This is a genomic window from Microbacterium sp. GW821-FHT01D02 (assembly GCF_059422585.1).
Map to the genome: position 1 here is coordinate 82,911 of NZ_JBWKXB010000005.1, position 82,666 is coordinate 165,576.

76 protein-coding genes are annotated in these 82,666 nt (G+C 69.7%); 46 read left to right on the forward strand and 30 right to left on the reverse strand.

The window, feature by feature from the left end:
* From AC07VM_RS18520 to AC07VM_RS18535, 4 genes are all read left to right on the forward strand, one after another.
* Positions 1-592, forward strand: a 592-nt coding sequence (locus tag AC07VM_RS18520) for an LGFP repeat-containing protein (protein WP_494912689.1), incomplete at its 5' end; no start/stop codon positions are given.
* An 86-nt stretch (positions 593-678) separates the two neighbouring features.
* A complete protein-coding gene (locus tag AC07VM_RS18525) occupies positions 679-1,584 on the forward strand; it encodes an ABC transporter permease (protein ID WP_494912690.1) in 906 nt (301 codons plus the stop codon).
* Positions 1,581-2,318 (forward strand): ABC transporter ATP-binding protein, encoded by a 738-nt coding sequence (locus tag AC07VM_RS18530; RefSeq protein ID WP_494912692.1) that lies wholly within the window; start codon positions 1,581-1,583, stop codon positions 2,316-2,318. Before AC07VM_RS18525 ends, AC07VM_RS18530 begins: the two co-directional genes overlap by 4 nt.
* Positions 2,318-4,207 carry a DUF6541 family protein gene (locus AC07VM_RS18535; RefSeq protein WP_494912694.1) on the forward strand — a complete coding sequence of 630 codons (1,890 nt, stop codon included), beginning with the start codon at positions 2,318-2,320 and terminating at the stop codon, positions 4,205-4,207. The genes AC07VM_RS18530 and AC07VM_RS18535 overlap by 1 nt, the downstream gene beginning before the upstream one ends.
* Here the strand turns inward: AC07VM_RS18535 and AC07VM_RS18540 are convergent.
* Both AC07VM_RS18540 and AC07VM_RS18545 read right to left on the reverse strand, forming a co-directional pair.
* Positions 4,191-4,544, reverse strand: a complete 354-nt coding sequence (locus tag AC07VM_RS18540; protein ID WP_494912695.1) for a DUF2304 domain-containing protein — start codon at positions 4,542-4,544, stop codon at positions 4,191-4,193. The two genes, AC07VM_RS18535 and AC07VM_RS18540, sit on opposite strands and share 17 nt — an antisense overlap.
* Positions 4,545-4,546: 2 nt before the next feature.
* On the reverse strand, positions 4,547-5,245 hold the full coding sequence (locus tag AC07VM_RS18545; RefSeq protein ID WP_494912696.1) for a glycosyltransferase family 2 protein: 699 nt from the start codon (positions 5,243-5,245) through the stop codon (positions 4,547-4,549).
* Between the two features lie 57 nt (positions 5,246-5,302).
* On the opposite strand from AC07VM_RS18545, the gene AC07VM_RS18550 reads away from it, so the two are divergent.
* The 6 genes from AC07VM_RS18550 to AC07VM_RS18575 all read left to right on the forward strand — a co-directional run bounded on the left by AC07VM_RS18550 (position 5,303) and on the right by AC07VM_RS18575 (position 12,268).
* Positions 5,303-6,481 carry a glycosyltransferase gene (locus AC07VM_RS18550; RefSeq protein ID WP_494912697.1) on the forward strand — a complete coding sequence of 393 codons (1,179 nt, stop codon included), beginning with the start codon at positions 5,303-5,305 and terminating at the stop codon, positions 6,479-6,481.
* A 45-nt stretch (positions 6,482-6,526) separates the two neighbouring features.
* The gene (locus AC07VM_RS18555) at positions 6,527-7,138 is read left to right on the forward strand and encodes an acyltransferase (RefSeq protein ID WP_494912699.1); all 612 of its coding nucleotides are present in this window, start codon (positions 6,527-6,529) and stop codon (positions 7,136-7,138) included.
* Entirely contained in the window at positions 7,135-8,232 is a 1,098-nt protein-coding gene (locus AC07VM_RS18560; protein ID WP_494912701.1) for a DegT/DnrJ/EryC1/StrS family aminotransferase, read from the forward strand. Before AC07VM_RS18555 ends, AC07VM_RS18560 begins: the two co-directional genes overlap by 4 nt.
* A complete protein-coding gene (locus AC07VM_RS18565; RefSeq protein ID WP_494912771.1) occupies positions 8,229-9,215 on the forward strand; it encodes a Gfo/Idh/MocA family oxidoreductase in 987 nt (328 codons plus the stop codon). Before AC07VM_RS18560 ends, AC07VM_RS18565 begins: the two co-directional genes overlap by 4 nt.
* Before the next feature lie 45 nt (positions 9,216-9,260).
* Positions 9,261-10,469, forward strand: a complete 1,209-nt coding sequence (locus AC07VM_RS18570) for a glycosyltransferase family protein (RefSeq protein WP_494912703.1) — start codon at positions 9,261-9,263, stop codon at positions 10,467-10,469.
* An 83-nt stretch (positions 10,470-10,552) separates the two neighbouring features.
* Positions 10,553-12,268: an ABC transporter ATP-binding protein gene (locus AC07VM_RS18575; RefSeq protein WP_494912704.1), complete on the forward strand. Its 1,716-nt coding sequence runs from the start codon at positions 10,553-10,555 to the stop codon at positions 12,266-12,268.
* A gap of 30 nt (positions 12,269-12,298) precedes the next feature.
* On the opposite strand, the gene AC07VM_RS18580 is transcribed toward AC07VM_RS18575, so the two are convergent.
* Entirely contained in the window at positions 12,299-13,432 is a 1,134-nt protein-coding gene (locus tag AC07VM_RS18580; RefSeq protein WP_494912705.1) for a glycosyltransferase family protein, read from the reverse strand.
* Positions 13,433-13,515: 83 nt separating this feature from the next.
* On the opposite strand from AC07VM_RS18580, the gene AC07VM_RS18585 reads away from it, so the two are divergent.
* Entirely contained in the window at positions 13,516-14,631 is a 1,116-nt protein-coding gene (locus tag AC07VM_RS18585; protein WP_494912706.1) for a glycosyltransferase family protein, read from the forward strand.
* A 31-nt stretch (positions 14,632-14,662) separates the two neighbouring features.
* Here AC07VM_RS18585 and AC07VM_RS18590 read toward each other — a convergent pair whose 3' ends face one another.
* A complete protein-coding gene (locus AC07VM_RS18590; RefSeq protein ID WP_494912707.1) occupies positions 14,663-15,778 on the reverse strand; it encodes a glycosyltransferase family 4 protein in 1,116 nt (371 codons plus the stop codon).
* A gap of 54 nt (positions 15,779-15,832) precedes the next feature.
* Between AC07VM_RS18590 and wecB the strand changes: the two genes are divergently transcribed.
* Genes wecB through AC07VM_RS18605 form a run of 3 tightly spaced genes read left to right on the forward strand, consistent with a single transcriptional unit; the run spans position 15,833 to position 20,284 of the window.
* On the forward strand, positions 15,833-16,915 hold the full coding sequence (gene wecB, locus AC07VM_RS18595) for a non-hydrolyzing UDP-N-acetylglucosamine 2-epimerase (protein WP_494912708.1): 1,083 nt from the start codon (positions 15,833-15,835) through the stop codon (positions 16,913-16,915).
* The gene (locus AC07VM_RS18600; RefSeq protein ID WP_494912709.1) at positions 16,912-18,978 is read left to right on the forward strand and encodes an acyltransferase family protein; all 2,067 of its coding nucleotides are present in this window, start codon (positions 16,912-16,914) and stop codon (positions 18,976-18,978) included. The genes wecB and AC07VM_RS18600 overlap by 4 nt, the downstream gene beginning before the upstream one ends.
* 10 nt (positions 18,979-18,988) lie before the next feature.
* Entirely contained in the window at positions 18,989-20,284 is a 1,296-nt protein-coding gene (locus AC07VM_RS18605) for a nucleotide sugar dehydrogenase (protein ID WP_494912710.1), read from the forward strand.
* Positions 20,285-20,358: 74 nt separating this feature from the next.
* Here the strand turns inward: AC07VM_RS18605 and AC07VM_RS18610 are convergent, their stop codons facing one another.
* Genes AC07VM_RS18610 through AC07VM_RS18620 form a run of 3 tightly spaced genes read right to left on the reverse strand, consistent with a single transcriptional unit; the run spans position 20,359 to position 23,087 of the window.
* Positions 20,359-21,645, reverse strand: a complete 1,287-nt coding sequence (locus AC07VM_RS18610) for an ArnT family glycosyltransferase (protein WP_494912712.1) — start codon at positions 21,643-21,645, stop codon at positions 20,359-20,361.
* Between the two features lie 49 nt (positions 21,646-21,694).
* Positions 21,695-22,666 carry a glycosyltransferase family 2 protein gene (locus tag AC07VM_RS18615; protein WP_494912714.1) on the reverse strand — a complete coding sequence of 324 codons (972 nt, stop codon included), beginning with the start codon at positions 22,664-22,666 and terminating at the stop codon, positions 21,695-21,697.
* A complete protein-coding gene (locus AC07VM_RS18620; RefSeq protein ID WP_494912715.1) occupies positions 22,659-23,087 on the reverse strand; it encodes a GtrA family protein in 429 nt (142 codons plus the stop codon). Before AC07VM_RS18620 ends, AC07VM_RS18615 begins: the two co-directional genes overlap by 8 nt.
* Before the next feature lie 63 nt (positions 23,088-23,150).
* On the opposite strand from AC07VM_RS18620, the gene glf reads away from it, so the two are divergent.
* The 3 genes from glf to AC07VM_RS18635 are packed head-to-tail and all read left to right on the forward strand — an operon-like array spanning position 23,151 to position 25,850.
* A complete protein-coding gene (gene glf / locus AC07VM_RS18625) occupies positions 23,151-24,287 on the forward strand; it encodes a UDP-galactopyranose mutase (protein WP_183152369.1) in 1,137 nt (378 codons plus the stop codon).
* Positions 24,288-24,297: 10 nt separating this feature from the next.
* Positions 24,298-25,116, forward strand: a complete 819-nt coding sequence (locus AC07VM_RS18630; RefSeq protein ID WP_267417928.1) for an ABC transporter permease — start codon at positions 24,298-24,300, stop codon at positions 25,114-25,116.
* Positions 25,116-25,850: an ABC transporter ATP-binding protein gene (locus AC07VM_RS18635; RefSeq protein WP_267417929.1), complete on the forward strand. Its 735-nt coding sequence runs from the start codon at positions 25,116-25,118 to the stop codon at positions 25,848-25,850. Before AC07VM_RS18630 ends, AC07VM_RS18635 begins: the two co-directional genes overlap by 1 nt.
* A gap of 50 nt (positions 25,851-25,900) precedes the next feature.
* Here the strand turns inward: AC07VM_RS18635 and AC07VM_RS18640 are convergent, their stop codons facing one another.
* Genes AC07VM_RS18640 through AC07VM_RS18650 form a run of 3 tightly spaced genes read right to left on the reverse strand, consistent with a single transcriptional unit; the run spans position 25,901 to position 29,378 of the window.
* Entirely contained in the window at positions 25,901-26,506 is a 606-nt protein-coding gene (locus AC07VM_RS18640; RefSeq protein ID WP_494912718.1) for a hypothetical protein, read from the reverse strand.
* Positions 26,507-26,508: 2 nt separating this feature from the next.
* Entirely contained in the window at positions 26,509-27,471 is a 963-nt protein-coding gene (locus tag AC07VM_RS18645) for a glycosyltransferase (protein WP_494912720.1), read from the reverse strand.
* Positions 27,468-29,378, reverse strand: coding sequence for a glycosyltransferase (locus AC07VM_RS18650; RefSeq protein WP_494912721.1), 1,911 nt, complete (start codon positions 29,376-29,378; stop codon positions 27,468-27,470). The genes AC07VM_RS18645 and AC07VM_RS18650 overlap by 4 nt, the downstream gene beginning before the upstream one ends.
* A 148-nt stretch (positions 29,379-29,526) precedes the next feature.
* Between AC07VM_RS18650 and galE the strand changes: the two genes are divergently transcribed.
* On the forward strand, positions 29,527-30,516 hold the full coding sequence (galE, locus tag AC07VM_RS18655) for a UDP-glucose 4-epimerase GalE (RefSeq protein ID WP_494912723.1): 990 nt from the start codon (positions 29,527-29,529) through the stop codon (positions 30,514-30,516).
* 22 nt (positions 30,517-30,538) lie between these two features.
* On the opposite strand, the gene AC07VM_RS18660 is transcribed toward galE, so the two are convergent.
* Both AC07VM_RS18660 and AC07VM_RS18665 read right to left on the reverse strand, forming a co-directional pair.
* Positions 30,539-31,837 (reverse strand): O-antigen ligase family protein, encoded by a 1,299-nt coding sequence (locus AC07VM_RS18660; protein WP_494912725.1) that lies wholly within the window; start codon positions 31,835-31,837, stop codon positions 30,539-30,541.
* A complete protein-coding gene (locus tag AC07VM_RS18665) occupies positions 31,834-33,249 on the reverse strand; it encodes an O-antigen ligase family protein (protein WP_494912726.1) in 1,416 nt (471 codons plus the stop codon). Before AC07VM_RS18665 ends, AC07VM_RS18660 begins: the two co-directional genes overlap by 4 nt.
* 68 nt (positions 33,250-33,317) lie before the next feature.
* Here AC07VM_RS18665 and manA point away from each other — a divergent pair, with 68 nt between their 5' ends.
* The 4 genes from manA (at position 33,318) to AC07VM_RS18685 (ending at position 39,466) form a co-directional block, all read left to right on the forward strand.
* Entirely contained in the window at positions 33,318-34,448 is a 1,131-nt protein-coding gene (gene manA / locus AC07VM_RS18670) for a mannose-6-phosphate isomerase, class I (protein WP_494912728.1), read from the forward strand.
* Positions 34,449-34,608: 160 nt separating this feature from the next.
* The gene (locus AC07VM_RS18675) at positions 34,609-34,929 is read left to right on the forward strand and encodes a WhiB family transcriptional regulator (RefSeq protein ID WP_136043639.1); all 321 of its coding nucleotides are present in this window, start codon (positions 34,609-34,611) and stop codon (positions 34,927-34,929) included.
* A gap of 119 nt (positions 34,930-35,048) precedes the next feature.
* Positions 35,049-38,087 carry a glycosyltransferase gene (locus AC07VM_RS18680; protein WP_494912730.1) on the forward strand — a complete coding sequence of 1,013 codons (3,039 nt, stop codon included), beginning with the start codon at positions 35,049-35,051 and terminating at the stop codon, positions 38,085-38,087.
* Positions 38,084-39,466 carry a DUF5719 family protein gene (locus AC07VM_RS18685; RefSeq protein ID WP_494912732.1) on the forward strand — a complete coding sequence of 461 codons (1,383 nt, stop codon included), beginning with the start codon at positions 38,084-38,086 and terminating at the stop codon, positions 39,464-39,466. Before AC07VM_RS18680 ends, AC07VM_RS18685 begins: the two co-directional genes overlap by 4 nt.
* Positions 39,467-39,502: 36 nt before the next feature.
* On the opposite strand, the gene AC07VM_RS18690 is transcribed toward AC07VM_RS18685, so the two are convergent.
* Positions 39,503-39,931, reverse strand: a complete 429-nt coding sequence (locus AC07VM_RS18690; protein WP_267417945.1) for a hypothetical protein — start codon at positions 39,929-39,931, stop codon at positions 39,503-39,505.
* A 77-nt stretch (positions 39,932-40,008) separates the two neighbouring features.
* Here AC07VM_RS18690 and AC07VM_RS18695 point away from each other — a divergent pair, with 77 nt between their 5' ends.
* The 5 genes from AC07VM_RS18695 (at position 40,009) to ahcY (ending at position 44,691) form a co-directional block, all read left to right on the forward strand.
* Positions 40,009-40,215 carry a DUF3499 family protein gene (locus AC07VM_RS18695; protein ID WP_267417946.1) on the forward strand — a complete coding sequence of 69 codons (207 nt, stop codon included), beginning with the start codon at positions 40,009-40,011 and terminating at the stop codon, positions 40,213-40,215.
* Positions 40,216-40,316: 101 nt separating this feature from the next.
* Positions 40,317-41,243 carry an efflux RND transporter periplasmic adaptor subunit gene (locus tag AC07VM_RS18700; protein WP_494912733.1) on the forward strand — a complete coding sequence of 309 codons (927 nt, stop codon included), beginning with the start codon at positions 40,317-40,319 and terminating at the stop codon, positions 41,241-41,243.
* The gene (locus AC07VM_RS18705) at positions 41,240-41,992 is read left to right on the forward strand and encodes an ABC transporter ATP-binding protein (RefSeq protein ID WP_267417948.1); all 753 of its coding nucleotides are present in this window, start codon (positions 41,240-41,242) and stop codon (positions 41,990-41,992) included. Before AC07VM_RS18700 ends, AC07VM_RS18705 begins: the two co-directional genes overlap by 4 nt.
* Positions 41,989-43,203 (forward strand): ABC transporter permease, encoded by a 1,215-nt coding sequence (locus AC07VM_RS18710; protein WP_267417949.1) that lies wholly within the window; start codon positions 41,989-41,991, stop codon positions 43,201-43,203. Before AC07VM_RS18705 ends, AC07VM_RS18710 begins: the two co-directional genes overlap by 4 nt.
* A gap of 42 nt (positions 43,204-43,245) precedes the next feature.
* On the forward strand, positions 43,246-44,691 hold the full coding sequence (ahcY, locus tag AC07VM_RS18715) for an adenosylhomocysteinase (protein ID WP_494912735.1): 1,446 nt from the start codon (positions 43,246-43,248) through the stop codon (positions 44,689-44,691).
* A 33-nt stretch (positions 44,692-44,724) separates the two neighbouring features.
* Here ahcY and AC07VM_RS18720 read toward each other — a convergent pair whose 3' ends face one another.
* Positions 44,725-45,534, reverse strand: coding sequence for an RDD family protein (locus tag AC07VM_RS18720; protein ID WP_494912736.1), 810 nt, complete (start codon positions 45,532-45,534; stop codon positions 44,725-44,727).
* A 16-nt stretch (positions 45,535-45,550) separates the two neighbouring features.
* Here AC07VM_RS18720 and AC07VM_RS18725 point away from each other — a divergent pair, with 16 nt between their 5' ends.
* On the forward strand, positions 45,551-46,543 hold the full coding sequence (locus AC07VM_RS18725) for a stage II sporulation protein M (protein WP_494912773.1): 993 nt from the start codon (positions 45,551-45,553) through the stop codon (positions 46,541-46,543).
* Positions 46,544-46,547: 4 nt separating this feature from the next.
* On the opposite strand, the gene AC07VM_RS18730 is transcribed toward AC07VM_RS18725, so the two are convergent.
* The 5 genes from AC07VM_RS18730 to AC07VM_RS18750 are packed head-to-tail and all read right to left on the reverse strand — an operon-like array spanning position 46,548 to position 51,986.
* Positions 46,548-47,855, reverse strand: a complete 1,308-nt coding sequence (locus tag AC07VM_RS18730) for a DUF58 domain-containing protein (protein WP_494912738.1) — start codon at positions 47,853-47,855, stop codon at positions 46,548-46,550.
* Positions 47,856-48,779 (reverse strand): AAA family ATPase, encoded by a 924-nt coding sequence (locus tag AC07VM_RS18735; protein ID WP_267418533.1) that lies wholly within the window; start codon positions 48,777-48,779, stop codon positions 47,856-47,858.
* A gap of 44 nt (positions 48,780-48,823) precedes the next feature.
* Entirely contained in the window at positions 48,824-50,038 is a 1,215-nt protein-coding gene (locus tag AC07VM_RS18740; protein ID WP_494912740.1) for a DUF4350 domain-containing protein, read from the reverse strand.
* On the reverse strand, positions 50,035-50,676 hold the full coding sequence (locus tag AC07VM_RS18745) for a DUF4129 domain-containing protein (protein WP_494912741.1): 642 nt from the start codon (positions 50,674-50,676) through the stop codon (positions 50,035-50,037). Before AC07VM_RS18745 ends, AC07VM_RS18740 begins: the two co-directional genes overlap by 4 nt.
* A complete protein-coding gene (locus AC07VM_RS18750) occupies positions 50,673-51,986 on the reverse strand; it encodes a glycerophosphoryl diester phosphodiesterase membrane domain-containing protein (RefSeq protein ID WP_494912743.1) in 1,314 nt (437 codons plus the stop codon). Before AC07VM_RS18750 ends, AC07VM_RS18745 begins: the two co-directional genes overlap by 4 nt.
* A 154-nt stretch (positions 51,987-52,140) precedes the next feature.
* Between AC07VM_RS18750 and mtrA the strand changes: the two genes are divergently transcribed.
* From mtrA to hpf, 5 genes are all read left to right on the forward strand, one after another.
* Complete coding sequence (gene mtrA / locus AC07VM_RS18755) at positions 52,141-52,821, forward strand: MtrAB system response regulator MtrA (RefSeq protein WP_267417956.1); 681 nt, start codon at positions 52,141-52,143, stop codon at positions 52,819-52,821.
* A gap of 7 nt (positions 52,822-52,828) precedes the next feature.
* Positions 52,829-54,514, forward strand: a complete 1,686-nt coding sequence (mtrB, locus tag AC07VM_RS18760; RefSeq protein WP_267417957.1) for an MtrAB system histidine kinase MtrB — start codon at positions 52,829-52,831, stop codon at positions 54,512-54,514.
* Positions 54,511-56,229 (forward strand): LpqB family beta-propeller domain-containing protein, encoded by a 1,719-nt coding sequence (locus AC07VM_RS18765; RefSeq protein ID WP_494912745.1) that lies wholly within the window; start codon positions 54,511-54,513, stop codon positions 56,227-56,229. The genes mtrB and AC07VM_RS18765 overlap by 4 nt, the downstream gene beginning before the upstream one ends.
* A gap of 92 nt (positions 56,230-56,321) precedes the next feature.
* Positions 56,322-56,969, forward strand: coding sequence for a ComF family protein (locus AC07VM_RS18770; protein ID WP_494912747.1), 648 nt, complete (start codon positions 56,322-56,324; stop codon positions 56,967-56,969).
* Positions 56,970-57,101: 132 nt separating this feature from the next.
* Positions 57,102-57,758, forward strand: coding sequence for a ribosome hibernation-promoting factor, HPF/YfiA family (gene hpf, locus AC07VM_RS18775; RefSeq protein ID WP_267417962.1), 657 nt, complete (start codon positions 57,102-57,104; stop codon positions 57,756-57,758).
* A 75-nt stretch (positions 57,759-57,833) separates the two neighbouring features.
* Here hpf and AC07VM_RS18780 read toward each other — a convergent pair whose 3' ends face one another.
* From AC07VM_RS18780 to AC07VM_RS18795, 4 genes are all read right to left on the reverse strand, one after another.
* Positions 57,834-59,159 (reverse strand): coiled-coil domain-containing protein, encoded by a 1,326-nt coding sequence (locus AC07VM_RS18780; RefSeq protein WP_494912749.1) that lies wholly within the window; start codon positions 59,157-59,159, stop codon positions 57,834-57,836.
* A gap of 76 nt (positions 59,160-59,235) precedes the next feature.
* Complete coding sequence (locus AC07VM_RS18785) at positions 59,236-62,073, reverse strand: ABC transporter permease (protein WP_494912750.1); 2,838 nt, start codon at positions 62,071-62,073, stop codon at positions 59,236-59,238.
* Entirely contained in the window at positions 62,070-62,795 is a 726-nt protein-coding gene (locus AC07VM_RS18790; RefSeq protein WP_267417965.1) for an ABC transporter ATP-binding protein, read from the reverse strand. Before AC07VM_RS18790 ends, AC07VM_RS18785 begins: the two co-directional genes overlap by 4 nt.
* Positions 62,792-63,412: a PadR family transcriptional regulator gene (locus AC07VM_RS18795; protein ID WP_267417967.1), complete on the reverse strand. Its 621-nt coding sequence runs from the start codon at positions 63,410-63,412 to the stop codon at positions 62,792-62,794. Before AC07VM_RS18795 ends, AC07VM_RS18790 begins: the two co-directional genes overlap by 4 nt.
* 202 nt (positions 63,413-63,614) lie before the next feature.
* On the opposite strand from AC07VM_RS18795, the gene secA reads away from it, so the two are divergent.
* Positions 63,615-66,416 (forward strand): preprotein translocase subunit SecA, encoded by a 2,802-nt coding sequence (secA, locus tag AC07VM_RS18800; RefSeq protein WP_494912753.1) that lies wholly within the window; start codon positions 63,615-63,617, stop codon positions 66,414-66,416.
* Positions 66,417-66,481: 65 nt separating this feature from the next.
* Positions 66,482-67,708 carry a pyridoxal phosphate-dependent aminotransferase gene (locus AC07VM_RS18805; RefSeq protein ID WP_267417969.1) on the forward strand — a complete coding sequence of 409 codons (1,227 nt, stop codon included), beginning with the start codon at positions 66,482-66,484 and terminating at the stop codon, positions 67,706-67,708.
* Here the strand turns inward: AC07VM_RS18805 and AC07VM_RS18810 are convergent.
* Positions 67,599-68,876: a CpaE/TadZ family protein gene (locus AC07VM_RS18810; protein ID WP_494912755.1), complete on the reverse strand. Its 1,278-nt coding sequence runs from the start codon at positions 68,874-68,876 to the stop codon at positions 67,599-67,601. The two genes, AC07VM_RS18805 and AC07VM_RS18810, sit on opposite strands and share 110 nt — an antisense overlap.
* Entirely contained in the window at positions 68,873-69,493 is a 621-nt protein-coding gene (locus AC07VM_RS18815) for an SAF domain-containing protein (protein ID WP_494912757.1), read from the reverse strand. Before AC07VM_RS18815 ends, AC07VM_RS18810 begins: the two co-directional genes overlap by 4 nt.
* Before the next feature lie 90 nt (positions 69,494-69,583).
* Here AC07VM_RS18815 and AC07VM_RS18820 point away from each other — a divergent pair, with 90 nt between their 5' ends.
* On the forward strand, positions 69,584-69,862 hold the full coding sequence (locus AC07VM_RS18820) for a helix-turn-helix domain-containing protein (protein ID WP_494912759.1): 279 nt from the start codon (positions 69,584-69,586) through the stop codon (positions 69,860-69,862).
* Here AC07VM_RS18820 and AC07VM_RS18825 read toward each other — a convergent pair.
* A complete protein-coding gene (locus tag AC07VM_RS18825) occupies positions 69,850-70,461 on the reverse strand; it encodes a hypothetical protein (RefSeq protein WP_494912760.1) in 612 nt (203 codons plus the stop codon). The two genes, AC07VM_RS18820 and AC07VM_RS18825, sit on opposite strands and share 13 nt — an antisense overlap.
* Positions 70,462-70,590: 129 nt before the next feature.
* Between AC07VM_RS18825 and AC07VM_RS18830 the strand changes: the two genes are divergently transcribed.
* Both AC07VM_RS18830 and AC07VM_RS18835 read left to right on the forward strand, forming a co-directional pair.
* Positions 70,591-70,977, forward strand: a complete 387-nt coding sequence (locus tag AC07VM_RS18830) for an Rv3235 family protein (RefSeq protein ID WP_267417975.1) — start codon at positions 70,591-70,593, stop codon at positions 70,975-70,977.
* Positions 70,978-71,001: 24 nt separating this feature from the next.
* Complete coding sequence (locus tag AC07VM_RS18835; RefSeq protein WP_267417977.1) at positions 71,002-72,486, forward strand: sensor histidine kinase; 1,485 nt, start codon at positions 71,002-71,004, stop codon at positions 72,484-72,486.
* Between the two features lie 63 nt (positions 72,487-72,549).
* Here AC07VM_RS18835 and AC07VM_RS18840 read toward each other — a convergent pair whose 3' ends face one another.
* Positions 72,550-72,798, reverse strand: a complete 249-nt coding sequence (locus tag AC07VM_RS18840) for a WhiB family transcriptional regulator (RefSeq protein ID WP_017203224.1) — start codon at positions 72,796-72,798, stop codon at positions 72,550-72,552.
* Positions 72,799-73,028: 230 nt separating this feature from the next.
* On the opposite strand from AC07VM_RS18840, the gene AC07VM_RS18845 reads away from it, so the two are divergent.
* On the forward strand, positions 73,029-73,415 hold the full coding sequence (locus AC07VM_RS18845) for a hypothetical protein (protein WP_494912763.1): 387 nt from the start codon (positions 73,029-73,031) through the stop codon (positions 73,413-73,415).
* A 24-nt stretch (positions 73,416-73,439) separates the two neighbouring features.
* Here the strand turns inward: AC07VM_RS18845 and bcp are convergent, their stop codons facing one another.
* From bcp to aroA, 3 genes are read right to left on the reverse strand one after another with little or no spacing between them, the layout of a single operon-like run.
* Positions 73,440-73,913, reverse strand: coding sequence for a thioredoxin-dependent thiol peroxidase (gene bcp, locus AC07VM_RS18850; protein WP_494912764.1), 474 nt, complete (start codon positions 73,911-73,913; stop codon positions 73,440-73,442).
* Positions 73,914-73,922: 9 nt separating this feature from the next.
* Positions 73,923-74,993, reverse strand: coding sequence for a ribosome small subunit-dependent GTPase A (gene rsgA, locus AC07VM_RS18855; protein WP_267417982.1), 1,071 nt, complete (start codon positions 74,991-74,993; stop codon positions 73,923-73,925).
* Positions 74,994-74,996: 3 nt separating this feature from the next.
* Positions 74,997-76,313: a 3-phosphoshikimate 1-carboxyvinyltransferase gene (gene aroA / locus AC07VM_RS18860; protein WP_494912765.1), complete on the reverse strand. Its 1,317-nt coding sequence runs from the start codon at positions 76,311-76,313 to the stop codon at positions 74,997-74,999.
* A 70-nt stretch (positions 76,314-76,383) separates the two neighbouring features.
* Between aroA and AC07VM_RS18865 the strand changes: the two genes are divergently transcribed.
* The 7 genes from AC07VM_RS18865 to AC07VM_RS18895 form a co-directional block, all read left to right on the forward strand.
* On the forward strand, positions 76,384-77,046 hold the full coding sequence (locus AC07VM_RS18865; protein ID WP_416383335.1) for a sigma-70 family RNA polymerase sigma factor: 663 nt from the start codon (positions 76,384-76,386) through the stop codon (positions 77,044-77,046).
* The gene (locus AC07VM_RS18870) at positions 77,043-77,288 is read left to right on the forward strand and encodes a zf-HC2 domain-containing protein (RefSeq protein ID WP_267417987.1); all 246 of its coding nucleotides are present in this window, start codon (positions 77,043-77,045) and stop codon (positions 77,286-77,288) included. The genes AC07VM_RS18865 and AC07VM_RS18870 overlap by 4 nt, the downstream gene beginning before the upstream one ends.
* Before the next feature lie 32 nt (positions 77,289-77,320).
* Entirely contained in the window at positions 77,321-78,622 is a 1,302-nt protein-coding gene (locus AC07VM_RS18875; RefSeq protein ID WP_494912767.1) for a GNAT family N-acetyltransferase, read from the forward strand.
* 205 nt (positions 78,623-78,827) lie between these two features.
* A complete protein-coding gene (locus tag AC07VM_RS18880) occupies positions 78,828-80,492 on the forward strand; it encodes an ABC transporter substrate-binding protein (protein WP_267417989.1) in 1,665 nt (554 codons plus the stop codon).
* A 40-nt stretch (positions 80,493-80,532) separates the two neighbouring features.
* Entirely contained in the window at positions 80,533-81,537 is a 1,005-nt protein-coding gene (locus AC07VM_RS18885; RefSeq protein WP_267417991.1) for an ABC transporter permease, read from the forward strand.
* Positions 81,530-82,522, forward strand: coding sequence for an ABC transporter permease (locus AC07VM_RS18890; RefSeq protein ID WP_267417992.1), 993 nt, complete (start codon positions 81,530-81,532; stop codon positions 82,520-82,522). The genes AC07VM_RS18885 and AC07VM_RS18890 overlap by 8 nt, the downstream gene beginning before the upstream one ends.
* A partial coding sequence (locus tag AC07VM_RS18895) for an ATP-binding cassette domain-containing protein (RefSeq protein ID WP_494912774.1) occupies positions 82,519-82,666 on the forward strand: 148 nt, incomplete at its 3' end. The genes AC07VM_RS18890 and AC07VM_RS18895, both read left to right, overlap by 4 nt.

Consider the following 82,666-nt stretch of genomic DNA (forward strand, 5'->3'; position numbering starts at 1 on the left):
GCCGACGTCGGCGGTGGATTGCACGCTCGCCGGTGGTGGGTGCGCGATGACGTTCCAGAAGGGTGTGGTCGGCTGGTCGGCGGCGACGGGCTCGGTGTTGATGAGCGCGAAGGTCGGCGCGGAGTGGACGCGGTATGGCGTTGCTCGTCTCGGATACCCGTCGGGTGCCGCGGCGGCGGTCGCGGCGAACGGCGGTGGCACGGTTCAGACGTTCTCGAAGGGGAAGGTGTTCGATTCTCCTGCCGGGTCGTTCGGCATCGGTTCGGGTGTGTTCCTGCGTAACTACGAGGCTGCGGGTGGTCCCCAGGGTGCTGCGTGGGGCTGGCCGACGTCGGCGGTGGATTGCACGCTCGCCGGTGGTGGGTGCGCGATGACGTTCCAGAAGGGTGTGGTCGGCTGGTCGGCGGCGACGGGCTCCGTACTCGTGCCCACCGGCGCGATCCTGAACGAATGGAACCGCCTGGGCGGTGTGGCGAGTGCCCTCGGCTACCCGAAGTCGGCTGCCGTGGTGTCCGGAACGGTCACGACGCAGCGGTTCCAGAACGGCGAGATCTCCTACGACTCGACGACGGGCAAGGTCACGGTGAAGTAGCGCGCCGCCGGTGCCTCCCAGCGTCGGTGGCATAAGATACTCAAGCCTGCGGTGCGCTCCGTCACCGCGACCGAATGAGTGGGCCCGTGACTGATACTCGAGATCTTTTCGCCGCCGTCCCGCGTTCCGAGTTCGACGTCCCCGGCACCAGCCGCGGGTTGATCGACGTGGTGCGCTGGCGCTATCTGCTGAACCTGCTCGTGAGAACCGGCGTCACCACGAGATACCGCAACTCGGTGCTCGGGTGGACGTGGTCCTATGTGCGACCCGCCGCCCAGTTCCTCGTGTTCTGGGTGGTCCTCGGGCTGTTCATGAACCTCGATCGGGGAATCCCGAACTACGCGGTCTACCTCTTCTCGGGCATCGTGGTGATCAACCTGTTCTCGGAAGCATTCAAGAACGCCACGACCTCGATCGTCGGCAACGCGCCCCTCGTGCGCAAGGTCTTCCTTCCACGGCAGCTCTTCGCCGTCTCCGCGGTGATCGTCGCGTTCGTGCACTTCCTGCCGCAGGTCGGGCTGCTCCTCGTCGTGTGCCTGCTGCTCGGGTGGATCACGAACATCTCGATCCTGTCGATCCTCGCCATCCTCGCGGGAATGGCCATCGTCATGCTGTTCGCACTGGGGCTCGGTCTCTTCTTCGGAGCGATCAACGTGCGTTTCCGCGACGCCGAGAACATCGTCGAGCTCCTGCTCCTCCTCGCGACGTGGGCGTCGCCGGTGCTCTACGCATGGACCCAGGTGCAGGATGCCGTCGTCGACAAGCTCGGGTGGCCGCAATGGCTGGTCGAGGTGTACATGCTGAACCCGATCACCCAGGGCGTCGAGCTCTTCCACTACGCGTTCTGGCGACCCGTGACCGAGAACGCCTTCGCACTTCCGCCGGATCTCGCCTGGAACACACTGTGGACCTTCCTGATCTCCGTGGGCACACTGCTGATCGGACAACTCGTCTTCCGACGTCTCGAGGGAAGGTTCGCGCAGGATCTATGAGCGCTCAGACGGTCATCAAACCCAGCATCATCATCGATGGAGTGCGCAAGCGCTTCACACTCAACCATGCGTTCTCGCTCAAGGACACGGTCGTGGCCTGGATCAAGCGGCGAAAGCTCACGAGCGAGTTCGAGGCCCTCAAAGGCGTCGACCTCACGATCGGCGAGGGCGAGTCCGTCGGCATCCTCGGGTTCAACGGTTCCGGAAAGTCGACCCTGCTCAAGCTCATCTCCGGCGTCATGGAGCCGGACGACGGTCAGGTCCTGACCCGAGGCCGCGTGGCCGGTCTCATCGAGGTCGGCGCCGGATTCCACCCGGAGTTGTCGGGCCGCGAGAACGTCTTCCTCAACGCCGCGATCCTGGGCATGAAAAAGCATGAGATCGAGGCGCGGTACGACGAGATCGTGGCGTTCAGCGAGATCGAGCAGTTCATCGATCAGGAGGTCAAGCACTATTCCTCCGGCATGTTCATGCGCCTGGCGTTCTCCGTCGCGATCCACGTCGAGCTCGATGTGCTCCTCGTCGACGAGATCCTCTCGGTCGGCGACGCGCCGTTCCGGGAGAAGTGCCGGCTCAAGTTCGAAGAGCTCATCGCCGAGGGCAAGACCCTCGTGGTCGTCAGTCACGACATGGAGATGGTGCGCGAGCTCTGCACCCGCGGCATCGTGATCAACAAGGGCGAGGTCGTCTACGACGGTGAAGTCGAGGGCGCCATCTCCCTGGTGGACGCGTGATGGACTGGATCGGACAGATCCCGACGCTGCTCCTGGCGCTGGCTCTGCTGATCGTGCCCGGGCTTCCGGCGGGTCTGTTCCTGCGTGGAACCCGCGGTGTGGTGAGGCTGGGCGCGATGATCGGCGTCTCGCTCGGGGTGATCGGGGCGGCGGCGCTCGTCGCCCCGGTGCTCGGACTGCGCTGGGGTCTGCTGCCCGTGGTGATCGTCGTCGTCGTCGTCGCTGTCATCGCGGTGGTCCTGCGGGTGCTCGACCGGCGGCCCGTCGTGCCCGCCGTCACGATGCGGGCTCGGTGGACGGCGATCTCCGTCGTCGCCGCGGCACTGGGCTGGGTGGTCATCCTGGTCCTCGGCATCCGCGATCCGGGCAACCCGACCCAGCTCTACGACGGCCTCTTCCACCTCAATGCGGTGGAGTTCATCGGCCAGACCGGCGACGCGTCACCGCTGCACATGACGATGGCGACGCCGAACCAGGACACCAGCTTCTATCCGACGCTGTGGCATGCGCTGGTGAGCCTGGTGGTGCCCGTGGCAGGGAGCGTGGTCGCGGCGACCAACGTGGTGACGGTGGCCGTGATCGCCCTCATCTGGCCGGTCGCGCTCGCCACCCTCACGACCGTCGTCTTCCCGCAGCGGCCCTGGGCCGCGCTGTGGGCGCCGGTGCTCGGCCTCGGCTTCAGCATCTTCCCGCTCGGTTTCCTCAACTGGGGTGTGCTCTACCCGAACCTGATCGGGACCGTGCTCATCCCGATCCTGATCGCGCTGGTGCTCCTGGCGTTCGAACGGGAACTCGGGGCGCCTCGACGCACCCTGCGCATCCTCGTCGTTCTGGCCGTCGCCGGGGGGACGGCGCTCGGGCACCCCTCCGCGCTGCTCGGTGCGGTGGCGCTGCTGGCCCCTTATCTGCTGTGGCGGGCATGGCGCGTCGCGAAGGCGGGCGACAGGACGAGGCGTGTCGTCGTCTCCGTCGTCGTCGTCGTCGGAGCACTCGCCTTCGTGATCGTCTGGATCAAGGCGAACGTCACGACGAACGAGTGGATGCCGACGCAGACGATCGCGCAGTCCCTGGGCGAGGTCGCGTTCCTCAGCCCGGTGGATCGCAGCACCGGGCTGCTGCTCGGCCCCCTGGCGGCCATCGGGATCTGGCGCGTGGCGCGGGACCGGAAATGGTGGATCCTGGCCTCCTACGCCGTGAGCGTCGGACTCTACCTCGCAGCCGCCTGGCTCCCGCTGCTCGGTCTGCGGAGCCTCTTCGTGGGCGTCTGGTACGACGACACCACCCGCGTGGCGGCACTGCTGGCGATCTGGGGGCTGCCTCTTGCGGCTCTCGGTGCGAGCGTCGTGGGGGAGTGGCTCGGGGGGCTGCGCCGCGCAGGGAGGACGCGCACCCTTGTAGCGGTGGTCGTCCTTCTCGCCATCGCCGCTGCGACGCACCTCGTGGCGCTGCGGCACGACCTGCGATACCTGCGCGACGTGAGCTATCGGTTCGACGACAAGTCCCAGGGACTGTCGCCGGACGAGAGCGCCCTGTTCGAGAGGTCGGACGACGATCTGTCGCCCGACAGCGTCGTCATCGGCGATCCGCTCACCGGCGCCGGGCTGCTGTTCGCGTACACCGGTCACGACGTGGTCTTCCCGCACGTCACCGGGCGCTACGGAGCTGACGCCGCGCTTCTCGCCCGGTACCTCGTCGACGGCGGGCCGGAGGTCTGCGACGCGATCGAGCGGCTGGGCGTCACGCACGCGCTGGACTTCGGCGACACCGTGCTGTTCCAGAACCACTACACGACGTACGACGGACTCCACGACCTGGACGAGTCCCCGATCCTCACCGAGGTCGACCGCGTCGGTGACGCGGTGCTCTACGAAGTCAGCGGTTGCGACTAGCCTGGTTCTCGTTCTCCGAGGCCTCGAGCAGCGCGATCTTGCGCGCGAGCAGTGTCAGCTGACGCTGGAGAGCGATGTTGCGGCGGTACTGCGAGTACACGAACGCGAGGAACATCACGATCAGGCCGTAGAGCACGAGATCGGTTCCGCGTCCGACGCCGACGAGGCTCGCGAGCCAGCTCAGCCACTGCGGGAAGAGCACGGAGAGCACGGCGACGACGACGAACAGTCCCATGAGGAGGCGTCGGATCGCCAGGTGGCTGTCGGCTCCGGTGCGGCGCATCATGAAGACGGCCAGCACGATGATGGCGGCGATGAGCAGGAACTGGATCCACATGATCAGCGCACCACCAGATCGACGAGGATGTTCACGGAATTGAGCACGCTCTGGCCCTTCGCCTTCGAGTAGTCGGTGTAGAGGAGCTCCACGGGGTACTCCTTCCACGGCAGCCGCGTCCGGCCCAGTTCGAGAACGATCTCGGTCGCGTGAGCCATGCGGTCCTGCCGGAGCTCGATGGCCTCCGCCGCGTCCCGCCGGATCACGCGCAGACCGTTGTGAGCGTCCGTGAGCTTCAGGCTCGTGGTGAGGTTGGTCACCCAGACCGCGGTCTTGAGGATGACCTTCTTCATCCAGCCCGGTTTCGTGCGGTCGTCGAGGAACCGGGATCCGAAGACGACGGCGACGTCCTCGCGGCGCGCGAGTTCGAGCATGCCCAGGGCGTCCTCGATCCGGTGCTGCCCGTCTGCGTCGAACGTGACGATGTACTCGCACGCCGGGTGGGACAGGGCGAAGTCGATTCCGGTCTGCAGAGCGGCCCCCTGACCGAGGTTGACCGGGTGCTGCACGAGGGTCGCGCCGGCTGCTCGGGCCTCGGCCGCCGACCCGTCGGTCGATCCGTCGTCGACGCAGACGATGTTCGCGAAGTGCTTCTTCAGCCCCTCGACGACGCCACCGATCACGCTCGCCTCGTTGTACAGCGGGATAACCACCCAGGCGCTGGGGTCTGGGGCGGTGGGCGCGGGGACGCTCGAGGTCATGGTTCTATTGTGACAGGTGTCGATTCGTACGCCGGTCAATCGAGCAGCAGGGGCAGGATGTCGAGGAGACGACGCGCGATCATCGCGACACGGCTCTACACGCCGGAGGTGACGGCGGCGAGCTTCCGCATGGAGGCTCTGGCTCGTGCACTCGCCCGTGACGCCGACGTGGAGGTCCTCACCTCCCGGCCTCCGCAGGACCTGGTCGACGCCGATCCGCCGCGGATCCTGGTGCGCCGAGCGCCCGTCCTCCGCGACGCCAGCGGGGCCATCCGCGGGTACGTCCAGTACCTGTCGTTCGACGTTCCGCTCTTCTTCCGGCTGCTGCGGCGACGCGGCGACGTGATCGTGGCGGAGGCGCCGCCGACGACCGGCTTCGTCTCCGCGGTGGCCGCGCTCCTCCTGCGCCGTCCGCTGGTGTACTACCCCGGAGACGTCTGGACCGACGCGGTGTCATCGATGGGGGCACCCGGCCCGGTGATCGCCGTGATGCGAGCCACCGAGCGCTTCGTCCTGCGACGCTCCGCCCGCGTCATCGCCGTCTCCGCCGAGGTCGCCGATCGCCTCGGCGCCATCGGTGGACGCCCCGAGCGCGTCGTCCTGGTGGGCAACGGCATCGACAACGCCATCTTCCGACCGGACGTGCCGGCGCCGGACGTCCAGCGCCCCTACTTCGTCTACACCGGCACGATGTCGGAGTGGCAGCAGCCGGACGTGTTCATCCGCGCGCTGGCGTCGCTCGACGACCCCGAGGTCGAGCTCCGCTTCTTCGGACAGGGAGCCGTCGAGCAGGAGCTGCGCGCCCTCGCCGAGAGCCTCGTGCCGGGCCGGGTGCACTTCGGCGGCCTCGTCCGCCCGGAGGTGTCGGCGTCCTGGATCCGCGGAGCCGTCGGTGCGCTCGTGAGCATCGTCCCCGGCATCGGATACGACTTCGCCCGCCCCACGAAGACCTATGCCGCAGCAGCGGTCGGCACGCCGGTGCTGTTCGCCGGCGCCGAGACGGGCGGGGAGGTCGTGCGCGCGGCAGGGCTGGGCGAGGCGGTGGGGTTCGACGCCGCCGAGGTGGCGGCGGCGATGAAACGCCTTCTCGAAGCCTGGGGCGACGGCAGCACCGAGAGCGCGCGCTCCGCCAGGGCCGACTGGGCCGCGGCGAACGCCTCGCTCCAGACCGTGGGCGAGCGGGCGGCCGACGTCGTTCGCGGCGCGCGTCGAGGTTCAGCGGACGCGGGCAAGTAGAATCTCGTCAGTGCTGCCTCATCCCGGCGGCGTGCAAGGAGCCCCGTGACTGAAACCTCCCGAGTGCGGATCGTCGATTCCGCCGATGTGTCCGCCGACGCCGTCATCGGCGACGGATCGTCCATCTGGCACCTGGCCCAGGTCCGCGAGCAGGCGCACCTCGGCGAGAACTGCATCGTCGGTCGCGGCGCGTACATCGGCACGGGGGTGGTGATGGGCGACAACTGCAAGGTGCAGAACTACGCGCTCGTCTATGAGCCGGCGAAGCTGGGCGACGGCGTGTTCATCGGACCCGCCGTCGTGCTCACCAACGACACCTATCCGCGTGCGATCAACGCCGACGGCAGCCTCAAGAGCGCTCATGACTGGGAGCCCGTCGGGGTCACCATCGAGCGGGGAGCCTCGATCGGCGCTCGCGCGACCTGCGTGGCACCCGTGACGATCGGCGCGTGGGCGACGGTCGCGGCAGGAGCCGTCGTCGTCAAGGACGTCCCCGCCTACGCCCTGGTGGCCGGGGTGCCGGCGCGCCGGATCGGCTGGGTGGGCGAGTCCGGACTCCCGCTGGTGGCGGGCGAGGCCGAGAAGACCTGGGTGTGCCCCGCAACGGGGGCGCGCTACACGGAGACTGATGGAACACTGACCAAGGAGATCGTGTGAGCGAGTTCATTCCCCCCGCAAAGCCCATCATCGGTGACGAGGAGCGCGAAGCGGTCGACCGCGTGCTGCGCAGCGGCATGGTGGCGCAGGGACCCGAGGTCGCCGCATTCGAGCAGGAGTTCTCGGCGCACTTCGTGCCGGGGCGTCCCTCGGTCGCTGTGAACTCCGGGACGGCGGGGCTCCACCTCGGTCTGCTCGCCGCAGGAGTCGGAGCGGGCGACGAGGTCATCGTGCCGTCGTTCACCTTCGCGGCCACCGGGAACTCGGTCGCCCTCACCGGCGCCACCCCGGTCTTCGTGGACATCGAGCCCGACACCTTCTCCCTCGACCCCGAAGCCGTCGCCGCGGCGATCACGCCGAGGACCAAGGGCATCCTCCCCGTGCACCTGTACGGTCACCCGGCCCGCATGCGGGAGCTCGAGGCGCTGGCCGCGGAGCGCGGCGTCGCCCTCTACGAGGATGCGGCTCAGGCGCACGGTGCTTCCCTGGACGGCCGTCCGGTCGGGTCCTTCGGCGAGTTCGCCATGTTCAGCCTCTACCCGACGAAGAACATGACCAGCGGCGAGGGCGGCATGGTCACCACGGCGACCGACGAGATCGCCCGTCAGGTGAAGCTCTTGCGCAACCAGGGCATGGAGCGCCAGTACGAGAACGAGGTCATCGGCTTCAACGCCCGGATGACCGACATCCACGCGGCCATCGGTCGCGTGCAGCTGACCAAGGTCGATGCCTGGACCAAGACTCGCCAGGAGAACGCGGCATTCCTCGACGCGAACCTCCAGGGCGTCGTCGTCCCGCCGGTCGCCGACGGCGCCGTCCACGTGTACCACCAGTACACGGTCCGCGTCCCCGAGGACCGGGACGGCTTCGTCGCCGCTCTGAAGTCCGAGTACAACGTGGGAGCCGGTGTGTACTACCCGATCCCGAACCACCGGCTGCCGTCGCTGACGCACTTCGCGCCGGGACTGGATCTGCCGGAGACCGAGCGCGCCGCCCGCGAGGTCGCGTCGCTCCCCGTCCACCCCTCGCTCAGCCGGGATGACCTCGAGCGCATCGTCGCCGCGGTCAACGCCGTCGCGAAGGCCGGCGCCTGATGGCGCTGCGCGCCGGGCTCCTCGGCGTCGGCATGATGGGCCGGCACCATGCCCGCGTCCTGCGTGAGATCGACGGCGTCGACCTCGTCGCGATCGCCGACCCGGGCGGGGACCCGCACGGAGTCACCGGGGACCTGCAGATCCTTCCGGACATCGACGCGCTGATCGACGCGGGTATCGACATCGCCGTCGTCGCGGTGCCCACCCGTTTCCACGAGGACGCCGCACTGAAGCTCGCAGCGGCCGGGGTCCACACCCTGGTCGAGAAGCCGATCGCGCACACCGTCGAGGCCGGGCAGCGCATGGTCGACGCCTTCGCCTCGGCCGGTCTCGTCGGCGCCGTCGGACACATCGAGCGCTTCAACCCGGCGGTGCAGGAGCTACGTCGACGGATCGAAGCCGGCGAACTCGGGGCGGTCTATCAGGTGGTCACCCGCCGCCAGGGTCCGTTCCCCTCTCGGATCGCCGACGTCGGCGTCGCGAAGGATCTCGCCTCGCATGACGTCGACCTGACCGCCTGGGTCGTTCAGAGCACCTATGAGCGCGTGTTCGCGCAGACGGCTTTCAAGAGCGGTCGCGAGCACGAGGACATGATCACGATCACGGGACGCACCGCGTCCGGGGTCATCGTGAACAACATCGTCAACTGGCTCAGCCCGATGAAGGAGCGCGTCACCGTCGTGACGGGGGAGAAGGGCGCTTTCGTCGCCGACACCTCGACCGGCGACCTCACCTTCCACGCCAACGGCACGATCCCCCTGGAGTGGGAGTCTGTGTCGTCGTTCCGCGGGGTCTCCGAAGGAGACGTCACGCGCTACGCGTTCGCCAAGCGCGAGCCGCTGCGCGTCGAGCATGAGGCCTTCCGCGACGCCGTGCTCGGGCAGGACACCGACGTCGTCACCATGGAGCAGGGTCTTCGCACGCTCGCGGTCGTGGAGGCGGCGCTCGAGTCGTCGCGCACCGGCGCGTCGATGAGCCTGTGACGCGAACTGCGGGTGTGCACCATGCCCGCGCGAAAGTGATCTTCCTTGACTGAACCGACTTCACCCGGCACCGCGCTCGTCCTCTCGTACTCGACGATCGCGACGGATCCCCGTGTGCGGCGGGAGATCGACTGGCTGACCGGCGCGGGATGGACCGTCGACACCCTCGGGCTCGGCGAGCACCCGACGGAGGCGGTCCGCGACCACCACGTCCTCGCACCGCCGCTGTGGTGGACGAGAGGTCGCTGGGGGACGCTGGTCTCCCACGTCGGTCTGACCGGACGCATCCGATTCCGCAACCTCCTGACGCGCCGGGTGCCGATCGCCCTGAGGCGACTCATCAGATCGGGCCACTACGACCTCATCGTGTTCAACGAGTACGAGTTCGTCCCGTGGGTCGAGGACCCGAGAGACTTCACGCCGGACGCCCTGAAGGGGCGACTGCATCTCGATCTGCACGAGTATCGGAACCCGAACGTGCGCCGCCGTACGCTCGGGGGCCGTCTCACCGGTTCGCACTACCGATGGGTGCGCCGGCATCTCGGGTCGGAGAAGTTCACGAGCCGGACGGTCGTGAACACACCGATCGGCAAGCTCTACGCGGATGAGTTCGGATTCCCGGTGCCGCCGCAGGTGCGCAACGCGCCGCCGTTCGTGCCGGGTCTGGAGCCGAGCTCCGTCAACCCGGAGGAGATCCGTCTGCTCTTCCACGGTCTCCCGAGCTGGCGCCGAGGCTTCGAGGAGATCCTCGAAGCACTCGATGGTCTGTCCTCCCGATACTCCATGACGTTCATGCTCATGCCGAGCCCCGCCGTGCACGAGCGCCTGCGGGAGGCGATCGCCACCCACCCCGCGCGCGACCGGATCGCGATCGTGCCGCCGGCACCCATGCGCGAGATCGCGCAGCACATCAACGAGTACGACCTCGAGATCATCTTCTACAAGCCGTACGAGCCGAACCTCCAGTACGCCATGCCCAACAAGTTCTTCGAAGCGGCGCAGGGCGCCCTCGGGGTGATCGTGGGGGAGACCCAGACCATGGCTCCGCTGGTGCGAGAGTACGGACACGGAGCGGTCGTGCCGGAGTTCACGTCCGCGTCCCTGCGCGATACGCTCGCGGCACTGCAGCCGGAGGACATCACCCGGATGAAAGCCAACGCTCGCATCGTCGCAGCCAGGATCAACGCTGAATCGGAAGGTGCCGCGTTCCTCGACGCGATCGCCGTTCGGCCAGGAGAGCGGGAAGCAGAGTGAAAGAGAACTGGCGCCTCTATCGGGAGGTCCTCAAAGTGCTCCCCCCGAGCGCTTCGAAGTTCCTGCTGTTCTATGCGAGCACGATGGGAGTGCTCTCCCTCATGGACGGGCTCGCTCTCGGGCTGCTCGCGATCGTGATCGCGCCGCTGATCAGCCAGAGCCCGATCGAACTCCCCGTGCTGGGGACGCTCGAGGGGCCGGAACTGCTGATCCCGCTCGGACTCGTCTGCGGTCTGATCGTGGTCAAGGGCATGCTCGCCCTGACGCTGCAGTGGTTCGCCACACGCCGGTTCGCCGGCTATGAGCTCGAGCTGGGCGTGCGGGTCTTCGACGGCTACATCCGCGCCCCGTGGGTCGAGCGCCTCCGGCGGAACTCCTCGGACCTTGTGCGCATCAGCGATTCGAGCGTGAGCACGACGATCTCGGGGCTGCTGCTCCCGGGCGCGTCGCTCGTCGGTGAGCTCATGAGCTTCGTCTCGCTCATCCTGGTGCTCGCGATCGCGCAGCCGCTCGTGGGTCTCGTGACGCTGGTCTACCTGGGTCTCATCGCCCTCGTGCTCCAGCTGCAGATCTCCCGTCGCTCGAAGCAGGCCGGCCTCGTCGCGTTGCGCTACTCGCTGCGTTCCTCGCGGCTGATCACCGAGATGATCGGCGCGCTGAAGGAGGTCACGCTGCGGGGAACCGCCTCAGAGGTGGCTGACGTTGTGCGGGAGAACCGGTCGCACGCGACGCGGGCACGCGCGAACTCGCAGTTCCTCGCGCAGGTGCCCCGGCACGTCCTCGACGTCGCGCTGATCGGCGGGATCGTCCTGGTGGGAGTGGCCGGATTCCTCACCGAGGGGAACGTCCAGGGAGCGGTCGGCTCCATCGCGCTCTTCGGCCTGGCGGGATTCCGTCTGGCCCCCGCACTCGTGCGGTTCCAGGGCGTGCTCCAGCAGATCAACGTGTCCGCGCCGCATGCGCGGGCGGTGCTCGAGGAGGTGCGGAACTCCGATCGGTACATGGAAGTCGCCTCCGCCGGAGATCAGCAGGAACTTCCCGCTTCCCCGACGCACATCGAGCTGAGGAATGTCGGTTTCAAATACTCGCCCGACGCGGAGATGGCGGTCCGCGGAGTGACGCTCGACATCCCCTTCGGGTCACAGGTCGCCTTCGTGGGCGCCTCCGGTGCGGGCAAGTCGACGATGATCGACCTGCTGCTCGGACTCGTCGAACCGACGTCCGGAACCATCGCTGTCGATGGCGTGCCGCTGAGTGCCGCGCTGAACGCCTGGCGGGCGCAGATGGCGTACGTCCCGCAGGAGGTCTCCCTCTTCGATGCGACGATCGCGCAGAACGTCGCTCTGAGCTGGCGCAGCGACTTCGACCGCGATCGGGTCATCGCCGCCCTCGACAGCGCGCAGCTTCTGACTCTGATCGAGGCGAGGGACGGGGGCGTCGACGGCAAGATCGGAGAGCGCGGACTCGCGCTCTCCGGAGGCCAGCGGCAGCGCCTCGGCATAGCGCGCGCCCTCTACACCCGCCCGCAGGTTCTCGTCATGGATGAGGCGACCAGCGCGCTCGACACGGCGACGGAAGCTGCGGTGACCACAGCGATCGAGCAGCTTCGCGGGCAGGTCACGACGATCACGGTCGCACACCGGCTCTCCACGATCCGCCATGCCGACGTGATCTTCTTCATGCGGGACGGTGTGGTGGCCGCCTCGGGCAGCTTCGACGAAGTGGTCGCCGCGGAGCCGGAGTTCGCCCTCCAGGCAGCTCTCGCCGGACTCGTCGGCGGTGACGACGCCGTTCTGTAGCGGTTTCGTCGACCGGGGCCGGTGCCCGCGTCAGGCGCCGAGCCGGCCCACGGCGGCGGCCCAGACCGGCGTCTGCCGTTCCGCGGAGAGCTCCTCGGCGGCCGTGTCGGCGGCGACCTTCCACGCGGCGATCCGCTCCGGCGTGAGCGCGTCGAGGACCGCGACGATGTCCTCCACCGCGAAGCCCTCGGTGACGGCGCCGAGATCGTGCTTCTCCACGAGGGAGGCCATGCCGGGGGTGGGGCCCACGATCACGCCGAGCCGGGCCTGGACGAAGTCGAAGAACTTGTTCGGCAGCGCCAGGGCCTGGTTGGTCACGGTCGGCGGCAACAGGTGGATCCCGACGTCGTAGTCGTGGAGTCGGTCCAGGAGCTCGGTGGCGGGCACAGCCGGTTCGACGCGGATGCGGGGTCCGAGTTCGGCGGCGAGGTCGCGCAGCTGCGTGAGGTACGCGGGCGAGCTCGACGTCAAGTAGAGGGTGAAGGTCAGGTCGGTGGTGGTCGCCGCGGCCGCCTTCATCATCAGCTCGATCTTGCGGCCGGGCATCGCGCCGCCGGCGTGCACCAGCCGGATCGGCTCGTGGACGGCGGTCGGCGCGAGCGAGCGGTACGCCGGTGCGTTCGTGACGATCTCCAGCGGCAGGTCGAAGGGCGCATACGCCGTGCGGACACCTTCGCCGACGGTCGTCGCCGAGGCCGCCTTGGTCGCATACGTACGGATCAGCCATTCGAGGTAGGGCTTGCGGAGCTTCACCCACCGCGGATTGTCGTCGTGCAGCCCCGGGTAGAACTCGTGCAGATCGGCGTGCACGCGGCTCGCATCGGCCAGAGAGAGCGCGAGGGGAACGGATTCGATGTCGTTGGCGATCACGCGTGCGAAGTCGCGCCCGCGCAGGGCCTTCCGCGCCGCCCGCACCGTGGGGTCCGTCCAGTACAGGAGACGGTAGGCCCGGATGCGGAGGAGCGCGGACTCCGTGTAGAAGCGGACCTTCCGGCGGGAGCCGGTCGGAGGGAGGGGGAGTTCGACGTGCTCCGCTGCCTCGGGCACAGCGGGCCCGTGCGCCGCGGTGACGGTGTGGTTGTCGGGCGCGAGGAGGGAGACCTGCCGCCTCACGCGGGCGTCCTGTTCCAGACGGGAGAATGACACGATGAGGAGAGGGCCCATGAGGAAATCCTCCCATGCGGCGACCGCCGTCGCGCGCGGCCCGCGACCGGGTGGGGTCGCGACCGCCGACTAGCATGGCAGATATGCCCGAACTCGCCGAGCGACCGACGATGATCTTCCACGTGCCGTTCCCGCTGAACCCCGAGGCCACGAGCGCGAGCGGTATCCGTCCCGTGAAGATGCGCCGCGCTTTCGAGGAGCTGGGCTACGACGTGATCGAGATCGCCGGGCGTCATCCACAGCGTCGCGCGCAGATCCGCGACGTCAAGAAGCGCATGGCCGCGGGTCTGCGGGTCGAGTTCGTGTACTCGGAGGCCGCGACCACGCCGACCGGCCTGGGGGAGAAGGTCACGTGGCAGACCAGCCTCACGCGCGATCTCGCCTTCCTGCGCTTCTGTCGCCGGCAGGGCGTTCCGGTGGGCCTCTTCTACCGCGACATCTACTGGCAGAACGACGAGTACGCGCAGCGGGTCGGGCAGCCCTACACGTCGTTGCTCCGCTGGCGCTATCGGGCGGACCTGAAGGCATACCGCACGGCGGTCGATCGGATCTACGTTCCGTCGATGCGCATGGCCCAGGTGATGCCGTACACGGATCCGACCAGGTGCACCGCGCTGCCACCGGGGACGGACATCGTCGACATGCCTGCGGTCGCCGACCCGGCGACGATGTTCTACGTCGGCTCGCTCGGGCACTACTACCAGCTGCAGGAGGCCGTCCGCGCCTTCGAGGCCGTCGAGGACTCGACATTCATCCTGTGCACGAACGAGGCGCAGTGGCAGGCGGAGAAGAGCGGATACGAGCCGTTCCTCACCTCCGGTGCGACGCAGGTGGTGCACGCCACGGGCAGTGAGCTCGAGCGTTACTACGCCGTCTCCGCACTCGGCTGCCTGTTCATGGCCCCGATCGGATACCGCGAGTTCGCTGCGCCGCTGAAGCTGTACGAGTACCTGGGGCACGGCCGACCCATCATCGCGACGGAGGGGTCGCTCGCAGCGGAGTTCGTCGTCACGAACGGCATCGGCTGGGCACTCCCGTACGAGGCGGAAGCGCTCACCTCACTCGTCGAGGGGCTCCGGAGCGACCCGGACGCCTACCGCGCGGTGGCCGCTCGCGCCGCCGAGGTGCGACACTCGCACACCTGGGCGGCCCGGGCGACGCAGGTCGCCAGCGAGCTCACCGGACGCTCCGAAGCCTGACCGGCTCGGTCCGTCCGACTCCGTCGGACCCTCAGTCGCGGGCGTCGGGTCGCCGGATCGAGACGGCCTCCCGGTAGGCGTTCGTGTACCCCTGTCGGACCGCGGCCGGGGAGTACACGTCCTGCACGCTCGCCGCGATGCTCTGCGCACTGCGGGCGTCTCGGCTCTCCCAGAGATCGATGACGGCGCTCGCGTAGGCATCGGCCGACCGCTCGGACACGAGGACGCCGTTCTCGGAGGTGATGTAGTCGCGCTGGCCCCCGTGAGCGCCGATCACGACGGGGCGCCCGTGCGTGATCGCCTCGAGAGCGGCGAGGCAGAGGGTCTCCCCCCGAGTGGGGAGTAGGAAGAGATCGGCCTCGTCGAGCGCACGCGCGACGCCGCGGGCGTCCTGGACGCCGGCGAGGGTCAGGTCGGAGGTCCCCTCGGCGGCGGCTTCGAGAGCCTCGCGCAGGGGGCCGTCACCGACCCAGACGAGGCGTGCCCGACGCCCGCGTTCGCCGAGCATCCGAACCGTCGCCAGCGCGAGAAGCGGATCCTTGCCGTCGACGAGGTTGCCCACGGCCACCAGACGGATCAGATCGGGGTCTCCGGGGGGATCGATGAGGACGGATGCGGGGGAGACGACGGATGGCACGATGCGGATCGGACCCTTCCGGAACACCCTGATCCGGTCGGCGAGGTGACTGCTCACGGCCGTCACGATGTCGGGGCGCCGCAGGAGTCGCCCGGTGGCTCGGAGGACGGCTCGTCCGCGGGGGGTGAGCGAGCCGGGATCGCCGATGCCGGACCAGTGCTCGGAGTGCACCCAGGGCACGGGGACCCGCCTGACGGCGAGCGGCAGCAGCGCCTGGAACGCGTGGGTGTGCAGCACATCCGCGTCCGACATCAGGGAGCGCAGTCGGCGCCCGACCGAGAGAAGGTCACGGATGCTGCCCCGTGACCACGGGATCCGCTCGACGGTGAAGCCTCGGGCGGAGCTCTCGGCATCGGAGCCCTCGGCATCGGAGAGGAGGGCAGGGTCGACGAGGTGCACCACCCGCACGTCGTGGATCTCCGAGAGGAGCGCGGCATCGCGTTCGACGAAGACGCCGGCGACCGGGTTCGCCACGGTCGGGAACCAGGGGGTGACCATCAGGATGCGCACCCGACCCACGGTATCAACCGAACAACCAGGATGCTCCGCCTAGGATTGTGTTCCGTGAAGATCGTCAGCGTCGTGGGCGCGCGCCCCCAGTTCGTCAAGCTCGCCCCCATCCACAAGGCCGCGCTCGCCGCGGGTGTCGAGCACGTCATCGTGCACACCGGGCAGCACTACGACCCCATGCTCTCCGATGTCTTCTTCGAGGACCTCGGCATCGGCGCCCCCGACGTGCACCTCGGGGTGGGCAGCGGCTCGCACGGCGTGCAGACCGGCGCGATGCTGGCGGCGCTCGACGCGGTCTTCGATGCACACCGTCCCGACTGGGTGCTGGTCTACGGCGACACGAACTCGACGGTCGCCGCCGCGCTGAGCGCCGTGAAGATGCACATCCCGGTCGCGCATCTCGAGGCAGGCCTGCGCAGCTTCAACCGGCGGATGCCGGAAGAGCACAACCGCGTCATGACCGATCACGCGGCCGACCTGCTCCTGGCCCCGACGCAGGTGGCTGTCGATCACCTGCGAGGCGAGGGACTCGGCGCCCGCACCGTCCTGGTGGGCGACGTCATGACCGACGTGCTGTTCGAGGTGCGCGACGAGGTCGGCTCCCGACCGTCCGCGCTCCTGGACGAGCTCGGCCTGGAGGCGGGCGGGTACTACGTCGCGACGATCCACCGCGCCGAGAACACGGACGACCCGGCTCGACTCACCGAGGTCGTGAGCGCGCTGGGCGGTCTCGACAAGCCGGTGGTGCTGCTCGCCCATCCGCGCGTCGTCGCGAAGGCGGCCGCGCACGGGATCGAGCTCACGCAGGGATCCCTCATCGCCCACCCCTCTCTCGCGTACCCCGATCTCATCGCCGCCGCACTCTCCAGCGCCGGTGTCGTCACCGACTCCGGCGGGCTCCAGAAGGAGGCCTTCCTGCTGCGCGTGCCCTGCACGACCGTCCGGACCGAGACCGAGTGGGTCGAGACCGTGCAGCTCGGCTGGAACGTCCTCGCGAACACGGCCGAGGAGATCTCGGCGGGTGTGACGCGTCCTCGCCCGGCCGACACGTCGGAGGCCCCGTACGGTGACGGACACGCGGCGGAGCGCGTCATCCAGGAACTGATCCGAGCGGCCGGGGAGACGTCCGTCGCGTGAGCGCGGCTGAGATCGCGTCCCGACCTCGCCGCGGATTCCGGACCGACGTCCAGGGCCTGCGCGCGGTCGCCGTCGGCCTGGTGCTGCTGTACCACGCGGGAGTGCCGTTCATCACGGGCGGCTACGTCGGCGTCGACGTCTTCTTCGTGATCTCGGGCTTCCTGATCTCTAGCCATCTGATGGAGTCGCTGGAGCGGGACGGACGCATCCGCTTCGCCGACTTCTATGCGCGACGCATCCGCCGCATCCTCCCCGCATCCCTGGTCGTGGCCGTGCTGACCGCTGTCGCGGCCATCATCTTCTACCCGCCGCTGGCCCTCGAGCGCATCCTGCGGGACGCGCTCGCGACGATCCTCTACGTCCCCAACGTGTGGTTCGCGATCCAGAACACCGATTACCTGGCAGACCACTCGGCTTCCCCCTACCAGCACTACTGGTCCCTGGGCGTCGAAGAGCAGTTCTACCTGGTCTGGCCGCTGATCCTCGTGCTGCTCGTGATGCTCGTGCGTCGACGCCGGGCGCTCGTCATCGGGGGCATCGTGCTCCTGGCCGGGGCGAGTCTGGTCGCCGGAGTCCTCATGACGCCGCTCGATCAGCCGTCCGCGTTCTTCCTCCTGCCGACCCGGGCATGGGAGCTCCTCGTCGGAGGCCTGGTGGGTGCGATCCTGTTGCACGGTGCACCGCGCTTCCCCCGCTGGCTGGAGGCGGCAGGGGGCTGGATCGGCCTCGCCATGATCCTGGGCTCCGCGCTCCTCTACGACGACAAGACGGTGTTCCCCGGCACGGCCGCGATGCTGCCCGTGTTCGGCACCGCGCTCGTGATCCTGTTCGGAGCGCGGGGGACGTCCGCGGGCCCGACCCGGTTGCTCTCGATCAGGCCGATGCAGTTCATCGGCCTGATCTCCTACTCGCTCTATCTCGTGCATTGGCCGCTGCTGATCGTGACCCAGGCTGCCGTCGGCGAGCAGAATCCGCTCCGCCTCACCGTCAAGGTGCTGGTGGGGATCGTCATCGCGCTGCCGCTCGCGTGGCTCCTGTTCCGCTTGGTGGAGACGCCGCTGCGCGCCCCGCGGTTCCTCGTCGACAGGCGGCCGAGAGCGACGCTCTGGGGCACTCTCGCGCTCACGGTCGTCCTCGTGGCCGGAACGCTGGGAGCCGTGCAATGGGCCGCGACGCGCGATGTCGGCACCGGCGAGGCTGTCGCCGCCGCCCCGGACTTCCCGGTCTCTCCGCCGAACGCGACCCCGTTCGTCCCGCGCAACATGACCCCGGGTCTCGACGCCGTGGCCGCGGATGTCGCACCCATGTACGGCGACGGCTGCCACTACGACGTGAAGCGCGAAGACGTGCAGCAGTGCCACTACGGGGACCTGGACGGCAGCCGCACGATCGCGGTCTTCGGCGACTCCCATTCGGCGCAGTGGTTCCCTGCCGTCGAGGACTACGCCGACGAGGTGGGGGACATCCGGATCGACGCCTACACGAAGTCGTCGTGCCCCGCGGTCGACGTGACGGTGCTCGACAAGGACGTGCCCTACGCGTCGTGCGACCGATGGCGCGAGAAGGTGCTCACCTCGCTGGTCGCCGATCCGCCCGACCTCGTCGTGTTCTCCAGCTACGCGGGGTATGCGCTCGACGGAGCCGACGACGACCAGGCCCGCTCGCGTGCCTGGGAGGAGGGCGTCCAGAGCACGGTCTCCCGTCTCCGAGAGGCGGGGAGCGAGGTACTGGTCATCGCGGACACCCCGCGGTTCTCCGCGGCGCCGGCGACGTGCGTCTCGGCGAACGTCCTCGACGTCTCGGTGTGCGACGGGGAGCGGGCGAGCGTGTTGGACGCCGCGTTCACCGGCCAGGAGCGCGAGGCGGCCGAAGGCGCCGGCGCGGTGTACGCCGATCTCAGCGATTTCATCTGCGACGCCGACACCTGCCCGGTGATCGTCGACGACATCTTCGTGTACCGCGACGTGAACCACATGACCTCGACGTTCGTCTCCTATCTCGCACCGGCGCTCGAGCCCTCGCTCGCCTCCCTCCTCGGCGTCGATGCCGGAACAGACCCGTAGAATGGACACCATGCGTATCGCCGTCGTGGCCCTCGGAAAGATCGGGCTCCCTCTCGCCGTCCAGTTCGCCTCTTCGGGTCACGACGTGATCGGCGTCGACGTGAACCAGAAGGCCGTCGACACCATCAATGCGGCGCAGGAGCCCTTCCCCGGGGAAGCCGAGCTCCAGGAGCGTCTCGCCGAGCTGATCCCGTCCGGCCGCCTGCGGGCGACCACGGATTACGCCGAGGCCATCCCCGGCGCGGACGCCGTCGTGCTCGTCGCCCCCGTCTTCGTGAACGACGAGACCTGGGAACCCGACTTCAAGTACATGGATGCGGCGACGCGTTCGCTCGCCGAGCACCTGACGCCCGGCACCCTGGTGTCGTACGAGACCACCCTCCCGGTCGGCACCACGCGCGAGCGCTGGAAGCCGATGCTCGAGGAGGGCTCCGGCCTCGTCGAAGGCAAGGACTTCTTCCTGGCCTACTCGCCGGAGCGCGTGCTCACCGGCCGCGTGTTCGCCGACCTGCGCAAGTACCCCAAGCTCATCGGGGCGCTCTCGGACGAGGGCAACCGCCGCGCACGCGAGTTCTACGAGGCCGTCCTGCAGTTCGACGAGCGGCCCGACCTGCCCCGTCCGAACGGCGTGTGGGACCTCGGAACGACCGAGGCGTCCGAGATGGCGAAGCTCGCGGAGACCACCTACCGCGACGTGAACATCGGGCTCGCGAACCAGTTCGGGCTGTTCGCCGCGTCGCACGGCATCGACGTGTACAAGGTGATCGAAGCCTGCAACTCGCAGCCCTACAGCCACATCCACCGGCCCGGCATCGCCGTCGGCGGACACTGCATCCCGGTCTACCCGCGCCTGTACCTGTCGACCGACCCCGATGCCGACATCGTCCGCGTCGCCCGCCAGCTGAACGCATCGATGCCGGAGCGCCTCGTCGCACAGGCCGAGGGCATCCTGGGCGACCTCAGCGGCCAGCGCGCCGTCGTCCTCGGCGCCGCCTACCGCGGTGGCGTCAAGGAGACCGCGTTCTCCGGTGTCTTCCCGACGGTGAAGGCTCTCAAGGATCGGGGCGCCGAGGTCGTCGTGCACGACCCGCTGTACACCGACGAGGAGCTGCGTGGCCTCGGGTTCGAGCCCTACGCGATCGGTGGAGAGGTCGACCTCGCGATCCTGCAGACCGACCACGCCGACTACAAGGAGCTCGGACCTGACCAGCTCCCCGGCGTGAAGCTGCTCGTCGACGGACGTGCGGCGACGGACGCCGCCCGCTGGGCGGGCACGCCGCGCATCGTCGTGGGAACCGCTGCATAACGCTCTCTGAACGACGAAGGCGGCGCCCCCGGTGGGGGACGCCGCCTTCGTCGTTCCGGGCGGACCAGGAGCGTCTATTTCGTGGCGGGTGCCGCATCCGGCACGGCACTCTCGCCATCCACCGCCTCGTCGCCGATCGCCTCATCGTCGATCGACTCGTCGTCGACCGCACCGCCATCGGCGGCACCGCCATCGACCGCACCGACGACCGCTTCGTCGGCCGCCATCGGGTCGGGCCCCCGCGTCGCGGCTCGCAGTGTCAGCGCCGCGGCGAGCACGAAGAAGATGAGCCCCGGCACCGCGTACCGGAACTGGGTGGGTGTGCCGTTCGTGATGTTGTAGAGCGCCGTGCCGAGGATCGCTCCCAGCAGCAGATGCGACTCGGAGCGTCGGAAGAAGAGGATCATACCGACGACGGCGAGGATGATGAGGATCAGCAGGGTCAGGTCGCGGGTGAGGAAAGTGTTGGTGTCCCTGGCGAGGATCTGCAGAGCCATGCGGGGGACGGCCAGGATGGCCTCGCCCAGCGTGTCCACCTCGGCCTTCTTGAGGAACTGGTCGAGCTGGGAGAACGACGGGAAGAGGGCAGTCTGGAGGACCTGGCAGACGATCGCGGTTCCCGCGACGACGAGGGCAGGCCAACCCCACGCGCTCCAGCGTCGCTGGACGAGCGAGCCGAGCAGCCAGGCCATCACGAACGCCCCCGCGACGATGAAGGTCGCCTGCCGAGTGAATGCCGACCCCACGACGGTGAGCGCCACCGCACCGAGGAGCCAGCCGCTTCGCTTGCGGAACCATGCCCAGGTGGCGAGAAGGGTGAGTGCCGTCCACAGCGCGGAGAGAGACTCGGTGAGCATGCCGGCGTTGAACATCATCAGCTGATAGCTGGTGTTGACCAGCAGCATGACGGTGACGGCCACGCCGTTGCCGAACCGGCGGCGGAGGATCTGGGTGAAGACGATCGTCATCGCCAGGAGGATGACCAGGACGGTCGCGGCCAGGCCGAACGGGCCGAAGAGGCGTACGGGGAGGGCGGCGAGTGCCGGGAGGACGACGCGCGGCTGCACGAGTCCCCAGCCGAACAGCTGATCGATGTCCGGGACCGGCACCCGGTACGCGTCGGCGAACTCGATGGTGAGATCACGTGCCGACTCCTGCGACTCGCCCCCGAACCAGTACGCCATCGCCAGGTAGTAGCGCGAGTCCGGATAGAAGAACGGGAGGCGGCGGACATAGGCCACATAGCCGACGACGAAGCTCCCGAGCACGATGATCCAGGTGAGGATGTCGGCTCGTCGAGTGGAGCCCCACGCGAGCGCGCGCGACACGCGCGACGGGGCGGAGGTGGTGTCGGAACTCATGAGATGGTCTCGTTCGTTGTCGGGCGGCGCGGGCGCGCGCCGTCGGCGGTCAGTCCGTTCGACTCGCGTCGAACGGTGAGTAGGTCGGGGTGGAGGGGGTCGCCTGTATGTCGAGTTGCAGGGCGCTGATGAGCATCTGCGTGCCGATCATCAGCGGGAGTGCGGCGAGCATGACGGTCGCGGCCGTCGCGACGACCGATCCGGCGATCTGGAACATCACCCAGATGCTGATGCCCACACCGATGGTGAACAGCAGCAGGCCGGCGAAGAGCAGCAGCGCGATGGGGGAGAAGGACCACAGCACGTAGCGGTACCAGATGCGCGACCAGTATCCGACGGTCAGTCGGTTGAGCAGCTCCGGGATGACCTTGCTCAGACGGATGCTGGAGACCTCGTCGCCGTACACGGCCGGGATCGGCACGTCTGTCGCCGGTACCTGCAGGATGTTCAGGTGGATGAGGAGATCGTTCTCGAAGCTGTACCGCTTGGCCACGCGATCGAGAGGGACGCGCTCGAGGACCTCGGTGCGGATCGCCGTGTACCCGTTCTGCGGGTCGAAGAGGTTCCAGTACCCCGATGCCAACTTCGTGAAGAAGGAGAGCACGATGTTCCCGAAGACGCGATGCCCCGGCATCCCCCGGAACGATTCCGGGGAGTAGAACCGGTTGGCCTTCGCGAACCCGAAGCCGCCGTCCGTCACCGTGTCCAGCAGCGCCGGCAGGTAGGCGGGATCCATCTGCGCGTCGCCCGCCATCACGACGTTCACATCGGCGCCGAGCTCCATCGCGGCACGGTGGGCGGTGATGATCGCCCCGCCGACGCCCTGGTTCTCTTCATGACGGATGAGCGTGACCCGCGGATCGCCGACGGCACGCACCGCCTGGCTGGTCGCATCGGGGCTGCAGTCATCGACGATGACGATGTGGTCGACGTACTCCGGCATCGTCTCGATGACCGTGGCGATCATCTTCTCTTCCTTGAACGCCGGCACGACCGCCGCGATGGTCGCATTCTTATACATCGGAACTCCGGGTCGAGGGGGTGGCGAACACCCAGTAACGATAGGCGAAGTAGTTCCAGACCGTCGTCGCCACCACGGCGACGACCTTTCCTGCGAACCATCCGGCACCGCTCTGGTCGACGAGCCAGACGATGCCGGTCGTCGCGAGCGTGTTGAAGATGACGAGCGCCGTGTAGCGGGCCACACTCGGCACGACCTGGGAATCCGACGAGAACGAGACGACGCGCTGAAGCGTGTACGTCACGGCGAAGGAGGCGAGGAAGGCGAGAGGCGTCGCGATCGCGAGCGGCGCGCCGAGCACGTCATGCGCCAGCCACAGGAGTCCCACATCGACGAGGAAACAGAATCCGCCGACGACGAGATACCTGACAGCGCTGCTGCCCCAGGCGAGGCGCGCCAGGTCGCGGGCAGTTTTCGGCATGCGCCCATTGTCTCAGACGGGGTACGCAGGTTCGGTCGGCCCGCCGCCGATACGATGGACGGCATGGATCTTCTTGTCGTCGGGTCGGGTTTCTTCGGCCTCACCATCGCTGAGCGTGCCGCCGAAGCCGGCCGCAAGGTGACTGTCATCGACCGCCGCCACCACATCGGCGGCAACGCCTACAGCGAGGCGGAGCCCGAGACCGGGATCGAGGTGCACCGCTACGGTGCGCACCTCTTCCACACCTCGAACGCGACCGTGTGGGAGTACGTCAACCGCTTCACGAGCTTCACGAACTACGTGCACCGCGTCTACACGACCCACAAGGGCACGGTCTTCCCGATGCCGGTGAACCTCGGCACGATCAACCAGTTCTTCCAGTCCGCCTACACGCCCGACCAGGCGCGCGCGCTGGTGAAGGAGCAGGCGGGGGAGTTCGACGCGAAGACCGCCGCGAACTTCGAGGAGAAGGGCATCGCTCTCGTCGGACGCCCGCTGTTCGAGGCGTTCTTCCGCGACTACACCGCGAAGCAGTGGCAGACCGACCCGCAGAAGCTCTCGGGCGACATCATCAGCCGCCTCCCGGTGCGCTACACCTACGACAACCGCTACTTCAACGACACCTGGGAGGGCCTGCCTACCGACGGCTACACCGCGTGGCTGGAGCGGATGGCGGATCACCCCAACATCGACGTGAAGCTGAACGTCGACTACTTCGACGACGCGCAGCCGCTCAGCAAGAAGGCGACCGTCGGCCAGGTCCCCGTCGTGTACACCGGGCCCGTCGACCGCTACTTCGACTACGCCGAGGGGGCACTGAGCTGGCGCACCCTCGACTTCGAGCAGGAGGTGCTGAACGTCGGCGACTTCCAGGGCACGAGCGTGATGAACTACCCCGACATGGACGTGCCGTACACGCGCATCCACGAGTTCAAGCACTTCCACCCGGAGCGCAAGGACGTGTACGAGTCGGACAAGACGGTGATCATGCGCGAGTTCTCGCGCTTCGCCGAGCGCGAGGACGAGCCGTACTACCCGGTGAACACCCCGACCGACCGCGAGGGGCTGCTGGCCTACCGCGAGCTCGCGAAGGGCGAGCAGGACGTGCACTTCGGTGGACGTCTCGGCACGTACCAGTACCTCGACATGCACATGGCCATCGGCTCGGCGCTGTCGCTGTGGAACAACACTCTCTCCTAGACTCGACATCGTGAGTCACGCTGCTGTCGGGGCGCCCGGGACGCCCCGGCGATATCTGCATTCGCTGTGGCTGCTCTCTGCCCGCGACCTGAAGGTCCGGTACTCGACGAGCTTCCTCGGCTACCTGTGGTCGGTCCTCGATCCGCTCGTCATGAGCGCGATCTACTGGTTCGTCTTCACGCAGATCTTCCATCGCGATGTGGGCGAGTCGCCGTACATCATCTTCTTGATCAGCGCGCTGCTGCCCTGGGTGTGGTTCAACGCCTCGGTGTCGGACTTCACGCGAGCCTTCAAGAAGGATGCACGCCTCGTACGCTCCACGGCGATCCCGCGATCGATCTGGGTGAACCGGATCGTGCTGAGCAAGGGCATGGAGTACCTCTTCTCCCTGCCCGTGCTCGTGCTGTTCATCGTGGTCAACCTCCTCATCGAGTCGAACCCCGACGAGGTCGTGCAGGTGGGGTGGGGCGTCCTCTGGATGCCCGTCGCGATGCTGCTGCAGACTGTGCTCCTCGTGGGGCTCGGTCTCCTCGTCGCGCCGCTGTGCGTGATGTACGTCGACCTGGAGCGGACCACGGCACTCATCCTCCGAGCGATGTTCTACGCGACGCCGATCATCTACAACGTGACGGACCTCCCCGGGGTCTTCCAGACGCTCGGTGCGTTCAATCCCCTCGCCGGCATCTTCATGCTCTACCGGATGCCGTTCTTCCCCGACCAGTGGAACCCCTTCACGCTCGTGATCAGCGTCGTGATGACCCTCCTGATCCTCGCTCTCGGCATCTGGACGTTCCGGAAGCTGGAACGACCCGTGCTGAAGGAGCTGTGATGTCGGCGGCCATCGAGGTGCAGGGGCTCGGCGTTCATTTCCGCCGCAACAAGCGGGGACGTCGCAGCCTCAAGGATCTGTTCGCGGGCGCGTCCCGTCGTTCGCGACCGGGCGAGTTCTGGGCGCTGCGCGACGTCTCCTTCACGGTGCAGCCGGGGGAGTCGATCGGCGTCGTCGGACGCAACGGTCAGGGCAAGTCCACGCTGCTCCGCCTCGTCGCCAAGGTGCTGCTCCCCGACGAGGGGACCGTCTCGGTGAACGGCGGTGTGGCCCCGCTGATCGAGATCACCGGAGGGTTCGTCGGCGACCTCACCGTGCGCGAGAACGTGCGGCTGACCGCGGGCCTGCACGGGATGTCGCGAGACGAGGTCTCCCGGCGCTACGACGACATCATCGCCTTCGCCGAGCTCGCGGGCTTCGAGGAGACGCCCTACAAGCACCTCTCCAACGGCATGAAGGTGCGTCTCGCCTTCTCGGTGGTGTCACAGCTCGATGAGCCGATCCTGCTGGTCGACGAAGTGCTCGCGGTCGGCGACAAGGCCTTCCGCGACAAGTGCTACAAGCGGATCGACGAGCTGCTCGCCGAAGGGCGGACGCTGTTCTTCGTGAGCCACAACGAGCGTGACCTGCGACGGTTCTGCACCCGGGGGCTCTATCTGGACAAGGGCGCCCTCGCGCTCGACGCGCCGATCGCCGAGGTGCTCGACCGCTACAACGCCGACCACGCCGTCTAGCCTCTCGGCCCCGTCACGTCTCGGACGCCGGTGGGGCTCCGTGGGTCGGCTCAGAGACCGACCAGGCTCCGCAGGTTCTGGACGGACGTGCGCGCGGCATCGACAGCACCGGGGACACCGGAGCCGCTCGTGATCGCGGTGCGCAGCTGTGCGAGCGTCTTCGCGTACGCCGAGACGCCGTCGCGCCACTTCTGATCGATCGATGACGGGGCCTGGGCGTCCGACAGCCGCTGCGCGTCCTGCTGGAGCGAGTCGACCACCGGCAGCGCGTCCTGGTCGCTGGCGCCGGAGATGATGTCGAGGCCACGGGGAGCGGTGTTCAGCCATCCGCTCACCTGTCCACGGAACGTCTCGACGCTCGGGTCGGCAGCCGGCGGGGGAGTCACCATCGGGGTCCGCGTCGGCGCGGGCGATCCCGTCGGCGTCGGCGTCGAGGTCGGGCTCGAGGTCGGGGTGCTGGTCGCCGATGTCGAGGGCGTCGGCGACGGGCTCCCGGTCGGCGTCGGTGCATCCCCACGCGGGAGCAGGAAGAAGAGCAGCACGCCGACGATCGCGAGGGCCGCGACGGAGAGGCCCACGATGAGCCACACCCGCCCGGTCTTCTTCGGCGCGGGCGGCAACGGCGCCCAGCGCAGCTCGGGCTGCTGCTCGTCCATCGTCACGCCTCCAGGGGAGGCATCGGCTGCCAGGTGCGGTCGCGGCCGGCCTTGCCGCCATCGCGGATGCCCCGGAACAGGTTGCTGGTGCCGCGCACGGTCCGCTCCACGAACGCGAGCCGGATGAGCTCCTTGAAGAAGGTCGCCGCCGTGCCGAGGCCGAACAGCACCGGGTTGTAGACGCCGTGGACGCGGTAGTACTGCTTGATGAAGCCGCGGTTGCGCATGATGTAGTAGCGGTAGGCGTTGCTGGACGCGTTCATGTGGCGGATGCCCATGTCCCACTGCTTGATCTCACGCGTGCGTCGCAGCACGAACTCGTCGACGATCACGGCCGTGGTCAGGCGCGAGGCCAGCCAGCCGTACATCTGGTCGTCCCAGTAGATGAAGAAGCGCGGGTCGGGGAGTCCGATCTGCTGGACGATCGAGCGGTGGATGAACATGCCCTCGAAGCAGCCGCTGTTCATCTCCTTGTAGCCCGACTCGTCGAAGCTGGACGGAGCGAACGGGATCGGGATGCCCATGCGCTCGGCGATGCGGTACTGCCAGTAGAACTCGCTGCCGTCGTAGTCGTAGCGGCGGCCCTGGATGCTCTTGAAGCGGGTACTCCACACGCCCATCTTGGCGAGTCCCTCGGGGAGGACCTCCACATCGTCGTCCATCATCCAGATCCACTCGGAACCCAGCTCGTACGCCGTGCGCATGCCCTCGCTGAAGCCACCGGAGCCGCCGGTGTTCGTCTCCAGGCGCCGGTAGACGATCTCGGTGCCGATGTCCTCCCGGAACGACTCGACGACGTCGGTGGTGTCGTCCGCGGAGGCGTTGTCGATGATCACCACGTGGCCGGGCTTCGGGTCCATCGCGGTGATGCTGGTGAGCAGACCGGAGAGGAGGTGCGAGCGGTTGAAGGTGACGATGACGATCGTCGCTGCTGTGGGATCGAATGCAGCGGGCGCCGCGGTCATGCCTTCTCCTCGAAGATCTGCTGCCAGGACTGGGGGGAGACGAGCTCGGGGAGCGCCTCGCGATACTGCTTCTGCAGCTCCGGCCACCGGCGACGGAGCTCGGCGTGCAGCCGGAGCGTCTCGCGCAGCATCCGACGGTACTTCGCGCGGTCGCGGGTGTAGATGTTCTTGCCGGAGCCGTCGGCGGCACTCACCAGGGCGCTGTCGAACGCCGGGACGCGCCACCAGTGCGCGTCTTCCTTGCCGAACTCGACTTCCGGCTGGGCGACGTTCGCCGGCGAAGGCCGGTGCACGAGGTGAGAGGCGAGTGTCCTCAGCGTGAACCACCGGAGTCGCAGCCCCTTCGGGCTGTCGAGGTCGTTCTTCGGAAGCTGCTTGTACACCTGCCGGCCGCGGCGCGAATGCAACACCTTGGCGGGGTCGCGATGCACGACGGTCTCCGGGAACTCGCCGGCCAGGGCGCGCGCGGCCGGCATCGCTGTCGCCAGGTTGTCGCGCATGTGCGCGGGGCCGGAGAGGATGTCGCGCAGGGCCTGTGCCCGCAGGGCGACCGGGTAGTACTGCATCATCATGAGGTGCTTCAGATCGACCCGACGACTGTGCACGATCAGACGACCGCCGCGAGGCACGTTCGAGTGCAGCAGACCGGCGACGATGCGGTTGCGAGCGTGGAAATACGCCTGCCAGTCGATGGAGTCGTCTTTGTTCACCCACGACACGTGCCAGAGCGCGACGCCAGGCATGGAAACGGTCGGGAACCCGGCTTCGCCGGCGCGGAGACAGAATTCCGCGTCGTCCCACTTGATGAAGGCCGGAAGGGACAGGCCCACCTCGCGGATGGCGTCGAGGGGGATGAGGCACATCCACCAGCCGTTGTAGTCGGCGTCCATGCGCATGTGCAGGAGGCTCGACTGTCGCAGGTTCGCGACGCCGAAATCGTGCGGCATCTTCTCCTGGTAGAGGTTGCGCCACATGAACGGGCCCTCGTCGACGACCTCGGCCCAGCCGTGCAGCTTGGGACGATCGAGGAGATCGAACATGTGCCCGCCCACGAGGACCGGGCTGGTCGCGTACTGACCGAAGACGATGGATCGACGCAGCGACTCGGGCTCGAGCCGCACGTCGTCGTCGAGGAGCTGCACGAAGTCGCTCTCCGGGCGCTGCAGGGTCTCGTGCATCGCGCGGGCGAAGCCTCCCGAGCCGCCGAGGTTGTCCTGACGGATCACCTGGAGCGTCTCCCCGAGGCGCTCGGCCACGTGGGCGTAGCCGTCCTGGTCCGAGACGAGCTGGGTGCCCTGGTCGACGAGGAAGATGCGGTCCACGAACTCGAGCGCATCCGGCGACGCGGCGAGGGCGCGCAGGGTCTCGACGCAGTAGTCCGGCTTGTTGTAGGTGGTGATGCCGAGCGAGGCCTTGCCGGTGCGCGCGGGCTCCTGCTCGGTGGTCCACTCCGCGCCTTCGAGCACGGCGGGCTTCTCGTCGGCGACGATGTCGAACCAGATCCAGCCGCCGTCGCTGTACTGGGTGAGCTCGAGATCGAAGGACGTCGATGCCTCGCCCGTCACCTCGCGGGTGGCGATCCGCTGACGGACGCCCGAGCCGTTGGAGCGGTAGACCAGGAGGGTCGCCGGACCGGTGGTGCGCACCGTGAGGGTCACCTGGCGCACGCTGGTCCAGTGCTGCCAGTACGAGGCGGGGAAGGCGTTGAAGTACGTCCCCAGGGACACGCGACGACCGGCGACGATGCGGGCGCGGTGGCGGCCCAGGATGTTCCCGAGATGTGCGCGGTTGGAGACGCGGACGGGTTCGTCCTCGATCACGGACCACGTCTCCGGGTCGGCGTAGAGCGGGAGGAGGTCGGGGTCGCGATCAAGTGGGAAGACGACGTTCTGAAGGACGTGGGCCACTGGGAGGTTCTCCGATGTTGGTGCCGCAGACCGCTGTCCGGGGACAGCGCGGGACTCGACGAGCAGTGAGTAGCCTACCGTCGATGACCTCTGGATCTGCGGAGAGCCTCCCTCCTGGCCTCCAGACGCACTGGCTAGACTGACCGCGATGAAGGTACTGATCACCGGCGGCGCCGGCTACATTGGGTCAACCGTCGCGACGGCGTGCATCGAAGCCGGGATCGACGTGGTCATCCTCGACGACCTGTCCAAGGGCAGGAGGGCCTTCGGCGAGGGGCGCGAGCTCTACGTCGGCGACATCGCCGACCGCGAGGTGGTGGAGGGCCTGCTGGCCGACCACCCCGACATCGACGCGGTGATCCACTGCGCGGCCCGGATCGTCGTCCCGGAATCCGTCGCCGATCCGCTCGGGTACTACGACGCCAATGTCGGAAAGACGATCGTGCTGCTCCAGCGCCTGCGCGATGCGGGCATCCCGCGCATCGTGTTCAGCTCCTCCGCCTCGGTGTACGCCGGCGAGACCGGCGACGGGGTCGACGAGAACGGCACGCTCGCTCCGGCGAGCCCGTACGCGACGACCAAGGCGATGGTCGAGCAGATCCTCGACGATGCGGCGAACGCGGGAGACTTCCGTGCCATCGCGCTCCGCTACTTCAACCCGATCGGCGCCGACCCCCGGCTGCGCACCGGTCTGCAGAACCCGACACCCTCGCACGCGCTGGGCAAGATCATGCAGGCCCGCGCGAACGGCGAGCCCTTCACCATCACGGGCACCGACTGGGCGACCCGCGACGGCTCCGGCCTTCGCGACTACATCCACGTCTGGGATCTCGCGCTCGCGCACGTCGCGGCGGTGCAGCGGTTCGACGAGGTCGCGACGCTCGACGCGCCGTACCAGGTGGTCAACCTCGGCACCGGCGACGGTGTGACCGTCCGCGAGCTCGTGGCGGCGTTCGAGCGGGTGACCGGGGAGCCGCTCCCCGTCGTGGAGACCGATCGGCGTCCCGGCGACCAGGCCGGTGCGTTCGCGATCGTCGACCGCGCGGCAGAGGTGCTCGGATGGAGCGCCCAGCGTTCGGTGGACGACGGCGTGCGCGACGCGATCGCCTGGGCCGAGAAGCTGCGCTCCCTGCGCTGAGAGCGCCGGAACGCCGATCCGGCTACGCCTGAGGGCGGAGGGTCGGGATCGCGCCCGTGTGCGCCGCGTCGATGTTCTCGCGCCAGGACCGTGACTGACCCGCCCGCAGCGCGCAGAGCACCAGCAGGAACCATCCGGCGCCGACGAGCGTGAAGCTCTCGAACATCGAGTCGACCGCGAGCGTGACCAGCGTGATGGGTGTCCACGCGTAGACCACCGATCGGCGGACGCTGGCGACCAGCCACGAGCGGATGAGCGCCACGCCGCCGAGCAGCAGGAACAGCACCAGGCCGGCCGCCCCGAGCTGCAACAGCACGTCGAAGAACGCGTTCAGCGCGCTCTGGTGATGGTCGTCGAGCTGGAAGTTGATGTAGGTGAACGGGTACTCGCCCCGTGCCCAGTCGCCGAACCAGCCCCACCCCTGGATCGGTTTCACCGCGACGAAGTCGAGGATCGTGTTCCACAGACTCGCGCGGATCGAGAAGTCGGACCCGGCATCGAGCAGCGCGATGATCTGGTGGCGCAGCGCGAAGGCGATCGTGAGCGTCACGGCGACCAGGGCGCCCAGCATCCACTGCACGAGGTTGCGACGCTCCGGCGACGTGTGACGGACGATCGTGAGCGCGAGCGTCACGATGCCGACGGCTACCGCGAGCACGAGCACGGTGGGGGAGGCGGAGAGGAACGCCAGGGACCCCGCGAGGGCGATGGAGCCCACCGCGAGGGGAGGCTCCACCGACTGCGTGCGCCACTCGATCACGAACGTGATGAGGGCGATCACTGCGATGAAGCCGAGCATGTTGCGGCTGCCGAACAGGCCCTGCACCGGCCCGCCCTCGGCGAGGTTGCCCTGGATCGCGAGGAAGGTGAACGGGAGGTCGAGCAGGATCCCGGACAGGATCTCGAGTCCGAGCGAGGCGGCGAGGAGCACGCGGAGCGTGTCGCCGATGGCCCGGACGGTCTGCAGCGTGTCCCGGATGTGGCCGATGGTGATCGCGAGGAAGGCGTAGCCGAACAGCGCCATCCATCCGAACACGGTGTCCGAGCGGTCCGTCGTCCAGACCAGGCTCAGCAGCGCCCAGCCCAGGAATGCGAACAGCGAGGAGGGGGCGATCCGGAGCGGGGAGAGCTCGTCGCGGCGCACCCAGAGGATCGCGGCACCCAGCAGGCACAGCACGGTGATGACGGTGGCGAGGGTGGCCCGCGAGGCCATGCGCTCGATCGCATACGACCCGAAGACGGCGAGGAGCGCGGCGATCGTGAAGGCGCGCGCGAGCTCCACAGACCCGAGCAGCCGGGTGAGCGGACGCGCCGACGTCACGGCACCCGCCGTTGCCGGGCGCCGCGCTCGAACACGAGGTCGCGCTCGCCGACGCCGACCAGCGGCACGGACTTCAGCTTGAACGACAGGAGCACGAGGAGCAGCCACCCCCACAGCATGATCGGCGTCGACTCCGAGAGACCCTGCACGAGCAGGACCACGGTGAACAGGCTGGGCAGCAGGGTGAGCGGGGAGTACGGGCGCTCGGCGTCGAGGTCCCAGCGCGGACGGTCGATCGCGAAGAACCACGAGCGCCACAGCAGGGTCAGGTAGGCGACGGCCATCAGGATGAGGCCCAGCACGCCGAGCTGGAACAGCACGTCGAGCCACATGTTGTGCGCATGGAAGACGCTGATGCCGTGGTCGACGATCCAGCCGTCGAACGCGGGGTCGTCCGGGATCCACGGGCTGGAGAAGCCGTTGCCGAACAGAGGATGATCGCGCACGCGCTCGAGGACCTTGGTCCAGATCAGGTCCGAGCGGCCGGTGAGATCGGAGGAGCGGCCGACCAGACCGAGGAGCCAGTCCCGCAGCAGCCAGACGATCCCGGCGCCGAGCACCGTGCCGCCGATGGCGATCACGTAGATGCGGGTGCGCGCTCCGGGGGTGCGGGCCCTCCGCATCAGGAGGGCGACGGCGAGGACGACGGCGGCGGCCGCGGCGCACGCGAGCGCGGTGACCGACGACGTGCGGAACAGGAAGTACGCGGCGAGGGCCATCCAGAGGGCGAGCGTGGTGCGCCAGCGCGCGCGAGCGGCGAACAGCACCCCGAACGTGATGATCGCGAAGAGCGAGATGATCGCCAGCAGGTTCGCGTTGCCGACGATGCCCTGGATCCGTCCGCCGTCGAACAGGTTGTCGCGGACCCAGTACCACTGCGGGTCGATCTTCCCGTCGGGGGGCGTGAAGAAGTTGGGCAGCAGCGGCCCGTGCAGGACGAGTGACACCCAGAGCTCGATCGCCAGCGAGAGGCCCAGGATCCACTTGAAGGCGGACGAGAGCGCGCGCACGATCTCGTGCCAGGTGAGAACGTGGGCGATGAACAGCCCGTTGACCGTGACGGCGGCCAGCAGCGCCCACGTGATCAGCGTCGGCCCACGCCACTGGGACCAGGCCACGGAGACGAGCGCGAGTGCGGTGTAGCCGAGTGCCGTCCACGGCAGCCGTCGCCAGCGGAAGGGCTGCGGCCGGTTGCGCGTCAGCATCGGGATGCCGATGGCGAGCGTGGCGAGGGTGAAGACGGCGAGGGTGACGCCGGCGCCCTCCATGCCGAGCAGGTTGTACACCGCGGTGTGGGCGAACGTGACCACGAGCACGAGGATCACGTAGCCGCGCAGCAGCAGGTGCCCCGTCGACTCGCGCTCCGGCGCCGTGGGCGGGGCTGTCACCGGGTGCTTGGTGTACTGGGCCATCGGGATCAGGCTACCGCGCCCCGCTCGGCGCGTCCCTGAACGCCGCAGCGCGGCTCTACGCTGGGGGCATGCTGCTGAGCCTCACGAACGCACCCCGCGACTACGCCTGGGGGTCCGACACCCTCCTCGCCGGACTCGAAGGACGCACGCCCACGGGCGCGCCAGAGGCGGAGGTGTGGTTCGGAGACCACCCCGGCGACCCCGCCGACGTCGCCGGAGACGGCACGCTCGATCAGGTCACCGGTGGCACCCTCCCGTACCTGCTGAAGCTGCTCGCCGCGGCGCGGCCGCTCTCGATCCAGGTGCACCCGACGATCGAGCAGGCCCGTGCCGGCTGGGAGCGGGAGAGCGGCCTCCCCGCGGACGACCCGCAACGCAACTATCGGGACGACAACCACAAGCCCGAGCTCATCGTCGCGCTCAGCGAGCGGTTCGAGTCGCTGAGCGGCCTGCGCCCCGTCGCCGACACCCTCGGGCTGCTCGAGCTGCTCGACGGGAACGACGGCGTCCTGCGCCTGCGGACGCACCTCAGCGCCGACGGCGATGCGCTGCGGGACACGATCGGATGGCTTCTCGGCGGCGAGGCCCCGCAGGAGGTCGACGACATCATCGCCGCGGTCGTGGACGCGTCCGGGCGGACGGACACGGGGGAGTGGGGCACGACGCTCCGGGCGATCGCGGGAGTGGCGGAGAACTATCCGGGCGACCCCGGCGTCGTCGTCGCCCTGCTCATGAACCATGTCGTGCTGCGTCGCGGCGAGGCGGTGTTCCTGCGCGCCGGGCTGCTGCACGCGTACCTGTCCGGTCTCGGGGTCGAGATCATGGCGGCGAGCGACAACGTGCTCCGCGGGGGACTCACGCCCAAGCGCATCGACGTCGACGAGTTGCTCGCGATCCTCGACACGACGCCGGGCGAGGTGCCGGTGCAGCGTCCGGCGGGCGATGACCCCGTCACGCCGTACCCGGTTCCGGTGCCCGACTTCGCCCTCTCGCGTGTCGCCCTCGACGGCGCCCCCGTCGCGATCGAGGTGTCGGGACCGACGATGGTGCTCGCGACCGCCGGCGACGTGACGGTGACGTCGGCCGGGGGCGAGGAGCTCGCGGTCGCCGTCGGCACCGTGGCCTTCGCGAGCGACGGCGAGTCCCGCCTCACCCTGTCCGGAACGGGCGAGGCGTTCGTCGCCAGTCCCGGGCGCTGAGCCGCGCGGCGACCCCGTCGCGACACGCCGAGGGATCCGCAAGAACCTTAAAGAGTCGCTTGAGGGTTTACGATCCGCGACTTGACCGGAGCGAATGACACGGGTGTAATTAGTCATGCGCACGGCCCGCCGGGGGGCGGAGACAGGGTTGGAGATCGAGATGACGGGATACCGTTCCGACGTACCGGAGAACTGGTTCGTCGATCCGATCAACCTCGGTGTTCCCGGGGTGCGGCGCACGGACGCCGCCGATGACGACAACGCCCTCGCCTGGCAGGCGGATGCGCTCTGCTCGCAGACCGACCCCGAGGCCTTCTTCCCCGAGAAGGGCGGATCGACCAGGGACGCCAAGCGCATCTGCACGACGTGCGACGTCCGCAGCGAATGCCTCGAATACGCCCTCAACAACGATGAGCGGTTCGGCATCTGGGGCGGTCTCTCCGAGCGCGAGCGCCGCAAGCTCAAGCGCCGCGCCAGCTGACCCGCTCGCGGTCCGGCGACGCAGCTCGCATCCCCGTCGCGCATCCTCCGCATCGCTTCGCGGGCGCGCCGCATCCACTGCGTCGGCAGGGGCGAAGGCGCGCATAGGCTGGCGAGGCCATGCCAGCCCGTGTTCACGCCATCATCGTCGCGCGCCCCGGATCATCCTCCCGCGCGCAACTCCTCCGCACTCTCGAAGCCGTGCGGTCCCAGACCGCACCGGCCGAAGCCGTGACACTCGTCATCTGCGGCGACGCCTCCACCGCACGCGAGAGCGAAGCGGTGGCAGCGACGGTCGAGGGGATCATCGAGGCGCGCTCCACGACCTCCTTCACCGAGGCGATCGAGCTCGCTCGGCCCCGGGTGCGTGAGGGCTCCGCCATCTGGCTGCTCGCCCAGGACACGGCTCCGCATCCGAGGGCGCTCGAGCGCCTGCGCGGCACGCTGGAGCGCTCTCCCTCGGCAGCGATCATCGCCCCCAAGCTCGTCGCGACCGACAACGACCGAGAGATCGTCTCCCTCGGAGTGAGCATGACGGCGCTCGGCCGGTCCGTCGAGCTGGCCGCCGGGGAACTCGACCAGGGGCAGCACGACCGCATGGACGACGCTCTCGGCGCCGACATCCGCGGCATCCTCATCCGCGGCGAGGTCAGGGACACCCTCCGCCCGGACCCGGCGCTCGCCGGTGCCGACGAAGGGCTCGACCTCGGTGTGCGCGCCCGGCTCGGCGGAGGTCGCGTGGTGCTCGCTCCGAGCGCACGGATCTCTGCGGCTCCGGGAGGCCCCGCGGCGCTGCCGTCCGGACGGTTCCGCCGCGCCTATGTGACGCGGCTCGCGCAGCTGCACCGGCGTCTGGCGTACGCACCCGCCGCGGCCGTGCCGCTCCACTGGCTCAGCCTGCTGCCGCTCGCGCTCTGGCGCTCGATCACGCACCTCATCGGCAAGCGTCCCGAAGCCGTGCTCCCGGAATGGGGAGCAGCGCTCACCGCGATGCTCCGCGTCGGGGCCGTCGCCCGCTCTCGGGCGCGCATCCGGGCGTTCCGCTCCTCCACGTGGGCGAGCATCGCCCCGCTGCGGGTGAGCGCATCGGACCTTCGACGGCGCCTGGACGACGGTCACGGCAGCGAGGGCGGTGCCGTCAGCGAGCTGCGCTTCTTCTCCGGTGGAGGCGCCTGGGCCGTGCTCGCCGCGCTGGTCGTCAGCATCGCGTCCTTCACGACGCTCCTCGCGTGGCCGGCTCTCGGCGGCGGAGCGCTCCTGCCCCTCCGGCAGACCGTCGCGGCCCTCTGGAGCGATGCGGCCTGGGGCGTCCGCGGCACGGCTGTCGACCTGATCGGCCCGGCCGACCCCTTCGCCTCGGTGGTGGCCGTGCTGGGCTCGCTGTGGCCGGCCGGCCCGTCGTTCGCGATGGTGCTCCTGTGGATCCTCGCCCTTCCGCTCGCGGTGCTGGGCGGCTGGTTCGCGGCGACCAGGGTGACCGACCGTGCGGGTCTGCGGATCTTCGCGGGCGTCGCGTGGGCTCTCGCCCCCACCTTCCTCACGGCTCTCGTCGACGGGCGTCCGACCGCGGTCCTCGTCCATCTCCTCCTTCCCTGGCTCTTCCACACGGCCGTGGTGGCCCACCGGTCCTGGGGTGCGGCCGGAAGTGCCTCGCTGCTGCTCGCGGCCGTTCTCGCCTGTGCCCCCTCGCTGGCACCCGCCCTCGCCCTCCTGTGGGTGGTGGCGCTGGGCATCGTGCTCGGCACGGCGCAGTTCCGCGGTGCGGGACGTCTGTTGTGGCTGCCCGTGCCGACGATCGCGCTGTTCGCGCCGCTGGTCTTCTGGCAGCTCGCGCACGGGACGCCGCTGGCGCTGCTCGGCGACCCCGGCGCGATCTGGGCCGGACCCCAGGCCGCAGCGGACGCCGCCGGTCGGCTGGCCCTCGCCACCGGCTTCCCGACGACGGATCTCGCCGGCTGGATGTCGTTCGTGTCCGAGCCGTTCGGGATGTGGGCGCCCCTCCTGTGCGCGCCGATCGCCCTGCTGGCTCTCGGCGCCGCCGTCGCCCCGCGATGGCGCGCCGGGATCACCCTCCTCGTCGTGGCGCTGGCCGGTCTCGCGACCGCGTTCTTCGCCGTCGGCATCTCGGTCAGCTTCGCCCAGGGGGCAGCGGTGGCGATCTGGCCGGGTGCCGGACTCAGCCTCGCCTGGGTCGGAGTGGTCGGAGCCGCGCTCGTGACGCTGGACACCGCGATCACCCTTCCTCGCCTGAGGATCCTCACCGCCGTCGTCGCCGGCGTGGCACTGGCGGTCTGCGCGGTTCCCGCGCTCACCGCTTTCCATGCCGGGCGCTCGGTCCTCGCGAACGGTCCGGAATCGACGCTGCCCGCCTACGTGGCTGCGCAGGCCGCCGGTGATCGCGCGGTCTCGACGCTCGTACTCACCCCGCAGAACGACGGCGGTCTCGCCGTCGAGGTCGTCTGGGGTGCGAGTGAGACGCTCGGCTCGGAGTCGACCATGATCTCGACCGCCGTGACGCCGCAGGGCACGGACATCTCCACGCTCGCCGTGGATCTGCTCTCCGCCCGCGACTTCGATGCCCCCGGCGAGCTGGCGGCGAAGGGCATCAGCCACGTCCTGATCGCACAGGTGCCGAGCGGGGAGGGCGACCAGGCTCGTGCCCTCCGCACGGCGGCGGTCGCGGCGATCGATCAGCGCCCCGGTCTGATGCATGCCGGCAAGACCGATCGCGGCACGCTCTGGCGGCTGGAGGCCGACGTCGCCGATCCGCCCACGCTGACGCCCACCCAGCAGGGCAGCGCCCGTCTCGTGATCACGCTGCAGCTGATGGCGGTGCTCGCCGCGCTGCTGCTCTCGATCCCGACCCGCGCGTCGCGACGGGCCGCGCGTGCGCAGTCCCGTATCGTCGGCCGCGCGCCGGATGAGCCCCTCGTGCTTCCTCGGCACGCCGAGGACCGCGAGGAGCTCCCCGACGAGCTGGCCCCGGTCGGCACGATCGAGGACCCGCAGGACGCCGCCGCGCTCGACGACGAGGCGCTGGCGCCGATCGCCGAGGCGGACGCCCCGGACGAGGAGCACCCGGCATCCGGCGATGAGCCGCCCGCTGCGGACGACGAGGACGGGACGTCGGCGACGGCACCGGAGAAGGAGGACCGATGAGCGGATCGCGCGCATTCCGGGTCGCTGCGACGGGTGCCCGTGTCGTCACCGGCGCGGCGGTCATCGTTGCCTGCGTGGTCGGCGTCACCGCCGCGGTGCACGCCCCCTGGCCGGTCGTCCGAAACGACCCCGCCCAGGTCGCCGTCACTCCTCTTCCGGGCGACAGCGTGCTCGTGTGCAACGGCGACCTGCGGGCGCTCGGACGCGATGCGGGGGATCCGCTCGCGATGAGCCCCGCTGGGTCGCCCACCCTGACCGTCGGCGGCACGTCCGGTGCCCCGGCCTCCGTCGGGCTGTCGGTCCAGGATCTGCCGGGCGCCGCCGAGGTCCCGGTGCTCACCGGGACGGTCCAAGAACGCTCGGCGCCGCTGATCGCCGGTGCGGAGTCCGTGACGGCGGCAGCAGACGACCTCGCCGGGTACGCGGCGGTGCCCTGCGGGACGCCGCGCCTCGACTCATGGCTCGTCGGCGGCAGCACCGACACCGGCACCGAGGACATCGTGACGCTCACGAACGCCTCCGAGGTGCCGTCGACAGTGGCGCTCTCCGTGTACGGCGAGACGCGGGGCGCGCGCACCGTGGTGGTTCCCGCGCGCACGCAGATCGCGCTTCCGCTCACCTCCATCGCGACGGGCAGCAGCACTCCCGTCGTCCGGGTGTCGGCCGTCGGAGCGCCGGTCAGAGCGGTGCTGCAGTCCTCTCTCATCCAGGTGCTGGATCCCGCGGGCATCGATCTGCAGGATTCGGTTCCCGGTCCGCAGCAGAAGCTCGTGCTCACCGGTGTGGAGGTGTTCCCCTCCGACGGCGATGACGGCGAGATGGCGGTGCTGCGACTGCTCGCCGCGGGCCACGACGCCCAGGCGCGCGTGCGGGTCCTGGCGGAGGGCTCCTCGTCCGTGGCGGACGAGTTCACCGTCCCGCTCGAGACCGACCTGCCGTCCCAGGTGGCGCTCAGCGACCTCACGCCGGGTCGATACACGGTCGAGGTCGAAGCCGACGCCGCTGTTCTCGCCGCGCTCCGTCAGCAGGACGGGTTCGGCCGCGATGCGGACTTCGCGTGGGTCACGCCCGCGCCGGAGATCGACGACGACGTGGTGTTCGCGGTGCCCTCGGGGCCGGCGCCGCGTCTGCAGGTCGCGAACGCCTCCGAGGAGGAGGCGGCCGTGACGATCGAACCGCTCGACGGAGGTCCGTCGCAGGAGATCGTCGTCCCCGCGGGCGAGACCCTCGGGGTCGAGCTGGAAGCCGGCTCGACGTACCGGATGCGGACGTCGACGGCGGTGCACGCCGCCGTCACGATGACCGCGGCAGGCGCACTCGCGGTGCTCCCGGTACAGCCGAGCGCCGGAGTCGAGAAGTCGATCACGGTCTATCCCTGACCACGCGGGGACGGGCGGACCGTCCGTACGTGCGGATCAGTGGTCGTGACCGAGGTCCCAGGGCTCGCGGCCGACGTACTCCGCCGCCGCACGGAACACCGCGCTCTCGATGGCCATCCGCCGGTGCGCGGCGTCATCGTGTCCCGGAGGCAGCAGACGCTCGATCGGCAGCCGGAACAGCACGATGCGCCGGTTCTCCCGGTCGAGGTACCAGCGCGGCACCTCCTCGGCGGTCTCGAAGCCCGGGATCGCGCCGATCTCGAACCGGACGTCCTGCAGCTCGGGCCAGGTGCCGCGGAGGAACTCGACGGCGGTGCCGACAGTCAGGTCGAAGCGGTCCAGACGCCCGTCGAGGGGCGCGAGCGGGGGACGGACGACCTCGCTTCGCCCCAGGCGCCCGTGTCGGCCGTGCCGAGCACCGCGCCGGGGAGCGACGGAGGCATGAGGGGCGCGGCGACGGGGCATGACGAAAGTCTAGGCGGTGCCGGTGTGTGCGGCGCGGCATCCCCGGGGCGCCACGCGCCGGTCGTACGCTGACGGGGATGGACGGACGACTGTGCTCGAAGGTCGGCTGCGCGCGAGAAGCCGTGGCCACCCTCACCTACGACTATGGAGATCAGATGGCGGCCCTCGGTCCGCTCGGCGCCGCGAACGATCCCCAGGCCCACGACCTGTGCTCGCCGCACGCGGAACGGATGTCCGTTCCGGCCGGCTGGCTCGTGGTGCGGCACGAGGCGCTCCGCGCCTGAGCGCATCGACGCGACACGCGGTCGCTAACGCTATACCGGGAAATGATTTCTCGGTACGCTGACCGCAGGCGTGCCAGGGCGGCGTTGCCGGAAAGGCACTCGTGATCGTCTGGCGTCGCTGGATCTTCCCCCTGCTTCTCGTGCTGGTCTTCGGCGCATGCGCGGCTGCGCTCGTCAAGATCGCCTTCTTCCCCGATCGGGCGGAGAGCATCGTGAGCCCCGAAGCCGCGATCACGGACCCGATCGTGGCCGTGGAACGCGGGTCGGTCGTCAACGCGCTGAGCCTGAGCGGCAACGTGGCCCGCGACGAGGTCTACCCCGTGCGCAGCGAGATCGACGGGACGGTCACCGCGGTGCACGTCGGTGAGGGGGCGGCCGTGAGCAAGGGGCAGAAGCTCTTCACCGTCCGGCAGGAATATCCCCGCAAGGACATCGACGTGCTCGCCCCCGAGGCCGGCGACGTATCGGAGATCGCGCTCGTCAAGGGTCAGATGACCTCGGTCGGCACCGAGACCTACAAGATCACTCCGGCGCGGTACCACCTGCTCGCGACGGTCGAGCCGGTGCAGTTGTACCGCCTGGTCAACGCGCCCAAGGAGGCGACCGTCACGATCACCGGCGGCCCCGCGCCGTTCGCCTGCACCGGTGTGCGCGTGCAGGTCACCGCGGAGGGCACCGCGAGCGTGCGCTGCGCGATCCCGACGGGAGAGACCGTTTTCGCCGGACTCCCCGCGACGATGGACCTCGCGCTCGGCCAGGTCGACGACGCGCTCGTGATCCCGGTGACCGCGGTCCAGGGCGGCTCGGGCACGGGCAACGTCTGGGTGGATGCCGCCGACGGCTCCGACCCTGAAAAGCGCGCGGTCACGCTCGGCGTCAACGACGGGGCGATGGTGGAGGTCACCGAGGGGCTGGCCGAGGGGGACAACATCCGCCAGTTCGTCCCCGGATTCGTCGCGCCGGTCGAGGAGTACTGCTACGAGGTGTCGCCGGGCGTGGAGCAGTGCGACAGCGGGATCAGCTGGTGAGTCTGGTCGCACTCGAGGACGTCGCCAAGAGCGTCCTCCTCGCCGACGACTCGCGTCTCGAGATCCTCCGCGGCATCACCCTGGAGGTCGGCGCCGGTGATCACGTCTCGATCGTCGGGCGCTCCGGCTCCGGCAAGTCGACGCTGCTCAACATCCTGGGGATGCTCGACGCGCCGACCTCCGGCACCGTCTCCTTCGAGGGGCGCGAGGTGCGTCGCATGCGGTCGGGGCGGCTGGACCGGCTGCGTGGCGACAACGTCGGATTCGTCTTCCAGCAGTTCAACCTGCTCCCCGGGCGCACGGCGCTCGACAACGTGGCGATGCCGCTCGGCCACGCCAAGGGGCGGATGTTCTGGAACCGCCGGCAGATCGCAGCGGACATGCTGGAGCGCGTGGGCCTCGGCCACCGGGTCGACCAGATCGCCGACAAGCTCTCCGGCGGCGAGCAGCAGCGCGTCGCGATCGCTCGGGCGCTGGTGCGCAAGCCCGTCCTGATCCTCGCCGACGAGCCGACCGGAGCGCTCGACATCGACACCGGCGCCGCCGTCATGTCGCTCCTCGACGAGGTGGCGACCGAGACGGACGCGGCGCTGGTCACCATCACGCACGATCTCCATGTCGCCGCACGCGCGCGTCGGCACTATCGCCTGGACGCCGGACGGCTGGAGGCCGCCGACCTCACCCGCGCCTTCGAGGCATCGACCCTCGCGGCTCCGGTGCCGTCCGCACTGTCGGAAGGTGTCTCATGACCGGTCTCCTCGGTGCGCTCTCCGACGCCTGGGCGGAGATCCGCGTCCACAAACTGCGGGTGCTGCTCAGCCTGATCGGCATCGCCGTGTCGGTCGGCGCGCTCACGGCCGTCGTGGCGATCTCGGAGTACCAGCGCCAGTTCCAGGCCGAGCAGTCGGACCGCTGGGGCGGACGCGCGGCCACCATCGCGGTGTCCGTGGGCAGCGCCGACGGACAGCCGGTGAACACGGACGACTTCGACGAGCGCTTCCGACGAGTGTCGGAGCGGTTCGAGTTCAGCCACACGGCCCGGATCGTGCAGGGCATGGTGCAGGACGTGCAGCTGCCGGACGGGGTCACTCCCGTCTCCGCGCGGTTGATCGACCCGGCCTACTCCGAGATCCACCGGGAGCGGCTCCTCGAGGGACGCTGGTTCCTCGACTCCGACACGGAGGCGCTGTCCCCGCCGGTCGTGATCACCGAGCCGGTCTGGGAGCGTCTCGGACGGGTGCCGCTGGACCAGCATCCGACCCTGTCGCTCAACGGCCCGGCCGGCGGCACCTATCAGGTCGTCGGCATCGTCCCGCGCCAGGGGTTCGGCGATGAGGAGATGCGGGTCGATCTGCTCTACGACGCGTACCGCGCGCGGGTGGACGCGCTTCCTCAGGACACCACGACGCAGTACGAGGTGTGGGTCGGCGCCGACCAGGCCGACGCGATCGGGCCGGTCCTGGCGATGGATCTCCGGGCCGGGCTGCCGGAGGGCCAGACGGTCTCGGTGAGTCGCACCGACTGGGCCGCGCAGCCGGGCGCCATGGACGCGCAGGCCACCTTCGAGATGATCACGGGCGGCATCGCCTCGCTCATCCTGGCGCTCGGAGCGCTCAGCCTGATCAACATCCAGCTCGTGGCGATGCGTCAGCGGGTGCGGGAGATCGGCGTCCGACGCGCGTTCGGCGCCAGTTCGGGGCGCGTGTTCTTCGCGGTCTTCCTGGAGAGCCTGGTCGCCACGACCGTCGCCGGGGTGATCGGGATCGCCATCGTCGTCGCCGTGCTGCGCTCGGAGTGGGTCGTGAACTCGCTGTTCTACGGCATCCAGGACATCCCGCCGTTCCCGATGCGGGCCGCGGTCGTCGGTCTCATCGCCTCCGTGATCGTGGGCGCGGTCTCCGGATTCATCCCCGCGCTCGTCGCGCTGCGGGTGAAGGTGATCGACGCGATCCGCTTCTGACACGCAAGGACTCCGACTTTCCGCGGGTGTAAGAATGTGGGCATGTCAGAGCTCGAGTACCGCGTCGCCGACCTGTCCCTCGCCGAAGCAGGTCGTCACCAGCTGCGGCTGGCCGAGAACGAGATGCCGGGCCTCATGGCCCTGCGCGAGGAGTTCGGCGCGGCGCAGCCGCTGAAGGGCGCGAGGATCGCGGGCTCCCTGCATATGACCGTGCAGACCGCGGTCCTCATCGAGACGCTCGTGGCGCTGGGCGCGGAGGTCCGGTGGGCCAGCTGCAACATCTTCTCCACGCAGGACGAGGCGGCCGCGGCTGTCGTGGTCGGTCCCGGCGGCACGGTCGATGCGCCCGCCGGTGTGCCCGTCTTCGCCTGGAAGGGGGAGACGCTCGACGAGTACTGGGCCTGCACCGCGCGCATCTTCGACTGGTCGTCGTCGGGCTTCGACGGCCCCAACCTGATCCTCGACGACGGCGGTGACGCGACGTTGCTCGTCCACAAGGGCGTGGAGTTCGAGAAGGCGGGCGTGGTGCCCGCCGCGACCGACAGTGACTCGCACGAGTACGCGATCATCCTCGAGCTGCTGCGCTCGTCGCTGGCGGGGTCGAACGATCGCTGGACGAAGGTCGCCGCCGGACTCATCGGCGTGACCGAGGAGACCACGACCGGGGTGCACCGCCTGTACGAGCTCGCGGCCTCGGGGGAGCTGCTCTTCCCCGCGATCAACGTCAACGACTCGGTGACCAAGAGCAAGTTCGACAACAAGTACGGCATCCGTCACTCCCTCCCCGACGGGCTCAACCGCGCCACGGACGTGCTCATCGGGGGCAAGGTCGCGTTCGTGTGCGGCTACGGCGATGTCGGCAAGGGGGCGGCCGAGGCGCTGCGCGGACAGGGCGCCCGGGTGATCGTGAGCGAGGTCGACCCGATCTGCGCTCTGCAGGCCGCCATGGACGGCTTCCAGGTGGCGCGGCTGATCGACGTGGCCGGTGAGGTCGACATCGTCGTGACCGGCACCGGCAACCGCGACGTCGTCACGACCGAGCACCTGCTGGCCCTGAAGCACCTCGCGATCGTCGCCAACGTCGGGCACTTCGACAACGAGATCGACATGGCGGGTCTTGAGGCGGTCGATGGTGCGGAGAAGATCGAGATCAAGCCGCAGGTGCACGAGTGGCGTCTGCCGAGCGGACGCAGCGTGCTGGTGCTCAGCGAGGGCCGCCTGATGAACCTCGGCAACGCCACCGGGCATCCCTCGTTCGTGATGAGCGCCTCCTTCACCAACCAGGTGCTCGCCCAGCTGGAGCTGTACACGCGCATCGAGGACTACCCGACCGGTGTGTACGTGCTCCCCAAGGCGCTCGATGAGAAGGTCGCCCGGCTGCACCTCGACGCTCTCGGGGTGGAGCTGACGACGCTCAGCGACGAGCAGGCGGCGTACATCGGCGTTCCGGTGGACGGCCCGTACAAGCTCGAGCACTACCGCTACTGAGCGGGGCGCCGCTCCGGACGCGCATGCTCGGGATCAGACGCCGACGCGCCTGCCGGTGAGCCGCTCGGCTCGGCGGTCGGAGTTCTCCAGCGCGCGGCGCTCGCGCTCGCGGCGGAGCACGGTGACGCCGAGGAGGACCTGCTCCGCCGGGACCGGAGGCACCGGCGACACGAAGGGCGTCGCTTCCGTGAGCAGATCCTGCGCCACGCGCGCACGCGCGGCGGGGGTCATGCGCGGGGCGCTCACCAGGAACTGGGAGATGCGGCGCGCCAGTCGGTCGGGGAGGCGCGCGACATCGGCGATCTGCGCCCATCCGGCCAGGTTCGGGGGCAGCACCGGGGCGTGCGACGCGAGCGCCGGTGTGCGCACGCGCTGACTGTACGTGCCGGCGACCAGGTCGCCCAGTCGCTGCGACCGCGCGTTGAACGCGCCGACGAGCACCGCGATGCCGCCGAACGTCATGTAGATCTCCAGCACACCGAGCAGGGCGCGGATGAACGCGTGTCGGAAGCCGGCGGCGCCCCCGTCCACGCGGACGATCCGTCCGCCGACCGCGAGCTTGCCGAGGCTCCGACCCTTGAGTGCCATCTCCATCGTGATCGGCAGCACCACGAAGCTCACCACGAGCGCCGACACCGTCGCGATGCGGTCCGTCGCGTCGTCCAGCACTCCGGCATCGAGCAGCCAGATGCGCAGGAACAGCCAGAGGACGAACACGGCATAGCCGAGGAGCATGTCGATCGCGGCACCGAGCGCCCGCAGCAGGAATCCGACGGGCTGCACGTCGATCGCGACGGCTTCGCCGGAGAGCACCTCGTCGGAGACGTCGATCGGGACGGACATGAGTACAGTAAATCAGGTGGATGCCGATGCGCTGACTGATGCACGCCGCGCGGAGTGGGAGCGGTTGGACGAGCTCAGCCGCGCCCGGCTCGACGGTGCCGGGGTGGACGAGCTGATCGTGCGGTACCGTGCGGCCTCCGCCGATCTGGCCGAGTTGAAGACGTCGGTCGGCGACTCCCCGCAGGGCGCCTACCTCTCCACGATCCTGGTGCGCGCGAGGCTGCGCCTCACCGGCGCCTCCGACAGCATCCTGACCCAGACCGCCCGGTTCTTCACCCTGCAGCTTCCGGCCGCGCTCTACCGGCTGCGCTGGACGACGCTGATCATCGCGATCTCCTTCGTCGCCGTCGCCGTCGGGACCGCCGCCTGGATCGCGAACGACCCCGCGCTCGTGGCCACCCTCGGCACGCCCGACGCGCTGCAGCAGTACGCCGACGAGAGCTTCACGGGGTACTACACGGAGAACCCCGCCGCGGTGTTCATGGGCATGGTGTGGACGAACAACGCCTGGATCGCCATGCAGTGCGTGCTCTTCGGCGTGACGGGAATCTGGCCGGTGTACATGCTGGTGCAGAACGCGATGGGACTCGGCATCTCGGGTGCGGTGATGGCAGCGCACGACAAGGCCGACCTGATGGTGCTCTACATCCTGCCGCACGGCATGCTCGAGATGACCTGCATCTTCGTCGCGGCCGCCGCGGGACTGCACGTCTTCTGGGCCTGGGTGGCACCCGGACGCCGCTCGCGCGGGGAAGCGCTGGCCGAGCAGGGGAGAGCCCTCGCGACCGTCGCACTCGGTCTCGTCTTCGCGCTGTTCCTGGCCGGGCTCGTGGAGGGCTTCGTCACCGGATGGGCCCTGCCGTGGCCGGTGAAGATCGGCGTCGGCGCCGCCGCCCTCGCGGTGTTCCTCATCTACATGGTCGTCATCGGCGGCCGGGCGCATCGTCGCGGGGAGACCGGCGACCTCGTCGAGTACGAGGCCGGCACTCCGCGCCTCATCGCCGGCTGACGGGTCAGAGTCGCCCGGCGGCCTTGAGCTCCAGGTAGCGGTCCGCGATCCGCGGGGGGAGTTCCTCGGGATCGGCGGCGATGGCCTCTCCGCCGGCCCGGCGGATCGCATCGGCGACGTTCTCCGCGTCGCGGAGCGTGCGCTCGGCCGCCGCGGCGAGGTACACCTCCTCCCGCGAGCCCCGGCCGCGTGCGAGCGTCGCGATGCCGTCATCGGTCACCGATCCGACCAGGACGGAGGTCGCGCGCGACGCGTTCGGGAAGGCCCCGAGGAAGCTTCGGGCCGATTCCGCGGCGTCCTGTGCGGTGAGCACCACGATCAGCGAGGGGCGGGTGGTGAGCGTGCGCACCGCGGCGAACGCGCCGTGCCAGTCGGTGTCGACCAGGCGCGCGTGCACGGGGGCCATCGCGTCCGTCAGCGCGGGGAGGAGTGCGGCGCCGTCGACACCGGTCACCCGGCCACGCACGACGCGGTCGTACATGAGCAGGTGCACGTGGTCGCCGGCCCGGGAGGCGAGAGCCGCGAGCAGCAGAGCGGCCTCGAGCGACGCATCGACCCTCGTGCCGTCGCCCACGCGCGCCGCGGAGGTGCGGCCGGTGTCGATGATGATGACGACGTGGCGATCGCGCTCCGGACGCCAGGTCCGCAGCATCGTCGTGCCGGCACGAGCCGTGGCACGCCAGTCGATCGAGCGCACGTCGTCGCCGCGCACGTATTCGCGCAGCGAGTCGAACTCGGTGCCCTGGCCCCGCACCTGGATGCTGGTGTTGCCGTCCAGCTCGCGCAGCCGTGCCAGGCGGGACGGGAGGTGCTTGCGGGAGGAGAAGGCGGGGAGCACACGGATCGCGCCGCGCACGAGGTGCCGCGCCTGACGGCCGGCGAGACCCAGCGGGCCACGTGAGCGGATCATGACGAACTCGCTCACCAGCTCGCCGCGACGGCGTGGACGGAGCGGGAGCTCGACGCGCCCGCGCTCACCCGCGGGAATGTGCAGGTGCTGACGCTCGTCCGGGGCGCCGGCCGTGGGCTGCCACGCGTCGCGGATCAGCGCGTGCAGCGTCCTGGTGCCGTGATTGTGGATCGCGACGCTCACCGGCACCGGCTCGCCGAGGCGGGCGCGCTTCGGAACCCGGCGTGTCACGGTCACGGATCGGGGGCTGGCGGCGAGCACGACGTCCAGGGCGACCAGGAGCACGCACAGGCCGATCCACGCGCCGAGGACCGCGTACGCCGGATAGCCCGCGAGCCCGGCGAGGACGAGCGGGATGACGCCCACGGCGAGGGCGACGGCGAGACGGCCGGTGACGAACACCTAGATCGGAACCCGGGTCTGCTGCACCACGGAGGTGAGCACCGCGTCGGCGGACACGCCCTCCATCTGCGCGTCGGGCCGCAGCTGCAGGCGGTGACGCCACACCGGCACCAGCATCGTCTGCACATGGTCGGGTGTCACGGCGGAGGAGGCGTTGAGCCAGGCCCAGGCCTTGGCCGCCGCGAGGAGCCCGGTGGAGGCTCGCGGGCTGGCGCCGAGCTCGACCGAGGGGGACTGGCGGGTCGCACGGGCGAGGTCGACGACGTATCCGAGCACGTCGTCCGTGACCTCGACGGCTGCGGCCGCACCCTGCGCCGCACGGATCTCGTCCGCGGTGACGACGGCCTCGACACCGGTCAGCTCGCGCGGGGAGAAGCCCTCGGCATGGCGGCGGAGCACCGACACCTCGGCGTCGCGCTCCGGCATGCCGACCACGAGCTTCATCAGGAAGCGGTCCAGCTGCGCCTCGGGGAGCGAGTACGTGCCCTCGTGCTCGATGGGGTTCTGGGTGGCGGCGACGAGGAACGGATCGGGCAGCGGGCGGCTGACGCCGTCGGCGGACACCTGACGCTCCTCCATCGCCTCGAGGAGTGCCGCCTGCGTCTTCGGCGGCGTCCGGTTGATCTCGTCCGCGAGGAGGATGTTCGTGAACACCGGTCCGGCGCGGAAGTCGAACTCGCCGGTGCGCGCGTCGTACACGAGCGAGCCCGTCACGTCACCCGGCATCAGGTCGGGCGTGAACTGCACCCGCTTGGTGTCGAGGCCGAGGGCCCGCGCGAACGAGCGGACGACGAGCGTCTTGGCGACGCCGGGGACGCCTTCGAGGAGCACATGGCCGCGCGCGAGCAGCGACACCAGCAGGCCCGTGACGGTGCCGGCCTGGCCGACGACCGCCTTGTCGACCTCGGTGCGCACCCGGTGCATGGCCTGACGAAGCGCGGCGTCGTCAGTGGACGGATTCTCAACGGTCACGTGGTTCCCTCGGCTTCTCTGGGATGGGTGGACGGTTCTGCGGTGCGGGTGCCGGCCTCCACGGCCGCCTCGAGCTCGTCGAGGCGGCGGGCGAGCTCGATCAGCGCGGCATCGTCGGTGGGGAGGGGACCGGCCAGCAGCGACTGCAGGGTCCCGCGGGGGATCCGCAGGCGGTCGGATGCCGCGTCGGCGACCTCGTCGGCCCCGGCGTGCACGGCGAGTCCGAGTCGGCGCGCGAGGCGGCGCTGGGCACCGTCGCGGAGGGCCTCGGCGGCGTGCGGCGCATCCGCCGCCTTGGCGGTCAGGCGCGCGCGCCCGTGCATGGTCTCGGAGGCTCGGACGGTGACGGGAAGGGTCTCGGCGACCAGAGGCCCGAAGCGCTGCCCGCGGGAGACCCCGATGGCGATGCCCGCGGTGATCAGCAGCAGGATCGCCGGAGTGACCCACGGGGGTGTGAGGCTGCCGAGGCTCGGCTCGACCTGGCCCTCGATGTCGGAGTCCGCGAGGCCGGGGACGTACCAGACGACGCGGTCGGTCTGCCCGAGCAGGGCGAGCGCGAGCGCGGCGTTGCCGTCCTCGGCGAGGGAGGCGTTGCTGAAGAGGCGGGTCCCCTCCACGACCACGCGCCGTGTGCCCTCCCTCTCGTCGATGAGCACGGCGGCGCCGTCGGCGCTCCCGAAGCAGGTCTCCACGCCGTCTGCGGGGGAGAAGAGCCGGTCGGCCCTGATCGACCCGACCTTCGCGAACTCGCCGGCCGCGCAGTCGGCGGCGACGCCGGACAGCGTCCCCGAGGCGTTCTCGCCGATGCCCAGCGTGCTCAGCAGGTGGGTGCTCGTCGAGAGGAACACGACGCGGTCGGCGGGTTCGATGAGAGTCATCATGGCGTCGTCCGTCAGCGTGTACGGATTGGACATCACGAGTGTCGTGTCCTCGTCGATCGCGGCGCGTGCCTCCGTGCGCGATCGGTGGATCGAGATGTCGACCCCCTGATCGCGCAGGATCTCGGCGAGAGCGAGGGCACCGGTGTCGTCTCGGCCCTCGGGGTCGAGGGCTCGGTGCTGGCCCGGAGCGGTCGCGGCGACCCGGAGGGCGACGAACGCGACGACCAGCACGAGGGCGATCACGATCACCCAGCCCAGGATCTTCTTCGTCCGGTTCGGCCGGCGCTCGGCGGTGGACGGCGCGGGGGCGCTCTGCGCGGTCACGGTCATGCCGGAACCGCCTCGGGCCGGCGGGCGGCGAGCCGCTCGTCGGTGGCCGTGAGCTCGCGGTAGCTCTCCGGGGTCGCCTCATGCCCGAGGTAGCGGACGTCGTCGAAGGAGACGGCGGCCCGGCGCATCGCGTCCGCCTCATCCGCGAAGACGGTGCTCGCGTCGCGGGCGATCGCCTGCGCCGTGGCTCCGGGGGCGGGGTCGATCAGGTCGCGCTCCAGCAGGCTGCGGGCGATGGCGCGATAGCGGAAGATGGTCGCGCTGTTCCAGTCGCCCGCGCGGGCGCTGCGCTCGGCATCGGAGCGCAGCTGGGCCGCCGTGCGGTCGTCGCTCGCGCCGAGGAGGTCGGCGCGAGCACGCCGGACGGCGCGGGAGCTCCGCGGCCGGCCCCAGATGATGAGCGCGGCGATCAGAGCGCCCACGATGATGACGCTCACGATGATCAGGGCCGACGGTCCGATGTTCGCGCCGTTGTCCGCGCTGAACAGATCCTCGAAGAAGCGCCCGATGTCGCGGGCCACGATGTCGAACCACGTCGGCTTCGCGTCCGCGTAGCGCGGGTTGGCGAGTTCCTCCTCCGCCCAGCGCCGCGCCTCATCCCCGTCGGGGACGTACAGATCGTCGAGACGTCGGATCATGCCGTGTCGCTGCCCGGGGCGGCCCATCCGCCGTCAGCTCCGGTGGGCGGTGTCGGCGGGGTCTGCGATGCATCCGTCGGCGCGAGGGGTGCGGGCGGAGGCGGGGGAGGGAAGGCTGCGGGGGCGGAGCCGGCTGCGGCGTCCTGCGGGGTCGGGTACCCCTGTGCCGGGTAGGGCTGTGCGGGGTACCCCTGTGCCGGGTAGGGCTGTGCCGGGTAGGGCTGTGCCGGGTAAGGCTGTGCGGGGTAGCCCTGGGTCATCATCACGTGCTCGGGCACCTGCCGCGGCGGTGGCGCCGAGCTGACCGCCCGGGACGGGTCGACGCTGAACGGATCGCCCTGCTGCTCCTCGGTCCAGCCGAGGTCGCGGCGCTCCACATAGGCGATGAGCGTCTGGTCCAGCCCCTCGTACCGCATCCGGCAGTCGAGGTAGACCAGGGCGGATCCGGTGCTCTGCACCACGAGGGTGATCGCCTGGATGACCAGCAGCAGCACCTGCGGCGCGAGCAGGGTGAGGGCGTAGCCGACGATGGCGCTGGGCTCCGGGGAGCCGGTGGGGGCGATCACCGAACCGAGGAGCGAGCTCAGCAGCGTGAGCGGCAGGCTCACGACCTGCATCGCCAGGCCCATGATCAGGCTGATCAGGAACGTCACCCCGAAGGCGACCCAGAAGCGACCGCGCGTGAGGCGCCAGGAGCGCACGAAGGCGTCGCGGAATCGAGCCCGTTCGAGGACGAGGATCGAGGGGACCAGCAGCAGCTTCGTGGTCAGCCACACACTCAGCGGGATGTAGACGAGGACGAGGACGACCACGATCAGCACGACCGCGCCGATCATCTCGACGCTGCCGCCCAAGCCTCCGGCGACGAAGCCTCCGATGACGGCCGCGGCGACGACGAAGAGACCGAACAACGCCACCACCGACAGCGACGCGAAGCCCGCCAGGCGCCAGAACGCGGGCGCCATCCGACGCCACAGCATGCGCAGCGTGGCCTTCACGCCGATCGCGGCATAGCCGATCTCCGCGGCGACGACGCCCTGCATCATCGCCGTGAACGCGATGGAGGCGAGCCCGACGGCGATCCCCGCGATCACGTTGATCCCGATCGTCCCGGCCAGTACCGCCTCGAAGTCCGGCGACGAGGGAGACACGGTCTCGAGGCGGGAGAACGTCGTGAACAGCACCACGCCCATCACGCCGGCCGTCGCGATCACCACGACGAGCTGGATGACGACGGCGAAGCCGAAGAGCACCTTCGGATTGTGTCGCAGCGCCGCGAACGCCTTGCCCAGCAGCATTCCGAAGGTCAAGGGATGGAGAGGGATGATCCCCTTCTTCGGAGCAGGCGTCCATGTCTGGCCACTCACAGGCACTCCCTCCATCGTGCGGCTCCCATCGTGTCATATCCCACGCGTGGTGCGCAGACCTGGGGTCGGCGGGACTCGGTGCCATAAGGTAACTGTTATGACCTCACGTATTCTCGTGGTCGACGACGACACCGCGCTCGCCGAGATGATCGGGATCGTGCTGCGCACCGAGGGCTTCGAGCCGGTGTTCTGTGCAGACGGTGCGCGGGCTGTCGACGAATGGCGCACGCAGCGGCCGGATCTGGTGCTGCTCGACCTCATGCTCCCGGGGATGGACGGCATCGAGATCTGCACGCGCATCCGTGCGGAATCGGGCGTCCCGATCATCATGCTCACGGCACGGACCGACACCGCGGACGTGGTCCGCGGCCTCGAGGTCGGTGCGGACGACTACATGGTCAAGCCGTTCAACCCCAAGGAGCTCGTCGCGCGCATCCGGACGCGTCTGCGTCCGACGCCCCAGGCCACCAGCGAGCAGCTGCGGGTCGGCGACCTCACCGTCGACGTCGACGCGCACGAGGTGCGCCGGGGCACGGCCCCGATCGCGCTCACCCCGCTCGAGTTCCAGCTGCTCGTCGCGCTCGCGTCGAAGCCTCAGCAGGTCTTCTCCCGCGAGATGCTCCTCGAGCAGGTGTGGGGCTACCACTACAAGGCCGACACCCGGCTGGTGAACGTGCACGTCCAGCGGCTCCGCGCCAAGGTCGAGCTCGACCCGGACAACCCGAAGATCGTGATGACGGTGCGTGGCGTCGGCTACCGTGCCGGGAGTGTCGGCTAGGAGCACGATGGCCGCGACGACAGCGACCACCACGACGGTCGCTGTCCTGCGCGACTGGCGAGGCTGGCCGACGATGCTCGGCATCCTGTGGCGCCGATCGCTCCGGTTCCGGACCCTCTCGATCACGTTGCTGGCGACGTCGCTGGCGATCTTCATCACCTGCGTGACGATGGCGCTCGTCATCCAGAGCGACCTCTTCATCTCCCGCAAGGACGTCGCGCTGGACGATGCGCGCAGGGCGGTAGACGAGGCGCAGCGGATCCTCGACGTGGCCGAGGTCGGCGACGATCCCGCCGCGCTCAGCACGCTCTGGGACAGCACCAGGGACACGCTGGCGCGCACGTCGGGCACCGACATGCTCGCCGGCTACAAGATCGACGACGGCAACGGCGTCCGTCTGAACGGCTTCGAGGCCGGACTGAGCGCATCCCTGCTGAGCCCCGAACTCCAGCGGCGCGTCGTCGAGCTCGATGACCGTCAGGCCTGGCAGTCGGTGGCACTCCCGGCGGAGGACGGGGGAGTCGTCCCCGGCATCGTCGTGGGGCAGCAGCTCCAGGTCCCGGAGGCGGGCCCGTTCGAGATCTACTTCGCCTACGACCTCGGCGATGCGGATCAGACGCTCGTGTTCGTGCAGCGCACCCTGTGGATCGCCGGGATCGGGCTCGTGGCGATCGTGGCGGCGATCTCGTGGATCGTGCTGCGGACGGTGTCGACCCCGATCATCCAGGCCGCCGAGACGAGCGCGCGACTCGCCGCGGGTGATCTCGGAGTGCGACTCGCGGTGCACGGCGAGGACGAGCTCGCGGTCCTCGGACGCTCCTTCAACGCCATGGCCGACAGCATCGAGGCCCAGATCAAGGAGCTCGGCGAGCTCTCCATGGTGCAGCAGCGGTTCGTGTCGGACGTGTCGCACGAGCTGCGGACCCCGTTGACGACGATCCGGCTGGCCGCCGACCTCCTCAACGACCAGCGCGAGGAGTTCGATCCGACCGCCGCCCGCACCGCCGAGCTCCTGCACGCGCAGGTGCAGCGGTTCGAGACGCTGCTGTCCGACCTGCTCGAGATCAGTCGCTACGACGCCGGCTCCGTCCAGCTCGAACTGGAGGCGACCAGCCTGGCGCACGTGGCCGAGGACATCATCGATCAGATGCGCCCCCTGGCCGACGGACACGGCACCGAGCTGCGGCTCGTCGCTCCCGGCGGCTACTCCCCGGTGGACATGGACCCCCGCCGGGTTCGGCGGGTGCTGCGCAACCTCATCGGCAACGCCATCGAGCACGGGGAAGGCCGCCCCGTCGTCATCACGGTCGACAGCAACCAGTACGCGGTGGCCGCGGGCGTGCGCGACTTCGGACTCGGCATGGAGCCCGAGGACGCCGAGCGGGTGTTCGATCGCTTCTGGCGTGCCGATCCCTCCCGCCAGCGGACGATCGGAGGGACCGGGCTCGGGCTGTCCATCGCCCTCGGCGACGCGACGCTGCACGGCGGCACGCTCGCGGTGTGGTCGGAACTCGGCGTCGGCACGAACTTCGTCCTCACCATCCCGCGACACGAGGGCGTGCTCGACGGACCGAGTCCGATCTCCGTCGAGCCGCAGGAGCCCCTCGCCGAGCTGGGAGACGCGACACAGCCGATCTCGATCTCCGAGATCCCGCCGGACCTCGACCTCTTCGACGAGAGGGACCGACCATGACCCGATCGACACCGGGAAGGCTGCTGCGCGGTGCGGCGCTGGCACTCGCGGCACTGGTCCTGACCGCGTGCGCGGGGCTCCCGACCAGCGGCGGCGTCAGCGTCGGGCGGGAACTCGGCCAGTCCTCGCAGGACGTGGACTTCCTGCCCGTCGCGTCGGGGCCGATCACCGGTGCCGGCCCCGAGGGCATCGTCGAGGGCTTCCTGGAAGCGGGCATCACCACGTCGGACAGCTGGGCCACCGCGCGCAAGTTCCTCTCGCCGAGCCTGCAGCGCACCTGGCGGCCTTCTGCCGGGGTGTCGGTCGATTCCGGGACGGACACCCGCACGATCACCTCCGACGTCCCCGCGGATCAGGTCGAGGACGCGGACACCGCGGAGGTGCAGGTGATGCTGGACCTCGTCGCGAGCGTCGACGAGGCCGGCGCGTACTCGGAGGCGCTCGGAGCGTCGAACATGCCGTTCACGCTGCAGCGCATGGAAGACGGCGAATGGCGCATCACGCAAGCCCCGGACGGGGTCGTGATCGACGAGACGCGATTCGTCAACGTCTACGACGGATACCCCCTGCAGTACTTCGACCTCAGCTGGTCGCGACTCGTCTCCGACATGCGATGGTTCCCCCGGAGTCAGAGCCCGGCGACAGCGGTGACGCGCGCCCTGATCGGAGGAGCCCCCAGCGATTGGCTGGACTCCGCCGTGCAGAACGCCTTCCCCGTGGACGTGCAGCTGGCGCAGGATGCCGTCCCCGTCGTCGGCCAGGTCGCCGAGGTCGCCCTCACCCGCCCCGCCACCGGACTGGATGACACCACCCTCGCCCGTATGCGCACGCAGCTCCAGGCGACGCTCAAGGCGGCCGGCGTCGCGATCACCGGTGTGCAGTTCAAGGTGGACGGACGCAGTCTCGACGCCGGAACCGTGGACGTCGTCGAGCCGACGGCCGACATCGGCACGCTCGTGCTGCAGGACGGCGCCTTCGGGCGGATCGTGGGGGATGAGATCACGCCCATCGCCGACATCAGCGACGACATCTCCGCGTTCGAGCAACCCGTCCGCTCCATCCAGGTGGCGACCGACGACTCCCGCGCCGCCGTGCAGCTCGCGGACGGTCATGTGTACCTCGCCGGCGCGGGCGACCCCGTCGAACTGGATGCCCGGCAGGGCCTCATCGAACCGTCGCTCGACCCCTACGGCTACACCTGGACCGTGCCGGCGGGCGAGCCCGGAGCGGTGAAGGCCATCGGCAGCGATGGCGCGGCGCACGATGTCGCCAAGGCCTGGCCGACCGCGTCCGACATCTCGAACCTGCGGGTCGCCGCCGACGGCACCCGGGTCGCCGCCGTGATCACCGCCGGCAAGCAGCGCTGGGTCGTCGTGGCGGCCGTCGTGCGCGACTCCTCCGGCGTCCCGGTGGAGATGGGCGACATCAAACAGCTGATCCGGATCGCCGAGCCGGCGATCGATCTGGTGTGGTTCGGTCCGGACCGGCTGGGCGTCCTCGTAGATCCGAGCGCCCCGCGGCTGCTCACCCAGATGGTCGGTGGTCCGGGGGCGGCCGAGGCGGCCCCGACCGACGCGGTGGCGGCTGCGGGAGCGCGCAGCGTGGCGGGCGTGCGCATCCTCGGCACGGGCGGACAGCTGTTCGCGCACGCGGGTTCGGCCTGGCGCGAGGTCGCTTCGGGAGTCTCGGTGCTCGGCACCCGCGTCGGGGAGTGACTCTCCCTCCACAGTGAGCCCGAGCCCGGCGTCTTCCGCGGGACGCGGCTCTCGGTGCCGAGGGGATGCTCCCGCGCCCGCAGAATCGACGGATGCCCGCAGAACCCCGACTGCTCCGGATCGGTGCAGAGGTCGCCGCCTTCCTCCTCGCGGCGACGTGCGCGGGCTGTGACGAGCCGGGAAGCCTCCTGTGTCCGCGATGTCGTGCGCAGCTGGTGCCCCGGCCCCAGGAGGGATCGACGCCTCGAGGCATGCCGTTCGCCGCGGCGCTCCCGTTCCAGGGCGTCGGCGCCCGCTGCATCCGCAGGCTCAAGGACGAGGGGGACACGTTCCTCGCTCGTCCGCTCGGTGCGGTCCTCGCTCCGCTCCTGACGCCGCGCGTGACGCCGAGCACCTGGGTCGTGCCCGTCCCGACCGCGCGGAGGGCGTTCCGCCGCCGCGGTTATCGGGTGCCGGAACTGCTCATCCGCGGTGCACGGGCCGATCCGCAGCGTCTGCTGTCGGTGACGACGAGCGCCGCCGATCAGCGGGGCCTCGGCGCGCGGGCACGGGAGGAGAACGTGCGCGGCACGATGCGCGCACGACGGCGGGGAGACGGGGCTGAGGCGGTGATCGTGGACGACGTCGTGACCACCGGGGCGACGCTCGACGAGGCCGCGCGGACCCTCGAGGCCGCCGGCTTCCGTGTCGTGGCGGCGGTCGCGCTCGCCGCCACGCCGAGCCGCGCCGGATTCGGATGAAGCTCATCGGGAACACACCGGCGACACAGCGGGACGACCCCGTGACATCCGTCGGCGGGCGGGCTACGGTTGGGGGACACAAGGCGACCACGGTCCGCCCTTGGCCGGGAGGACCGGGACAAGGAGGCAGCAATGGAAACAAGCATCGTTGGCGTCGGAGTGGGTATCACCGATCGCTTCCGAACCGTTGTCGAAGAGAAGATCGCCAAGATCCAGATGCTCGCGTCCCGAGCGCAGCGCCTGGATGTCAAGGTCACCCATCGCGTGTATCGCAACGGCCGGGTGCCCGATGAGACCGTCGAGCTGACACTGGTCGGCAAGGGCCCGGTCGTCCGTGCGGAAGCGACCGACGGCGACAAGTTCGTGGCTCTCGACCTCGCGGTCGACAAGATGTCCGAGCAGCTGCGTCGCGCCAAGGAGAAGCGAGTCGATGGTCGACAGCACCCGCGCGGCGCCCACTTCGAGAAGGGCAGTGGAGCGCTCGAGGGCATCGATGTCCAGCCGGCATCGGCTGACATCCTGCACGCGGTCGCGACCGGCAGCGTGCCGGTGCAGAAGACCGAGGACGAGGAGTACTCGCCCGTCGTCATCCGCACGAAGAGCTTCGACGCCGAGTGGATGACCGTCGAGGAGGCGGTCGACCGGATGGAACTGGTCGGACACGACTTCTTCCTGTTCGTCGATGTGCGCACCGATCACCCGAGTGTCGTCTACCGCCGCAAGGGCTGGGACTACGGCGTGATCGCCCTGAGCACTCAGGCTCCGCCGTCGGAGGCTCTCGCCTCCTGAGCGGACATGCAGAACGGCCCGACCCCGCACAGGGATCGGGCCGTTCTCGCGTTCGGCCGCCGTCGCGGCCGGATGTCAGTCGAAGATGCCGTCCAGGATGCTCCCGATCACGAGTCCACCGAGGATGCCGGAGGCGAGGTCGCCACCGCCGCCACCGCGACGGGGACCACCACCCCAGCCTCCGCCGCCGCCCCAGTCCTGATCCTGCGGGCGGGAGGAGTCGATGTCGCGCTGGGCGAGCTGCAGCGCCTCGGCGGCGAGATGAGCGACGCGACGCGCCTGCAGCAGCGCCGCCTCGCGGGTGTCCTCCGCGGGCAGCAGATCGGAGAGGTCGACCCGGAGCCGCTCGGCCTCGGCGAGCCGTGTGCGCGCGTCCGCACCGATCCAGCCGCGATGCCCGGCGATGAGGCCGCGGGCCACACCGAGCTGCCGGTCGGCGTCGTCGATCGCGTGCTGCACCTGGGGAATGCTCGGCAACGGGTTCTCGGCGCGGTGACGGGCCTTCGCGATCGCGTCGTCGAGGGCGGAGTTCGCATCGCGCAGCTGCGAGAGCTCCGCGAAGGGGTCATTCGGTCGACCTGCGGGCGTCAGCGCAGCCAGTGCCGCCTGGAGTGCGGTCACCGCTTCGGCGACGGCCGGCACCGCGGGGGCGGTGCGCGCCGCGATCAGATCGCCGCGGGAGTCCGCCACCACCTCGGCGAGGGTCGACTCGGCGCGCAGCGCCTCGATCTCGAAGTCCTCGACCGCGTCGAGCAGTGCGGAGGCGCGTCTGGTGGCCTCCGTCGCCGTCTCGAGCGCGACGTTCGCCTCTTCGTTCTGCTTCGCGGCGCGACGGCGTTCCGAGACGTCGGCGCTGTGGGTCGCGAAGCTGATGAGCTGCTCTGCCTCCGCCGCGCTGGCGGTGATCTGGTGCATCGCGGATTCCGAGTAGCGCGCGGACAGACGCGCGACGGCCTCGTTGGTCTGGGGGATCCGGGCGCTGAGGGCCGCGGCGTCCGCGCGCACCTGCGCGATGACCTCGGGCGCGCGGCGCACCTTGGAGACCGACTCCGCGAGCACGGATGTCTTCTCGTCGAGCAGATCCTGCGCCCAGTCGCACAGCTGCAGGATGCGCGCGTTCCTGGTGCGCAGCTCCTCGTCGGTGTCGGGGATCTCGTCGTGGTTCAGCTGGTGGAGCTGGAACGCCTCGCGCAGATGCGTGCGGACCGCGGCGAGCGCCTTGCGCAGGTCCGCCGTGAGCGACTCGCCGAGCTCGGCCTCGGCGAAGGCGAGCTCATCCGACGTCGTGCGGATCCGCTCGTCCGCTCCGACCAGAGCCTGCTCCGCACGGCGTGCGAGATCGGCGTCCTGTGCGGCGAGTTCTTCCTGTTCGCGTTTGCGTCTGCCCCAAAATCCAGCCATGAACCGATCCTAGTTTCCCGCGTGCCGCAGCTGGCTGAGCATCCGCTTCAGGTGGACGGTGTTCGCTCAGGGCACGTCAGGCGATCGCGGTCCGCCGCGTCAGCTCCGCCTTCCTCGGGGGAACGAGCCAGCTGACCAGTGCGATCGCGAGCGGGAGGGCGACGGCGAGCAGAGCGAGCACCAGCCACGGCATGTCCTGGATCAGCAGGGCGCCTCGCGACTGGATCGCGAACCCGATGGGCGGCAGCACGCCCGCCGCGGCTCCCGCGATCGTGCCGAACCCGGCGATGATGAGTCCCTGCCAGAACCCGATCCTCCGACGGAGCCCATCGGTACCGCCCACGGCGGAGAGCGTCGCGTCGTCGGGGCGGCGCTCGAAGCGGGCGAGGCTCAGCGCGACGCCGCTCGCTCCCAGGACGAGCACGCCGACAGCCGTCAGGATCGGGATCATCCAGAGCGTGTCGCTGGGAGGACCGTTCTCGAAGTACGGCGCGAGGACCCACTCCTCGGTGTTCAGCGCGTCCGCCTGCTCCTGCACCCGGTCGCGCACCTCCACCGGGATGGGGGCGTCGAACGACGCGATCACGAGGGACGGCTGGGCTTCCATGCCGAACTCCACGGCGGTCTCCGGGGCGATCGCCACGGCGACGGCCTGGTGGGGGAGATCGAGTTCGACGGCGTCGACCTTCCGCTCCCAGGCCGGGGCGCTGCGCGGCGGGCCGTCGGCCCAGGCGGTCCAGATGTTGTTCGGCATCTTGCCGTCGTAGGCCTCTCTGCCTGTCCACGCGCCGACGTCGATCGTGCCGTCCGTGACGTAGCGGGAATCGGTGACGATCGCGGCGCCGTCCCGATAGGCGGCGCGCTGGGCGGAGGTCAGCGTGCCGCCGAGGGCGTCGTCGATCTCATCGGCGGAGATCACCGCGATCGGGTTCGGCCGGTTCTGTCCGTTCGTGAAGGAGGACTCGGCGGTCGGGTCGAGCAGATGACGCTCCGGCATCACCGCGATGACCCTGATCTCGTCGGCGGGGACGTCGTCGGAGCTGGCGTACGTCCAGATCTCCGGCTGACGGGAGATGACGGCCGTGCCTGCTGCCCTCACGCCGTCCGCGAGCATGATGCCGGCGTCCGCCGCCTCGTCCGCGCTGGCGTCGTCGAGCGGCGCACCCGATCCGGTCTCCTCGAGGCCGATGGCGAGGGTGCCCACGGGCGCCGTGTACATCCAGTCACGAGCTGTCCCCGCGTTCTGCATGGAGATATTCCCGATCGCGAAGACGGCGATGAACACGGTCGCGGCGATCGCGGCGAAGGCGGGAACGGTGCGGGAGGAGTTCGCAGCGGCGTCCCGGGCGGCGATGCGCGCCGCGAGGCTGAGCCTGGCAAGGCCTTTGGCGGTGATCCAGAGCAGCCAGCGGCCGGAGAGCAGGATGCCGAGCTGCACGAGGATCGGCCCGATCACGATGCCGAACGGCGGGATCGTCCGCAGGGGTGAGTCCCAGGGAAGACCCGTGACTCCGATCGCGAGCACCGCGAACGCGCTGCCGATCGTGAGAGCGACGCCGACCAGCAGCAGGATCGATCCCCAGATCGGCCGCGACGCGCGGGGCGTCTGCGGACGGCGGGCGCCGCGCAGGGCGCTGAGCGTGTCGGAGCGCGCCACCGTGCGCGCCGGGAGGGCGGCGGAGGCGGTGCCGACGAGCACCGAGAACGCCAGGATCCCCACCAGCACCGGCCAGGGGACATGGAACCCCCAGAACTGGGTCGAGGACCCGTCCGCGAGCAGCATCATCGTGAGGGCGGCGGCGCCGACGCCGAGGGCGAGACCCAGCACCCCGGAGACAGCACCGAGAGCGGTCCCCTGGAGCAGGATGATCCGGCGGAGGTCGGAGGTCGACGCTCCCACGCTCGCGGCGACCGCGAGGGATCGCTGCTGGCGGCGCGCGGCGACGGCGAACGCCGCACCGGCGAGCATCACCACGACGTAGGCCGCGAAGAGGCCGCCGGCGATGAGGACGACGACCACCGTCCAGAGGGCGCCGTCGTCTGCTCCGGACCACCCGCCCCTCGTCTCGTCCGAGATGATCGGCGGATCCAGGATCACCGCCCGCGAGTACGCGACCACGCCGTCTTCATTCAGCCTTTCGACGTCCGGCCAGCTGAGCGACAGGTCGGGGAGATACCAGCGGGCGTCGCCCGAGAGCCCGGCGCTCGCCGGGAAGAAGAGCGCGGAGGTCGCATCGGAGAGGACCGCGGAGTCGAGGGTTCCGACGACGGTGTAGGTGCGCTCGTCGTCGGTGAGGACGACCTCGTCGCCGATCGCGGTCCCGAGCCGCTCGAGCGCGGCCGGGGTCGCCAGGATCTCGCGGCCGGTCCGAGGGGTGTCCCCGTCGACGACCTCGTAGCGTCCCTCGAAGCGCGGGTCCCAGACCTCGCCTCCCCACGCGGGCATTCCGGTCACGCCGTCGGGGGTCTGCACGCGCACGGTGGACTCGACGACGCGGATCGCTTCGGTGCCGGACGGCAGCACGCTGGTCGGATCGGTGAGCGGCGTCCCCTCCGGCGCATTGCCGGAGTTGTCGGGATACCCCGTCCACGTCGTGTCGGTGGGGGACTGCCAGAATCCGCTTCCCGGCAGGCCTCCGACCGAGATCCAGGCCTCCATCCGTCCCAGTTCCGCGGTCGTGCGCTCCTGTGCCGTGCCGATCATGCTCGCTCCGATGATCGCGTAGGCCGTCATGGCCGCGATCGGGAGCAGGACGAGCGTGCCGATGAGCGTGCTCGACAGCAGAGTGCGGCGCAGCTGCCGGCGGGCGAGCCGAGCGGCGACGCGCCAGCGGGCTCGCCTGCCCGGCCGTCGGGCGGAGGAGTCCGACCGGTCGGATGTCCTCGTCTCCGGTCGTTCGACGGTCGAGGTCATCGGCCGGTCCCGCTCAGCAGCACCTCGGCGGCGTCACGCCGGGTCTCGTCGACGATCCTCCCGTCTCGGAGGAACACGATCCGGTCGGCGAAGGCCGCATGGCGCGCCTCGTGCGTGACGAGGATGCCCGCCGCACCCGCATCCACACGCCCGCGGAGCATCCGGAGCACGAGTTCGCCGGTGACGGAGTCCAGCGCCCCGGTCGGCTCGTCGGCCAGGATGAGCCGTCGACCTCCGACCACGGCGCGGGCGATCGCGACGCGCTGCTGCTGACCGCCGGAGAGATCGTCCGGGTAGGAATCGAGCTTGTCCGCCAGGCCGACGGACTGCAGCGCGTCCTTTCCCGCGCGGCGTGCGACCCGCGTGCGGAAGCCGTCGAGCTCCAGGGGGAGGGTCACGTTCTCGATGGCGGTGAGCGTCGGGATCAGGTTGAAGTCCTGGAACACGAACCCGAGCGACCGCCGACGCAGGCGGGCGACGTCCGCCGCGCTCTGCTCGCTGAGGAATGCGCCCTCGATGACGACCTCGCCGGTGGTGGGTCGGGCGAGACCGCCGGCGATGGCGAGCAGCGTCGACTTGCCGGAGCCGGAGGCGCCCATGACGGCGACGAGCTCCCCGCGGCGGACCTCGAGATCGACACCCGAGAGGGCGGACACCGCGGTGGCGCCGTGACCGTACTGCTGGGTCACCCCGACGAGGCTCAGGACCGTCTCGTCGCTCACAGCGAGGGCTCGGCATCCGCGAGCGCAGCTCCGGCCTTCGCCGGTCGACCGCGCTTGGGACGCTCGGTCGCGAGCTCGAGCGCCATCGCATGCTGCGGGTGCAGGGCGAGTCGCTGCTCCGTGTGGTCGAGCCAGCGCACCTCGGCCTCCGCGGCGAAGATCATGGAGTCGACGACCAGCGCCCATGCGAGCTCCTCGGGCCCGTCCGCATCGCCGCCCGCGTACTTGGCGCGCTGGAGGGACTGCAGCTGACGGAGGGACGCGGTGCGCTGCGCCTGGATGACCGCGGCGACATCGACGCCGGGCAGCGTGGCGGCGACCGCGAGCTTGATCGCCAGCTCGTCGCGGGTCGCCTGCGTGCGCACCACGGGGGAGGAGAGCCACTGGGCGACCTCGGCGGAGCCCTCGTCCGTGATTTCCCAGTAGATGTGCCCGTGCTCGTCGGCGTCTCCGCGCTGCACGAGGCCGTCGCGTTCGAGCCGTTCGAGCGTGTTGTAGATCTGCCCGACGTTGAGGGGCCAGGTGGATCCCGTGCGGCGGTCGAACTCGTGCCGCAGCTGGTAGCCGTAGCAGGGCCCCTGGTCGAGGATGGCGAGAAGGCTCTGGCGTACCGACATGATGATCTCCTGGTGGCGTCGTCCGGAATGCAATACCGAGTATATGCATACTCGGTAACTAAAGGGTGTCGCCACGCGGATGACGCACCGGATGACCCATGCAGGCGACGTGCAGGTCACGGCCCGGTAACATGGCAAAGTATGCCTGGCGTCGGGTTCACTGACGACCGGCGATTTACCCACTGACAGGGAGATGACATCCGTGGCCAATCCTCTTGAGAAGCTGCTGCGCGCTGGCGAGGGGCGGGTCATCCGCCGCCTGAATCAGGTCGTCAAGGCAGTGGGAGCGCTGGAAGAGGACATCTCCAAGCTCACCGACGACGAGCTGCGCAACGAGACCACGGAGCTGCGTGCCCGCTACGAGAAGGGCGAGACGCTCGACCAGCTGATGCCCGAGGCGTTCGCCGCGGTGCGCGAGGCCGCCAAGCGCACGCTCGGCATGCGCGCCTACGACGTGCAGGTCATGGGTGGCGCCGCGCTGCATCTCGGCAACATCGCCGAGATGAAGACCGGTGAGGGCAAGACGCTCGTCGCGACGCTGCCGGCCTACCTGAACGCGATCGCCGGCAAGGGCGTCCACGTCATCACGGTCAACGACTTCCTCGCCAGTTACCAGGCCGAGCTCATGGGGCGCGTGTTCCGCGCCCTCGGCATGACCACCGGCATCATCGTCTCCGGGCAGACGCCCGCCGTCCGCCGCGAGCAGTACGCGGCCGACATCACCTACGGCACGAACAACGAGTTCGGCTTCGACTACCTGCGCGACAACATGGCCTGGCGCAAGGAAGACCTCGTCCAGCGCGAGCACTTCTTCGCGATCGTCGACGAGGTCGACTCGATCCTCATCGACGAGGCCCGCACGCCGCTCATCATCTCCGGTCCGTCGTCGGGCGAGGCCAACCGCTGGTTCGCCGAGTTCGCGAAGATCGCCCGCACCCTCGAGGTCGGCGAGGACTACGAGGTCGACGAGAAGAAGCGCACCGTCGGCGTGCTCGAGCCCGGCATCGAGAAGGTCGAGGACTACCTCGGCATCGACAATCTCTACGAGTCCGCGAACACCCCGCTGATCTCCTTCCTCAACAACTCGATCAAGGCCCTGGCCCTGTTCAAGAAGGACACCGATTACGTCGTGATGAACGACGAGGTCATGATCGTCGACGAGCACACCGGCCGCATCCTGGTCGGACGCCGCTACAACGAGGGCATCCACCAAGCCATCGAGGCCAAGGAGGGCGTGCCGGTCAAGGCCGAGAACCAGACCCTCGCCACCGTCACGCTGCAGAACTACTTCCGCCTCTACGACAAGCTCGCCGGCATGACCGGTACGGCCGAGACCGAGGCCGCCGAGTTCATGTCGACGTACAAGCTCGGCGTCATCCCGATCCCGACCAACCGACCGATGATCCGCAAGGACCAGTCGGACCTCGTGTACAAGAACGAGACCGCGAAGTTCGCGCAGGTCGTCGAGGACATCGCCGAGCGTCACGCCGAGGGCCAGCCGGTGCTGGTCGGAACCGTGAGCGTCGAGAAGAGCGAATACCTCTCGCGCCTGCTCGCCAAGAAGGGCATCAAGCACGAGGTCCTCAACGCGAAGAACCACGCACGCGAGGCCGAGATCGTCGCCCGCGCCGGCCGTCTGGGCGCCGTCACCGTCGCCACGAACATGGCCGGACGAGGCACGGACATCATGCTCGGCGGAAACGCCGAGTTCCTCGCGGTCCAGGAGCTCAAGGGCAAGGGCCTCGACCCCGTGGAGACGCCCGAGGAATACGAGATCGCCTGGGACGAGACCTACGAGTCGATGAAGTCCGTCGTCGCGGAGGAGGCCGAGAAGGTCATCGAGGCCGGTGGCCTCTACGTGCTCGGCACCGAGCGTCACGAGTCCCGTCGCATCGACAACCAGCTGCGAGGTCGTTCCGGACGTCAGGGCGACCCCGGTGAGAGCCGCTTCTACCTGAGCCTCACCGACGACCTGATGCGCCTGTTCCAATCGGGTGCCGCCGAGGCGATCCTGTCGCGCACGAACTTCCCGGACGATGTGCCGATCGAGTCGGGCCTGGTGTCCCGTGCGATCCGCAGCGCCCAGTCGCAGGTCGAGTCGCGCAACGCCGAGATGCGCAAGAACGTCCTCAAGTACGACGACGTCCTGAACCGTCAGCGCGAGGCCATCTACGCCGACCGCCGTCACATCCTGCAGGGCGACGACATCGCCGACCGCGTGCAGCACTTCATCGAGGATGCGATCTCCGGTGTCGTCCGCGACCACACCGGCGAGGGTCACAACGAGAGCTGGGACTTCGACGCGCTCTGGACCGAGCTCAAGACCCTCTACCCGGTCGGCGTCACGATCGACGAGGTCGTCTCGGAGGCTGCCGGTCGCAAGGGCGGCATCACGGCCGAGGGACTGACCCGTGAACTCCTCTCCGACGCGAAGATCGCCTACGAGACGCGCGAGGAGTCGCTCGGCGAGGCGGCGACCCGCGAGCTCGAGCGTCGCGTGGTGCTCCAGGTGCTCGACCGCCGCTGGCGCGACCACCTCTACGAGATGGACTACCTCAAGGACGGCATCGGCCTGCGTGCCATGGCGCAGCGCGACCCGCTCATCGAGTACCAGCGCGAGGGCTACGCGATGTTCCAGTCCATGATGGGGCAGATCAAGGAGGAGTCGGTCGGCTACCTCTACAACCTCGAGGTCGAGGTGCGCCGTGCCGGTGACTCGGACACCGCCGAGGTCGAGGCGAAGGGACTCGCCTCCGACGGCGGCGAGCAGCGTCTCGAGTACTCCGCCGCGAACGACGCCGGTGAGGTCGAGGTCCGCAACGATCGCGGTCAGGTGCAGCAGGCGGCCACCGATCGGGTGCGCCAGGCGGCTGCGCGTGCGCAGGCTCCCCAGCCCGAGCCCGAAGAGGCCCCTCGCGGTGCTTTCGGGCAGCGGACGGAGCCCGCGGCGCCCGCCGCCGGCAACCGTGAGCAGCGTCGCGCGCAGGGCAAGAAGAAGAAGTAGTCTCCGACGAGAGGAGGGCCAGTCCGTGTGGATTGGCCCTCCTTTCGTCGCTGTAGGCTTGGTCGATGACACCAACGCGCCACTTCGACCAGTCGTCGAAGCTCAAGAACGTCCTGTACGAGATTCGCGGAAACGCCCTCGTCGAGGCGGCGCGCTTGGAGGCGGAGGGTCACAAGATCCTCAAGCTGAACACCGGCAATCCGGCGATCTTCGGCTTCGATGCCCCGCACCAGATCGTGCACGACATGCTCGCGGCGTTGCCGACCGCCCACGGCTACAGCGACAGCAAGGGCATCATCTCCGCCCGTCGCGCGGTCGTGAGCCGGTACGAGCAGATCGAGGGCTTCCCCCGCTTCGATCCCGATGACGTCTACCTCGGCAACGGGGTCTCCGAGCTCATCACCATGACGATGCAGGCCCTGCTGGACGAGGGCGACGAGGTCCTCATCCCGGCCCCCGACTATCCGCTGTGGACGGCGATGACCAGTCTCGCCGGCGGCACGCCCGTGCACTATCTGTGCGACGAGCAGGACGAGTGGCAGCCCGACCTCGAGGACATCCGCTCGAAGATCACCCCGCGCACCAAGGCGCTCGTCATCATCAACCCGAACAACCCGACCGGCGTCGTCTACTCGCGGGAGATCCTCGAGGGACTCGTGCAGATCGCCCGCGAGAACCAGCTCCTGCTGCTGTCGGACGAGATCTACGACCGCATCCTCTTCGACGAGGCGGTGCACATCCCGACCGCGACGCTCGCCCCGGACCTGCTGTGCCTGACGTTCAACGGACTGTCCAAGACCTACCGTGTCGCGGGCTATCGCTCCGGCTGGATGGTCATCACCGGCCCGCAGGACCACGCCAAGGGCTTCCTCGAGGGCATCACGCTGCTGGCGTCGACGCGCCTGTGCCCGAACGTCCCGGCGCAGCACGCGGTGCAGGCGGCGCTCTCGGGTGTGCAGTCCATCGACGCGCTGATCGCCCCGACCGGTCGGCTGCACGAGCAGCGCGACATCGCCTGGCAGGGCCTCGAGTCCATCCCGGGAGTCTCGTGCGTCAAGCCGCAGGGGGCGCTCTACGCGTTCCCGCGACTCGACCCGAACGTGCACGAGATCAGGGACGATGCGCGGCTGGTCTATGACCTGCTGGTCTCGGAGCACATCCTCGTGGTGCAGGGCACGGGCTTCAACTGGGCGACGCCGGACCATTTCCGCCTGGTGACCCTCCCCGAACCCCGAGTGCTGACCGAAGCCGTCGAGCGACTCGGGAACTTCCTCGCGAGCTACCGGCAGTAGCCGTCGGGCCGGCGTCGGGGGACAGGCTCTCCGCCAATCTCCGCACACCGGCGAGGAGCGGGGAGCGCGGCGTGACGTCGGCCATCGGCCGGGCGTGCAGCAGAGACGCGTCGGCCGCGCGCTGGTCGAACGGCAGGAACATGACGTCTCCGATGCCGGCGAACCGCTCCAGGGTGCGTCGCACCTGCCCGCGGGCGTCTATCCCGAGGGGCCCCGGGCGGACCTGGTTCACGACCACGACCACGGGTGTGGGCGCCGTGAGGCGGCGCAGCTCCGAGTGATCGCGGAGGAACCTGCTGATGCCCAGGGGATCCGCCGCGGCGACCGCGATGATCAGATCCGCCTCGCCGAGGGTCGTCGACGTCGCGGCATGACGTCGGGGGCCGGCCAGATCGTAGGTCACCTCGTCGTCGGCGTCGAAGGCGGCCGACACGTCGACGACGGTGTCCTCGGTCCACTCCCGACACGCTCGCAGCGTGGTGCGCAGGCGTGCTGAGGCCAGTTCCGGCCACCGGCTCGGGCGGTTGATGCCGGGGAGCACCTCGATGTCGGCACCCCCGCTCGTGACGGTGGCGGCCAACCGCGTCAGCTCCGCGCCGTCGAGCGCACCGCGCTCGGCTCGACGGCAGGCGGCCGCGACGCCCGGCGCGTCGTCGCTGAGTCCGAGCAGCAGCGCGAGCGCCGGAGCGACCGTGTCGGCATCGATCAGAGCCGTACGCCGCCCGGTCCGGGCGAGCTCGACCGCGAGCTGGATCGCGACGGTGGAACGACCGGGAGCGCCGTGCGGTCCCCAGACCGCGATGACGCGATGCGCCTCTCGCGGCGCCCCGCGGGGCGTGTCGGACGTGGTCGACGCCAGTGCGGCGGCGACCTCCCACCCGGCGGCCTCGGGTGGCAGGGGCGCGGAGAGTCCCAGCCGACCCAGCAGACGACTGTCCGCACCGCCGAGGGTGAGGATGCGGACCCCTGCGCGGTCGCACGCGGAGATCAGCTCGGCCGTGAGCACCGCGCGCGCGGCGGGGAGGACGATCGCCTCGGCGCCCGCCGGCAGCTCGAGGGTCGACGGGTCCGGGGCGAGGATGCCGACGACGCTGATGCCCTCGAGCTCGAGCTCGGCGGCGAGTTCACCCGCACGCGGCTGCGCGATCGCGACGACGACCGCCGTCATGACCCGCTCCCGACCGGGACCACGGAGAGCGCGGAGCCCCCGGTCACGGCGGCCAGTACATCGGCGACATCGCTCCGATCGATCACGACCTCCAGGCGGGTGCCCGAGTCGGCGAGCACACCTTCCGGTTCGAGCACGTCGCGCACGACGGCTTCCGGGACGAGGATGCGCGGGATGTCGTGCGACCTCCCGTCGTCGATCGGGGGCGCGTGCCACAGCTCGACCACGGTGCCCGCCTGCACGTCCTCGGGGATGCCCGTGCTGCTGTCGATGACGACGGTGGTGCTGCGGCTCCGCTCCGCATCGGTCAGCGCCGCGGCCGGCATGATCTCCCCTTTCGCGAGCGTGCGCGTGGCGATCTGGTCGGCCTTCAGATCTCCGGGGCCCAGATAGTCGGGGGCCAGCAGGCCCAGACCCACCTCGACCACCTGGAAGTCGTCGGAGGTCAGGGCCTCTCCCCGCACGATGGTGTGCGTGGCCTGAAGCACCGGCGCCGCGTCGTCGGCGGCCGTGACGATGAACCACACGGAGGTGATGGAGAGCGCGACGAGGGCGATGCCGATGAGGAAGCGGAGGTCGCCCCAGAGGGCGCGTCGAGGTCGGGAGAGGGATGCCATGGCGAACATCGTCACAGAGATCCGTCCCTCCCTCCCTGGGTTATCCACAGGGCCGGCACGGTGCCGCGACCGGGGAGCGACAATGGGGGCATGCCAGCCCCCTCCTCGCGCGCACCACGATTCCTCGCGCCCGCGCAGGTCGCCGAACTGCTCAGCATCGGCGTCGATGAGGTGGTCTCGCTCGTCCACGAGGGGCGGCTCCGCGGCGCACAGCTGGGATCGCCGCCGCGCTGGCGGGTGGAGGAGTCGAGCCTGGACGGATATCTGGCCGAGGAATCCGAGATCGCCCGGCGGATGGCCCTGTGGCGGGAATCGCACCTGGCGAGCTTCCCCGAGGTCTGGGGGACGTCGTCGGCTCACGGCATCTGATCGCTCGCGGTCCGCACCGCGACGAGCGATGAGAACGGGATGATGCGGAATCCCTGAACCGCCCCGGCCAGGCGGGGCTGCCCGGGATCGTGCACCGCAAGGTCGAGGTGATCGGCGGCGGCGCGATCGATCGTGCCGTGGACGTCGTCTCCGGCGTGCGTGCTGATGCGCACCGGGATGCGGCGTCGCGCGAGGTCGCGCAGGACGAAACCGAGCGTCATCCGCTCACGAAGGGACGGCGCGGCGGACGCCGGTTCGTCGAGGCTGGCGAGGATCATGCCGTGGTCCGCAGCGATGCCCGCGATCGCGCGGAGCGGGAGCAGCAGCGCCGAGGGAGCGACGTGAGCGCCGGCGGCACCACGGGAGGCGACGGCGAGCCAGTCCGCGCCCAGCGTCTGCAGGGTGACCGGCAGGCGCCGGCCGGTCCGCAGCTCGATCACGGCCTCTGCGCCGACGCCGCTGAGCATGCGCAGGCGCGCGCGGAGGTCGAGCCCCGCGATGCGCAGTCGTTCCGACTCGGCGTCGAGCACGGCGCGCTCGGCTTCCCACTCCGACGCCAGCTGGCCCTCGAGGTCTTCGAACAGTCGGTCCCAGTGCATCCGACCGAGCGTAAGCGACCCGGATCGCCGTGTACGAGTTATCCACATACTTCCCGGATCGCGCCACGGAGGCGGGAGCGGCGGTGGTGAACTGACGCCCTGCTGCCCGCCCCGACCCGAGAGTCCGCCATGATGCTTCACGAGTACTTCGCGCCCCAGCCGACATCGACCAGTGAGCTCCCCGATCCGGCGCCGCTGCTGCGGAGTCTCACTCAGGGAGTGCTCGAGGCCCTCGCCGGAGTGCGGGAGGTCGACCAGCTGGCCCGCTGGTTCAGCGAGGAGGCGTTCCGCAGCCTGGTCGTCCGGGCGAACCTCTCGGCCAGGGCTCGCAGCGCGCGGGGCATCGTGCCGGCGCGTCCGACGTTCGAGATCCGCTCGCTCCGGGTGACCGAGCCCCGCGACGGCGTGATCGAAGCCGTCGTGGTGGTGGCCGGTCCCGGACGCACGCGCGCGGTGGCCGTCCGACTGGACGGCATGGATCGTCGCTGGCGCGCGACCTCGCTGGCCATACTCTGACGGATCTGACCGTAGGCTGGAGGGGTGTCAACCCTCAGCGATCTCGCCCATGCCCAGGGCCTCCTGACCGACAGCGACGTCGAATGGCTCCACCGCCTCGCCGGTGACGGGCAGCTTCTCGCCGACCTCGCATCCGCCGACATCGTCATCTGGATACAGACCGACGACGGCTCCTTCATCGCGGTCGCCCACGCGCGACCGAGCGGGGCTGCGACACTCTTCTACCGCGACATCGTGGGGGAGCGGGTGCGACCGCAGTGGCGCACGCAGGTGCAGGGGGCGTTCGAGTCGGCGGAGATCGTCGACTCCTCGTCGCCGGACTGGTTCGAGGAGACGCCGACCCGGGTGCGCGCCGTGCCGATCGTGAGCGAGCGCCGCGGCGCCGACGGCACTCCCACCGTCATCGGAGTGGTCACTCGGCACACCAACCTCGGAGAGCTGCGCACCCCGTCCCGCCAGCAGATCACGTTCGACGAATGCGCGAACGACCTGTTCCGGATGATCGCGGACGGCAGCTTCCCCGATCTCGCAGCCCCGACCTCGCCGCGCCGCGGCGCGCCGCGGGCCTCGGACGGTCTGATTCGCATCGACGTCGACGGGATCAGCACGTTCGCCAGCCCGAACGCGCTCTCCGCCTTCAACCGGATGGGCTTCGACGACGAGCTCGAGGGGGAGTCCCTCGCCGAGGTCACGACCCGCCTCGTGCCGCCGTCGCGACAGGTCGACGAGTCGCTTCCTGTCGTGGTCACCGGCCGTGCGCCCTGGCGCACGGACATAGAAGCGCGGGGCGTCACGGTCTCCCTGCGCGCGATCCCGCTCAAGGACCACGGGACGCGCATCGGCGCCATCGTGCTGTGCCGCGACGTGTCGGAGCTGCGCCACCAGGAGCAGGAGCTCATCACCAAGGACGCGACGATCCGCGAGATCCACCACCGGGTGAAGAACAACCTCCAGACCGTGGCATCCCTGCTGCGGATCCAGGCCCGTCGCACGCACTCGGACGAGGCACGGGACGCGCTCACCCAGGCGATGCGCCGCGTCGACGCGATCGCGGTGGTGCACGACACGCTCGCGCAGGGGCTGACCCAGAAGGTCGATTTCGACGAGGTCTTCCACCGCGTGCTCAAGCTGGTCGCGGAGGTCGCCTCGGCGCCGAACACCCGCGCCCGGACGCAGTCGACGGGCCGCTTCGGCGTGCTTCCGAGCGAGTACGCGACGCCGCTCGCCCTCGCGCTCACGGAGGTCGTCACCAACGCCGTCGAGCACGGGCTGGCCGGTCAGGAGGGCGTCGTCACGATCGATGCCAAGCGCACCGAGGAGAACCTCCGGGTCACCGTGCGCGACACCGGCCTCGGTCTCCCCGAGGGGCGGATCGGCCAGGGGCTGGGAACGCAGATCATCCGCACGCTCATCCAGGGCGAGCTCGGCGGCACGATCGAGTGGCACGGCAGCGACGGCGAGGGCACCGAGGTGGTCATCGACATCCCGCTGCGCTGGCTGGAACGCTGAGCCGGAACGGGCCCGAGCACACGGAAGCGGCCTGAGAGTCTATCTCAGGCCGCTTCCGGAGGTTCAGGAGGCGCGGCGTGCGCGAGCGGCGCGGCGCTTCAGGGCGCGGCGCTCGTCTTCGGACAGGCCGCCCCAGACGCCCGAGTCCTGGCTGGTCTCGAGGGCGTACTGCAGGCAGATCTCGGTGACCGTGCAGGTGGCGCAGACGGTTTTCGCCTTCTCGATCTGATCGACGGCCGGGCCGGTGTTCCCCACGGGGAAGAAAAGCTCGGGGTCGACAGTCAGGCAGGCGGCCTTATCGCGCCAGTCCATGGGGGCTCCTCGGTGTGGATTTCAAGAGATGTCGCGATGCGACTTCTCGGATTCGGGTAGCTGATCGGGTTCGGCTACCCTTTTGAGATGCGGACGGATGCCCGCGAATTGTGATGCGAGTGCGAACACTCGCCCCACGCCGCTGTGGGAGCACATGACTTTCTCTATTCTGTTACATGAATACCCTGAAATCAAGGGTTTTCTTCTCCCTTCGATCACCAGGAGACACCGTGCGCGCACCTCGACTGGCCCTCGCCGCGGCAGCGGTGCTCGCTCTCGAGGGCGTCGCTCTCCTCGTCTTCGCGGGGATCGAGCTCATCGGTCTCGGCTCCGGTGACGCCGCCTCCCTGCCCACGGCGATCGCGCTGATCGTGCTCACGCTCGTCGGCGCCGCGGCGCTGCTGGCCTTCGCGTTCGGCACGCGTGTCGGACGCTCCTGGGCACGCTCGGGGGGAGTGGTCTTCCAGGTGCTCGCCGTCGCCCTCGCGCTGGCGTCGCTCACGCTGCAGCCCGTCTCGTGGCCGTTCACCCTCGGGGTCGGGCTTCCCGGCCTCCTGGGGTTCGCGCTGCTGATCTCGAGCGCGCGCCGGGAGGGCGGACGTCCCCAGGCGGAGTGATCCGCGCGGGGTTCCGACCGGGGCTCAGGCGTCGATGCCGAGCTGCTTGCGCAGCCGCGCGACGTGTCCGGTCGCCTTGACGTTGTAGAGCGCGATGCTGATCGTGCCCTCCTCGTCGAGGACGAACGTGGAGCGGATCACGCCCTCCACGACCTTGCCGTAGTTCATCTTCTCGCCCCACGCCCCGTACGCCGTGTGGATCGCGTGGTCGGGATCGCTCAGCAGCGGGAAGGTGAGTCCGTCGCGCTCGCGGAACTTCGCGAGCGTCGCGGGCTCGTCGCGGGAGATCCCGATGACGCGGTAGCCGGCCCCCTGGAGCGAGGAGATGCTGTCGCGGAAGTCGCAGGCCTCGGTGGTGCACCCCGGGGTCATCGCCGCCGGGTAGAAGTACAGTACCGTCTTCTGGCCACGCAGATCAGCGAGGCGGACGGTGTTCCCGTCCTGATCGAGGAGGGAGAAGTCGGGGGCTGCGGTTCCGGGTTCCAGGCGCTGAGTCACGCGTCCAGCCTATCGGCCGGGGGCCTGCTCCGCCTTGTCGGCGAACGTCTGCAGCAGGCGCTGCAGCGAGTCGAGTCGCGCGCGGCCGGTCTCGCCCAGCTCACCGTTCTCGGCCGCCTCGATGAGGGCGCAGTCGGGGGCGTCCGCCAGGTGCGTGCAGCCGCGGGGGCAGTTCTCGGCGATGGCGGCGAGCTCCGTGAACGCGGCGAGGATGTTGGCCGGATCGACGTGCCCGAGTCCGAAGGAGCGCACACCCGGGGTGTCGATCACCCAGCCGGTCCCGTCGGGGCCCTCGTAGCGCAGCGAGACCGTCGAGGAGGACGTGTGGCGGCCGCGACCGGTGACCTGGTTCACATGTCCGGTGGCGCGACCGGCCGTCGGGACGAGTGCGTTGACCAGCGTGGACTTGCCGACTCCGGAGTGGCCGACGAACACGGTGGAGTGGCCGACGAGCGCCGCCCCGATCTCCTCGACCGGCATCTCCTCCTGGGCGCTGGTGAACACCCGCAGGTCGAGGCCGTCGAAGTGGGTGAGGAACTCCGTCGGGTCCGCGATGTCGGTCTTGGTGACGACGAGGAGGGGGCGGATGCCGGCGTCGAGCGCGGCCACGAGGTACCGGTCGACGAGGCGGGCGCGAGGCTCGGGATCGGCCGCGGCGACGACGACGAGCATCTGGTCCGCGTTGGCGACGATGACCCGCTCCACCTGATCGGTGTCGTCGGCGCTGCGACGGAGGAGGGAGGTGCGCTCGACGATGCCGACGATGCGGGCCAGGGTCCCCTCGTCTCCGGAGGTGTCGCCGACCACGCGCGCCTGGTCGCCGGTCACGATCGGCATGCGCCGCAGTTCGCGCGCCCTGGTCGTCGTGATCATCCGCTCGTCGGGGGTGTCCTCGTCGATGAGCACCGAGTACCGGCCGCGGTCCACGCCGAGGACTCGCCCGATCTGCGCGTCGTCGTGGGCGGGCCGGCGCTTGGTGCGCGGTCGGTTCGCCTTCGGATTGGGGCGCGTCCTGATGCTGCTCTCGTCGTAGTCCTCGAAGTCGTCGTCGAGGTCGTCGGTGTCGTCGAGCCAGCTCATCCGTCAGCCTCGCAGCATCCGCTCCCAGAGCATCGTGAACTCCGGGAGGGTTTTCGCGGTGGTGCCGATGTCGTCGATCTCGACGCCGGGGACGCGCAGTCCGATGAGCGCTCCGGTCGTGGCCATGCGGTGATCGTGGTGCGCGGCCCAGCCGCCGCCGTGCAGGGGGCGCGGGATGATGCGGAGCCCGTCCGGCAGCTCCTCGGCTTCGCCGCCGAGCGCACGGATGTTCCCGATCAGGGCCGCGATCCGGTCGGTCTCGTGCAGCCGGATGTGTCCGATCCCACGGATGGTGGTCGGCGAGTCCGCGAACGCCGCCAGCCCGACGAGGGTCGGGGTCAGCTCGCTCGCCGCCGAGAGGTCGAGGTCGAGTCCGCGGATGCCGGAGCCCGCGCGCACCGTGAGGGTGCCGCCGTGCCGGCCGACGTGCGCACCGGCGGCCTGGAGGATGTCGGGGAGCAGGGCGCCGGGCTGCGTGGAGTGCGCCGGCCACCCGGTGATCGACACCGAGCCCCCGGCGACGAGCGCGGCCGCGAGGAACGGGGCTGCATTCGACAGATCGGGCTCGATCGCGATCTCCTTGGCGCGCGGGACGCCGGCCTCGACCAGCCACTCGCCGACGGCGGGCCGTTCGATCCGGATGCCGCGACGGCTCAGCGCCTCGATCGTCATGTCGATGTGCGGGAGGCTCGGCAGGTGCTCGCCGACGTGCACGAGGTGCAAGCCGACGTCGAACCGGGGAGCGGCCAGGAGCAGGCCGGAGACGAACTGGCTCGATGCGGAGGCGTCGATCTCGACGCGGCCTCCGCGGATGCGGCCGTGGCCGCGGATGGTGAAGGGGAGCGCCCAGGTGCCCTCGTCGTCGATGTCGACGCCGAGATCGCGGAGGGCGCTGATCAGCCCGCCCATCGGACGGTGAAGCGCCGTCTCGTGCGCGGTGAGGTGCACGTCGCGCTCCGCCAGGCCGGCCAGCGGGGCGATGAAGCGCATCACGGTGCCGGCCTGACCGCAGTCGATCGTCGTGCCGCCGCGGAGCTTCGCGGGGGTGATCACGAGGTCGGGGCCGAACTCGTGACCGGCATCGACCTCCTCGATGCCGACGCCGAGAGCGCGCAGCGCATCGACCATGCGAGCGGAGTCGTCGGAGTGCAGCGGGGCGATCAGCCGGCCGGGACCGTCGGCGATCGCCGCGATGATCAGCTCGCGATTGGTCAGCGATTTCGAACCGGGGATCGTGAGCTCCGCGTGCACGGGCACGTCGGTCGAGGGCGCGGGATAGGCGCCCTGCACACGGGAGGGGGAATACCTGTCAGCGCTCATCGGTTCTCACCTTAGTAAACGCGGGAAGCTTCGACGTGAAAGACGGGGCTCCTGACCCGAAGGAGAGAGAATGCCGGCGACGTTGGAGCGCGAGGTGATCGACATCCGCGGCCTAGACTGGCCGGTGATGGATGACACCGCAACCGCAGACACCGTCAGCGACCCTCGGCGCGAGTTCGAGGAGCAGGCGATCCCCTTCATGGATCAGCTCTACGCCGCTGCGATGCGTATGACGCGCAATCCGGCGGACGCCGCCGATCTCGTGCAGGAGACCTTCGTGAAGGCGTACGGATCCTGGTCCACGTTCTCGCAGGGCACGAACCTCAAGGCGTGGCTGTACCGGATCCTCACCAACACGTACATCAACATCTATCGCAAGCGGCAGCGCGAGCCGTTCCAGGGCACGATCGACGAACTCGAGGACTGGCAGCTCGGCGGGGCGGAGTCCACGACCGCGTCGCACAGCCGTTCGGCCGAGGCCGAGGCGATCGATCGGATGCCGGCCTCGGTCGTCAAGGACGCGCTGCAGGCCGTGCCGGAGGACTTCCGGCTCGCGGTGTACCTCGCCGATGTCGAGGGCTTCGCGTACCAGGAGATCGCCGACATCATGAAGACCCCCATCGGCACCGTGATGAGCCGCCTGCATCGTGGCAGGCGGATGCTGCGGGAGCTGCTGGCAGATTACGCCGCCGAGCGGGGCATCGCCGCGGCTGAGACGAGGAGCAAGAAATGAGCGACTGCGGCTGCGACAAAGCCCGTTCGGATCTGGAGGAGTACCTCCGCAACGAGGTGTGCAAGACCGAGCACACCGAGATCCGCGAGCATCTCGAGCACTGCCCGTCCTGCCGTGACGAGGCCCTCGTGGCGACGACCCTCACCGAGGTCATCGCCCGCGCCTGCAAGGAGACCGCTCCCGAGGAGCTGCGCGACCAGGTCTTCGCGCGTCTGCGCGCCGTCCAGGCGACGCAGCACTGACCTTCGTCGGAGCCCGTCGGTAGGCTGGAGCGATGAGCTTCCCCGACGCGCGCGACGTGCCCGCAGACACCACCTCGACGGAACGACTGGCCGCCTCCGGGCTCGACTATCGCGTCGTCGATCTGAGCGATGACGCGAGCGCCGTGCCGTTCCTGCGCGCGGTGGACCGGGGCTTCCTCGGAGCCGAGCCGAGCGAGGAGATCGTCGCGCAGGTCCGGAAGACGTTCGCCGCCCGCCGCAACATCGGCGTGTACGAGCAGAACGCACCGGCGGCCGCACGTCCCGTCGCGACCACCAACGGCTGGGTGACTCCGCTCACCCTCCCGGGCGGCGGCGAGATCGGAATGTGGGCGATCAGCGTCGTTACGGTCGCGGCGACGCACCGACGTCGCGGCATCGCCCGCGCGCTGCTCGAGGGCGAGCTGCGGGCTGCCGCATCCGCCGGCGTGCCCGTCGCGGGGCTCACGGTCTCCGAGGCGACCATCTACGGCCGCTACGGCTTCGGCTCCGCGATCCCCGTCGCCCGCCTCACGGTGGACACCCGCCGCGCGGGCTGGGGCGGGGCGACGCCCTCCGGTCGCCTCGAGTACGTCGACCGCGAGACGCTCGCGGCAGACCTCGGCACCGTCCACGAAGGAGCCCGGCTGCGCGCCTCCGGACAGATCCCCGGATGGCAGGGGCGCTGGGAGGGCTACGCGGGAGTGTCGCCCACCCCTGACCGGGACCAGGCCAGGGGAGTGCGCTATCTCGACGACGACGGGGTGCTGCGCGGCGTCCTGGCCTACACGGTCGGAGAGGCGAGCGGCACGTTCCGGTTCCGGATGGACGTCCGGCTGCTCGTCACCGAGACCGTCGAGGCGCGGATCGCGCTCTGGCGCTTCGCGCTGCAGCACGATCTCGTCGACGAGGTGGTCGCCGACCTGCGACCGCTGGACGACCCGCTGCCGTGGCTGGTGCACGACACCCGAGGCGTGAAGCAGGAGGTGCATGACCACGGCTGGCTGCGGATCCTCGACCTCCCGACGGCGCTCTCGGCGCGGCGCTACTCGGCACCCCTCGACACGGTCCTCCGCGTCGAGGACTCCCTGGGCTTCGCCGCCGGAGACTGGCGACTCCGCGTCGACGACTCCGGTGTGGCCACGGTCGAGGAGGCGGCCGGCGCTGCGGTGGACATCACTCTCGATGTGTCGGCGCTCTCCTCGCTGTACGCGGGCGGCGTGCGGGCCTCGACGCTGCACGGGGCGGGGCGCATCACGGCCGATGCCGCGGACGTGGAGGCGCTCGACCGCGCCCTGATCGCGTTCCCCGCACCCTCGCTGGACATCTGGTACTGAGCGGTCGGTGCCCGCCGCGCGTCGGCGACCACGCACGTCCGACGAAACGCAGCCTCGCGCCTCCGCGCGGGGCTGCTTTCGTGTGCGCATCAAATAACTAGAAACCTCTTTACTAGAAAGAGCCTTTACTATAACCTCGCCTTCAGAGCGGACGCCTGTCCGCCCTGCTCGACTTCCGCAATGAAGCTCTTGAGACGAGGTTCCCATGCACGACAACCGCTGGAGGAAGACCCTTCCTCTCGTCGCCGGTGCCGCAGCACTCGCCCTGGCATTGGCCGGCTGCACACCCGGTGGCAGCTCATCCGGTGGTGATCGCCCGCTCCGCATGTGGTCAGGGTCGATGACTCCGATCACGAACAACTTCAACCCGTTCGCGGTCGACACGGCGACGCACATGACCTTCGGGGCCATCTACGAGCCGCTGTTCTTCTTCAACCAGCTCTCGGATGAGGCCCCCGTCGGGATGCTCGGCGACTCGTACGCGTTCAACGAGGACGGGACGGTGCTGACGATCACGATCAAGCCCGACCTGAAGTGGAGCGACGGCGAGGACCTCACGGCCGAAGACGTCGCGTTCAGCCTCGGCTACGGCTCGAACCTCGATCCCGACATGGTCTCCGCGGACGCGACCGACGACACCACCGTCGTCGTCACGTACTCCTCGGCCAAGTTCACGGCCACCTCGCTGATCCTCGGCTCCACCTGGATCATCCCGAAGCACATCTGGTCCGAGATCGACGACTACATGACGGAGACGAACCCGAAGCCCATCGGCTCCGGACCGTACACGCTCAAGTCGTTCACCGACGCCGCGTACACCCTGGAGGCGAACCCGCTCTTCCGCGACGGGGCGCCGGAGATCAAGGAGGTGCAGGACATCGGCATCGACTCCAACCAGTCCTCCGAGGACCTGCTGAAGACCGGCAAGCTCGACTGGGTCGGCCAGTTCATCGCGAACCCCGACGGCGTCACGGCCAACGGGAAGATCAGCACGATGAACCAGCAGCAGGATCCGACCGTGATCATGACGTGCTCCGACACCTCGATGGGGTGCGCGGGCGCGCAGACCGACCCGGCCGTCCGTCAGGCCCTCAACGTCGCGATCGACCGCAGCGCCATCAGCAGCAAGGCGTTCGCCGGTCTCTCCGGCGAGGCCTCGCCCAGCTTCGCGCTGCTGCCGCGGGACGAGAAGTGGCTGAGCGACGAGTCGCTGGCGGTCAGCCCGCAGTCCGCGGACGCCGCGTCCGCGGAGGGCATCCTCGAAGCCGCCGGCTACACCAAGGGCGATGACGGCTTCTACGGCAAGGACGGCACGGCCATCGAGCTCGACCTGTTCTCGCCCGACGGCTGGACCGACTACAACGACGCCGCCAAGCTCATCAGCGCACAGGCGGCGAAGGCCGGCATCCGCGTCAACGCACGGACGGTGTCCGAGGCCGAGTACTGGACGCCGATCTCGACCGGTGAGTTCCAGCTCGCGCTCTACGGCATCACGCAGTCGCTGGTGGCCGATCCCTACTCCAACTACGACCAGTACTTCACCACGACGGCGAGTGCGAAGGTCGGTGCGGAGCCCACCAAGGGGCAGAACTACGCGCGGTACACCAACCCGATCGTCGACGACGCCGTGAAGAAGGCGGGCGCGACGCAGGACGAGGCGATCAAGAAGCAGGCGTATGCGACGGTGCAGACCGAGATCGCCCGCGACCTGCCGTACATCCCGGTGGTTCTGAACGCGTCCCAGTCGTTCTTCAACACGGCGGACTTCACCGGCTGGCCCAGCGAGGACGACATGTACGCGGCTCCGCTGCCGTACCTGTCGACCGCATCGGCGGTCATCCTCACCCACCTGCGCCCCGTGAAGAAGTAAGGCCGGCACCCATGGTTCGATCCAGCGAGAGGAGAGGCTCGTGAAGTTCTGGATGCGCCGCGTCGCGTTCTACATCATCACGCTGTGGGCCGCGATCTCCCTCAACTTCCTGCTCCCGCGTCTGCTTCCGGGCGACCCCGCCGCGATCATGCTGGGCAAGCTCCGGCGTGCGAACGGAGGCAGGCCGCTGTCGGAGGAGACGATCAAGGCGATCACCTCGATCCTCGGAGCGGAGAAGGGATCGACACTGTGGGATCAGTACCTCGCCTACTGGGGCCGGTTGCTGCACGGTGATCTCGGGGTCTCCTCGACCCGATACCCGGCCCCGGTTGGCGAGCTCATCGCCGCGGCTCTGCCGTGGACGGTGACGCTCGTCGGAGCAGCCACCATCATCTCGTTCGTCCTCGGGATCATCGCCGGCGCGTGGGTCGGCTGGTTCCGGGGCACGTGGGTCGACCAGCTCGTGCCGGTCACCACGTTCCTCCAGTCGATCCCGTACTTCTGGCTCGCGCTCGTGCTGGTCGCGGTGTTCTCCGTGCAGTTGGGGTTGTTGCCCATCATCGGCGGGTACGACGTGTTCGAGTTCCCGGCAGGGCCGGAGTGGACGCCCGCGTTCTTCGCCAGCGCCTTCGTGCATGCCCTGCTGCCCGCCGCGACGATCGTGATCTCGTCGGTCGGCGGGTGGCTGCTGGGGATGCGGAACATGATGGTGCAGACGATGGCGGAGGACTACGTGCTCACCGCCGAGGCCAAGGGGCTCCGTCCCTCCCGCATCCGCACGGCCTACGCGGCGCGCAACGCGTCGATCCCCAGCCTCGCCGGCTTCGGGATCGCGCTCGGCTTCGTGGTGGCGGGCTCGATCGTGACGGAGCAGGTGTTCAGCTATCCGGGTCTCGGCAAGCTCATGATCCAGTCCGTCCAGGGCCTCGACTACGCCCTGATGCAGGGGGTGTTCCTCGTCATCACGCTCACCGTGCTGGCAGCCAACTTCCTCATCGACCTTCTCTATGGCTTCATCGACCCGAGGGTGCGCCGCGATGGCTGATCTGATCGTCTCTCCGTCCGAGTCCACGCATGCGGTGGCCGTCGCCAGGACGGCGCGTCTGCGCGGTGGATTCCCGCGTCTGTCCGGGAAGCTGCTCACCGGCCTGATCCTGTTGAGCGCGATCGTGCTCTTCGGACTGATCGGACCGCTGCTGCTCGGCGACCCCCGCGATGCGAGCTTCGAGCCGCTGCTGCCGCCGGGGCCCGACCACCTGCTCGGCACGACCAAGCTCGGCTTCGATGTGCTCTCCCAGGTCGCGACCGGGACGCAGGGCTCGCTGTTCGTCGGCGCGGTCGCCGGTGTCGTGGCCCTGTTCCTGGCTCTGGTGTTCGGCGTCCTCGCCGGTTACTTCGGGGGCGCCCTCGACGAGACGCTGATGCTGGCCACGAACATCATGCTCGTGATCCCCGGCCTGCCCCTCGTGATGGTGATCGCGGCCTATGTGCAGCACACGGAGGGGCTCGGCGACCTCGCTCGCAGCTCCCTGCTCGTGGCGCTCGTGCTCGGCATCACCGGCTGGGCGGGTTCCGCCGTGGTGCTCCGCGGGACCGCCCGGTCCCTGCGCACCAGGGACTACGTCGCGGCGTCCGTCGTCGCGGGGGAGCGTCCGCTGCGGGTCATCTTCGTCGAGATCCTCCCGAACCTCGTGCCGCTGCTCGCGGCTCAGCTGATCTTCGGCGTGATCTTCGCCGTGCTCGGTGAGGCGGGGCTCTCCTACCTGGGACTCGGCCCGACCGGTTCCATCACGCTCGGCACCGTGCTGAACGATGCGCAGACCGGGCAGGCCGTCGGCAGCGGTGCCTGGTGGTGGTTCGTGCCTCCCGGCCTGATCATCGCCCTCATCGGGACCGCGCTGTCTCTGATCAACTTCGCGATCGACGAGATCGTGAATCCGAAGCTGCGCCTGGCACCGGTGGCCGCTCGACGGCAGCGCCGTGCGCGCCGTGCCGGCCGCGGTGTCGGGGGAGAGGGAGCGGTCGCATGACCGAGAAGACGGCAGTGCTGACGGCGCGGAATGTGTCGATCGAGTATGAGGTGGATCCGCCGGTGAAGGCGGTGCGGGATGTGTCGTTGACGTTGAATCGTGGGGAGATTCTGGGGTTGGCGGGGGAGTCGGGGTGTGGGAAGA

Excerpts from the sequence above, each read along its gene's own strand:
- AC07VM_RS18530 (WP_494912692.1), top strand. The coding sequence starts at position 1,581 with ATGAGCGCTCAGACGGTCATCAAACCCAGCATCATCATCGATGGAGTG.
- AC07VM_RS18535 (WP_494912694.1), top strand. The coding sequence starts at position 2,318 with ATGGACTGGATCGGACAGATCCCGACGCTGCTCCTGGCGCTGGCTCTG.
- AC07VM_RS18540 (WP_494912695.1), bottom strand. The coding sequence starts at position 4,544 with ATGTGGATCCAGTTCCTGCTCATCGCCGCCATCATCGTGCTGGCCGTC.
- AC07VM_RS18545 (WP_494912696.1), bottom strand. The coding sequence starts at position 5,245 with ATGACCTCGAGCGTCCCCGCGCCCACCGCCCCAGACCCCAGCGCCTGG.
- AC07VM_RS18550 (WP_494912697.1), top strand. The coding sequence starts at position 5,303 with ATGTCGAGGAGACGACGCGCGATCATCGCGACACGGCTCTACACGCCG.
- AC07VM_RS18575 (WP_494912704.1), top strand. The coding sequence starts at position 10,553 with ATGGGAGTGCTCTCCCTCATGGACGGGCTCGCTCTCGGGCTGCTCGCG.
- AC07VM_RS18580 (WP_494912705.1), bottom strand. The coding sequence starts at position 13,432 with ATGGGCCCTCTCCTCATCGTGTCATTCTCCCGTCTGGAACAGGACGCC.
- AC07VM_RS18585 (WP_494912706.1), top strand. The coding sequence starts at position 13,516 with ATGCCCGAACTCGCCGAGCGACCGACGATGATCTTCCACGTGCCGTTC.
- AC07VM_RS18605 (WP_494912710.1), top strand. The coding sequence starts at position 18,989 with ATGCGTATCGCCGTCGTGGCCCTCGGAAAGATCGGGCTCCCTCTCGCC.
- AC07VM_RS18610 (WP_494912712.1), bottom strand. The coding sequence starts at position 21,645 with ATGAGTTCCGACACCACCTCCGCCCCGTCGCGCGTGTCGCGCGCGCTC.
- AC07VM_RS18615 (WP_494912714.1), bottom strand. The coding sequence starts at position 22,666 with ATGTATAAGAATGCGACCATCGCGGCGGTCGTGCCGGCGTTCAAGGAA.
- AC07VM_RS18620 (WP_494912715.1), bottom strand. The coding sequence starts at position 23,087 with ATGCCGAAAACTGCCCGCGACCTGGCGCGCCTCGCCTGGGGCAGCAGC.
- glf (WP_183152369.1), top strand. The coding sequence starts at position 23,151 with ATGGATCTTCTTGTCGTCGGGTCGGGTTTCTTCGGCCTCACCATCGCT.
- AC07VM_RS18635 (WP_267417929.1), top strand. The coding sequence starts at position 25,116 with ATGTCGGCGGCCATCGAGGTGCAGGGGCTCGGCGTTCATTTCCGCCGC.
- AC07VM_RS18640 (WP_494912718.1), bottom strand. The coding sequence starts at position 26,506 with ATGGACGAGCAGCAGCCCGAGCTGCGCTGGGCGCCGTTGCCGCCCGCG.
- AC07VM_RS18645 (WP_494912720.1), bottom strand. The coding sequence starts at position 27,471 with ATGACCGCGGCGCCCGCTGCATTCGATCCCACAGCAGCGACGATCGTC.
- galE (WP_494912723.1), top strand. The coding sequence starts at position 29,527 with ATGAAGGTACTGATCACCGGCGGCGCCGGCTACATTGGGTCAACCGTC.
- AC07VM_RS18665 (WP_494912726.1), bottom strand. The coding sequence starts at position 33,249 with ATGGCCCAGTACACCAAGCACCCGGTGACAGCCCCGCCCACGGCGCCG.
- manA (WP_494912728.1), top strand. The coding sequence starts at position 33,318 with ATGCTGCTGAGCCTCACGAACGCACCCCGCGACTACGCCTGGGGGTCC.
- AC07VM_RS18675 (WP_136043639.1), top strand. The coding sequence starts at position 34,609 with ATGACGGGATACCGTTCCGACGTACCGGAGAACTGGTTCGTCGATCCG.
- AC07VM_RS18680 (WP_494912730.1), top strand. The coding sequence starts at position 35,049 with ATGCCAGCCCGTGTTCACGCCATCATCGTCGCGCGCCCCGGATCATCC.
- AC07VM_RS18685 (WP_494912732.1), top strand. The coding sequence starts at position 38,084 with ATGAGCGGATCGCGCGCATTCCGGGTCGCTGCGACGGGTGCCCGTGTC.
- AC07VM_RS18690 (WP_267417945.1), bottom strand. The coding sequence starts at position 39,931 with ATGCCCCGTCGCCGCGCCCCTCATGCCTCCGTCGCTCCCCGGCGCGGT.
- AC07VM_RS18695 (WP_267417946.1), top strand. The coding sequence starts at position 40,009 with ATGGACGGACGACTGTGCTCGAAGGTCGGCTGCGCGCGAGAAGCCGTG.
- AC07VM_RS18710 (WP_267417949.1), top strand. The coding sequence starts at position 41,989 with ATGACCGGTCTCCTCGGTGCGCTCTCCGACGCCTGGGCGGAGATCCGC.
- ahcY (WP_494912735.1), top strand. The coding sequence starts at position 43,246 with ATGTCAGAGCTCGAGTACCGCGTCGCCGACCTGTCCCTCGCCGAAGCA.
- AC07VM_RS18720 (WP_494912736.1), bottom strand. The coding sequence starts at position 45,534 with ATGTCCGTCCCGATCGACGTCTCCGACGAGGTGCTCTCCGGCGAAGCC.
- AC07VM_RS18735 (WP_267418533.1), bottom strand. The coding sequence starts at position 48,779 with ATGCACCGGGTGCGCACCGAGGTCGACAAGGCGGTCGTCGGCCAGGCC.
- AC07VM_RS18740 (WP_494912740.1), bottom strand. The coding sequence starts at position 50,038 with ATGACCGTGACCGCGCAGAGCGCCCCCGCGCCGTCCACCGCCGAGCGC.
- AC07VM_RS18745 (WP_494912741.1), bottom strand. The coding sequence starts at position 50,676 with ATGATCCGACGTCTCGACGATCTGTACGTCCCCGACGGGGATGAGGCG.
- mtrA (WP_267417956.1), top strand. The coding sequence starts at position 52,141 with ATGACCTCACGTATTCTCGTGGTCGACGACGACACCGCGCTCGCCGAG.
- mtrB (WP_267417957.1), top strand. The coding sequence starts at position 52,829 with ATGGCCGCGACGACAGCGACCACCACGACGGTCGCTGTCCTGCGCGAC.
- AC07VM_RS18765 (WP_494912745.1), top strand. The coding sequence starts at position 54,511 with ATGACCCGATCGACACCGGGAAGGCTGCTGCGCGGTGCGGCGCTGGCA.
- AC07VM_RS18770 (WP_494912747.1), top strand. The coding sequence starts at position 56,322 with ATGCCCGCAGAACCCCGACTGCTCCGGATCGGTGCAGAGGTCGCCGCC.
- hpf (WP_267417962.1), top strand. The coding sequence starts at position 57,102 with ATGGAAACAAGCATCGTTGGCGTCGGAGTGGGTATCACCGATCGCTTC.
- AC07VM_RS18780 (WP_494912749.1), bottom strand. The coding sequence starts at position 59,159 with ATGGCTGGATTTTGGGGCAGACGCAAACGCGAACAGGAAGAACTCGCC.
- AC07VM_RS18785 (WP_494912750.1), bottom strand. The coding sequence starts at position 62,073 with ATGACCTCGACCGTCGAACGACCGGAGACGAGGACATCCGACCGGTCG.
- AC07VM_RS18795 (WP_267417967.1), bottom strand. The coding sequence starts at position 63,412 with ATGTCGGTACGCCAGAGCCTTCTCGCCATCCTCGACCAGGGGCCCTGC.
- AC07VM_RS18805 (WP_267417969.1), top strand. The coding sequence starts at position 66,482 with ATGACACCAACGCGCCACTTCGACCAGTCGTCGAAGCTCAAGAACGTC.
- AC07VM_RS18810 (WP_494912755.1), bottom strand. The coding sequence starts at position 68,876 with ATGACGGCGGTCGTCGTCGCGATCGCGCAGCCGCGTGCGGGTGAACTC.
- AC07VM_RS18815 (WP_494912757.1), bottom strand. The coding sequence starts at position 69,493 with ATGGCATCCCTCTCCCGACCTCGACGCGCCCTCTGGGGCGACCTCCGC.
- AC07VM_RS18820 (WP_494912759.1), top strand. The coding sequence starts at position 69,584 with ATGCCAGCCCCCTCCTCGCGCGCACCACGATTCCTCGCGCCCGCGCAG.
- AC07VM_RS18825 (WP_494912760.1), bottom strand. The coding sequence starts at position 70,461 with ATGCACTGGGACCGACTGTTCGAAGACCTCGAGGGCCAGCTGGCGTCG.
- AC07VM_RS18830 (WP_267417975.1), top strand. The coding sequence starts at position 70,591 with ATGATGCTTCACGAGTACTTCGCGCCCCAGCCGACATCGACCAGTGAG.
- AC07VM_RS18840 (WP_017203224.1), bottom strand. The coding sequence starts at position 72,798 with ATGGACTGGCGCGATAAGGCCGCCTGCCTGACTGTCGACCCCGAGCTT.
- rsgA (WP_267417982.1), bottom strand. The coding sequence starts at position 74,993 with ATGAGCTGGCTCGACGACACCGACGACCTCGACGACGACTTCGAGGAC.
- aroA (WP_494912765.1), bottom strand. The coding sequence starts at position 76,313 with ATGAGCGCTGACAGGTATTCCCCCTCCCGTGTGCAGGGCGCCTATCCC.
- AC07VM_RS18865 (WP_416383335.1), top strand. The coding sequence starts at position 76,384 with ATGCCGGCGACGTTGGAGCGCGAGGTGATCGACATCCGCGGCCTAGAC.
- AC07VM_RS18870 (WP_267417987.1), top strand. The coding sequence starts at position 77,043 with ATGAGCGACTGCGGCTGCGACAAAGCCCGTTCGGATCTGGAGGAGTAC.
- AC07VM_RS18875 (WP_494912767.1), top strand. The coding sequence starts at position 77,321 with ATGAGCTTCCCCGACGCGCGCGACGTGCCCGCAGACACCACCTCGACG.
- AC07VM_RS18880 (WP_267417989.1), top strand. The coding sequence starts at position 78,828 with ATGCACGACAACCGCTGGAGGAAGACCCTTCCTCTCGTCGCCGGTGCC.
- AC07VM_RS18890 (WP_267417992.1), top strand. The coding sequence starts at position 81,530 with ATGGCTGATCTGATCGTCTCTCCGTCCGAGTCCACGCATGCGGTGGCC.